The sequence below is a fragment of the Frankia sp. RB5 genome (assembly GCF_059816245.1).
In genome coordinates this window covers 1-109,108 of record NZ_JCBATA010000022.1, presented here as the reverse complement: position 1 = coordinate 109,108, position 109,108 = coordinate 1, and the positions used below count along the sequence as shown (strand labels likewise).

At 73.0% G+C, this 109,108-nt stretch carries 97 protein-coding genes and 2 pseudogenes; 33 read left to right on the top strand and 66 right to left on the bottom strand.

The features are described 5' to 3' along the window. Window positions 1–4 precede the first annotated feature (4 nt). On the bottom strand, window positions 5–664 hold the full coding sequence (locus tag AC6EXY_RS14250) for a hypothetical protein (protein WP_499817403.1): 660 nt from the start codon (window positions 662–664) through the stop codon (window positions 5–7). On the opposite strand from AC6EXY_RS14250, the gene AC6EXY_RS14245 reads away from it, so the two are divergent. Next, window positions 563–1,123: an HNH endonuclease gene (locus AC6EXY_RS14245; RefSeq protein ID WP_499842347.1), complete on the top strand. Its 561-nt coding sequence runs from the start codon at window positions 563–565 to the stop codon at window positions 1,121–1,123. The two genes, AC6EXY_RS14250 and AC6EXY_RS14245, sit on opposite strands and share 102 nt — an antisense overlap. Window positions 1,124–1,201: 78 nt before the next feature. On the opposite strand, the gene AC6EXY_RS14240 is transcribed toward AC6EXY_RS14245, so the two are convergent. After that, window positions 1,202–2,170, bottom strand: a complete 969-nt coding sequence (locus AC6EXY_RS14240; protein WP_499817404.1) for a LysR family transcriptional regulator — start codon at window positions 2,168–2,170, stop codon at window positions 1,202–1,204. A gap of 107 nt (window positions 2,171–2,277) precedes the next feature. Here AC6EXY_RS14240 and AC6EXY_RS14235 point away from each other — a divergent pair, with 107 nt between their 5' ends. Continuing rightward, on the top strand, window positions 2,278–2,643 hold the full coding sequence (locus AC6EXY_RS14235; RefSeq protein ID WP_101830432.1) for a YybH family protein: 366 nt from the start codon (window positions 2,278–2,280) through the stop codon (window positions 2,641–2,643). A gap of 4 nt (window positions 2,644–2,647) precedes the next feature. Here AC6EXY_RS14235 and uraH read toward each other — a convergent pair whose 3' ends face one another. The 6 genes from uraH to AC6EXY_RS14205 form a co-directional block, all read right to left on the bottom strand. Continuing rightward, entirely contained in the window at window positions 2,648–3,004 is a 357-nt protein-coding gene (uraH, locus tag AC6EXY_RS14230; RefSeq protein WP_499817405.1) for a hydroxyisourate hydrolase, read from the bottom strand. A 19-nt stretch (window positions 3,005–3,023) separates the two neighbouring features. Then, window positions 3,024–4,574, bottom strand: a complete 1,551-nt coding sequence (locus AC6EXY_RS14225) for an allantoicase (RefSeq protein ID WP_101830434.1) — start codon at window positions 4,572–4,574, stop codon at window positions 3,024–3,026. 109 nt (window positions 4,575–4,683) lie between these two features. Then, window positions 4,684–6,117, bottom strand: coding sequence for an allantoinase AllB (gene allB, locus AC6EXY_RS14220; RefSeq protein ID WP_101830435.1), 1,434 nt, complete (start codon window positions 6,115–6,117; stop codon window positions 4,684–4,686). After that, on the bottom strand, window positions 6,114–8,450 hold the full coding sequence (pucD, locus tag AC6EXY_RS14215; protein ID WP_101830436.1) for a xanthine dehydrogenase subunit D: 2,337 nt from the start codon (window positions 8,448–8,450) through the stop codon (window positions 6,114–6,116). Before pucD ends, allB begins: the two co-directional genes overlap by 4 nt. Beyond that, on the bottom strand, window positions 8,447–8,947 hold the full coding sequence (locus AC6EXY_RS14210) for a (2Fe-2S)-binding protein (RefSeq protein ID WP_101830437.1): 501 nt from the start codon (window positions 8,945–8,947) through the stop codon (window positions 8,447–8,449). Before AC6EXY_RS14210 ends, pucD begins: the two co-directional genes overlap by 4 nt. After that, entirely contained in the window at window positions 8,944–9,843 is a 900-nt protein-coding gene (locus AC6EXY_RS14205) for an FAD binding domain-containing protein (protein ID WP_499817406.1), read from the bottom strand. The genes AC6EXY_RS14210 and AC6EXY_RS14205 overlap by 4 nt, the downstream gene beginning before the upstream one ends. Before the next feature lie 213 nt (window positions 9,844–10,056). Between AC6EXY_RS14205 and AC6EXY_RS14200 the strand changes: the two genes are divergently transcribed. Next, window positions 10,057–11,145, top strand: a complete 1,089-nt coding sequence (locus tag AC6EXY_RS14200; protein WP_101830476.1) for a Rieske 2Fe-2S domain-containing protein — start codon at window positions 10,057–10,059, stop codon at window positions 11,143–11,145. Between the two features lie 71 nt (window positions 11,146–11,216). Beyond that, window positions 11,217–12,389: an ATP-binding protein gene (locus AC6EXY_RS14195; protein ID WP_499817407.1), complete on the top strand. Its 1,173-nt coding sequence runs from the start codon at window positions 11,217–11,219 to the stop codon at window positions 12,387–12,389. Window positions 12,390–12,399: 10 nt separating this feature from the next. Here AC6EXY_RS14195 and AC6EXY_RS14190 read toward each other — a convergent pair whose 3' ends face one another. Genes AC6EXY_RS14190 through AC6EXY_RS14170 form a run of 5 tightly spaced genes read right to left on the bottom strand, consistent with a single transcriptional unit; the run spans window position 12,400 to window position 17,530 of the window. Beyond that, a complete protein-coding gene (locus tag AC6EXY_RS14190; protein WP_499817408.1) occupies window positions 12,400–14,055 on the bottom strand; it encodes an adenine deaminase C-terminal domain-containing protein in 1,656 nt (551 codons plus the stop codon). A gap of 52 nt (window positions 14,056–14,107) precedes the next feature. Continuing rightward, window positions 14,108–14,911 carry an ABC transporter permease gene (locus tag AC6EXY_RS14185; protein ID WP_499817409.1) on the bottom strand — a complete coding sequence of 268 codons (804 nt, stop codon included), beginning with the start codon at window positions 14,909–14,911 and terminating at the stop codon, window positions 14,108–14,110. Beyond that, window positions 14,908–15,675: an ABC transporter permease gene (locus AC6EXY_RS14180; protein ID WP_101830439.1), complete on the bottom strand. Its 768-nt coding sequence runs from the start codon at window positions 15,673–15,675 to the stop codon at window positions 14,908–14,910. Before AC6EXY_RS14180 ends, AC6EXY_RS14185 begins: the two co-directional genes overlap by 4 nt. After that, window positions 15,672–16,502, bottom strand: coding sequence for an ABC transporter ATP-binding protein (locus AC6EXY_RS14175; protein WP_101830440.1), 831 nt, complete (start codon window positions 16,500–16,502; stop codon window positions 15,672–15,674). Before AC6EXY_RS14175 ends, AC6EXY_RS14180 begins: the two co-directional genes overlap by 4 nt. Then, window positions 16,499–17,530, bottom strand: a complete 1,032-nt coding sequence (locus tag AC6EXY_RS14170; RefSeq protein WP_101830441.1) for an ABC transporter substrate-binding protein — start codon at window positions 17,528–17,530, stop codon at window positions 16,499–16,501. The genes AC6EXY_RS14175 and AC6EXY_RS14170 overlap by 4 nt, the downstream gene beginning before the upstream one ends. Before the next feature lie 315 nt (window positions 17,531–17,845). Here AC6EXY_RS14170 and AC6EXY_RS14165 point away from each other — a divergent pair, with 315 nt between their 5' ends. Genes AC6EXY_RS14165 through AC6EXY_RS14155 form a run of 3 tightly spaced genes read left to right on the top strand, consistent with a single transcriptional unit; the run spans window position 17,846 to window position 20,237 of the window. Next, complete coding sequence (locus AC6EXY_RS14165; RefSeq protein WP_101830442.1) at window positions 17,846–18,148, top strand: urease subunit gamma; 303 nt, start codon at window positions 17,846–17,848, stop codon at window positions 18,146–18,148. Beyond that, entirely contained in the window at window positions 18,145–18,501 is a 357-nt protein-coding gene (locus AC6EXY_RS14160) for an urease subunit beta (RefSeq protein ID WP_101830443.1), read from the top strand. Before AC6EXY_RS14165 ends, AC6EXY_RS14160 begins: the two co-directional genes overlap by 4 nt. Beyond that, window positions 18,498–20,237 (top strand): urease subunit alpha, encoded by a 1,740-nt coding sequence (locus AC6EXY_RS14155; protein WP_101830444.1) that lies wholly within the window; start codon window positions 18,498–18,500, stop codon window positions 20,235–20,237. The genes AC6EXY_RS14160 and AC6EXY_RS14155 overlap by 4 nt, the downstream gene beginning before the upstream one ends. On the opposite strand, the gene AC6EXY_RS14150 is transcribed toward AC6EXY_RS14155, so the two are convergent. Both AC6EXY_RS14150 and AC6EXY_RS14145 read right to left on the bottom strand, forming a co-directional pair. After that, window positions 20,234–21,187: a phytanoyl-CoA dioxygenase family protein gene (locus tag AC6EXY_RS14150; protein ID WP_101830479.1), complete on the bottom strand. Its 954-nt coding sequence runs from the start codon at window positions 21,185–21,187 to the stop codon at window positions 20,234–20,236. The genes AC6EXY_RS14155 and AC6EXY_RS14150 overlap by 4 nt on opposite strands. Window positions 21,188–21,414: 227 nt before the next feature. Then, window positions 21,415–21,645, bottom strand: a complete 231-nt coding sequence (locus AC6EXY_RS14145) for a hypothetical protein (protein WP_101830445.1) — start codon at window positions 21,643–21,645, stop codon at window positions 21,415–21,417. A 79-nt stretch (window positions 21,646–21,724) separates the two neighbouring features. Here AC6EXY_RS14145 and AC6EXY_RS14140 point away from each other — a divergent pair, with 79 nt between their 5' ends. Beyond that, window positions 21,725–22,444, top strand: coding sequence for an urease accessory protein UreF (locus AC6EXY_RS14140; RefSeq protein WP_243407225.1), 720 nt, complete (start codon window positions 21,725–21,727; stop codon window positions 22,442–22,444). Here AC6EXY_RS14140 and AC6EXY_RS14135 read toward each other — a convergent pair. Further along, window positions 22,441–23,343 carry a TIGR03620 family F420-dependent LLM class oxidoreductase gene (locus AC6EXY_RS14135; RefSeq protein ID WP_499817410.1) on the bottom strand — a complete coding sequence of 301 codons (903 nt, stop codon included), beginning with the start codon at window positions 23,341–23,343 and terminating at the stop codon, window positions 22,441–22,443. The genes AC6EXY_RS14140 and AC6EXY_RS14135 overlap by 4 nt on opposite strands. 228 nt (window positions 23,344–23,571) lie before the next feature. Between AC6EXY_RS14135 and AC6EXY_RS14130 the strand changes: the two genes are divergently transcribed. After that, window positions 23,572–24,189 (top strand): TetR/AcrR family transcriptional regulator, encoded by a 618-nt coding sequence (locus AC6EXY_RS14130; protein WP_101830481.1) that lies wholly within the window; start codon window positions 23,572–23,574, stop codon window positions 24,187–24,189. Beyond that, complete coding sequence (locus AC6EXY_RS14125; RefSeq protein WP_499817411.1) at window positions 24,186–25,019, top strand: urease accessory protein UreD; 834 nt, start codon at window positions 24,186–24,188, stop codon at window positions 25,017–25,019. The genes AC6EXY_RS14130 and AC6EXY_RS14125 overlap by 4 nt, the downstream gene beginning before the upstream one ends. Before the next feature lie 27 nt (window positions 25,020–25,046). On the opposite strand, the gene AC6EXY_RS14120 is transcribed toward AC6EXY_RS14125, so the two are convergent. Next, window positions 25,047–26,354 carry a glycosyltransferase gene (locus AC6EXY_RS14120; protein WP_243407226.1) on the bottom strand — a complete coding sequence of 436 codons (1,308 nt, stop codon included), beginning with the start codon at window positions 26,352–26,354 and terminating at the stop codon, window positions 25,047–25,049. 244 nt (window positions 26,355–26,598) lie between these two features. Here AC6EXY_RS14120 and AC6EXY_RS14115 point away from each other — a divergent pair, with 244 nt between their 5' ends. After that, the gene (locus tag AC6EXY_RS14115) at window positions 26,599–27,270 is read left to right on the top strand and encodes a TetR/AcrR family transcriptional regulator (protein WP_101830448.1); all 672 of its coding nucleotides are present in this window, start codon (window positions 26,599–26,601) and stop codon (window positions 27,268–27,270) included. A gap of 84 nt (window positions 27,271–27,354) precedes the next feature. On the opposite strand, the gene hpnH is transcribed toward AC6EXY_RS14115, so the two are convergent. From hpnH to AC6EXY_RS14070, 9 genes are all read right to left on the bottom strand, one after another. Next, window positions 27,355–28,359, bottom strand: coding sequence for an adenosyl-hopene transferase HpnH (gene hpnH, locus AC6EXY_RS14110; RefSeq protein WP_101830449.1), 1,005 nt, complete (start codon window positions 28,357–28,359; stop codon window positions 27,355–27,357). Between the two features lie 489 nt (window positions 28,360–28,848). Then, window positions 28,849–30,726: a 4-hydroxy-3-methylbut-2-enyl diphosphate reductase gene (ispH, locus tag AC6EXY_RS14105; RefSeq protein ID WP_101830450.1), complete on the bottom strand. Its 1,878-nt coding sequence runs from the start codon at window positions 30,724–30,726 to the stop codon at window positions 28,849–28,851. Further along, window positions 30,723–32,879, bottom strand: a complete 2,157-nt coding sequence (locus AC6EXY_RS14100) for a terpene cyclase/mutase family protein (RefSeq protein ID WP_101830451.1) — start codon at window positions 32,877–32,879, stop codon at window positions 30,723–30,725. Before AC6EXY_RS14100 ends, ispH begins: the two co-directional genes overlap by 4 nt. Window positions 32,880–33,025: 146 nt before the next feature. Beyond that, on the bottom strand, window positions 33,026–34,042 hold the full coding sequence (locus AC6EXY_RS14095; RefSeq protein WP_101830452.1) for a polyprenyl synthetase family protein: 1,017 nt from the start codon (window positions 34,040–34,042) through the stop codon (window positions 33,026–33,028). Next, window positions 34,039–35,640, bottom strand: coding sequence for a hydroxysqualene dehydroxylase HpnE (gene hpnE, locus AC6EXY_RS14090; RefSeq protein ID WP_101830453.1), 1,602 nt, complete (start codon window positions 35,638–35,640; stop codon window positions 34,039–34,041). The genes AC6EXY_RS14095 and hpnE overlap by 4 nt, the downstream gene beginning before the upstream one ends. After that, window positions 35,637–36,551 carry a presqualene diphosphate synthase HpnD gene (gene hpnD, locus AC6EXY_RS14085; protein ID WP_101830454.1) on the bottom strand — a complete coding sequence of 305 codons (915 nt, stop codon included), beginning with the start codon at window positions 36,549–36,551 and terminating at the stop codon, window positions 35,637–35,639. The genes hpnE and hpnD overlap by 4 nt, the downstream gene beginning before the upstream one ends. Beyond that, window positions 36,548–37,567, bottom strand: a complete 1,020-nt coding sequence (gene hpnC, locus AC6EXY_RS14080) for a squalene synthase HpnC (protein ID WP_101830455.1) — start codon at window positions 37,565–37,567, stop codon at window positions 36,548–36,550. Before hpnC ends, hpnD begins: the two co-directional genes overlap by 4 nt. Before the next feature lie 350 nt (window positions 37,568–37,917). Beyond that, window positions 37,918–38,754 (bottom strand): SDR family NAD(P)-dependent oxidoreductase, encoded by an 837-nt coding sequence (locus AC6EXY_RS14075; RefSeq protein ID WP_207770176.1) that lies wholly within the window; start codon window positions 38,752–38,754, stop codon window positions 37,918–37,920. A gap of 1,241 nt (window positions 38,755–39,995) precedes the next feature. Beyond that, window positions 39,996–40,757, bottom strand: a complete 762-nt coding sequence (locus AC6EXY_RS14070) for a TetR/AcrR family transcriptional regulator (RefSeq protein ID WP_101830457.1) — start codon at window positions 40,755–40,757, stop codon at window positions 39,996–39,998. A gap of 171 nt (window positions 40,758–40,928) precedes the next feature. Between AC6EXY_RS14070 and AC6EXY_RS14065 the strand changes: the two genes are divergently transcribed. After that, complete coding sequence (locus AC6EXY_RS14065) at window positions 40,929–43,217, top strand: MMPL family transporter (RefSeq protein ID WP_101830458.1); 2,289 nt, start codon at window positions 40,929–40,931, stop codon at window positions 43,215–43,217. Window positions 43,218–43,327: 110 nt separating this feature from the next. On the opposite strand, the gene AC6EXY_RS14060 is transcribed toward AC6EXY_RS14065, so the two are convergent. Then, the gene (locus AC6EXY_RS14060; RefSeq protein ID WP_101830459.1) at window positions 43,328–44,104 is read right to left on the bottom strand and encodes an aquaporin; all 777 of its coding nucleotides are present in this window, start codon (window positions 44,102–44,104) and stop codon (window positions 43,328–43,330) included. A gap of 475 nt (window positions 44,105–44,579) precedes the next feature. Further along, window positions 44,580–45,158: an NUDIX domain-containing protein gene (locus AC6EXY_RS14055; protein WP_499842346.1), complete on the bottom strand. Its 579-nt coding sequence runs from the start codon at window positions 45,156–45,158 to the stop codon at window positions 44,580–44,582. A gap of 643 nt (window positions 45,159–45,801) precedes the next feature. Here AC6EXY_RS14055 and efeU point away from each other — a divergent pair. The 3 genes from efeU to efeB all read left to right on the top strand — a co-directional run bounded on the left by efeU (window position 45,802) and on the right by efeB (window position 49,287). Beyond that, a complete protein-coding gene (efeU, locus tag AC6EXY_RS14050; RefSeq protein WP_499817413.1) occupies window positions 45,802–46,719 on the top strand; it encodes an iron uptake transporter permease EfeU in 918 nt (305 codons plus the stop codon). A gap of 61 nt (window positions 46,720–46,780) precedes the next feature. Continuing rightward, window positions 46,781–47,935: an iron uptake system protein EfeO gene (efeO, locus tag AC6EXY_RS14045; RefSeq protein WP_101830483.1), complete on the top strand. Its 1,155-nt coding sequence runs from the start codon at window positions 46,781–46,783 to the stop codon at window positions 47,933–47,935. Between the two features lie 98 nt (window positions 47,936–48,033). Then, window positions 48,034–49,287 (top strand): iron uptake transporter deferrochelatase/peroxidase subunit, encoded by a 1,254-nt coding sequence (gene efeB, locus AC6EXY_RS14040; protein ID WP_101830460.1) that lies wholly within the window; start codon window positions 48,034–48,036, stop codon window positions 49,285–49,287. A gap of 28 nt (window positions 49,288–49,315) precedes the next feature. Here the strand turns inward: efeB and AC6EXY_RS14035 are convergent, their stop codons facing one another. The 5 genes from AC6EXY_RS14035 to AC6EXY_RS14015 all read right to left on the bottom strand — a co-directional run bounded on the left by AC6EXY_RS14035 (window position 49,316) and on the right by AC6EXY_RS14015 (window position 53,951). Continuing rightward, entirely contained in the window at window positions 49,316–50,101 is a 786-nt protein-coding gene (locus tag AC6EXY_RS14035) for an NUDIX hydrolase (protein ID WP_101830461.1), read from the bottom strand. A 48-nt stretch (window positions 50,102–50,149) separates the two neighbouring features. Then, the gene (locus AC6EXY_RS14030) at window positions 50,150–50,902 is read right to left on the bottom strand and encodes a Clp protease N-terminal domain-containing protein (protein ID WP_243407228.1); all 753 of its coding nucleotides are present in this window, start codon (window positions 50,900–50,902) and stop codon (window positions 50,150–50,152) included. A 544-nt stretch (window positions 50,903–51,446) separates the two neighbouring features. Then, window positions 51,447–51,707, bottom strand: a complete 261-nt coding sequence (locus tag AC6EXY_RS14025; RefSeq protein WP_101830462.1) for a hypothetical protein — start codon at window positions 51,705–51,707, stop codon at window positions 51,447–51,449. Window positions 51,708–51,997: 290 nt separating this feature from the next. After that, complete coding sequence (locus AC6EXY_RS14020; protein ID WP_243407232.1) at window positions 51,998–52,918, bottom strand: 5'/3'-nucleotidase SurE; 921 nt, start codon at window positions 52,916–52,918, stop codon at window positions 51,998–52,000. A gap of 136 nt (window positions 52,919–53,054) precedes the next feature. Next, window positions 53,055–53,951: a LysR family transcriptional regulator gene (locus AC6EXY_RS14015; RefSeq protein ID WP_101830464.1), complete on the bottom strand. Its 897-nt coding sequence runs from the start codon at window positions 53,949–53,951 to the stop codon at window positions 53,055–53,057. Between the two features lie 125 nt (window positions 53,952–54,076). Between AC6EXY_RS14015 and AC6EXY_RS14010 the strand changes: the two genes are divergently transcribed. Then, a complete protein-coding gene (locus AC6EXY_RS14010; RefSeq protein WP_499817414.1) occupies window positions 54,077–55,537 on the top strand; it encodes an acyl-CoA carboxylase subunit beta in 1,461 nt (486 codons plus the stop codon). Window positions 55,538–55,569: 32 nt separating this feature from the next. Here AC6EXY_RS14010 and AC6EXY_RS14005 read toward each other — a convergent pair whose 3' ends face one another. Then, window positions 55,570–55,785, bottom strand: a complete 216-nt coding sequence (locus AC6EXY_RS14005) for a DUF397 domain-containing protein (protein WP_101830466.1) — start codon at window positions 55,783–55,785, stop codon at window positions 55,570–55,572. 5 nt (window positions 55,786–55,790) lie between these two features. Continuing rightward, a complete protein-coding gene (locus tag AC6EXY_RS14000; RefSeq protein ID WP_101830467.1) occupies window positions 55,791–56,639 on the bottom strand; it encodes a helix-turn-helix domain-containing protein in 849 nt (282 codons plus the stop codon). 243 nt (window positions 56,640–56,882) lie between these two features. On the opposite strand from AC6EXY_RS14000, the gene AC6EXY_RS13995 reads away from it, so the two are divergent. Then, entirely contained in the window at window positions 56,883–57,146 is a 264-nt protein-coding gene (locus AC6EXY_RS13995; protein WP_101830468.1) for a hypothetical protein, read from the top strand. Between the two features lie 22 nt (window positions 57,147–57,168). Here AC6EXY_RS13995 and AC6EXY_RS13990 read toward each other — a convergent pair whose 3' ends face one another. Then, window positions 57,169–57,690, bottom strand: a complete 522-nt coding sequence (locus tag AC6EXY_RS13990) for an amidohydrolase family protein (protein WP_243407229.1) — start codon at window positions 57,688–57,690, stop codon at window positions 57,169–57,171. Then, window positions 57,663–58,100 carry an amidohydrolase family protein gene (locus AC6EXY_RS13985; RefSeq protein ID WP_243407230.1) on the bottom strand — a complete coding sequence of 146 codons (438 nt, stop codon included), beginning with the start codon at window positions 58,098–58,100 and terminating at the stop codon, window positions 57,663–57,665. The genes AC6EXY_RS13990 and AC6EXY_RS13985 overlap by 28 nt, the downstream gene beginning before the upstream one ends. 451 nt (window positions 58,101–58,551) lie before the next feature. On the opposite strand from AC6EXY_RS13985, the gene AC6EXY_RS13980 reads away from it, so the two are divergent. Genes AC6EXY_RS13980 through AC6EXY_RS13970 form a run of 3 tightly spaced genes read left to right on the top strand, consistent with a single transcriptional unit; the run spans window position 58,552 to window position 61,194 of the window. Beyond that, window positions 58,552–59,835, top strand: a complete 1,284-nt coding sequence (locus AC6EXY_RS13980; protein ID WP_499817415.1) for a cytochrome P450 — start codon at window positions 58,552–58,554, stop codon at window positions 59,833–59,835. Next, window positions 59,835–60,305 carry a nuclear transport factor 2 family protein gene (locus tag AC6EXY_RS13975; RefSeq protein WP_101830470.1) on the top strand — a complete coding sequence of 157 codons (471 nt, stop codon included), beginning with the start codon at window positions 59,835–59,837 and terminating at the stop codon, window positions 60,303–60,305. The genes AC6EXY_RS13980 and AC6EXY_RS13975 overlap by 1 nt, the downstream gene beginning before the upstream one ends. 43 nt (window positions 60,306–60,348) lie before the next feature. Next, window positions 60,349–61,194: an SDR family NAD(P)-dependent oxidoreductase gene (locus tag AC6EXY_RS13970; protein WP_499842345.1), complete on the top strand. Its 846-nt coding sequence runs from the start codon at window positions 60,349–60,351 to the stop codon at window positions 61,192–61,194. A gap of 77 nt (window positions 61,195–61,271) precedes the next feature. Here the strand turns inward: AC6EXY_RS13970 and AC6EXY_RS13965 are convergent, their stop codons facing one another. The 15 genes from AC6EXY_RS13965 to AC6EXY_RS13895 form a co-directional block, all read right to left on the bottom strand. Beyond that, on the bottom strand, window positions 61,272–61,691 hold the full coding sequence (locus AC6EXY_RS13965; RefSeq protein ID WP_101830472.1) for a Zn-ribbon domain-containing OB-fold protein: 420 nt from the start codon (window positions 61,689–61,691) through the stop codon (window positions 61,272–61,274). A 98-nt stretch (window positions 61,692–61,789) separates the two neighbouring features. Further along, window positions 61,790–62,953: a thiolase family protein gene (locus tag AC6EXY_RS13960; protein WP_133150569.1), complete on the bottom strand. Its 1,164-nt coding sequence runs from the start codon at window positions 62,951–62,953 to the stop codon at window positions 61,790–61,792. Next, complete coding sequence (locus AC6EXY_RS13955; protein WP_499817417.1) at window positions 62,950–65,058, bottom strand: FAD-binding protein; 2,109 nt, start codon at window positions 65,056–65,058, stop codon at window positions 62,950–62,952. Before AC6EXY_RS13955 ends, AC6EXY_RS13960 begins: the two co-directional genes overlap by 4 nt. Before the next feature lie 54 nt (window positions 65,059–65,112). After that, on the bottom strand, window positions 65,113–66,120 hold the full coding sequence (locus AC6EXY_RS13950; RefSeq protein WP_499817418.1) for a TIGR03619 family F420-dependent LLM class oxidoreductase: 1,008 nt from the start codon (window positions 66,118–66,120) through the stop codon (window positions 65,113–65,115). A 26-nt stretch (window positions 66,121–66,146) separates the two neighbouring features. After that, window positions 66,147–66,746, bottom strand: a complete 600-nt coding sequence (locus tag AC6EXY_RS13945; RefSeq protein WP_499817419.1) for a nuclear transport factor 2 family protein — start codon at window positions 66,744–66,746, stop codon at window positions 66,147–66,149. Then, window positions 66,743–67,057 carry a Rieske (2Fe-2S) protein gene (locus AC6EXY_RS13940; RefSeq protein ID WP_101831864.1) on the bottom strand — a complete coding sequence of 105 codons (315 nt, stop codon included), beginning with the start codon at window positions 67,055–67,057 and terminating at the stop codon, window positions 66,743–66,745. Before AC6EXY_RS13940 ends, AC6EXY_RS13945 begins: the two co-directional genes overlap by 4 nt. Window positions 67,058–67,084: 27 nt before the next feature. Next, a complete protein-coding gene (locus AC6EXY_RS13935) occupies window positions 67,085–67,888 on the bottom strand; it encodes an SDR family NAD(P)-dependent oxidoreductase (protein ID WP_499817420.1) in 804 nt (267 codons plus the stop codon). Continuing rightward, entirely contained in the window at window positions 67,885–70,296 is a 2,412-nt protein-coding gene (locus tag AC6EXY_RS13930; protein WP_499817421.1) for a CaiB/BaiF CoA-transferase family protein, read from the bottom strand. Before AC6EXY_RS13930 ends, AC6EXY_RS13935 begins: the two co-directional genes overlap by 4 nt. A 133-nt stretch (window positions 70,297–70,429) precedes the next feature. After that, complete coding sequence (locus tag AC6EXY_RS13925) at window positions 70,430–71,542, bottom strand: amidohydrolase family protein (protein ID WP_499817422.1); 1,113 nt, start codon at window positions 71,540–71,542, stop codon at window positions 70,430–70,432. Then, window positions 71,539–72,729: an amidohydrolase family protein gene (locus AC6EXY_RS13920; RefSeq protein ID WP_165818367.1), complete on the bottom strand. Its 1,191-nt coding sequence runs from the start codon at window positions 72,727–72,729 to the stop codon at window positions 71,539–71,541. The genes AC6EXY_RS13925 and AC6EXY_RS13920 overlap by 4 nt, the downstream gene beginning before the upstream one ends. A gap of 344 nt (window positions 72,730–73,073) precedes the next feature. Continuing rightward, a complete protein-coding gene (locus AC6EXY_RS13915; RefSeq protein WP_499817423.1) occupies window positions 73,074–73,853 on the bottom strand; it encodes a FadR/GntR family transcriptional regulator in 780 nt (259 codons plus the stop codon). Between the two features lie 108 nt (window positions 73,854–73,961). After that, a complete protein-coding gene (locus tag AC6EXY_RS13910) occupies window positions 73,962–74,828 on the bottom strand; it encodes a mycofactocin-coupled SDR family oxidoreductase (protein ID WP_499817424.1) in 867 nt (288 codons plus the stop codon). Continuing rightward, a complete protein-coding gene (locus tag AC6EXY_RS13905; protein ID WP_101831669.1) occupies window positions 74,825–75,595 on the bottom strand; it encodes an ABC transporter ATP-binding protein in 771 nt (256 codons plus the stop codon). The genes AC6EXY_RS13910 and AC6EXY_RS13905 overlap by 4 nt, the downstream gene beginning before the upstream one ends. Continuing rightward, a complete protein-coding gene (locus AC6EXY_RS13900) occupies window positions 75,592–78,582 on the bottom strand; it encodes an ABC transporter permease subunit (RefSeq protein ID WP_499817425.1) in 2,991 nt (996 codons plus the stop codon). Before AC6EXY_RS13900 ends, AC6EXY_RS13905 begins: the two co-directional genes overlap by 4 nt. Before the next feature lie 89 nt (window positions 78,583–78,671). Then, complete coding sequence (locus tag AC6EXY_RS13895; protein WP_165818351.1) at window positions 78,672–79,973, bottom strand: ABC transporter substrate-binding protein; 1,302 nt, start codon at window positions 79,971–79,973, stop codon at window positions 78,672–78,674. Window positions 79,974–80,553: 580 nt separating this feature from the next. On the opposite strand from AC6EXY_RS13895, the gene AC6EXY_RS13890 reads away from it, so the two are divergent. The 5 genes from AC6EXY_RS13890 to AC6EXY_RS13870 are packed head-to-tail and all read left to right on the top strand — an operon-like array spanning window position 80,554 to window position 85,950. Continuing rightward, window positions 80,554–81,852, top strand: a complete 1,299-nt coding sequence (locus AC6EXY_RS13890) for an acyl-CoA dehydrogenase family protein (protein ID WP_101831672.1) — start codon at window positions 80,554–80,556, stop codon at window positions 81,850–81,852. Between the two features lie 54 nt (window positions 81,853–81,906). Then, window positions 81,907–82,674 (top strand): TetR/AcrR family transcriptional regulator, encoded by a 768-nt coding sequence (locus tag AC6EXY_RS13885; protein ID WP_499817426.1) that lies wholly within the window; start codon window positions 81,907–81,909, stop codon window positions 82,672–82,674. Then, complete coding sequence (locus AC6EXY_RS13880) at window positions 82,671–83,879, top strand: cytochrome P450 (protein ID WP_499817427.1); 1,209 nt, start codon at window positions 82,671–82,673, stop codon at window positions 83,877–83,879. Before AC6EXY_RS13885 ends, AC6EXY_RS13880 begins: the two co-directional genes overlap by 4 nt. After that, window positions 83,869–85,176, top strand: a complete 1,308-nt coding sequence (locus AC6EXY_RS13875; protein WP_499817428.1) for a phosphotransferase family protein — start codon at window positions 83,869–83,871, stop codon at window positions 85,174–85,176. The genes AC6EXY_RS13880 and AC6EXY_RS13875 overlap by 11 nt, the downstream gene beginning before the upstream one ends. A gap of 54 nt (window positions 85,177–85,230) precedes the next feature. Then, the gene (locus AC6EXY_RS13870; RefSeq protein ID WP_165818421.1) at window positions 85,231–85,950 is read left to right on the top strand and encodes an EthD domain-containing protein; all 720 of its coding nucleotides are present in this window, start codon (window positions 85,231–85,233) and stop codon (window positions 85,948–85,950) included. Window positions 85,951–86,005: 55 nt separating this feature from the next. Here the strand turns inward: AC6EXY_RS13870 and AC6EXY_RS13865 are convergent, their stop codons facing one another. The 5 genes from AC6EXY_RS13865 to AC6EXY_RS13845 all read right to left on the bottom strand — a co-directional run bounded on the left by AC6EXY_RS13865 (window position 86,006) and on the right by AC6EXY_RS13845 (window position 93,677). Next, window positions 86,006–87,595, bottom strand: a complete 1,590-nt coding sequence (locus AC6EXY_RS13865; RefSeq protein ID WP_101832299.1) for an acyl-CoA synthetase — start codon at window positions 87,593–87,595, stop codon at window positions 86,006–86,008. 67 nt (window positions 87,596–87,662) lie between these two features. Beyond that, window positions 87,663–90,311: an acyl-CoA dehydrogenase family protein gene (locus tag AC6EXY_RS13860; RefSeq protein ID WP_499817429.1), complete on the bottom strand. Its 2,649-nt coding sequence runs from the start codon at window positions 90,309–90,311 to the stop codon at window positions 87,663–87,665. Beyond that, the gene (locus AC6EXY_RS13855) at window positions 90,308–91,114 is read right to left on the bottom strand and encodes an SDR family NAD(P)-dependent oxidoreductase (protein WP_165818420.1); all 807 of its coding nucleotides are present in this window, start codon (window positions 91,112–91,114) and stop codon (window positions 90,308–90,310) included. The genes AC6EXY_RS13860 and AC6EXY_RS13855 overlap by 4 nt, the downstream gene beginning before the upstream one ends. Then, entirely contained in the window at window positions 91,111–91,920 is an 810-nt protein-coding gene (locus AC6EXY_RS13850; protein WP_101832296.1) for an enoyl-CoA hydratase/isomerase family protein, read from the bottom strand. The genes AC6EXY_RS13855 and AC6EXY_RS13850 overlap by 4 nt, the downstream gene beginning before the upstream one ends. 563 nt (window positions 91,921–92,483) lie before the next feature. Then, on the bottom strand, window positions 92,484–93,677 hold the full coding sequence (locus AC6EXY_RS13845) for a CaiB/BaiF CoA transferase family protein (RefSeq protein ID WP_243407923.1): 1,194 nt from the start codon (window positions 93,675–93,677) through the stop codon (window positions 92,484–92,486). Window positions 93,678–93,948: 271 nt separating this feature from the next. On the opposite strand from AC6EXY_RS13845, the gene AC6EXY_RS13840 reads away from it, so the two are divergent. Next, window positions 93,949–95,190 (top strand): RCC1-like domain-containing protein, encoded by a 1,242-nt coding sequence (locus AC6EXY_RS13840; protein ID WP_101833823.1) that lies wholly within the window; start codon window positions 93,949–93,951, stop codon window positions 95,188–95,190. Between the two features lie 88 nt (window positions 95,191–95,278). Here the strand turns inward: AC6EXY_RS13840 and AC6EXY_RS13835 are convergent, their stop codons facing one another. The 3 genes from AC6EXY_RS13835 to AC6EXY_RS13825 form a co-directional block, all read right to left on the bottom strand. Further along, entirely contained in the window at window positions 95,279–96,490 is a 1,212-nt protein-coding gene (locus tag AC6EXY_RS13835; protein ID WP_101833821.1) for a glycosyltransferase, read from the bottom strand. 441 nt (window positions 96,491–96,931) lie between these two features. Then, window positions 96,932–97,183: a hypothetical protein gene (locus AC6EXY_RS13830; protein ID WP_101833819.1), complete on the bottom strand. Its 252-nt coding sequence runs from the start codon at window positions 97,181–97,183 to the stop codon at window positions 96,932–96,934. A 19-nt stretch (window positions 97,184–97,202) separates the two neighbouring features. Then, on the bottom strand, window positions 97,203–98,486 hold the full coding sequence (locus AC6EXY_RS13825) for an amidohydrolase family protein (RefSeq protein WP_165818575.1): 1,284 nt from the start codon (window positions 98,484–98,486) through the stop codon (window positions 97,203–97,205). A gap of 608 nt (window positions 98,487–99,094) precedes the next feature. On the opposite strand from AC6EXY_RS13825, the gene AC6EXY_RS13820 reads away from it, so the two are divergent. The 7 genes and pseudogenes from AC6EXY_RS13820 to AC6EXY_RS13790 all read left to right on the top strand — a co-directional run bounded on the left by AC6EXY_RS13820 (window position 99,095) and on the right by AC6EXY_RS13790 (window position 103,504). Continuing rightward, complete coding sequence (locus tag AC6EXY_RS13820; RefSeq protein WP_101833815.1) at window positions 99,095–100,108, top strand: NADP-dependent oxidoreductase; 1,014 nt, start codon at window positions 99,095–99,097, stop codon at window positions 100,106–100,108. A 168-nt stretch (window positions 100,109–100,276) separates the two neighbouring features. Beyond that, window positions 100,277–100,786, top strand: a complete 510-nt coding sequence (locus AC6EXY_RS13815; protein WP_101833813.1) for a winged helix-turn-helix transcriptional regulator — start codon at window positions 100,277–100,279, stop codon at window positions 100,784–100,786. 113 nt (window positions 100,787–100,899) lie between these two features. After that, window positions 100,900–101,313, top strand: a pseudogene (locus tag AC6EXY_RS13810) (enoyl-CoA hydratase/isomerase family protein); the annotation flags it as partial. A 102-nt stretch (window positions 101,314–101,415) separates the two neighbouring features. Further along, the gene (locus tag AC6EXY_RS13805; protein ID WP_499817431.1) at window positions 101,416–101,619 is read left to right on the top strand and encodes a hypothetical protein; all 204 of its coding nucleotides are present in this window, start codon (window positions 101,416–101,418) and stop codon (window positions 101,617–101,619) included. Between the two features lie 27 nt (window positions 101,620–101,646). Then, window positions 101,647–101,880: a group II intron maturase-specific domain-containing protein gene (locus AC6EXY_RS13800; protein ID WP_243407922.1), complete on the top strand. Its 234-nt coding sequence runs from the start codon at window positions 101,647–101,649 to the stop codon at window positions 101,878–101,880. A 474-nt stretch (window positions 101,881–102,354) separates the two neighbouring features. Then, entirely contained in the window at window positions 102,355–102,582 is a 228-nt protein-coding gene (locus AC6EXY_RS13795) for a hypothetical protein (protein WP_243407921.1), read from the top strand. Window positions 102,583–102,769: 187 nt separating this feature from the next. Next, on the top strand, window positions 102,770–103,504 hold the full coding sequence (locus tag AC6EXY_RS13790) for an SDR family oxidoreductase (RefSeq protein WP_101833809.1): 735 nt from the start codon (window positions 102,770–102,772) through the stop codon (window positions 103,502–103,504). Here the strand turns inward: AC6EXY_RS13790 and AC6EXY_RS13785 are convergent. From AC6EXY_RS13785 to AC6EXY_RS13760, 6 genes and pseudogenes are all read right to left on the bottom strand, one after another. Continuing rightward, window positions 103,501–104,346 (bottom strand): helix-turn-helix transcriptional regulator, encoded by an 846-nt coding sequence (locus tag AC6EXY_RS13785; protein ID WP_101833808.1) that lies wholly within the window; start codon window positions 104,344–104,346, stop codon window positions 103,501–103,503. The genes AC6EXY_RS13790 and AC6EXY_RS13785 overlap by 4 nt on opposite strands. Window positions 104,347–104,348: 2 nt before the next feature. Further along, window positions 104,349–105,290 (bottom strand): SDR family oxidoreductase, encoded by a 942-nt coding sequence (locus AC6EXY_RS13780; RefSeq protein WP_341477266.1) that lies wholly within the window; start codon window positions 105,288–105,290, stop codon window positions 104,349–104,351. A gap of 54 nt (window positions 105,291–105,344) precedes the next feature. Further along, a complete protein-coding gene (locus AC6EXY_RS13775; protein ID WP_243407920.1) occupies window positions 105,345–106,514 on the bottom strand; it encodes an FAD-dependent oxidoreductase in 1,170 nt (389 codons plus the stop codon). A 129-nt stretch (window positions 106,515–106,643) separates the two neighbouring features. Beyond that, window positions 106,644–107,522, bottom strand: coding sequence for a sigma-70 family RNA polymerase sigma factor (locus AC6EXY_RS13770; protein ID WP_243407919.1), 879 nt, complete (start codon window positions 107,520–107,522; stop codon window positions 106,644–106,646). A 283-nt stretch (window positions 107,523–107,805) separates the two neighbouring features. Then, on the bottom strand, window positions 107,806–108,063 hold the full coding sequence (locus AC6EXY_RS13765) for a hypothetical protein (RefSeq protein WP_207770486.1): 258 nt from the start codon (window positions 108,061–108,063) through the stop codon (window positions 107,806–107,808). Next, window positions 107,970–108,580: pseudogene (locus tag AC6EXY_RS13760) on the bottom strand (ferritin-like domain-containing protein); the annotation flags it as partial. The pseudogene AC6EXY_RS13760 and the gene AC6EXY_RS13765, both read right to left, overlap by 94 nt. Window positions 108,581–109,108 lie beyond the last annotated feature (528 nt).

The window sequence follows — 109,108 nt, the reverse complement described above, 5'->3', positions numbered from 1 at the left end:
TCACCTACACCAAAGTCCGCGCCCTGAGCCGCATCGCCACCCCCACCACCGAACACACCTGGCTCGACCACGCCCACAGCAACACCGCCGACCAGCTCGAACACCTCATCACCAGCCACCGCCAGAAGACCACCAACCCCACCGCCACCCACACCAAGCGCACCGCCCGCTGGCGCACCCGCACCGACGGCATGATCACCTTCACCGCCGTCCTCACCGCCGACGAAGCCGCACACCTCACCACCGCCCTCCACGCCACCCGCGCCAGCCTCGACGACACCACCCCACCCCCCACCACTGACACGGGCATGGGCACGATGGATGTCACCGACACCGACGGCGAACCCCCCACCAACGATGTCGACGCCCTCCTCGCCCTCGCCACCGCCTTCTTCCACCACCACCCACCCTCCTCAACCCCACCCACACCCTCAACATCCACCTCGAAACCACCACCCCCACCAGCACCAGCACCAGCACCAGCACCAGCACCAGCCAGAACAGCAAGAACGAGGACCCCCCGCACGACACCGCCGACAACGACCACACCGACGGCGATGACATCGACAGCGAGGACGGCGACAGCGGCGGCCCAGGAAGTGAGGACCGTCAACAAACGGCAGGACGCATACAAGGCACCCTCGGCGGCATCCTCGGCCCCCACATCGGACTACCCGCCACCGTCCTGGAACGCCTCGGCTGCGACACCTACCTCCGCGACCTCCACACCGACCAGCACGGCAACCCGCTGCACCACCTCGGCAGACGACGACGCTTCCCCACCAACCGCCTCCGCGACGCCGTCCACCTCCGCGACCGCGGACACTGCCGCTACCCCGGCTGCCGACGCACCCGATGGCTCCAAACCCACCACGCCCTCGGCTGGGAACAGGGAGGCACCACCGACATCGAAAACCTGCTCCTGCTCTGCAGCCGACACCACAAAACCATCCACGACCAGCACATCACCCTGCACCGATCGGGCCGCAACACCGTCTACGCCACCCGGGCCGATGGCACCCCCATCACCGCCACATCACCCACCCTCACCACCCACGACCTCGACGCACTCATCCGCAACCTCGACGGTGGAGGTGGAGGCCAAGGCGCGGACGTGCGCTGATCTATGAGAAGGCCACTGCGCGCCAGCATCCACTGGGCGACCGCCATGAGCTCGTCGTCCTGGTACCGAAGTGCCGGCTTAGCGCGACGTCGGCCGGGCGGTTGACGTCGGCTGGGCGAAGCGGCGGTGGCAGTGGCGGATGAGCACTCGTAGTGCCGGGTCGTGGGTGTCGCCCCAGACGAGGGCGAGGGCGGCGAGGGTGGGGACGTCCTCGATCGGCATGCTGCGCAGCCGGTCGGGCTGATCGTCCACCATCGACGCCGACAGGACGGCGACGCCGAGGCCGCGGGCCGCGAGCTCGGCGACAGCCGTCGGCGCCGCGGCCTCCAGCGTCACGCGCGGGCGCTCGCCGGCGGCCGCACAGGCCCGGTCGAACACCGCCCGCACGCCGGTGCCGGTCGGCAGGCAGGCGATGGGATAGGGCACCAGATCACCGACGCGCAGGCTGGACCGGACGGCCAACGGGTGAGCGGGCGCGACCGCGGCGACCAGCGGCTCCGCGACGACGGGCATCGCCCGCGGCCCGGACACCGCCCGCGGCTCGGGCAGGGCGCCCGCCCCGGACATGGTGCCAGCCCCGGACAGGAGTGGCGCGTCAGCGGGCGTGCCGACCAGGGCCAGGCCCAGCGACCCGGCGCGGACCTGGTCGAGAAGTCGGTCGGAGCTGTCCTCCGTCAGGGTGATCTCGATGCCGGGATGTTCGGCGTGGAAGGAGGCGAGCGCGTCGAACAGCGGCTCGAACGTGCAGGACGCGACCATGCCCACCACGATCCGGCCCCTGATCAGACCGTTCACCTCGTCGACGGCCGCCCGCACGGCGCCGACGGCCGCCAGCGCCGCCCGGGCGTGCTCCAGCGCCGCAACGCCCGCGGGCGTCAACGTCGCGCTGCGGCCCGAGCGGTCGATCAGGAGCGCGCCCAGCTCATGTTCCAGTACGCGGATCTGGGCGCTGACCCCCGACTGGCTGATGCGCACCCGCTGCGCGGCACGGGTGAAGTTCGCCTCCTCGGCGACGGCGATGAAGTACTCCAGCTGGCGCAGTTCCATAATCCGGGATTCTAGATCCCATCAGAATCATCTGTTGGACTACTACGTCTCCCGCTGGCGAGACTGGCGGCACAGCACACTGACCGGAACGGAAGAAGGAGTCGAGGATGACCGAGCACGAGGGCGCCCGCACGCCTGAGGATCTGACCAGGCTGTTCGTCGAGCGGGCGAACGCCGGGGACGCCGCCGGCATCGCGGAGCTCTACGAGCGTGACGCCGTCATGGCGTACCCGCCAGGTGGCCAGACCGTGGGGCGCGACGCCATCCGGGCGCTGTGGGAGAAGGTGCTCGCGGACGCGCCACGCTTCGAGCCCGAGGCGCCGCTGCCCACCCTGGTTCACGGCGACGTCGCGCTGACATCCACGGTGGCCCGGGATGGCGCCGGCGCCCGCGCGCAGGTCGCCCGTCGCCAGCCGGACGGCACCTGGCTGCGGCTGCTCGACCAGCCCGAGTTCGTCCGGGCCGACGGTTGACCGGTCAGCTGCCCCGGTAGGTCGAGTAGCCGAACGGCGCTAGCAGCAGCGGGACGTGATGGTGCTCGGCCGGGTCGGTGACCGCGAACGTGATCGTCACCTCGGGGAAGAACGCCGAGCGCGCGTGGGTGTCGAAGACGAGCCGCCAGCGGCCGGGCGCGGTCAGCGGCAGGCCCGCGAGCCGGCCGTCGGCGTCGGTGACCCCGGACGCGACGGCCGTCCAGACGCCAGCCTGTTCCGGGGAGGCAGCCTGTTGCGGGGAGGCAGCCTGTTGCGGGGGCAGGCCGCGTTCAAGGCGGACTGGTACGCCCGCGGCGGGACGTCCCGCCGCGGTGTCCAGCACATGGGTGGACAGGCCCATCAGCCCCTCCCTCCGGTGATCAGGCGCCGGTGATCAGGTGGCGGATGCGCAGGGCGGTGATCTCGGCCTGTTGGCCTGCGGCGATCCGCAGTTCCTCGGCCGGGCCGTGGGTCATCCGCTCGTGGAGCACCGTGAGCATCTCCTCGGCGGTGCGGCCCGCCGCCCGGACCAGGAAGATGTAGCCGAAACGGTCCTCGTACTCGGCGTTGCCGGCGGCGAAGGCGGCCCTGATCTCGTCGGACGCCTCGTCCATCGCCGCCTGCTCCCGCCGGGGGGCGTCGAGGGAGACGAGCGAGGCCCGGGCGGTCGTCGGCGGCGCCGGGGTGCGGGTGGGGCGCTCGCCGATCCGGGGGTGCGCGGTGAACGCCTCCAGCCAGGCCGGCTCGGGCAGCGCCCACCATTCCTGCTCGGCGGCGGGCAGCAGCCCGGCCAGGGTGCCGAACGGGCGGCGCTCCACCACTGCGGCGGCCCAGTCCTCGGAACCGCAGCAGGCCAGCAGCTCCTCGATCGCGGCTTCCGGGGACAGCGCGTCGAACCAGCGCATGGCGAGCGACTCCCGCCCGGTCGACGTCGGCAGGCCGGTCAGGCGCAGCCGGGCGAGGCCGCCGTCGGGGATGGCGTCGATGCGCACATGGGTGGCCTGGACGGGAACCTCCAGGTCGAACAGGTGGCGGGTGTTGGGCTGCACCCGGGTGCGCGGCAGGAGCGGGAACCAGTCGCCGATGGCGCTGACGTCGTCGGGGTCGAGCAGGTCCGGGTAGTCGGCCGCCCACAGCTCGACGGCCCGGGGGGCGTTGCCGCGGAAGTGGCTGGTGTCGACTTCAGCCCGCACGATCAGGCCCTGGGTGACCAGGCGCACCACCGCCCAGTCGTGCCCCGTGCCGCGGCGGCGGCGGGTCTCCCAGCCCTCCCCCATCGCCCGGGCATCACCGGAGGCGTTGAGGTTGTGGCGGTCGCCATAGTGCATGTCGCTGGCCGCGACGACAACCCCGCCCAGGTCGGCGGCGGCGAGGTCGGAGGTGACATGGTCGAGCAGCCGGGGATCCGGCACGACCGTGCCGTGCACGCGCAGCCGGGCGACGCCGCCGTCCGGGTGGATCGTGAGCCGCAGGTGGGTGATGCGGGTCAGGCCGTGCTCGGCCACGGGCAGGACGTTGGCGGCGTCGGCGGTCACCGGGGTGCGCGGCACGAGTTCGACCCAGTCGACGGCGGGGTCGGCCGCCTCGGCCGCCGAGGGGTAGCCGGCGAGCGTCGCCCCGTGGATCGTGACGGCCTCCGGCGCGTTGCCGGTGAAGTGGGTGGTGTCGACGGTGATCGCCCGGGCGATGCCGGGCGAGCCCAGGCGGACGATGGCCCAGTCAGCCCCGGGCAGGTCGCGGCGACGGCGGGTCTCCCAGCCGTCCGTCCACTGGCCGCGCTCGGTGAACACGCCCGGCCGGACCACGGGCGCCTCGGGCAGCAGCATCCGCTCGGCGAACGCGAAGAACTCATCGTTGACGGCCACGACCGTGCCACCGAACCGGGCCGCCGCCAGATCGGCAAGGTTGGTCAGATCGGGCTGGTCACTCATCAGAATCCCTCTCGGTCAGACGGGTGGCGGCACGGGCCCCGCGGGGACAGGATGGGGCACCGCGTTTGCGGGACGCAAAGAGTACGTCTCTCATCGGGTGATACGTCCCTCATCGGGCGAGCAGCCGTCCGCGGGGCGGACGGTTGCCGTCGGCGCGCACCCCCCGGAGGTAGGTCGCCTGGACCAGTCCGGTCAGGCTGCGGCCCGCGTAGGGGGTCAGCGGGTGGCGGTGGTGCAGCATGGCTGGTTCGACGACGAACGACGCGTCCGGGTCGAGGACGACGAGGTCGGCGTCGGCGCCCACCGCGATCCGGCCCTTGGCGCGCAGGCCGGCGAGGTCCGCCGGTCCCGTGCACATCCAGCGGACCACGTCGGCGAGGCTGTGGCCACGCGCGCGGGCCCCCGTCCACACGGCGGGCAGCCCGATCTGCACGGACGCGATCCCGCCCCAGGCGGCGGCGAAGTCGCCGGTGTCGATCTGCCTGACCGCCGGCGTCGACGGGGAGTGGTCGGTGACGACGCCGGCGAACAGTCCCTCGGCGAGCGCGTCCCACAGCCGGTCCTGGTTCGTCCGGCCCCGGATGGGTGGGGCGCACTTGAACACGGTGGCGCCGTCGGGCACCTCCTCGGCGGTGAAGGTCAGGTAGTGCGGGCAGGTCTCGACGCTCAGCGGCAGTCCCTCCACCCGGGCGGCCAGGACGTCGTCGAGCGCGTCCGCGGCGGACAGGTGCAGCACGTGCAGCCGGGCGCCGGTCGCCGCGGACAGCGCCGCGAGTCCCGCCACCGCCCGCTTCTCCGCGGCCGGTGGCCGGGAGGCCAGCCAGCTCGCGAACGCCCGGCCGACCACCGGCGGGGCCGCGGCGAGGACCGTGGGCGACTCGGCGTGCACGACGGTGAGGGCGCCCATGCGGGCGGTGTGCCCGACGGCGGCGGCCAGGACGTCCATCGACACGTGCGGGAACTCCTCGACCCCGGACGGGGCCAGGAACGCCTTGAATCCGAAGACGCCGGCGTCGTGCAGCGCGGCGAGGTCGCGCTGGCGGCGGGTGTCGGCGCCGATGATGCCGCCCCAGAAGCCCACGTCGACGGCGATCTGCCCGGCGGCCGCGGCCCGCTTGGCCTCGAGGGCGGCGAGCGACGTCGTCGGCGGGATCGCGTTCAGCGGCATGTCGATGATCGTGGTGACGCCGCCGGCGGCCGCCGCCCGGGTCGCGGTGGCGAATCCCTCCCACTCGGTGCGGCCGGGCTCGTTGACGTGCACGTGGCTGTCGACGACGCCCGGCATCAGCACGAGGTCGCCGAGGTCGGTCACCGGCACCCCCGCCGGCGCCTCGGTCAGCACCGTGACCGCCGTGATCCGGCCGGCCTCGACGTGTACCGCCGCGGGACGCTCGCCGTCGGGGAGGATGACCCGGCGCGAGCGCAGGACCCGCGGGCGCTCGGGCAGTGCCAGGCGGGGCAGTGCCAGGCGGGAGAGTGCCAGGCGGGGCAGTGCCAGGCGGGAATCAGCCAGGGCAGGGCCAGAAGGGGCGGAGTCGCTCATGCTGGCGGGTCACCTCCAGGGGCGCCAGGCAGGTCGACAGGGTTTTCCAGATCAACGAGGTCCTGCGGGCGGACGGGGACGCGGCGCAGGTCGCGGCCCACCGCCGCCCGGATCGCCGCGACGATCGCCGGCGTCGCCGTGCAGGTGGGGGCCTCACCGACACCCTTCACCCCGTACGGGGCTTCCGGCTGTGGCTCGGTGACGGCCACGAAGTCCAGGTCGGGGACGTCGGCGGCGGTGGGCAGCAGGTAGTCGTGGAAGGTCGGGTTCGTCACCCGCCCGCCGTCGGTGACCAGCTCCTCCATCACGGCCAGGCCCAGGCCCTGCGCGGTGCCGCCCTCGACCTGGCCGCGCAGCGCCAGCGGGTTGAGCACGGTGCCGCAGTCCTGGGCCAGCGCCATCGACACGACCCGGACCAGCCCCAGGTCGAGGTCGACGTCGACGACGGCCCGATGCGCGGCGGCGGCGAAGGCGACGTGCGGATCCCCCTGGCCGGCGGCGTCGAGCGCGGTGGTGCGCCGGTGGTGAAAGGTGAACTCGGCCTCGACCGGGCCGGCGGCGAGCGCGTCGGCCAGCGTGAGGCGCAGGCCCGCCTCGGCGCCCACGATCCGTCCCGCGGTGATGCGCAGGCTTGCCCCGGGCGCCTCGACGACCCGCGCTGGCAGTCCGGCGGTGCGGGCCACGCGGGCCAGCAGGCGGTCGGCGACCGCGACGCACGCTCCGCGCACCGCCCCGCCGCTCATCCAGGTCTGGCGGGACGCACTGGTGGAGCCGGCGCTACCGATCGCGGTGTCCGCCGGGCGCAGCACGACCTGGTCGACGCCGAGCTCGGTGCGGGCGATCTGCTCGGCGATGGCGACGAACCCCTGGCCGACCTCGGCGCAGGCGCTGTGGATGCTGGCCCGCGGGGTGCCGTCGGCGGCGAGGTCGAGGCGGACGCGAGCCACGGAGGAGTCGTCCATGCCCTCGGAGAACAGCAGGTTCTTGTAGGCGAGGGCGTATCCGACGCCGCGACGCACCCGGCTCGGGTCGGCGGCGGCGGGCAGGCCGCCGGGCAGGGTGAGGCCCGTCGGGCCGGCTGGGCCAGCCGTCGGTGACGGGGGCAGGGGTCGGGCGGCGACGAGCTGGATGAGTTCCCGGGCGGGTAGCGGGCCGCCCATCACCTGGCCGGTCGGCAGGATGTCGCCCGGGCAGATGGCGTTGCGCACGCGCAGCTCGACGGGGTCCAGGCCGACAGCGTCCGCCAGCCGGTCCAACTGGGCCTCGTGGCCGATGGTCACCTGCGGAACGCCGAACCCGCGCATGGCCCCGCAGGGCGGGTTGTTGGTCCGCACCACCACCCCGTGCAGCCGCGCGTGGGGCACCCGGTACGGACCGGCCGCGTGGGTGACCGCGTTGGCCAGCACCGCCGGGGACGACGACGCGTAGGCGCCGCCGTCGAGGACCAGACGGGCCTGGACGCTGACCAGATCGCCGGCACGGGTGGCGGTGTGCCGGAACCACATGCGGGCGGGATGACGGTGGGGATGGCCGAGGAACGACTCGACCCGGTCGTAGGCGATCCGGACCGGCGCCCCCGCTGCCCGGGCCAGCAGCGCCCCGTGGATCTGCAGGGTGATGTCCTCGCGCCCGCCGAACGCGCCCCCCACCCCGGCCAGGGTGAGCCGGACGAGATCCTCCGGCAGGGCCAGGCAGGCGGCGAGCTGCTCGCGGTCGGAGTGCAGCCACTGGGTGGCGACCCGCAGGTCGACGCCACCGTCCGCCGCCGGGGTGATGAGGGCCGCCTCGGGTGCGAGGAACGCCTGGTCCTGCATGCCGACGACGTAGTGGTCCTCGATCACCACCGGACCGTCGCGGTCGGGGTCGCCGTGGCGAACGTCGATCTCGCGGTAGAGGTTGCCTGCCGGGTGCAGGCGAGGCGTGTCCGGGGCGAGCGCGAGCGCGGGATCGGTGTGGGGCGGCAACGGCTCGTAGTCGACCTCGATCGCCGCGAGGGCGCGGCGGGCGGTACGGGCGTCGACGGCGGCCACCGCGGCCACCGGCTCCCCGGCGTAGCGGGCCTCGGTCGCGGCGAAGACGGGCTGGTCGGCGATGATCAGCCCGTAGGTGGCGACGCCGGGCACGTCTGCGGCGGTCACGACGGCCGCGACGCCCGGCAGCTGGCGGGCCGTCGCGGTGTCGACGCGGCGGATCCGCGCCCGCGGGTGTGGGCAGCGCAGGGTCCGCCCGTGCAGCATTCCCGGGACCCGCAGGTCCCCGGCGTAGGGGAACGTCCCGGCCACCTTCGCCGGGCCGTCCGGGCGGCGGGCGGACGCGCCGACGCCGCCGCTCACCGTGCGTCCCTGTCTCGTTGGACGGCCCTGTCGCGCTGGACGGCCTGGACGGCGGCGATGATCCGGCCGTAGCCGGTGCAGCGGCAGATGTTGCCGGCCAGCGCCTCACGCAGTTCGTCCGCGTCGGCGTCCGGCCGGCGGGTGAGCAGGTCCGTCACCGCGACGACGAAACCGGGCGTGCAGAAGCCGCACTGCACGGCCCCCTCGGCGAGAAACGTCGCCCGCACCGCGCGGGCGAGCCCGACGGTCCCGAGCCCGGCGACGGTGACGACCCGGGCCCCGTCCGCGTCGGCGGCGAGCACCGTGCACGACGCCGCGAGCCGGCCGTCGAGCAGCACCGAGCAGGCGCCGCACCGCCCCTGCTCGCAGGCGTCCTTGACCGCCGTCACGCCGAGGGCGTCACGCAGCACCGTCAGCAGCGAGTCCCCGATCCAGGCACCGCTGACCGTGCGCGGGAACCCGTCGACGTGCAGCCGGTAGGTCTCCCCGCCACTCACGTCGGCTCATCCGGTGTCGCGGCGGGGAGCAGGCAGCGGGTGAACGCGCGGCCGGCGAGCACGCCCGCCGCGTGCCAGCGGTACTCGGCCGACTCCCGCGGGCCGACGGGCAGGGCCGGCGCGATCCGGGCGGCCGCCGCGGTCACCAGGTCGGCGAAACGGCGGGCCGCGGCGGGTGACGCCGTCCCGGTTGCCCAGTCGATGTCGCCCGCGGCGGCGCTCTCGGCCTCCTCCATCCGGGCCGGCAGCCGGCCTACTCCCCCGATCGCGCAGGTCAGGCTGCGGCGTAGCCGGTCGACGAGGACGGCGCAGGAGACGACGGCGGGGAAGGCCGCCTGCCGTCCGCCGATCTTGAGGTAGGTCTGCGGACCGCCCGGTCGGGCCAGGCGCACCGCGGTGACCACGGCACCTGGTGCGGGGCCGGCGGCGAGGAAGCGGGCGAGCGGCAGCCGAGCGGGCCCGCTCGGCGAGGCGGTGAGCACCTCCGCGTCGGCGGCGGTGAGGAACGTCAGCAGGTCGCCGGCCGGCCGGGCCGAGCCGAGGGCTCCGCCGACCGTGCCGGTGTTGCGGATCTGCACGGACCCGACGACCCGGGCGGTCCGGGCGAGCCCCGGCGACAGGGACCAGCCGACGAGATCGGTGTAGGTCACGCCGGCGCCGACGGTCAGACTGTCGGCGCCGGCGCCGCGCACGCGCAGTTCCTGCACCCGCCGCAGGGCGACGACGGCGTCCGCGCGGCGCTCGCCGGAGCGCAGCGCGGGCACCAGGTCCGTCCCACCGGAGAGCAGGACGACCTCGGTACCGGACTCGCGGGCGCCGGCGAGCATGTCCACCGCCTCCCCCACCGTGCGCGGGCGGTACATCGCCGACGCGGGGCGAGCGGGCGAGGAGTGCATGGCATCCGACACTAGAGGCGGAACGTTACGTTGATGTTCGTCGCATCGTCGTCACCCAGTGTTACATGCTCGGCGTCGCGAGGAAACACGAAGACGTTTTTCTCGGGGTAGGGGCCCTTGTCCCCCTTTGGCCGGATCGGTCGTGTCCGCGTCGCGCGACTGTGCGATACAGGAGGGGACCGGGATAGGAGGGGACCGACGAGCGAGGTGGGCATGTCACGTCGTCTGAGGAACACCACTCCCGCGCTGCGCCATGGCTGGCATCCGGTGGCCCGCTCGACGGAGGTCGGCGACGAGCCGGTGGCCGTGCGCCTGCTCGGGGAGCCCTGGGTGGTCGCCCGGCTGGACGACAGGCTGGCCGCCTTCGCCGACCGGTGCCCGCACCGGCTCGCCCCGTTGTCCGCCGGCCGGGTGGACGCGGACGAGCTGGTCTGCGGCTACCACGGGTGGCGGTTCGTCGCGTCCGGCGAGTGCACGACGGTGCCCGCTCTCGGCCCTGGCACGCCACCGCCCAGACGGGCCAGGGCGGTCCCCGCCTGGGGGGTCACCGAGCGGCATGGCCTGGTCTGGATCGCGCCGCGGGAGCCGGTGGCCGAGCTGATCGAGCTGCCCGAGGAGCACTCGACCGGCTTCGACTCGGTGTGGCTCGAGCCGACCCGCACCACCGCGTGCGCCGGCCTGCTGGCCGACAACTTCCTGGACACCGCGCACTTCCCGTTCGTGCACGCGGACACGATCGGCGCCGGCGAGGACACCGCCGTCCCGCCCTACCGGGTCACCCCCGACGGCGACGGCTTCGTGGTCCAGCTCGAGCAGGTGGTGGCCAATCCGGAGGATCCCCTGGTCGCGACGGGCGAGCACCCCCTCGTCCAGCGCCGCTGGACGACCTACGTCTACCGGCCGCCGTTCATGCTCCGCCTGCGGATGGAGTACCCGGACGCCGGCACGATCACCAGCATCCTGTTCTGCCTGCAACCCGAGGACTCCGGCGCCACCCGCGTCTACACCCGGGTGCTGCGCGACGATCTCGGGGGCGACGCGGACCGGCTGGCCGAGGCCGCCCGCTTCGAGCAGCGCGTCCTCGACGAGGACCTGGCTCTGCAGGAACGCTTCGACCTCGACGGGCTCCCCCTGCTCGGCGACGACGGCGAGCCCGCCGAGGAGGTGAGCATCCGCGCCGACGCGGCGGGAGTCGCCCTGCGCCGCGCCCTGGCCGCCCTGGTCGACCGGCACACTCCCGCGACGGCCCGGGAGCGCCGCGTCGCCCGGCGAACGGCGGATATCCGACAGGCAAGGCGCTGACTTCCCAGCTCAACGGCTCGGCGCGCAACCTACGATGGAGATCGCCGATGCGGGCCGGGAGGCAGGACTTCATGACGGAGCTGGGGAGCGGGGCGGTCTGGGCCGATCTCGATCCGCGGGAGTTCGAGCGGTTCCGCCGGCTGGTGAGCGCGTCGGGTCGGCGTGCCGAGGCGAGCCTCGCGGGGCTCGCCGACCGGGAGCTGGCCGTCGCGCTCGGGGTGGCGTCGGCGCAGGGCGCGTTGCTGCCCGAGGCGCTGCTGCTGTTCGGCCGGCCGGAGGCGATCCGGTGGCACCTGCCGTTCCACGAGGTGGCGATGCAGGTACTGCGGGGCGAGGTCGCCGAGGTCAACGACTTCTTCCACTGGCCGCTGTTCCGGCTGGCCGAGGAGCTGCTCGCCCGGTTCCGCGCCCGTACCGCCACGCAGGCCGTCCGGTACGAGCTCGTGCGGGTGCAGGTCCCCGCCTGTTCGGAGCAGGCGTTCCGGGAGCTGCTGACCAACGCGCTGACCCACCGGGACTACACCGTCCCGGGCGTGGTGCACGTCCGCTGGGGCGAGGACGGCATCCAGATCGCCAATCCGGCCCGCCTGGGTGTCGACCCGCGTCCCGGCACCGCGCTGTCCGGGCTGCCCGTGGCGCGCAACCCGCTGCTCGTGGACGCCTTCCGGCGGGCCGGTATCGCCCAGCGCACCGGGCGGGGCGTCGGTCGGGCGATCGCCGAGCAGCTCCGCCACGGTCTCGCCGCGCCGCGCTTCGAGCGGTCGACCGACCGGGCCGTCATCGCCCTGCTGCCCGGCGACGACCCCGATCTCGCCTTCGCGCGGTACGTCGTGGCCCGCGAGCATCTCGGCCAGCCACTGGGACGCGCCCACCTCCAGCTGCTGACCGCGCTGATCCACCGCCATCGGCTGCGGACCGCCGAGGCGGCGGCGCTGCTCACCACGGACCGATCCCATGCCCGGGCGACGCTGTTCGGCCTGCTGCGGGCGGGCCTCGTGCAGGTCAGCGGCGACAGCGCCGGCCGTACCTGGCAGCTGACCGACCAGGTGCGGCGCGACCTTCGCGACAGCGCCGCGCACGTCCGCGACCAGCTCACCGGTCGGACCGGACCGGCCACGCCCGCACCTGCCACGCCCGCACCTGCCGCGCATGGCCCGGCTGGGCCCCACGCGTCGGCGGGATGGGCGATCCCGGACGCGGGTCCTGCCCTGCCGCCGGCGCGGCGGGCCAGCGGTCGTCCCTGACGGGCCCCGCTCAGGGACGGGTGTGCAGGAGGCGGCCGAGGGACGCCAGGGTGCGCAGTGGGGACGGGAGAGTGCAGCCCAGGGCCGTGGCGGCCGTGTCGACGGCTACCAGTTCGCCGAGCACCGCCTCCCAGGGGGCGTCGCTCATCAGGCCGAGCAGGGGCAGCGGGCAGGCCGCGCGCACCCAGCCCTGGTCGACGACGGCGAAGCCGCCACCCATGCCCTCGATCGCCCGCGCGACGGTCAGCATGTCGTCGTCGCGAACCCCAATGATGATCACCTGACCGGGGTCGCGGCCGGTGGTGAACCCCAGCGCGCCGCGTACGAGCCCGCAGCCGCGCAGCAGGCCGATCTCGACCGAACCGCCGTCCCCGGTCTGGCTCGAGAAGACCGCGACCTTCTGCAGGTCACGGGTCGGATCGGCGGTGACCTGCTCACCGCGGACGGTCGGTGCCATCCGCGCCACGCGGACCTGATGGCGGGCCGCCGCAGCCGGCCGCGTGCCGGCGGCGGGCCCGAGCGTCGCCGCCGCGGGCGAGGGCAGCGGAACAGCACTGTCGATGCTCGCCACGGCGACGCTGCCGTCGCGCCCGCCGGGGCAGGCGAAGGAACCGGCGTGCAGGTCCGCCGGCAGCCGGACGCGACCATCCGCCCAGGACGGTGGCGGATCCGCGTTCTCGAACAGCGGCCGTCCGCGTTCGGCGGCGATGCGGCCGCCGGCGACGACGACGTCCGGGGGCGCGGCGTCCGCCAGCGCGGCGACCACCTGCAGGTCGGCGAGCCGCGCGGGGGCGATCGAGCCGAGCACCGCCTCCAGGCCGTGCGCGCGGGCGGGTAGCAGGGTGGCCCGCCGGATGGCCTCGATCGGGCTGGTTCCCTGGCTGACGGCGAGGTGCACGTCATGGTCGACGTGGCCGTGGGTGGCGAGCTCCGCGACGGTTCTGATGCCCGCGCGGACGGGGCTGGCGAGGGCCTGGCGCAGCCCGTCGCCAGCCCCCGCCGCCAGCGCGGACAGCCCGTTCGTCCCAGTGGCGGACGGTCCGATACCGCCGCCCGCGCCGGCGGGCGCCCGGCCCGCACGGGCGAGGATCCGCAGGGGCGTCGCGGAGCCGGTCGCGAACTCCACCGCACGGGTCCCACCGAGCGCGGTGAGCGCGGTCGAGTCGGCGAGCAGGGTGCCGGTGCCGTGCGGGACGATGAGCCGGGCCAGTTCCCCCGGGCTGAGCAGGGTGTCCTCGATGCGCAGCCCGGCGTCGACGTAGGCGGGCAGCACGTGGCGGCCCGCGGCGTCGAGGGAACGCCGTCCGCCCAGCACCCCTGGCTTCGTCACCGCGGCGATGTACCGCCCGACGATGAGGATGTCCCGGCTGACCACGCTGCCGTCGTGGACGACCACGACCAGCCCGCCGCGCACGACGAGATCCGCGTCCTCGTCGCCGCGGGCCACCCGGCGCAGCCGCTCCACCTGGACGGCCGACGGCACCAGCCGCTCCACACCGGCCAGCCGCTCAGCACCGGCCAGCCGCTCGACGGGTTCGGGGCGGCCCGCCGGCTGGGCGGGCGGCACGGGACGGCCGGCGTCCGGCACCGCCGGTGGGCGGCGCGGGATCGTCGACCGGGTTGTTGACGCCAGCCAGGGTCCGCGGCTGGTGCGTGCGACGTTCACGCGTGATCCTTTGTCCTCATCCTCGCGGCTGTCCTTGTCCTCGCGGCCACCGCTAGCTGCCGCGTCCCGAGTTCGGGCCATACCGGGCGAGGACGATCGCCTCGATGACGCCGACGACCGCGTACAGCGCGATGCTCGCCGCGGTGATGACGACGACGGACGCCCACACCCCGCCGTAGTCGAAGGTCTGCTGGGCGCGCTGCATGGAGTAGCCGAGGCCCTTGCCGGTGGCCAGCCATTCGGCCAGCAGGGCCCCGATGATCGCGCCGGGGACGGCGATCCGCGCGGAGACGAACAGCGCGGGCAGGGCGCTGGGCAGCGACACCTTGCGCAGCACCGTCGCCGGGCCGCCGCCGTAGGCGAGCACGAGGTCGGCGGCGGCCGGCGGGCCGGAGCGCAGGCCGAAGACCAGGTTCACCAGCGACGGGAAGAACACGATGATGCCCGCGATCACCCCGACGGCGGTCAGCCCCCGCCCGAACACCAGCGTGAGCAGCGGGATCATCGCGACCAGCGGCACGGAGCGCAGCATCAGCGCGACCGGCATCAGCGCCCGCTCGACCGAGCGGAACAGCACGAACGTGACGGCCACGACGATCGCCGCCGCCGTGCCCACCAGGTAACCCATCCCGGCGTCACCGAGGGTCCGCCACAGGCCGTCGAGGATCACCCGTCGGCTCCGCGGCGCCTTCTCGGCGGTGAACAGGTAGTCCCAGACCGCCTTCGGGTCCTTCGCTACCAGGGAGTTCAGGTCGAAGACGGCGATGAACGCGTACCAGAGCCCGATGATCACGGCCACGGACGCCACCACCGACAGCATCGTCCGTCCCAGCCGCCACGCGACCGTGGCGATCATCCGGCACCGCCCGGGTTGCCGCGCGGCGCCCACGGCGTGAGCAGCCGGGCGGCCAGCGCGGTCAGCGCGTAGCCCAGCCCGGCGACGGCCGAGGCGACCACGGCCAGCGCCCACGTGCGCGGGACCTCCAGCGCCTGCTGCGAGTGGACCATCGCCACTCCCAGGCCACGGTCGGCGCCGAGGTACTCACCGATGATCGCGCCGAGGACGGCCGCGGGCGCGGCGATCTGCAGCCCGGCGAAGGTGCTGGGCAGGGCGGCGCGCAGCCGGACGTGGCGCGTCTGGCGCAGCGGCCCGCCGCCGCTGGCCCGCACCACGTCGAGGCTCGCCGGGTCGGCGGCCCGCAGGCCCAGCAGCGTGCCGACCATCGTCGTGAAGAACACCGAGATGCCGGCCAGCGCGATCTGCGGGGTGCTGCCGTCGAAGACGGTGGTCAGGATCGGCCCGATCGCGATCACCGGCAGGCAGTAGGACGCCACCCCGATCTGCAGCAGCACCCGCTCCACGACCGGAACGCCGAAGAAGACGACGGCGAGGCCGATGGCCAGCCCGTTGCCGATCAGCCAGCCCTTCAGCGCGATGCCGATCGTCGCCCGGGCCGACGTCCACATCAGGCGATGGTCGTCCCACAGCGCCCGCACGACCTCCCACGGGGTCGGCACGACGCCGCCGTTACTCAGGACGGTGACGGCGAGCAGCCACCACAGCGCGAGCAGGCCGACGACGCCGACCAGCCCGCCGACCCAGGCCGGCCGTGCGGTCATGCGTCGCTGCCCACCGGCGCCGGCGCCGGCTCTGGCGCCGCGGCGGGCGCACTGCCGGAGAAGAGCAGGGCGGACAGCTCGTCGTGCAGTTCGTGGAAGCGGGGTGAGCGCAGCATCTCCGGGGTGCGCGGGCGCGGCAGGTCGATGTCGACGAGGGCGGAGATCCGGCCGGGCCGCGCGCTCATCACCGCGACCGTGTCGGAGAGGATCACCGCCTCGGGGATGGAGTGCGTGACAAGCACCGTGGTCGTGGCACGCTCGCTCCAGATCCGCAGCAGCTCGAAGTTGAGCCGCTGGCGGGTCATGTCGTCGAGCGCGCCGAAGGGCTCGTCGAGCAGCAGCACCCGCGGTTCGACGACCAGCGCGCGGGCGATCGCGACGCGCTGGCGCATGCCGCCGGACAGCTGCGCGGGCCGGGCCTTCTCGAAGCCGGTCAGCCCGACCAGGCTGATCAGGTCGGCGATCACCGAGCGTTCCACCTTCACGCCGCTGACCTCCAGCGGCAGGCGGATGTTCGCCTCCACCGAGCGCCACGGCAGCAGCGCCGCGTCCTGGAACGCGATGCCGAGATGGTGGCCGCGCCGGGCGGCGGCCGGATGCTCGCCGTGGACCAGCACCTCGCCGGCGCTCGGCGCCTCCAGATCGGCGAGGATGCGCAGCACCGTCGACTTCCCGCACCCGGACGGTCCGATCAGGGTCAGGAACGACCCCTCCTCGGTGGAGATGGTGACGTCCTCCAGCGCGTGCACGGTCCTGCGGCCGAGGCGGAACTCCTTGCGCAGGCCCACCACGCTCACCCCGGAGCCGGAGCCTGGGGCAGCACTCATATCAACTCCGGCTTCTCCTTGTACAGTTCGCGGAGGATGGACAGGTCGAAGAGCTTGTCCGCGGTGAGGTCGACGCCGGCGATCTTCAGCGTCGCGATGTTCTCCTCGACCAGCTCGTCGGTGACGGTGAACAGGCCGTTCTTCTTCGTCTCCGCGGTGAGAATGAGTTTGTTCTGGTCGGTGCTCTCCAGCACCTGTTCCTTCTCGTCGAGGCCGAGGTCCTTGCCGTAGACGGTGGCGGCGAGCTTCGCGCCGAGCGCCGGGTCGGCGGTGGCGTCCTTCCAGCCGCGGATCTCCGCGGTGAGGGCCGCCTTCACCTTGTCCCGGTTCTTCGCGATCGACTCGTCGCTGACCATGAAGGTCTCCGAGACGAGCGGGTAGTTGTGGTCGGCGAGCAGGAAGGTGGTGACGTCGAAACCCTTCACCCGCAGCGAGTTCGGTTCGTTCGTGACGAACGAGAACCAGCCGTCGACGGTTCCCGTGGTCAGCGGCAGCGGGTCGAACTCGACGGGGACCTTCGTGATCGCGGAGGGGTCGATCTTGTTCGCCTTCAGGAAGGCCGTCCAGACCGACTCGTTCGTCGCCTGCACACCGATCTTCTTGCCGAGCATCTCCTGCGGGGAGGTGATCGGCTTCTTCGTCAGCGACATGATGGCGAAGGGGTTCTTCTGGTACTGCGCACCGATGATCTTCAGCGGCGCACCCTGGGTGATCGCGTTTCCGGTGATGTCCGGCGAGGAGATGCCGATAAACGCCTTGCCCGTCGCGACGTCGGTGTCCTGCGGCGTCGCCGACGGGCCGCCGGCGATCAGGTTGACGCCGGAGAATCCGGCCGCCTTGTAGTAGCCGCGCTGGTCGGCGATGTACTCGCCAGCGAACTCGACGTTCTTGATCCAGGACAGCCGGATGGCGAGCGTTCCGAACGATCCGGAGCCACTCGAGCTCGAGTCCTCGTCGTCGCTGCCGCACGCGGCCAGCAGACCGCCCCCACCGACGGAGAGCAGAGTCGCTCCCGCGGTCACGCCCATGCCCCGGCGGAGGAAACCCCGCCGATCCAGACCTTTTGTCACCAAACCCCCATCGACTGCGCCCGCCCACCCGAGCGGTCTCCCGGACGCTAGGAAGGAGGCGTATCCGTCCCATCGCACCCAGGTGAATTGCGGGTAACTCCATTCTGGCCCCCGCCCGGCCGAGCTCGGACAGCACCCGCCGAAATCCGGCGCGGCGAAACACCGCCGAAACCTGAACGCCCAGAACCGGGATTCACGTTCATCTGTCCGACATCGGGCCCCGGGAAGTGCGTCGCGCATCCGCGCCGCGGCGGCCTGCTAGGCTTCGCGCTCGTGCTGCTCAGCCCTCATGAACAGGAACGGCTGCTCATCCATGTCGCGGCCGGACTCGCCCGGGAACGACGCGCCCGCGGGCTTCGGCTGAACCATCCCGAGGCGACGGCGATCCTCACCTCGTTCCTGCTGGAGGGGGCCCGCGACGGCCGCACCGTCGCTGAGCTGATGCACGCGGGCCGCACCGTGCTGACCCGTGAGGACGTCATGGACGGGGTGCCGGAGATGCTCGCCGAGGTCCAGGTCGAGGCCACCTTCCCCGACGGCACCAAGCTGGTGACCGTCCACCGGCCGATCCCGTGATCCCCGGCGAGATCCTGCCCGGCGAGGGGTCCATCGAGATCAACGTCGCCCGGCCCGCCCGGACCCTGGTCGTGCGCAACACCGGCGACCGGCCGGTCCAGGTCGGCTCGCACTACCACTTCGCCGCGGCCAACCCCGCGCTCGACTTCGACCGGGACGCCGCCTGGGGCCACCGGCTCGCGGTGCCCGCCGGCACGGCCGTCCGCTTCGAGCCGGGCGTGGAGCGCGAGGTCGCCCTCGTCCCGCTGGCCGGCGCCCGCGTCGTCCCCGGCCTGCGGGCCGAGTGGGCCGGCGCGCTGGACAGCCGCACCGCCACCGCCGCCCTGCCAGGCTTCCTGGGAGAGGGATCGTGACCAGCCTCGATCGCTCGCGTTACGCCGCGCTGTACGGCCCGACGGTCGGGGACCGCATCCGGCTCGCCGACACCGACCTGTTCATCGAGGTCACCGAGGACCGCAGCCGGGGGCCGGAACTCGCCGGCACCGGCGACGAGGCGGTCTTCGGCGGCGGCAAGGTGATCCGCGAGTCGATGGGGCAGGCGCGGGCCACCCGGGCCGAGGGCGCGCCCGACCTGGTCATCACCGGTGCCGTCGTGCTCGACCACTGGGGCGTCGTCAAGGCGGACGTGGGGGTGCGCGACGGGCGGATCGTCGCGCTCGGCAAGGCCGGCAACCCGGACACGATGGACGGCGTCCACCCGGACCTGGTCATCGGCCCCGGCACCGAGATCATCGCCGGCAACGGGAAGATCCTCACTGCCGGGGCGGTGGACTGCCACGTGCACCTGATCTGTCCGCAGCAGGTGCCGGAGGCGCTCGGCGCCGGGATCACCACGCTGATCGGCGGCGGCACCGGGCCGGCCGAGGGCACCAAGGCGACGACCGTCACACCCGGCCCGTGGAACCTGGCCCGGATGCTCACCGCGATGGACGACTATCCGGTCAACATCGTCCTGCTCGGCAAGGGCAACACGGTCCACGAGGCGGCGATGTGGGAGCAGCTGCGCGCCGGTGCCGCCGGCTTCAAACTGCACGAGGACTGGGGCACCACCCCGGCGGCGATCGACGCCTGTCTGCGAGTGGCGGACGCGTCGGGTGTGCAGGTCGCGCTGCACTCGGACACGTTGAACGAGGCCGGTTTCGTCGAGGACACCCTCGCCGCGATCGCCGGCCGGGCGATCCACGCATACCACACCGAGGGTGCCGGCGGCGGCCACGCACCGGACATCATCACGGTCGCGGCGGCCGGCAACGTGCTGCCGTCGTCGACGAACCCGACCCGCCCGCACACCGTCAACACCCTCGACGAGCACCTCGACATGCTGATGGTCTGCCACCATCTCAACCCGAGCGTGCCCGAGGACCTGGCCTTCGCCGAGAGCCGGATCCGGCCGTCGACGATCGCCGCCGAGGACGTCCTGCACGACCTCGGCGCCATCTCCATGATCGGCTCGGACTCGCAGGCGATGGGCCGCATCGGCGAGGTCGTGCTACGCACCTGGCAGACGGCGCACGTGATGAAGCGCCGCCGCGGCGCGCTGCCCGGAGACGGTGGCGCCAGCGGCGGAGCGGACAACGCCAGGGCTCGGCGCTACGTCGCCAAGTACACGATCTGCCCGGCGGTGGCGCACGGGCTGGACGCGCAGATCGGCTCGGTGGAGCCCGGCAAGCTGGCGGATCTGGTGCTCTACGATCCGGCGTTCTTCGGGGTGCGCCCGTCGCTGGTGCTCAAGGGCGGGTTCATCGCCTGGGCGGCGATGGGCGACGCGAACGCCTCCATCCCCACCCCGCAGCCGGTGCTGCCCCGCCCGATGTGGGGGGCCGCCCGCGGACCGGCGGCGGCGACGTCGCTGACGTTCGTGGCGCCGGCCGCGATCGAGGACGGCCTGCCCGAGCGGCTCGGCCTCGCGACGCCCGTCGTCGCGGTCGAGGACGTGCGCCGGCGCGGCAAGGCCGACCTGCCGGAGAACACCGCCACCCCGGACATCCGCGTCGACCCCGACACGTTCACCGTCTACGTCGACGGGGAGGCGATCGAGGCCGACCCGGCCAGCGAGCTGCCGATGGCCCAGCGGTACTTCCTGTTCTAGCGGGCGGCGTTCTTGATGAACTGCTGGCGGTAGCTGGCGCGGTCGCCGGCGTAGTAGCCGGCGCGGACGTGCCGGCGGGTGGCGTCGTCCTGCGTCGCGCGGGCGGCCGAGTGCCACAGGTAGGCGTCATGCAGCAGCAGGTCGCCGCGGTTGGCGTAGAGGGCGATCTCCCCGGGGACCCTCTCGAAGCCCAGCGGCATCGGCGCGGGGGGCTCGGCGTCGGTGTATCCCCCGGCCGGGCGGGCGTCCGCCGGCACCTCGACGTTGTTGATGTTGAGGTAGGGCGCCGGCGTGGCCCAGCGGTGCGAGCCGGGGACCACCCGCAGGAACCCGTTGGCGGGGCTGGTCTCGTCGATGTGGATGGTGAACGCGGCCCCGGGCCAGACGTCGAGGCTCGGCATCGCCTGCCAGTCGGAGTGCCAGCCGATGCGGGTGTAGCCGGACTCCTGGCCGGGACGGGCGTCCTGGAACACCACCCCGGAACCGGCGCCCTCGAGCATCCACACCTGTCCGCCGAGCAGCCGGCGCAGCAGTTCTACCAGCAGCGGATGCGTCGCCGACGCCCGCACCGCCGGGGAGAGCTCCTCCACGTGCTCGACGTAGTTCACGTACGGCCGCGCGTCGGAGCCCGCCCGCGCCAGGACCGACACCGCCCGTTCGGCGGACGCCCCGTTCCCGTTCGGCTGGGCCTGCCCCTGGTCAGGGCGGTCCAGGTGGCGCGCGTCGAGGTACTGGGTCGAGCCATGACGCCGCGAGACGGATCCGGCGAGGACGCCCTGCTGCGCCCGGACACACTCGTCCTCGATCCGGTCGATCAGCGACGGCGCGAGCAGGCCGCGGAGCAGGACGAAGCCATGCTCGCGGTAGAAGTCGGCCAGGCCCGGCACGGCCAGCGGATCGGGCCCGTCCGGATCGATGTCGAAGACCCCGAGGCCCGCGACCTCGGGCATGGACGGCACGCCGCGTGCCGGCTCGGCGTGACCGCCGCCGCCCGGCCGTGGGCCGCCGCCCACCGCACCGGTCTCGCCCTGGCCAGACCTCGGATCTCCCACGCGCCGTCCCCTTCCCTCGCTGCGCTCTCGACGGCCCGGGCACGCTTGCGACCAGGCCTTTCGGAACATCACACGGTACGGGCGAGGAGTTTCGCCCTCGTTGCCATGGCGCCCGCCGACGCCCGCTAGTGTCGGGTGCGGCCACGCGTGCGGTGACCGGTGCCGTGGCTCGACCCCGAGCTGGACCGCTCGCAGTCCCACTCGTGGTCGTGGCTGTCCCACCTGGCCTGATAGCCCGCCGCGCAGCGGGGTTTCGGCGGTCGGTCGTTCCCACAGGAGGCAAGTGCCGGCACCAGCACGGCCGGCGCCAGCAGCAGGCCGGCCAGGCGCAGCCGGCGGGCACCTCGTCGATGCATCGGTCCTCGTCCCCCATCCCCGTCCCACGCGGCCGTCCGGCCCGCCCGGGGCTGAACTCTCGCACAGGAGGTGCCGGACATGACCGAACTGTCGCCCGACCGACCGGGGCTGGGCGCCGCGGCGGAGTCCGCGGCGCGGCGGGCGACGCTGCTGGTGCTGGCGGACGGCCGAATGCCGACCGGGGGGCACGCCCATTCGGGCGGGGTGGAGGCGGCGGTCGTGGAGGGCAGCCTCGCGGACGTGTCTGACCTGGAACGATTCCTGCTCGGCCGGCTGCACACCGCGGGCGTGGTCGCCGCCGCCTTCGCCGCGGCGACCTGCCTCGCGTTGGCCGGCGACACGGGCGCGGATCCCGGCATCGCCGAGTTGGACGCGGAACTGGACGCGCGCACCCCGTCCCCCGCCGCGCGGGCGGCCAGCCGAGCCCAGGGGCGCACCCTGCTGCGCACCGGCCGCGCCGCCTGGCCGGTCCCGCCGGGCCCACGCGCCCCGCATCACCCGATCGCGCTGGGCATGGTCTGCGCCGGCGCCGGGCTGGCCCCCGCGGACGCCGCCCTCACCGCCGCGCACCTCACGGTCACCGGCCCCTCGACGGCCGCGACCCGCCTGCTGGGTCTGGACCCCATCGCCGTCACCGCCGTCACCGCCCGGCTCGCGGGGGACGTGGCGGGCGTCGCGCGGGCGGGCGAGCGGGCCGCCGGTCTCCCGCCCCGCGACCTGCCGGCCCACACCGGCATCCGGCTTGAGCACCTCGCCGAGCGCCACCGCCTCGCCAGCCCGCGCATGTTCACCTCCTAGTAGGCAGCGCCCACCAGCAGCGGAGCCAGCCGTTCGAGCTGGTCGACGGCCGCGGGGAGATCCGCCGCGAACGGATGCACGAGGACGTGGTCGGCGCCGGCGTCGAGCTGCGCGGTCAGCCGGGCCGCGACGGCCGCCTCGTCGCCCCAGGCGAGCAGGTCGTCGATGAGCCGGTCGCTGCGGCGGCCGAGCACATCCGCCTCGCTGTACCCGAGGCGCAGGTAGTGCCGGGCGTACGGGGAGTGTGCGGCCCCCACGCCGGCGTCGAAGATGGCCCGCAGCCGGCTCCTCGCGGTGTCCGGATCGGTCTCGAGGACCACGGACTGATGCGGGATGACCAGCGAGCCCGGCCCTACCGCCGCCCGCGCGGCCGCCGTGTGCGCCACGGGCTGCAGGAACGGATGGACCCCGTGCGCGCGCTCGCGCGCGAGCTCGTGGGCCCGAGGCCCGAGGGCGGCCAGCACCAGCGGGTAGTCCGCCAGCTGGTTCGCGGTGTCGGCCGGCCGCGCCATCGCGTCGAGGTACTCGCGCAGCATGCCCAGCGGGCGCTCGCCGGAGTGACCGCCGAGCCCGAGCACGAACCGGCCCGGATAGGCCTCGGCGAGCGTCGCGGCACCGGTGTGCATCGCGGTCGCGGCCCGGTTGCCGATGTTGGCGATCCCCGCGCCGACCACGATCCGCTCGGTCGCGGCGAGCATCAGCCCCAGCTGCGCGAACGCCTCCCGGCTGCGCATCGAGGAGGCGACGGGCGTCTCCCCGGTCCAGATCGAGCCGTATCCGAGCCGCTCGATTCGGACGAGCTCCCGCCGCTGGACCTCGACCGAGGTGGCGCCGAGCACGTAGGGCGGAATCCAGACACCGAACCTGCCCAGTCGCTCGCGGACTCGTTCCACCATCATCCGTGCCACCCTTCGACGCTCGCCACCAAAACGGAGGATGCCTCCGCTGGATCGGGGTCAGCTTACCGGAGGCATGCTCCGCAAAGGTCGTGCGGGCGGTGAGCGCCGAGGAGGTACCCTCCCCTCGCCACCGCAAGGGGAGAGACGGCCGACCGTGGCGCGGCGGAGACAGTGGTGCGGCGGAGACAGTGATGCGGCGGAGACAGTGATGCGGCGGAGGGAGTGGCGGTGAGCGGTCCCACCGGCACCCGGCCCAGACGTTCGGACGCGCGAGCCAACCGCGACCGTCTCCTCGCCCAGGCTCGCCAGGCCTTCGCCGAGCACGGCATCGACACCTCACTGGAGGGGATCGCCCGCCAGGCCGGGGTGGGCATCGGCACGTTCTACCGCCACTTCCCCTCCCGCGAGGCGCTGCTCGAGGCCGTGCTGCACGACCGGTTCGACCTGCTCACCAGGCGGGCCCAACAGTTGTCGGCCATGGCCGCGCCCGAGGAGGCGCTGATCATCTGGCTGCGGGAGTTCCTCGACTTCGCCAGCACCTATCGCGGGCTCACCGCCGCGCTCGCGCGCACCCTGCGGGACGCTGACAGCGACCTGCACGCGGCGTGCACGTCGATGCGCGGCGCCGGCGCGTCGCTGGTCACCGCCGCCCAGGGGGTGGGCGCACTGCGCCGCGACCTTGGCGTCCTTGAGGTGTTCACGCTGGTCACCGGCATCGCGTGGGCGTTCGAGCAGTCCTCCTGCGGCGCGCCCGGGCCGCTCGCGATCGATCGGGTGCTCGCGCTCGCCCTCGACGGCCTGCGTGGGCCGGCCGCTGCCGAGGACCCGGCGGCGGCGCCGCGGTGACGTCCCTGTCCCCGGCGGCGCACCGCACGGGTCGCACGGCGATCCGCGCCAGGGCGGCGATCCGGGTCGACCTCGGGCCGCAGGGGTTGCCACGGGTGAGCGACCTGCGCTCGGAGGTTCCGATCGTCCTGCGCCTGACCGCCACGCAGCGGGCGACGGCGACGGATCAGGCGGCCGCGACGGTGCACCTGGTGGGTGCCGCGGCGGGCCCGCTGGCGGGCGATGACCTACGGCTCGACATCGCGGTCGGCGGCGGGGTGCGGCTGCTGGTGCGCTCGGTGGCCGCCATGGTGGCGCTGCCGGGATGGGGGCCGGGGCCGTCGCGGTTCGCCGTGTCCGCCGAGGTCGCCGACGGCGGCGCGCTGGAGTTCGCGCCGGAGCCGACCGTCGTCGCCGCCGGCGCCGACCACGCGTCGACGATCGACGTCCGGCTCGGGGCCACCGCACGGCTGCTGCTGCGGGAGGAGATCCTGCTGGGCCGCTTCGGCGAGGCCCCGGGATCGTTCCACGGAACCCTGCGCGTCGACGTGTCCGGCGCCGGGCCCGCCGCGACGCCGGCGCCGCTGCTGCGCCAGGACCTCGTGCTCGGCCCGGACGTGCCGGGCATGCGCGGGCCAGCCCATCTCGGCGCGGCCCGCGCCGTCGGCTCCCTGCTGGTCGCCGGGCCCGAACAGGCTGGACCCGCGGTGGACGCCGGCGTCGCCGACGGCGCCGCGCTGCTGCCCCTGGCCGGACCGGGCTATCTGGTCTCGGCGATCGCGGACGACGCCGTCAGCCTGCGGCGACGGCTGCTCGCGGGGCCGGCGGACCCCGTCTGGCGGCGGGCGTAGCCGACCGCCGGCCCGGACCGACCAGCCTCAGGCGTGCCCGGCTTCGGCCTCGTCGAGAGGACCGCTCGGCTCGGGCACGGCCGTGGCCACCGGGCGGGACACGCCGTCGTTCCAGGGATCGCGCGGCGGTTCCACGATGGTCGCGGGCCGGGCCGCCGTCGCGGTCGGCGCGCCGTGGTCGGCGTAGGTGCGCCCCTTCCAGGCGGCGCCGCGGCCGGCCCGTTTCAGGCGCGCGGAGTCGACCGTCATCCCGCAGTAGAGGGCGGCGACGGCGGGCAGGAGCAGGGCGCCGGCCAGGGGCTGTCGGTAGTAGCGGATCATCGGCAGGTAGGACAGCGTCATGATCAGCCAGGCGACGGCGCCGACGATCGCGACCGTCGCGTCGCCGGCGGCGAGGCCCGCGATGGTCGCGGCGACGGGGACGACGAAGACGAGCGTCATCCCCAGCACCGTGCCGAGCAGCAGCAGCGGCGAGTGGCGCAGCTGGGCGTACGCGCTGCGGGACACCATCTTCCACAGGTCGGCCAGCCGCGGGTAGGGGCGGCGGCTGTGCACCTGCTCGGCGAGTCCGAGCCAGGTCCGACCGCCGGAGCGCTTGATGATCCGGGCGATGGCCACGTCGTCGATGACCGCGCCGCGGACCTCCGCGAGCCCGCCGGCCGCGAGCAGGGCCTCCCGCCGCACGAGGGAGCAGCCGCCGGCGGCGGCCGCCACCCGCGAGTTCGGCCGGTTCGACCAGCGGAACGGATAGAGCATCGCGAAGAAGTAGACGAACGCCGGGACGATGAGGCGCTCCCAGACGGTCTCGGCGCGCAGCACCGCCATCTGGGAGACCATGTCCAGGTCCTGTGTGCAGGCGGAGGCGACGAGGCTGGTCAGCGAGCCCGGGTCGTGGGCGATGTCGGCGTCGGTGAGCAGCAGGAACTCGGCGTCGCCTGCACAGTCGACGCCCCGGCGCAGCGCCCACAGCTTGCCGGTCCAGCCGGGGGGCGGCTCCGTCGACGCGGTGACGGCGGCCGTCACGTTCGACCCGCCGCGCTTCGCCGCCTCGTCCGCGAGCGCCCGCGCCACCTCGGTCGTGCCGTCTGTGGAGCCGTCGTCGACGAGGATGAGCCGCGCGGGACCGGGGTAGTCCTGGGTGAGCAGCGTCGGCAGGGTCACGGGCAGCACGTCCGCCTCGTCCCGGGCGGGAATGATGATCGCGACGCTGGGCCAGACGCTGGGGGCCCGGCGGGCCGGCAGGCGCTGGTCGGTCCGCCAGAAGAAGCCATGACCGACGGCCAGGTACAGCCAGGCGAGCAGCGAGGCGAGGGCTATCCACTGGATCACAGTCACAGAGAGTGATGCTGCCACGGGAAGTGGGCGCAGGTCCGCCGTGCGGGGTAATTAAGCGTAAAGAACTTTTGGTGTTGCCCCTGGTGGCGACCTCGAAGCGGCGGAACCGGGGACGCGGCTAGCACCGTCGTGCCATTCTGACCTCGGGCGGGTGGCCCGCAGTCGGGTGACCTCCGGCTCACCCCGACCGGTCCCTGGTTCCCGCAGCCGCCGCGCAGGGCCGCCGCTGCACCATAATCGAGGGGTGACACGTAGCCGTCGTTCCGAGCAGACGGCTGACACCCGTCAGGCCCTCGTCTCGGCAGCCCGCCGCCGGTTCGCCGAGCAGGGATTCGCCGCGACCGGCACCGAGGAGATCGTCGCTGACGCCCAGGTGACCCGCGGCGCCCTGTACCACCACTTCCGCGACAAGGCCCAGCTGTTCCGGACCGTCATGGAGCAGGTCGCCACCGAGGTCGCCGAGAAGCTCGTCGCCGGCGAGCTCGCCCGCGACGCCGAGCTGCCCAGCGATGCCTGGACGCAGCTGCGCTCCGGTTTCCAGTCGCTGCTCGACATCTCCACCGCGGACAGCGACTTCCAGCGCATCGTGCTGATCGACGGCCCCGCCGTCCTCGGCGGCGAGGCGTGGGACGAGCTGGTCGAGCGGCACGGGTACCGGCTGCTGTCCGAGTGGCTGGAGCGGGCGATGACCGAGAAGAGCATCGCCCCCGTGCCGGTCGCCCCGCTGACCCGCCTGGTGGCCGCCCTGCTGTCGGAGGCGAGCATCTACACCGCCGGCGCCGCCGATCCGGACACCGCCCGCGTCGAGGTCGGCATCGTGCTCGACCGCCTGGTGCGCGGCCTCAGCCTTGGCAGCGACGACCTCTCCGACCAGTCCTCCGTCAGCGCCGACGGCAGCCCGCCGCGCGTCTGCTGACGTCGTCCTGGCCGAAACGCCGAACGCCGCCCCGGCCGGAGAGATCCGGCCGGGGCGGCGTCGACGAGGTGGTACAGCGGCCCGTCAGGCCTGGCGGGAGGCGCGAATGGACTCCTTGAGCGAGCCCATCGTGGCCAGCACGGCCGACGTCTCGTACCCGCAGTGCGCCATGCAGTTCGCGCAGCGCGGGTCCTTGCCGCGGCCGTAGGAGTCCCAGTCGGTGGTCTCGACGAGCTCCTTGTAGGAGGAGACGTAGCCGTCGCTCATCAGGTAGCAGGGCTTCTGCCAGCCGAACAGCGAGTAGCTCGGAATGCCCCAGGCGGTGCAGTCGAGCTCCTTCTTCCCCTCCAGGAAGTCGAGGAAGATCGGCGAGTGGTTGAGCCGGAACCGCTTGCGCCGGCCGTCCGCGAAGACCTTGGCGAACATCTCGCGGGTCTCCTGCACGGCGAGGAAGTGCTCCTGGTCGGGAGCCTTCTCGTACGCGTAGCCGGGCGAGAGCTGGATCTGGTCGACCTTGAGGTCGTCGTTGAGGAACGTCAGGATGTCGATGACATCCTGCGGGCTGTCGTTGTTGAAGAACGTGGAGTTCGTCCCGACGCGGAACCCGGCGGCCTTGGCCGCGTGGAACGCCCGGACGCACTCGTCGAACGTGCCCTCCTTCTCCACCACCGCGTCGTGCCGCTCGCGCAGCCCGTCGATGTGCAGGACGAAGGTGAAGTAGGGCGACGGGGTGAAGTTCTTGAGCTTCTTCTGCAGCAGCAGCCCGTTCGTGCACAGGATCACGAACTTCTTGCGCTTGACCAGCTCGTTGACGATCTCGTGGATCTGCGGGTGCATGAGCGGCTCACCGCCCGCGATCGCCACGACCGGCGCACCGCACTCCTTGACGGCGGCGAGCGCGTCGTCGACGCTCATCCGCTGCTTCAGGACGGACGCCGGGTGCTGGATCTTGCCGCAGCCCGTGCAGGACAGGTTGCAGGCAAACAGTGGCTCGAGCTCCAGCACGAGCGGGAAGTGCTTGCGACGCAGCAGCTTCTGCTTCGCCAGGTAGGTACCGATACGGAGCTGGTACCGCCACTCAACCGCCACGGCGTAGCTCCCCTCTCTCAGGTCGCCGGTGAAGGACCGATGATCGCTGCACTGACCATACAGCCTGTACGTACAGCCTGCATGTGGATCGTGTGATGAACTGCCGCACAGCCACGTCGCAAGACCGACGCTTCGTGCGCGCGGGCGTTGACGTGGGCAAGATAGGACCAGGTCAGGGGCATGGTCGCGGGACCGGTCGGCGCCGCGATAGCGGGTCGCGGCGCCGCGCCCCCGACCTTCGACGCCTCGTCGGAGGTGGACCACCCCACCACCCGGCCTCGCCATTACCGAGAGTGACATGGGCTCGCGCCCTGCGCGACTCGAGCGCCGGCGAGGCCGAGGGCCGGGCACGTCCCGCGCGCACGCGAGCGGGCCCGGACCTCGGCATGGGTCGCGACCTCGCCACCAGGCGGGTCCCAGCCGGGACCGGCGGCAGGCGGGCGGGCCGGGGAGGCGGTCAGGCGAGGATGTGATCAGGTGGGGATGTGGTCAGGCCGGCGAGGAGGGAGTCGCCGCCGCTCGGCGCAGTTCCTTGGGCAGGTGGAAGGCGACCGTCTCGCGGCCGACGGAGCGTACGGAAACCTCGGTGCGCCCGAGACCGGACAGCGCCTCGGTGAGCTCCTCGACGAGCGACGGCGGCGCGGAGGCACCGGCCGAGATGCCGACCGTCTCCACGCCGTCCAGCCAGGCCAGCCGCACGTCGCCGACGTTCTCGACCAGGTGGGAGGCCGCTCCGTCGCGCTGGCTGACCTGCACCAGGCGGACCGAGTTGGCGCTGTTCGCCGAGCCGACGACGAGGACGAGCTGCGCCGCGGCCGCGACCTTGCGCACCGCGTTCTGCCGGTTGGATGTCGCGTAGCAGATGTCCGCGGAGCCCGGGCCGACGATGGCCGGGAAGCGGTCCCGCAGCGCGTCGACGACCTCGGCGGCCTCGTCCAGGGCCAAGGTCGTCTGCATGAGGTAGGTGACCCGCTCGGGGTCGTCGACCTCGAGGGAGTCGACCTCGGCGGCGGACTGCACCAGCCGGATGCGGCCGGGAGCCTCGCCGAGGGTGCCGTCGACCTCCTCGTGACCGGCGTGGCCGATGAGGAACACCGTGTCGCCGCGGGTGGTGAAGCGGCGGGCCTCGGCGTGCACCTTCTCGACCAGCGGACAGGTCGCGTCGATGACGGACAGCTCGCGGGTGCCGGCCTGGTCCCAGACCGCGGGGGCGACGCCGTGCGCGGAGAACACCACGGTGGCGCCGGCCGGCACCTCGTCGAGCTCCTCGACGAAGACGGCGCCGCGTGCGGCCAGGTCGGCGACGACGTGCGAGTTGTGCACGATCTGCTTGCGGACGTAGACGGGCGCCCCGTGCACCTCCAGCGCCCGCTCGACGACCTCGATCGCGCGCTCGACGCCGGCGCAGAACGCCCGCGGCTCGGCGAGCAGCACCGTGCGACGGCCGACCGCCGCCGCCCAGGCGCCGATCGGCGGGCCGAGGCGGCGCAGGGTGCGCAGGCCGACGACGCCCCGGCGGAGCATGTCGACCCGGCCGAGCGGCTCGTCGGCGGTGTCGACGATCACCCGTACGGCGGCGAAGGGAACGTCACCGGCCCCCTGGGCGATGGGCCCGCTCTCCATGTCCACGGCGATGGCGCCGGTGGCGGCCAGCCGGGTCCGCTCGTCGCCGGTGGCGATCTTCGCGACGGTGACGATCGGGCCGACGTGCACGGTCAGGCCGAGCCGGCGCAGGTCACCGGCGAGCAGCGGGGCGGAGGCGCACCGGCCGACGACCCGGCCGTCGACGCCGCGGATCTCGCTGGCGACGACCACGTCACCCGGCCTGATCCCGGCGGCGAGGCCACCGGAGAGGCCCACGATGGCGACCGCGTCGGGCCGTGCCTCGCGGACGACCCGGGCCGCCCGCTCGGCCCGTTCCGGGCCCATCCCGGTCCGAATCATGATCGTGTCGGTGGGCAGGCCGGACCGTCCGGCGGCCATGGCCTCGAACCGCAGCGCCGTGGCGACCACGAGCCGGGCGCGCCGCCGCGCCGACCCGGCGGCCGCGGGCGTGACCGCGGGCCGGGGTGAGACGGCTGGCGCGGGCGGGGTGACGGTCACCGTGGCGGCGGGCGTGCCTCCCGCCGGGCCGGTGAGGGTCGCGGTGGACGCGGTGCCGCGCCGACCGGCCACGCCGACAGCGGCGTGGACGGCCGAGCGCCGGTGGACGGCCGACGAGGGCACCGACGGCGACAGCGGATCCTGCGTGGGGATCACCGCCGCCTCGCCGGTGGCGCCAGTGCCACCCGAGGAGCGAGTGGCGCCGTCACCCGCGGCGGCGCCGGGGGCGGCCCGGTCGCCGCCCGGGGATGCGGACGTGTTCATGACGTGGACACCCCGGTGAGGCTCACGTACCGACCGAGTGCCGTCAGTGGGAAGACCAGCCGGTACAGGTTGTAGTTCAGCGAGAAGTCCCACGGGAAGCCGGTGCCGGTGAAGTAGGGCTCGTCCCAGGTGCCGTCGGGCCGCTGGGTCTCGCACAGCCACCGCACGCCGCGCCTCACCGCCAGGCTGTTCGGGTCGACGGCCAGCAGCGCGAGCAGCGCCCACGCCGTCTGGGAGGCGGTGAGCGCGCCCCGGCCGATCCAGGCCGGATCGGTGTAGGAGCGCAGGTCCTCGCCCCAGCCACCCTCGGGTGCCTGGTGCTCGACCAGCCAGCGCACCGCGGCGGTGATCGCCGGGTGGTCGGTCGGCACGCCGGCGGCGATCAGCGCCGGCACGACCGCCCCGGTGCCGTAGACGTGGTTCACGCCCCAGCGCCCGAACCACGATCCGCCCGGCTCCTGGTTGTCCAGCAGCCACTGGACGGCCCGCTGGGTGATCGGGTGATCGGAGCGGCCGAGGTCGGCGAGCATCTCGACGAGGTGCGCCGTGACGTCCGCCGACGGCGGGTCCACGACCTCGCCGAAGTCGCAGAACGGGATCTTCGTGGCGAGCATCCGGACGTTGTCCGCGTCGAAGGCGCCCCAGGCACCGTTCGACGAGCGCATCCCGACGCTCCAGTCGACCCCGCGGGCCGCCGCCGCGCGCATCGCGGCGGCCAGCGCCGGGTCGGCGTCCTCGACGGTGGGCCGCCCCGCGGCGGCGTGCTCGTACGCGCCGCGCAGCGCCGGCGGGACGACGTGCTCGGCGCCGAGCAGGCGGCGCAGCGCCAGCACGACCTCGGCGGTGTCGTCGACGTCGGGGTAGAAGTCGTTGTCGAACTCGAACGCCCAGCCGCCGGGGGCGAGCTCGGGGCGGCGGACCGCCCAGTCGCCGGCGACCCGGACCTCCTCGTCGACGAGCCAGCGGCCGGCCTTCACCATCGCCGGGTGGTCCGCGGGCACGCCCGCGTCGGCCAGGGCCACCACCGCGAGCGCGGTGTCCCAGACCGGCGACTGACAGGCCTCGATCTGCCGGATCGGGCCTTCCGGCGTGTCGCGGCGGATCACGAACCGCTCCATCCCACGGAACGCGGTGGCGATCACCGGGTGGTTGAGCGGGTAGCCCATCAGGTGCAGCGCCATGACGGAGTAGACCCACGGCGGCTGGATGCCGCCCCAGCACCCGTCGGCCTCCTGGCGGGCGACGACCCACTCGGTGGCCCGGCGCAGCGCCAGGGTGCGCAGCAGCCCGATCGGCCGGCGCTCATAGCGGTGCAGCGCCCGGTCGAGCCGCTGGAAGACGCCCTCCCAGCTGCGCAGCGGCGCCAGCTTGCGGGCGGGCGCCGCGACCTTGAGCTCGTCGATGTCGAAGCCGAGGTCGTGTGACGGGCGCAGCGAGCCGACGATCGTCAGCGCCACGACCGTCTGCCGCGCCCAGCAGGCGAAGTCGTAGACGTTCAGCGGCACCCACGACGGCAGGAAGATCAGTTCCGGCGGGATCACCGGCACGTCGTCCCACGACCACTGGCCGAGGGCGGCCAGCCAGATCCGGGTGAACACCCGGGAGGCGGCCACCCCGCCCTTCGCCCGCACCAGCTCGGCCGCCCGCGCCATGTGCGGCGCGTCGACGGCGTCGCCGGCCAGGCGCAGCGCGATGTAGGCCTCGATGGTGGTGGACAGATCGGCCGGTCCGCCGTAGAAAGTGGCCCAGCCGCCGTCGTCGAGCTGCTGGGAGCGGACCCACCGGGCGGTCTGCTCGGTCTCCTCGGCCTCGCGGATGCCGAGGAACTGCTTCATGAACAGATCCTCGGCGTCCATCGTGACGTTGGTCTCGAGGTCACCCTTCCACCAGCCCTCGTCGTCCTGCAGGGCGAGCAGGTGGTCCCGGGCCCGCGCCGCGGCGGTGTCAGCGCTGATCGGGCCGGAGCCGGCCGCGGGGGCCGGCGCGGCGCCGTCGGTCGCCGTGCTCTCGCGCGGCGCCGATGCGGTGGGCAGCGGCGGTGAGGACCGGGAGATCCCGTAGGCATCGGCGGTGGCGGGCACCGGGATGGTGGGCCGCTTCACGCTCTGCTCGGCCGCCGGAGCAGCCGGAGACGGGTCCGAGGTCAGGCTCATCGACGACTCCCCTCGTCGTACGTGCGATGGTCAGGCGAACGGTCACCAGGCTGGTCGCCGCCCCACCACCCGGCGGCACCCCGACCTGGGACGGGGCGGCGGGTGGTCCAGGCGGCATGAGCGCCTGTGCACACCTGCGGCCTCCTTCAGCGATCGCGCTCGGTCACGAAACGGGCCAGCGCGAGCAGCTCGGCCTCGGCCCGCTCCGGCATCGACTGCGAGCGCAGGACGTTCTCACACGCCTTGAGCTGGCGGTCCGCCTCGGCGGTCGTCCAGTCGCGGCCGCCGGCCCGCTCGATGAGCTCGGCGATGTGGGCGAGTTCCGCTTCGCTGGCCTCGCCGGTGGTGGTGAGGAAGGCGCGCAGCTCGTCGGCCGCGGCGCCGCCGGCCTCGAGGGCGACGACGACCGGTACCGACTTCTTGCGCGAGCGCAGGTCCGACAGCACCGGCTTGCCGGTCACCGACGGGTCGCCCCAGATACCGAGCAGGTCGTCGATGAGCTGGAAGGCGGTGCCCAGGCGCGAGCCATACTCGGCCAGCGCGTTCACCAGTTCGTCGTCGGCGCCGGCGAGCATGGCGCCCAGCGACGCCGAGCAGGCCAGCAGCGCGCCGGTCTTGCCGTCCTCCATGTGCAGCGTGTCGGCCACGGTGACGTCGGAGCGGCGCTCGAACATCAGGTCCTCGGCCTGGCCGCGGACCAGTTCCTGCACGCCGGCGCTCAGCGACAGCGCGGCGCGCCGAGCCGGCTCGCCGGGCACCTCGAGCAGGATCTGGACGGCGAGCCCGAGCAGGGCGTCGCCGGCCAGGATCGCGCCGTCGGCACCGAAGACCGTCCAGGCGGTGGCCCGGTGGCGGCGCTCGGTGTCGCCGTCCATCAGGTCGTCGTGCAGCAGCGAGAAGTCGTGGACCAGCTCGACGGCGACGGCCGCGGGCAGGCCGACCTCCGCCGGCGCGCCGGCCGCCTCGGCGGACAGCAGCGCGAGCGCCGGGCGCACGAGCTTGCCGCCGCCACCGGTCAGCGGCTCGCCGGCGGCGTCCACCCAGCCGCGGTGGTAGGCGACGACGTGGCGAAGACGCGGGTGCAGGCGGTCCACCACGGCGCGTAGCGCCGGCACGGTGAGGGTCCGCCCCCGCTCGATCGCATCCGGAACCGTCATGGTCATACCGGGAATCCCCCAATGGATGAGTGGCCTTGCTGGCCGGTGGGCACCGGCCCAGCGGCCACCGTCGACCCGGTGGCCGCCGCGTTCTCCCCCCGTGGATCCGGAAGATCCGACACTTCCGATGGCAACAGCCGGGCCGCGCCGCTCGCCGGATGCCCGCCGGCGGACCGGGCCAACCCGGTGACGACAACCCCCATGCCGGCCAGGCTCTCACGGGCCGCAGCGAGTCCGCTACGCACGGCCGATTCCATGGTCGCGGGCCACCCGGTGTCGGTCCACGTCCCGGCCAGGGCGAAGTGGGGCAGGCCGGTCGACGCTCCCGGGCGCAACGCGAGCGAACCGGGCGCCTGCCGGAAGGTCGCCGTGCGCTCCCGGGTCACGAAGACCTCGATCGGCTCGGCGGCGCGGGCGGCCGGAAACAGCCGGGCCATCTCCTCGACGAACATCGCCCGCAGCTCGTTCGCCGGCCGGTCGATCCAGGGCCCGGCCGCCGACTGCGACAGCGCGAGATACTGGGCGCCGGGCGGGCCGGAGGCGGCGAGGCCGGAGGAGATCGTCCGATCGAAGATCCACTGGATCGGCGAGTCGACGACGGCGAGGAACGGCCCCTCGATCACCTGCCGGGGGTAGATCATGTGCACGTTGATGATCGGCGAGTCACCGAGCTCGCCCAGCGCCGCCCGGTCCGTCGTGGCATCCGCCGGCAGCAGCGCGGCCGCGGCGGGCGGCTGCACCGCCAGCACGACCGCGTCCGCGCGCAGCTCGCCGGACTCGTCGGTGCCCGCGACCGCCTCCCCACGGCCGGTGCCGCCGGCGGTGACGGCCAGGCGCCAGGTGCCGCCGGCCGCGGCGGTGATCGAGCGGACCTTCGCACCGAGCCGCACGTCGGCGCCGGCGGCGGCCAGGGCGCTGGCCGCCGCGTCGCCGTGCAGCCGGGACAGCGGCACCTCGGCCCAGCCGAGGTCGCCGGCGTCGGCGCCCTCCAGCAGGCCGGTGCGCACGACCTTCGCGGCCAGGCCCAGCGACGCCTCGTCGGCCGGCGCGTTCAGCGTCGCGACCGTCAACAGCTCCCACAGGGCCGACGTCGCCGCCGGGCCCTGACCGTGCGCGGCGAGCCAGCTGCCGAACGAGCGCCCGTCCACGGCCGCGGAGCGCTGGTCGAGCCGGCCGAGCTGGAACGCGGCGAGCCCGGCGCGCAGCCGCTCGGCCAGCGGCAGCGCCCGGTAGCCGAGCAGCGCCGGGGCCAGGTGCAGTGGCGCGGGCAGCCGAACGCTGGTGCGGCGCAGCCGGGTGCGGGTCAGCGAGTCGCCGAGCAGCACCGGGACGTCGAGGCGGGGCTGCAGCGTCGTCAGGTGCTCGACGCCCAGGCGCGCGAGCAGGCCGCGGTAGGCGGTGCAGCAGCGCATGAACACGTGCTGACCGGTGTCGATCCACAGCTCGCCGCGCCGGAACGACGTCGTCTGCCCGCCGAGGCGGGGACGGGCCTCCAGCAGGGTGACCCGTACCCCGCTGTCCGCGGCGAGCAGTGCCGCGGCCATCCCGGCGAGGCCGCCGCCGACGACAACGAGATGCCGCCGGTGATCCTCCCGGACGCTCATGCGGCGCTCGTCTCCGGTCGGCCCGCGAGGCTGCGGGCGGCGACGACCGCCTTCTGCCAGCCCGGCAGCGCCAGGCGCCGGTCGAGCACGGCGCTCGGGTCGTTCTTGATCCGGCGGTTGAGCCGCAGATAGATCCCGGCCATCGCGCCGCAACAGGCGGCGCTGCGACGGTCCAGCAGGTCGAGCAGCACCATCCCGCGGGCGTACCAGTCCTCGGCGCGCTGCGCGGAGGAGCGCAGGTAGCCCAGCAGCGCCACCGGCGGCCCGCCGAGGTGGCCCGACGCGTCGACGGACAGCTCGATGCCCGCGGCCTTCAGTTCCTGCGCCGGCAGGTAGATCCGCCCGCCGATGAGGTCCTCGCGCACGTCGCGCAGGATGTTGGTCTGCTGCAGCGCGACCCCGAGCGCGTCGGCGATCGCCGGCGCGGACCGGTTGTTCGCGGCCGCCTCGGTGCCGAAGATGCCCAGGGACAGCCGGCCGATGGTGCCGGCGACGAGCCGGCAGTAGCCGACCATGTCGTCGAACGTCTCGTAGGTGGTGCCGTGCACGTCGCTCTCGACGCCGTCGGCCAGCTCGATGAACGCCTCCAGCGGGATCGGGAAGCGGCGGGCCGCGTCGGCGAGCGCGACGTAGACCGGGTCGTCGGAGCTGTTCTCGCCCAGCCCGTGCACCTCGGCGCGCACCCCGGCGAGCCCGGCGAGCTTCTCCTCGTCGGGCAGGTCGCCGTCGCCGATGTCATCAAGCCGGCGTGACAGCGCGTACACGGCGGACAGCGCGCCGCGCTTGTCTGGCGGGAGCAGCCTGATGCCATAGGAGAAGTTGCGCGCCGCCTCACGGGTCAGCGCCTCGCAGGAGGCGTACGCCTCGGCGACGGTCGGCCGGCGCGACGCGCCCGCGGCTGAGATGCTCATCGTCCCTCCCCCGCCGTGGAGCCGGCGGACCCGGTGGATCTCGCCGCACTGCCGGCGGCGCCGGCCGTGCTGGTGACGCTCGCGACCGCCGCCGCGGTGCGCGCCGCGCCCGCCGCCGCGGGACCCGACGCGCGGGCCAGGGCGACCAGCGCGAAGCCCGCCAGCCGCGGCTTCGGCGCCTTCGGCGGGCCGCCGAGAACGTCGTAGCCGGCCCGGCGGATCGCGTCGAGCGCGGCGCGGCCGCCGCCGACGAAGCCGGCCAGCGCGAACCGCAGCCGGCCCGGCACCATCGACACCAGTGGGGCGCCCTGGTCCATCACCGTACGGGCCCGCGCCACCTGGAAGGCCATCAGGTGCCGCACCGCGGGACCGGCCGAGCGCGCCCGCAGGTCCGCCTCGGTCACCCCGAACGCGTCGAGGTCCTCCAGCGGCAGGTAGATCCGCCCGGCGGCGAGGTCCTCGGCCACGTCCTGCCAGTGCTCGACGAGCTGCAGCGCGGTGCAGATCCGGTCGGAGAGCACCACCCGATCGGGGGTGGCCAGGCCGAACACGCCGAGCACCATCCGCCCCACCGGGTCCGCCGACAGCGTGCAGTACTGGACGAGGTCCTCGAAGGTGGCGTATCGGGTGACCCGCTGGTCCTGCCGGTTCGCCTCGACGAGGCGCTCGAACGGCTCGGCCGGCAGGTCGCAGGCACGCACGGTGGGGGCGAGGCGGCGCAGGACCGGCAGCTCGGGCTCACCGCCGGACCAGATCAGCGCCAGGTCGTCGCTGAGCCGGTCAAGCAGGGCGAGCCGGTCCCCGTCCGCCTCGTCGCCGATGTTGTCGACGAACCGGCAGTAGGCGTAGATGGCATGGAAGTGGGAGCGGACCGCCGCGGGCAGGACGATCGGCGAGACCGGGAAGTTCTCCGCCGGCGCGGCGAGCAGCAGCTGCTCGGCGGGAGTGGACAGGCCCGTCGCGCCCGACGGCGCAGGCGTGCGGGGTGGGCCGGTTGGGGCGTCGATGGCGGTCATACGCCTCTCCTTCGATGACGGTCTGCACTCCGGGCGACGTGTTCCGGGGTCGGGCTCCAGGACGGATCGGGGTCCGGGGCGTTCGGAGCCGGGCGGATCGGTCTCGGCGGGGGAATCCGGGCCGGGCGGAGCCGCCGGGAACCGTCCGCGGCAGACCGCGACGGGATTCCAGCTGGACGGGGACGCGGCCCAGTGAGGCGGTGCGGGACCGGGGGCGCTGGGCGCGCCGCCGGCCCCGCCCGGCGCGTCTGCCCCAGCGGTCACGAAGGCCGCCGGGGAGTGTCGTCGGTGTCACTCACCCCCAAGGGGGGCCGGCACGGGCCGGCCCGCACGGTACTCGGATCGCCGGATCATCCGAAGACTCCGGCCAGTCTGCGGTACAGCGACGGCATCGCGTCGTGGATGCGCACGGCTCCGTTGAGCCAGCCGGGCACCCAGACCTCCGCGCTGCCCCGCCCCGCCGCCGCCAGCATCCGCTCGGCGACGAGCGCCGCCGGGATCGGACGCGGCCAGCGCCGCACGTACGGTGCGCCGCGGCGGTGGAAGAACGGGGTGTCGACCACTCCGGGCAGGCACAGGGTCACGGTGACACCGCGCCCGGCGACCTCGGCCCGCAGCGCGTCGGCGAACCCACCCATCGCCGCCTTCGTCGCGGAGTAGGCGACCTCGCCGCGCACGCCGAGCGCGCCGGCGATGCTGCCGACGATCAGAATCCGGCCCTGCCCCCGATCGAGCATGGCCGGTAGCATGGCCCGGACCAGCGCCATCGGCGACAGGACATTGACCGCGACGAGCTGCGCGATCGCCTCCTGCGACATCATGTCGAACGGTCCGGCGGCTCCGAGTCCCGCGGAACACACCAGCAGGTCGACGTCTCCGAGCAGCTCACCGGCCCGGGAGGCGACCGCCACCTCCGAGCCCGATGTAGCCAGGTCGACGGCGATGCGGTGTCCCTCCGTCGCCGCCGCGACCTCGTCCAGCGCGGAGCCGTTGCGGCCGACCAGCAGCGAGCGGCAGCCGCCCGCGGCCAGCAGCAGTGCGGCCTCCCGACCGATGCCGCTGGAGGCACCGGTCACCACCGCTGTGCGCGGTGGCCAGATTGCTGGGGCCGCGCCCGTTCTCGCGGCCCGATTGGTGAGGACGGTCAACCCTCCGTCACGGAAAGCAGGCCGGGACCGTGTGCTCACGACACACCACTTCCGGTCGTTCCTTTCACGCCGTTCTCCCCCGCGGGCACTGGTTGCACGTCACCTACTACTTTCCCCACTCATCTCGCCCCGCGTCGCGAGGTGGTCCGACCAAACCTGATCGGCACGGTCCGATGGCACGACCTCATCCGCCGGACCGCCGCATCGGCCGCTCCCCGGGGCCATGCCGATCCGAACAGCTACTACCTGTCAACCGTCGGGCTCAGGACCGTGGACGCCGACACCATCCCGCGCCCACCTGGTCCATGACTCCACCATTTCACCGTCCCGCCGCCGGGTCGTCCATGGTCAGATGGGCGACATCGACCGGGCGGAACCCCGGCGAGACTCCGGTCTCCCTATCACACTCCCGCTATCCTGGTGGCCTCGCCGGTATCGGCGAGACGAACTGGTATCGGGCCCGCGGACGCGGTCCGATTTGGCGCCCGCACGAAGGATTCTGGATCAGCCGCGACGCGACTGAACCACTCCACCCGGGCGGCCCGGCTATTACGGTGATTTCCGCCCGCAATGCCGGTGAGGGAATTTCCGGGTGCCGGCCCGCGCCCCGGCGATCGCGCCGGCGCCGCCGTGGACCCGAGCGCCCGGCCGGCACCGCGGACGCTCCCGGCACCCGCGGCCCGACCGGCACCCGCGGCCCGACCGGCAGGGCAGGCACCTGCGGGCCCCCGGCACGCGCAGGCCCGTGACCTGGCCCGCCGGCGCCGCATCGTCAGTCCGACCCGGGCGCCGCACCCGCGGCGACCCGCTGGGGACGGGGCTCATCCGTGACTCGTCCCCACCCCGGTCCAGGCCGGCGCGAGGCGAGCGCCCCGCGGGCCGCGTGGGCATCGTCCGAGCACTGATCCATCCTCCACACGACAACCACCCTACCGCCTTCGACAAAGGTGATCGAAAGCGGCATTTCTCCGAACCTAATGGACGGACCACCCGGTACCGATATCTCCCGGGACGGTGATATCGGACACACGGCATAGATCCCCCGGCCGCGGCGCTCAGAGGACGGCGATGACACGGAGCGGGCCGGCACGTTCGGTGGCATCGAGGTGTTGGCCACCCCCGAACGGATACTCAGTCGACCTGGCCGCTCACCCGAACTCGATCGCCGCGAATCCGCGCGGCCGTCCGGCGGACGGACTACCCCGGGTGCGTACCCGCCGGGAATCACCCACCATCCGGACCCGGTGCGGCGGACCCCGCGGCGCCGGCGATGTCGCGAACTACACGCACGTTCCGGCGGCCTCGGGGCGGCGCGACCCGTCCTCGCCCCCGAGCGCCGCGAGCGCGGCGGCGACGATCTCGTGCCGTTCGGCGGCGGTGACCAACGGCCACAGCCCCTGCGATATCCGCGTCGCGAGCGAGCGCAGCGTCGACGAGCAGACCGCGTCGACATCCTCCCCACCCGCGCCGCCGCCCGCCGTCACGGCCCGCGGCCCGCAGCCGGCGCCACCGCGGCCCACCGACGCCGCGGGCTCCGTGGCGGCCGCCCGCTCCAGCGCCCGGCCCATGATCCCCGACTTCAGCGCGCCGATGGCGCAGTGCGCCCGCAACAGCCGCGCCTGCGACGGCGAGGGCCCCGCCAGCGCGCGGACGAGGGCGTGCTGCAGGGAGAGCATGTCACTCTCACCGATCTTGCGGTGAATGATCGACGGATCGTTGACGAACACAAGCAGCACGCCACCCGACCCGGACATCAGCTCGGCCAGCCGCTCGACCACGATCCGGGGCCCGGGCGGCGGGTTCTGCCGGACCAGATCGACCAGCCGGGCGAGTTCGGACATGAACGGCTGCAGCAGCGCGTCGAGAATCGTTTCCTTGGAGGGGAAGTGATAATAGAGCGCTGCCTTGGTCACGCCGAGCCGCTCTGAGATGTCCCTCACAGAGGTGCCGGCGTAGCCCTGCTCCCCGAACAGGCTCATCGCCGCCGCGAGGATCCGCGACCTGGTGTCGCCCGGCGACTCGGGCGCTGTCGACTCGACCATGACGGATCCACACCCTCCGATCGAGTCCGCGACGAATGTTACCCTCAACCCTACCTACTGAACGACCGGTAAGTTCGGGGCTCGAACCCACCCACGCGCAACCCACGCACCCGCGATCAACACCTCGCCGGTGACGACACCGCCCGATCATCAAACGTTCGAGGGGAAACCGTGGCATCGCTCGCCCGATGGTGCTTCAGGCACCGCCGGCTCGTCCTGCTTCTGTGGATCGTCGCCCTGATCGGGCTCGGCGGGATCAGTCAGGCGGCCGGCAACGACTACAAGGACGCCTTCTCGCTGCCCGGAACGGACTCCCAGAAGGCCATCGACCTCCTGCAGCGCGACTTCCCGGCGGCGTCCGGCGACAGCGCCACGATCGTCCTGCACAGCCGCACCGGCGCTCCCCTGACCGACCCCGCGCTGCGCGGGCCGGCGACGGAGATGCTCGACAAGCTGGCCACGCTGCCGCACGTCTCCGCCGTCCACAGCCCCTTCGAGCGGGGCGGCGAGACGCAGATCAGCAAGAGTGACGGCCTGACCGCCTTCGCATCGGTCGACTTCGACCAGCAGGGCATCGACCTGCCCAAGGACGACATCCAGACGTTCGTCGACACCGCCCGCTCCTCCGACTCGTCGTCGTTGCAGGTCGAGGCCACCGGCCAGCTGGTGGCGGTCATCGAGCAGCAGGAGCAGAGCTACAGCGAGCTCATCGGCATCGTGGCCGCCGCGGTCATCCTCTTCCTCGCGTTCGGCTCGCTGCTGGCCGTCACCCTGCCGCTGATCACCGCGATCATCGCGCTCGGCGTCGGCAGCATGCTCATCATCCTGTTCTCGCACGTGATCACGATCGCCGAGTTCAGCCCGATCCTGGCGACGCTGATCGGCCTGGGCGTCGGCATCGACTACGCGCTGTTCATCGTCAACCGGCACCGGATCGGCCTGCGGGCCGGCAAGAGCCCCGAGGAGGCCGCGGTCACCGCGGTGAACACCTCGGGCCGCGCGGTGCTGTTCGCCGGCATCACCGTCTGCATCGCGCTGCTGGGCATGTTCGCCCTCGGGGTGAGCTTCCTGTACGGCGTGGCGATCTCGGCGGCGGTCGTCGTCGCGATGACGATGTTCGCCGCGGTCACGCTGCTGCCGGCGCTGCTCGGCTTCTACGGCATGCGGGTGCTCAACCGGCGGGACCGCCGCCGTCTCGCCGAGGACGGTCCCGAGCACGCGAGCACCTCGGGCTTCTGGTGGAACTGGGCCAAGCGCATCGAGCGCCGGCCGCAGCTGTTCGCCGTCGTCAGCGGCGTCGTGATCCTGGTGATCGCGGTCCCGTTCTTCTCGCTGCGGCTCGGCTCGTCCGACCTCGGCAACGGCGACACGTCCAAGACCACCAAGCGCGGCTACGACCTGCTCGCCGACGGCTTCGGCCCCGGCTTCAACGGGCCGTTCTCGCTCGTCGCCGAGATCCGCTCCCCGCAGGACAAGGCCACCTTCGACGCCGTGGTCCGGGCGGCCCGGACCACCCCGGGCGTCGCCTCGGTGTCCGAGCCGCGCGAGAGCCCCAAGGGCCAGGCGGAGATCGCCACGCTCTACCCCACGACCAGCCCGCAGGCCGAGGACACCTCGAAGCTGCTGCACCGGCTGCGCGACGACGTCGTCCCGCAGGCCAACCAGACGAACACCGGCATCTACATCGGCGGTATCACGGCGATCTTCGAGGACTTCTCCAGCACGCTGTCGGACAAGCTGCCGCTGTTCATCGGCGTCGTGGTCGTCCTCGCCTTCCTGCTGCTGGTGGCGGTGTTCCGCAGCCTGCTGATCCCGTTGACCGCGTCCGTGATGAACCTGCTCGCCGTCGGTGCCTCGTTCGGCATCGTGGTGGCCGTGTTCCAGTGGGGCTGGGGCTCGTCGGTGTTCAGCGTCACCGGCGGCCCGGTCGAGGCGTTCATCCCGGTCATCCTGTTCGCGATCCTGTTCGGCCTGTCCATGGACTACGAGGTCTTCCTGGTCAGCCGGATGCACGAGGAGTGGACGGCGCGGCGCGACAACCAGCTGGCCGTCTCGCTCGGGCAGGCCGAGACCGGCCGGGTGATCTCCGCGGCCGGCGGCATCATGACGCTGGTGTTCGCCTCGTTCATCCTGGGCGACGACCGCGTCATCAAGCTGATGGGCCTCGGGCTCGCGAGCGCGATCGTGATCGACGCGTTCATCATCCGCACGGTGCTCGTGCCGTCGCTGATGCACGTGTTCGGGCGGGCGAACTGGTGGGTGCCGTCCTGGCTCGACCGGATCCTGCCCCGGATCTCGGTGGAGGCGGCCGAGGACATCGAGGAGATCCGCCACACCCCGCTGCCCGCGGACGCGCTGCCCGCAGCGGCGATCCCGATCGGCGGTGGGCACGTCCACGAGGTCCCCGGCCAGGCGCACCACGAGTCGGACGCGCCCCGCGCGGGCGAACCCACGCACTGACCTGACCCGAACGCCTGACCCGACCCGAACGCCTGACCTGACCCGAACGCGCCGAACCCCCGCCGGCCGCCCGTACGCCGGGCGCGCCTGGCGGGGGTTTCGCGTCTTGGCTACTCGACCCGGCCGTTGATGAGGCGGGCGGTCTCCTGGGCGATCCGGTCGAGCGACTCCTGCGGCAGGTCCCGTTCCGCGGTGGACGCGCTGACCTGCGGGCCCGGTCGCAGGCCCAGGTAGGCGGCCGCGGCCAGGATCGCCCCGGTCGCCGGCGCCACGATGAACAGCCACAACTGGCCGAGCGCCCACCCGCCGACGAACACCGCCGGTCCCAGCGAGCGCGCGGGGTTCACCGACGTGCCGTCGAGCGGGATGCTGATGAGGTGGCACAGGGTGAGGACGAGCCCGATCGCCAGACCCGCGAAGCCGAACGGCGCGCGCACGTCGGTCGCGCCGAGAACGGTGAACACCAGCAGGGCGGTGAGCAGGATCTCGACGAGGAACACCCCGCCGAGGCCGAACCCGCCGGGTGAGTGGGTGCCGTAGCCGTTGGCGCCCAGTCCCAGGGTGCTGGGCGAGTAGCCGGCCGGGCCAGAGTCGGCCAGCAGCCAGACCGTCGCGGCGGCGACGATCGCGCCGGCGCACTGGGCCACCACGTAGCCGAGCGCGTGCCGCGGCTGGATCTTCCGGCACAGCAGCAGTCCCAGGGTCACCGCCGGATTGACGTGACAGCCGGAGATCGGCCCGATCACGTACACAAGCACGAGCAGGGACAGCCCGAAGGCGAGCGCGATCCCGAGCACGCCGACCACGGAACTGGCGAGCACCGCGGTCCCCACTCCACCCAGTACCAGGACGAACGTTCCGATTCCCTCCACCACGTATCTACGCACGCGGAACCCCCTCCGCCGCCGGGACGGCCCGCGGGCAGGTCTGACGGGCCCGGGAACACGTCCAGATATCCACTCCGAGTACCCGATTGATTCCACTCCGTGTCGGGTTTCACTCTGTGGATCACGCCGCGCACCCGCGAGGACCGGCCGACGCCTCGCCGCCGAAGCGGCGGAAATCCCGCCGCGCGGCCCGGCCGTGCACGTCACATACCGGACGGGGCGTATTGGCGGAAACCTCACCTGGCGGCAGTGTCCGATATCGGGACAATCTCGATGGCTTTCGCGGCCGGCCGGCCCGCGGGGCGGCGCCGGAATCGCCGACATTCTCCGTCTCGCCGGCGGGTCCGATACCCGGTCCGGCGACCCGGCTTCCCGTCAATGGCAGGCCGACGGAAGGTTGGGGAAGCAGGGACAACTCGCACAAATGCCAAAAGACGGCCGGTGCACCGGGCTGGCCCAGCTGGCCGGGGCTGGCTCAGCCGCCGGGCTGGGCCGGCTGCGGGCGGCGGGCCCGCGGGTGGTCCGCCGGCGCGAGCCCGGCGGACTGCCCGGTCATCAGGTCGCCGTACTCCAGGTAGCCGGCACGGCGGGAGGTACGGCGCAGCCGCGCGGCCGCCGCGACCCGGCGGGCGTGCAGCGGCGGCAGCAGCCCATCCACCTCGCCGAGCGGGACGAAGGCGAAGGCGACCAGCTCGTCCACGCCCAGCTGGATGCGCTCCCGCCAGCTGGGCGGGAGCAGGCCGCCGTCGAACACGAACAGCAGCATCTCGCCCTCGAGCCAGCCGTCCTTGGGGCGGGGAGCCCAGTCCACGGCCAGCAGGTCGCCGATCGGCGGGGTGATGCCGAGCTCCTCCTCGACCTCGCGGACGCAGGCCGCGTAGGGCGACTCCCCCGGTTCGACGAACCCGCCCGGGATGTCCCAGCCCGGCTTGTACGACGGGTCGACGAGCAGCACCCGGTCGTCCTCGTCGAAGAACAGGGCGCCGGCCGCGGTGTAGGGCCGGGCCATCGGCGGCAGTCCGTCCGTGGGCACCGCCCGGATCACGGTGGGCACGTCGTCACCCACCGGACAGTCGGTCACCTCGTCCGGCGTGCGCTGCGCGCGCCCGGCGCAATGCTCTCCGTCATGAGATCCACGTCCGGTCGTCATCCTGGAACTCTCACGATCCTCATTCATGCCCGTCATCATCCGGCATAGGACTGACGATCAGGCGATCAGATCCGCCGCGACCGCGGGCCAGTCGCTCCACCGATACCCGACCACGAAAGGAGCCACGTTGCCAGCGATTCGCGCCGCAACATGGAAGGCGGCACCCGGCGCGGGGCATGAAGTTCGATGCGACCGCATTGACGGGGACACCTAGTTCATTTCTCCGACATCTGCGGCGTCCACGCCGCGCCGGCCGGGGCCCTGGCACATACCGGCGGCGCCACCGGAACCCATACCGCCCCCGTGCGTCGGGCCACGGCCGACGGGCCGCCGCCCGCTCGGCGCCCGCGCGCCCGCCGGTCGCCCGTCATCGCAGGTGGCGGCACGTCCACGAGCCGCTCGGGCGAGGCCGCGACGCCGCGCATCGCCACGGAGACTTTTCTTGCCAATCCCGTTAGGTTGCCCTAACTTAGCTGAGGCTAACCGCAGGTCCGGGTAGGCGAGGGGCATTCCCGGGCCGGCGGGTGGAGACGAACGGAGGCCGGACTTGCTTCCCACCTTTGTGATCGGCCTTCGGGAAGGCCTGGAGGCCTCGCTGATCGTCGGCATCGTCGCCGCCTTCCTCCGCCAGCGTGACCGACGGGACGCGCTGCGCCAGGTCTGGCTCGGCGTCACGCTGGCCCTGCTGCTGTGCCTGGGCATCGGCGTCGTCCTCCACGTGGTCGACCAGGAACTGCCGCAGCGCGAACAGGAGGGCCTGGAGACCGTCATCGGGCTCATCGCGGTAGCCATGGTGACCTACATGGTCTTCTGGATGCGCCGGCACTCGCGGGACCTGCGCGGCTCGCTGGAGTCGGCCACCGCGTCGGCCCTGGAACATGGCTCGACCCGCGCGCTGGTGCTGATGGCGTTCCTCGCGGTACTGCGGGAGGGCTTCGAGACGGCCGTCTTCCTGATCGCCGCGTTCAACGCGAGCACCTCCCCGGCGTCCGCCGGGGGTGGCGCGCTCATCGGCGTGCTGGTCGCGGCGGCCGTCGGGTTCGGCATCTACCGCGGCGGCGTGCGGATCAACCTGTCGCGCTTCTTCCGCGTCACCGGGCTGGTCCTGGTGCTCATCGCCGCCGGCCTGCTGGCGATGGCGGCGCACACCGCCCACGAGGCCGGCTGGCTGAACACGGGCCAGGGTCGGACCTTCGACCTGAGCTGGCTCGTGCGCCCGGGCACGCCGCTGTCGAGCGTGCTCACCGGCGTGCTGGGCCTGCAGCCACGACCCGTCGTCGCCGAGGTCGTCGTCTGGGTGGTGTACCTGGTGCCGCTGGCCCTCTACGTCGCCTGGCCGGCGCGGCGCCGGCCAGGCGCCACGGCGGCCCCGGCGCCGGCGACAGCCGCCTCCGGTGCCTCCACCGGCACCACCGCCTCCACCGCCTCCACCGGCGCCAGCGGCACCCCGGCCACCGGACCCTGACCCCGCCCGCCGGCCACCGCACCACCTGTCAGAAGACAACACACCATGTTGGGGGCATCACGTGCGTCGCGCACCAGTCGCGTACAGCGCCATCGCCATTGTGATCGCGACGGGCGCCGTCGCATGCGGGGGAAGCGACTCGGGCGACTCCGGCGGCTCCGGCTCGACGGCCGCGAAGAAGACCGTCACCGTCACCCTGACCTCGAAGGGCTGTTCACCGGACACGGCGAACATCGAGTCGGGCCCGGTCACCTTCAAGATCGTGAACAAGGACGCCGGGGCCGTCACCGAGGCCGAGCTGATGAGCGGCGACACCATCCTCGGCGAGAAGGAGAACATCACCCCGGGCCTGTCGGGGACGTTCTCGCTCAACGTCAGGCCCGGCAAGTACCAGCTGTACTGCCCGGGTGGGTCCGGCCCGGAGAAGGTCGACTTCACCGTGACGCAGGCGAGCGGCGCGACCGCCACCCGCAGCGCGGCGGTGACCACGGCGCTGGCCACCGCCAACACCGGCTATGCCACCTACGTCCGCCAGCAGGTGTCGGAGCTGGTGACGAACACCGCGGCCTTCGTCACGGCGGTGAAGTCCGGTGATCTCGACCAGGCGGCGAAGCTGTACGGTCCGCCGCGGCTGAACTACGAGCGGATCGAGCCGGTCGCCGAGTCGTTCGGCGACCTCGACCCGGCGATCGACGCCCGCATCGACGACGCCCCCGACGAGGCGCACTGGTCCGGCTTCCACCGCCTGGAGAAGGCGATCTTCGCGGACAGGTCACTGGCCGGCACCGGGCCGATCGCCGACCAGCTGGGCACCGACGTCGGCAAGCTGAACACGCTGGTGGCGAAGGCGACCTTCCAGCCGGCGCAGATCGCCAACGGCGCCACGGAGCTGCTCAACGAGGTCGGCAAGTCGAAGATCACCGGCGAGGAGGAGCGGTACGCCAAGCTCGACCTGCTCGACATCCAGGGCAACGTCGACGGCGCGGACAAGGCGTTCACGCTGCTGGAGCCGGCGCTGAAGACGCTCGACCCGAAGCTCGCCACGACCGTGCGCACCCGCTTCACCGCCATGTACAAGGCCCTGGAGCCCTACAAGAAGGGCGACGGCTACGTCAGCTACGACACCGTCACCCAGGACCAGCGCCGCGGCCTGTCCCAGGCCGTGGACGCGCTGGCCGAGCCGTTGTCCCAGGTCGCGGGCACAGTCGTCGCCTAGCGCCGCCGGCAGGCAGGCATGGGGGCCCGGTGGCGACGCCGCCCGGCCCCCATGCCCAGGGCGACCCCACGTCCCCGGGAAGGTAAGGAGCGAACACCATGGTCGAGCGGATCAGCCTGTCGCGCCGGCGTGCCCTGTTCGGCGCCGCGGGTCTCGCCGGGGCCGGTGCGGTCGCCGCGACGGCCGCGGCCTGTTCGGACGACCCGCCGCCCGCGACGGCGGTGTCCCCGCGCGGGGTGGTGGCCTTCCACGGCCCCCGCCAGGCGGGCATCATCACCGACGCGCAGGACCGGCTCGCCTTCGCCGCCTTCGACGTCTCCGCCGGGGTGAGCAGGGAGGAGCTGCGCACGCTGCTCGTCGGCTGGACGGCGGCGGCGGCGCGGATGGCCGCCGGGCAGGCCGTCGCCGACGACGAGGCCGCGCCGCAGTCCCCGCCGCGCGACACTGGCGAGGCGATCGGCCTGACCGCCGGGAACCTGACGATCACCTTCGGGGTGGGGCCCAGCCTGTTCGACAACCGGTTCGGGCTGGCGTCACGGCGCCCGGCGGCGCTCGCCGACATCCCGCCGCTGCCCGGCGACAACCTCGACCCGCTGCGCAGTCGCGGCGACCTGTGCGTGCAGGCGTGCGCGGACGATCCGCAGGTCGCCTTCCACGCGGTGCGCAACCTGCGCCGGCTGGCCCAGGGCACGGCGGTGCTGCGCTGGTTCCAGCTCGGCTTCGGCCGGACCAGCACGACCAGTTCCGACCAGGACACCCCGCGCAACCTGATGGGCTTCAAGGACGGCACCAACAACATCAAGCGCGAGGACGCCGCGTCGCTGGACAAGCACGTCTGGGTCGGCGCCGACGGCGACCAGGCCTGGATGCGCGGCGGCACCTACGTCGTCACCCGCCGCATCCGGATGCTGCTGGAGTCCTGGGACCGCGACTACCTGCGCGACCAGGAGCAGGTGTTCGGCCGGGCGAAGGCCAGCGGCGCGCCGCTGGGCGCCGCCGAGGAGTTCGACCCGGTGCCGCTGGGCGCCAAGGACGCCGGCGGTGAGCTGATCATCGCCGCGGACGCCCACATCCGCCTCGCCGCCCCGGCCAGCAACGGCGGCGTGACGCTGCTGCGCCGCGGCTACTCCTACACCGACGGCGTCAACCAGGAGACCGGCCAGCTCGACGCCGGCCTGTTCTTCATCGCCTTCCAGCGCGACCCGCGCACCGGGTTCATCCCGGTCCAGCGCCGGCTCGCCGCGTCGGACGCCCTCAACGAGTACATCCAGCACACCTCGAGCGCCGTGTTCGCGGTCCCGCCCGGGGTACGCGACGGGCGCGACTACTGGGCCAGCGGCCTGCTCGCCTGAGCATCGCGGCGGCCCCCGGCCGATGACCTCAGTCGAGCAGGGCGGGGGCGCTCGGGTCGTCGAGGAAGGCGAACATCATCACCAGCTGTGCCGCCGTGTTGCGCCTGGCGGACAGCGGCGGCAGCGCGTCGCGGGCGAACCAGCCGACCTCGGACGTCTCCAGGCCCGCGCCGGCCGTCCCGCCGACCACCCGGCAGCGGATGAAGACCTTGTAGGTGTCGTTCGGGTACGGCGGGTGCGCGTGCCGGCGCTTGTCGAGGACGCCGAGCAGGCGCACCGGCTCCGCCTCCAGCCCCGCCTCCTCCCGGATCTCCTTGACGACGACCTCGGACGGAGTGAGCCCCACGTCCGCCCAGCCGCCGGGCAGCGCCCACCCGCCGTCCTCCTTCTCCCGGACGAGCAGGATCCGGTCACCGTCGAACAGCACCCCGCGGACGTCGACCTTCGGCGTCTGGTAACCGACCTCCCCGCCGAAGATGCCCTCCGCGACGGGGACGGTGACGGCGGCGCAGCGGGCCGCGATGCGGTAGCTGAGGTGGCGGAGCTGCTCGAACCGCTCCAGGTCGAAGGGGTCACGGGAGTAGGCGAGGCCTGCCTGGGCGATGGAGTGCAGTTCACGCACCCACGGCAGCCACTGCGGGTTGCGCGACCCGACGTCGATCCACGGCGGTTCGGTGCCGGCCGCCGCCACGGACGCGGGCACGGACGCGGGCACGGACGCGGGCACGGACGCGGGCACGGACGCGGGCACGGGCACGGGCGGGGACGCGGGCACGGGCGGGGACGCGCAGGGCGCGTCGGGATCGTCGCTCATGCGGTGATCCTCTCGCACCCCCTGAATTGAACCGGTCGCAGCCCGCTCTCACTCGGCCGCGGAGCGGCGGCCCACGACCAGGGAGGCGAGTGCCCGCTGGATGTTCTCCTCAGTGACGGCCGGGTCGACGCCGGCGTCGCTGAGAACCCCGGAACCGTCCTCCAGGGCCAGCAGGGCGAGCAGGATGTGCTCGGTGCCGACGTAGTTGTGGCCGAGCCGCAGGGCCTCCCGGAAGGTGAGCTCCAGCGCCTGCCGCGCGTCGGCGTCGAAGGGGACCAGGGCCGGCGTCTGCTCGACCGCGGGCGGCAGCGCCGCGGTGGCCGCCCGGCCGAGCTCGTCCAGGTCGATCCCCTGTTCCTGGAGGGCGTTGGCGGCGACGGCGCCGGTCTCGCCGATCAGTCCGAGGACGAGGTGGGCGGGGGTGATCGTGTCGTTGTGGGCGGTGTGCGCCGCGTTCTGCGCGGTGATGACGACGTTGCGGGCGCGGGGGGTGTAGCGGCTGAAGCCGGCGTCGCCCGGGTTCGCCGCGTCACCGGCGCCCTTCGGGACGAACCGCTTCTGCGCAGCCTGCTTGGTCACGCCCAGGCTGCGGCCGATCTCGGTCCAGGACGCGCCGGAGCGGCGGGCCTGGTCGACGAAGTGGCCGATCAGATGGTCGGCGACCTCACCGAGGTGGTCGGCGATCAGGACCGCGTTGGACAGCTGGTCCAGCGCGTCGTCGGGGTGTGCCGAGCGGATGCCGTCGATCAGGTCGTCGAGACGGACGGTGCGGGACATCCGAACGGACTCGCTCTCACTCATGCCGTCAACCATAGGTTGACGGCATGAGAGCGTCAACCGTGGGTTGACGGCACCCACGCGCGACGGGTTCCCTCACGGCTTGCCGTGGCAGCGTTCCGACAGCGTCACGGCGACCCGTGTCGCATAATCAGGGGCAACACGGACACCAAGTCCGGTATTCGCGACACGACGCCGCCATGCCCCGCACGCGCTTCCCACCTACGGGAAGTCCGCCCGGTACGCGGCTTACTGCGAGGCGGTGGGCGCCGCCCGGCCGCGCGCATGGCACCGTGTTCGTGAAGCGTCAGAAAATACACGGCGGACACCGCGCCATTCGGCGGTGCATCGCTCATCAGGGAATGTGCCACAGCCAGGAGCCGGGCGCGGAGACCGGCCTTTCGAAACCACCTCGCCGAGAATCCGAACATCCGGCGCCGACCCGGCCATGGGATGAGGAGTATTCATGCGCGGCTATGCACTACGTGCCGCACGCCGTCGCGGACACCCTGTCGTGGGTGCGGGTGCGGGTGCGGGCCGCCGGCGGACGACGGCCCACACCGGACGGTCAGGAGGCGGCGGTACCGCGGTAGCCGACCGGGCCCTCACCCGGGAACTGCGCGGCCCCCTGGAAGGTGGCGCCGTTGTCGAAGAACAGGACGTTCCCGCTGCCCTGCGGTCCCGACCAGCTCACCTGCGTGCCGGTGGCGGGCCGGCCGGACTGCGGAACGACGCCGTTGCGGTTGCTGATGACGACCTGCAGGTCAGCGTCCTTGTGCCAGTCGGCGCCCGGGCCGCCCCACTGGATCTCGGTGTGGTAAAGGGCCATGTCTCCCACCTTTCATGTACGCGCAACCATTCCCGGCCGCGCCCGACCATGCCGACGAAAGAAAACACCATCCCGCGCCACCGACCCATGCCGCGACCCAGGACGCCGGCAGCTCACCACGTCGGCCGGAAAATGTGAGCCCCCGTTTCACCACCCGCTGCCAGAATCCTTGTGGCGACCGGGTGCAGAGCGAGCGTAACGAGACCGGAACTCGCTGACAACACCTTGTCGACAAAAACGCGGTACGGAATAGGCAGAGCCTAGTTTGCCCGTATTGCACCCGGGCCGGGTTATTCGGGCTGGCGGGCGGGGACGGTGGTCAGGGTCGCGAAGCCGGCGTTGAACGCGCCGACCTCGTCGTCTGACGTGATCGTGGCGGTGCAGGTCTGCGTCGTCCGGGTGGCCGCCGGGTCGGCCACCCTCGCCTCGCTGGCGAGCTCCCGCACCCCCCGGACCGCCCCACCGGCGAAGCAGTTCGGGACGTTCAGGTTGGCGACGGTCTGGGTGGCGGCGGACCCGCCCACGGCGCTCGCCGGCTGGCCCCCGGCCGCGGAGGTGGCGAGCAGGTTCGCGCGGTGCGCGGAGATCCAGGCGAGGACCTGCGCGACGGCGGGCCCGTAGTCGTAGGTGTCGCCGAGGCCGGCGCTCGCGGCCAGCGCCGGGATGCCCCGCCGCGCGGCGGCGCGGGCCGCGCCGACGGTGCCGGACGTGCCGAGATCGGGCCCGAGGTTCTGGCCCTCGTGGATCCCGGCGACGACGAGATCGGGCCGCAGGCCCAGATCGTCGAGGGCCACCGCGACGGCGTCCGCGGGAAAGCCGCTCACCTCGGTGGCGCGCTGGCCGGTGGCCGTCGTCGTGTCACCGTGGGTGATCTGGCCGCCGCTGCTCCGGTCGCCGGTGCCGCTCTGGTTGGCCGCCGGCGCCACGATGCGCACGGTCGTGCCCGGCAGGGTCGCGAGGGCGTGCGCGAGCGCGTCGACGCCGGCCGAGCCGACCCCGTCGTCGCTGGTGACGAGCACGTCGAGGACGGTGTCCACCGGCCTGGCCGTGGCCGTCGCGGCGGCTTTGGGACCGGCCGCGCCCGCCGGCGCGGTCGCGGTGGGCGCGGTGCTGGCGGGCGCGGGACCGGCGGGATCCTCGCCGGATCCGCACCCGGTGACGCAGCCGAGCAGGACCGCCGCCGCCGCGACGGTGAGCCGGGCGGGTTTCATGGCCACAACAGTGCTCCTGACCTGCGAAGACGCAAGGAAGTCAGCGGGATCGGTGCCGGTTGGTACACCTTTTACCGGCTACCTCGCGTCATGTCATCCCGCTGGCGGCGTCGAGCAGCCGACAGGCGGGGTCGGGTCAGGCCCGTGACCGGGACGCGGGCTCCGGCGGGTACGCCGCCGCGGTGCTGGCCGCGACGCGGACGAAGGCGGCGACGGCCATGGAGCACGAGGAGCGCGGCCAGGCGACCACCAGGGTGCACGGGACCAGGTCGCGGACGTTGCGGTACGCGAGGCCGGGTCGCGGGTGGCGGCGCGCGACCGAGAGCGGCGCGAACCAGACCACGCCGCCGAGCTCGACCAGGTGGAAGATCTGCGCGAGGTCCAGCCGCGGCCCACTCCCCGAGGCCGCGCCAGGGGCGAGGGTGCCGCCGTCGACGTCCGCGGGCTGGCCGTCGGGCAGGACCCTGCCGGCGAGGTCGGCGAGGCACAGGGTTGAGCGGGCGGCCAGCGGGTCCGCGGCGGCGAGCGCGACCAGGCGTGGCTCGGTCAGCAGCGGTTCGAGGTCCAGCTCGCGGTCGTCGAAGGGGGTGGCGACGAGCGCGACGTCGGCTCGGCCGTCCCGCAGCGCCGGGGTCTGGTCACCGCGCCCGCCGAGCAGCAGTTCCACCGGCAGCGACGCCCGCTCGCGGCGATAGGCGTCGAGGATCCGCGACAGCAGCCCGGCGTCGTGGTCGGCGGCGAGCCGCAGCCCGGGCCCGCCGCCACCGGCGCGGCGCGCCCGGCGCTCGGCGGCGCTGACCGCGTCGAGGGCGGTGCGGGCCTCGCGCAGCAGGACGTCGCCGGCCGTGGTGAGCGCGACCTGGCGGGTGGTGCGCTCGAACAACTGGACGCCGAGCTGGCGTTCGAGATCGCGGATCGCCCGGGACAGCGGCGGCTGCGCCATTCCCAGCCGGCTGGCCGCCCGCCCGAAATGCAGCTCCTCGGCCACGGCGACGAAGTACCGCAACTGCCGCGTCTCCAGCTCGCCGCCCATACCGGCAGGGTATCAACCGGCCTGCCGGCGCTTGAGCTGGCTTATAGGGAGACGAAAGGCCGGCGCCGCATCATCGGAAGAGGTCGTACGGCCGTCGGCGGGACGATCCGCGGGAGAGGGGCGTCATGGCGGAGGTAACGAGCGGCGAGCGGGTACGGCTTGTCGTCCCGGAACAGGATGTCCGCGGCCCACACCGACGGCTGTCCGCGCTGTTCGATCCCGGCACGTTCGCGGCGTTCCCCACGGTCGCCGCCAGCCGGGTGGCGGCGGGGCGCGGCCGGGTCGACGGGAGCGAGGTGGTCGCCTTCTGCACGGACGCGACCCGGATGGGTGGTGCCCTCGGCGCGGACGGCGCCGGGCAGATCGTCGCGGCGATCGAGGAGGCGGTGCGGACCGGGCAGCCGGTGATCGGGCTGTGGCACTCCGGCGGGGCGAGTCTCGCCGAGGGGGTGCAGGCCCTCGACGGCATCGGCCGGATCTTCGCCGCGATGATCCACGCGTCGGGCCGGGTCCCGCAGGTCTCGGTGGTGCTCGGGCCGGCGGCGGGCGGCGCGGCGTACGGGCCGGCGCTGACCGACGTCGTCATCATGGCGCCGGCCGGCCGGGTGTTCGTCACCGGACCGGACGTCGTGCGCAGCGTGACCGGCGAGGTGATCGACATGGCGGGGCTCGGTGGCCCGCAGGCGCACGGTCGCCGCTCCGGGGTGGTACACGTGCTGGCCACCTCGGAGGGTGACGCGCTGGCCCGGGCCCGGCGGATCACCTCGCTGCTGACCGGGCAGCCGCGCTTCGCCCTCGACCCGGCCCGCGACGACGAGCTCGATCCGGGTGAGGCCGCGCGGCCCGACCCGCGCACGCTGCTGCCGGAGCGTCCGCGGCGCGCCTACGACGTACGGCCACTGGTGCTGCGCCTGCTCGACGAGGGGCCGCATCCGTTCGAGGAGCTCCAGCCGCGATGGGCGGCGAACGCGGTGATCGGGCTCGGGCGGCTGTACGGGCAGGCGGTCGGGGTCATCGCGAACAACCCGATCCGCAAGGGTGGCTGCCTGGATTCGCTGAGTGCGGAGAAGATCTCCCGGTTCGTGCGGATGTGCGACGCCTTCGGCCTTCCCCTGGTGGTGCTCGTCGACGTGCCCGGCTACCTGCCCGGGGTGGGCCAGGAGTGGGAGGGCGTCGTGCGGCGCGGGGCCAAGCTGCTCTACGCGTTCGCCGAGGCGACCGTGCCCCGAGTGACGCTGGTGACCCGCAAGTCGTTCGGCGGGGCGTACATCGCGATGAACTCGCGGTCACTCGGGGCCACCGCCGTGCTCGCCTGGCCGGAGGCGGAGGTCGCGGTGATGGGCGCCGAGGCCGCGGTCGGAATCCTGCACCGGCGGGCCCTCGCCGCGGCGGGCGAATCCGACCGGCCGGCACTGCTCGCCCGACTCGCCGAGGAACACGCGCTGGCGGCTGGCGGGGTTGACCGCGGGCTGGCCCTCGGCGTCATCGACGCCGTCATCGAGCCGACCGACACCCGCCGCCGCATCGCCGAGGCTCTCGCCGACGCGCTGCCGCGGCGCGGCCGCCATGGCAACATCCCGCTGTAGCCGGGTTCGGCACGCGCCGCGGTCGGCGGCTTTCAGAGGTCGAACTCGCCGGCACGCACGCCGGCGACGAACGCGGCCCACTCCTGCGCGGTGTAGATCTGAGGCCGAACGTCCGGGTCCTTGCTGTCCCGCACGGCGACGCCGAGACCGCCGGGAATACGGGCGACCTCGACGCAGGCGCGTTCTCCGTCGCTGTGGCTGCTCTTCACGAACGTGAGCTGTGCGGGATCGAAATCGATCTTATTCATGATGGCTATTCCTCGCTTATTGTCCTGATCAGCTGAACCGACTCGTCCGGCGGCATCGCGATGACGGCCAGCTCGTCAAGCATCCGCTTGTAGCGGGCCGTGGCGCCCGGTTTCTCCACATACAGGCTGCTTCCGACCTCCTCGACGTACACGACGTCGGCGCAGACGTCCTCGGGGAACGCCAGGATCGTGAAGGACCTGCCGACGGCGGGGTGCCAGCCCCGGCCGAACGGCAGCACCTGGAGCGTAATGTTCGGCCGCTGCGCGCAGCTGACCAGGTGGCGAAGCTGATCACGGAAGACCTCCGGACCCCCGATCGGCCGGCGCAGCACCGCCTCGTCCATGATCACTCGCAGGTGGGGCGGGTTGGCGTCGGCGAGTCGGTGCTGGCGTTCGAGCCGCAGGCGAACCCGGCGGTCGACCTCGCTCACGCTGGCGCCCGGCGCCGCGCCCCGGATCAGGACCGTCGCATAGGCGGGCGTCTGGAGCAGGCCCTCGATGAAGCCGCAGGTGAACGCGGAGACCGTGGCGGCGCCGGCCTCGAGGCCGAGGTAGAGCTCGAAGTCCTGGGGCACGGCGTCGCTGAAGGTGTGCCACCAGCCGACCGCGCGGGTGTCGCGCCCCAGATCGACGAGCTCGGCCCGTGTCGCCGCGTCCCGGACGCCATAGAGGTCGAGCAGGTCCTCGATGTCCATCTGCTTGAACGGCACATGGCCGTTCTCCATGCGGCTCACCTTGCTCTCGGTGGCCCGCAAGACCTTCGCCGCTTCCCTCATCGTGAGACCAGCCACGAGGCGAAGACGCTTGAGCTCTGCACCGAGCTTGCGGCGACGCATGGTCGGTGCGGCGGTCATCCGGGACAAGGCGCTCCTCACTTCTGGGCCCCGTGATCGTAGCCTGCCGCAACGAGTAAGGGCCTGCCGAGGAAGCAGCCACCAATGAGACCACAAATCTTGCCTACGCACTTGCCTGCGCACGTGCATAAAGTCGCTTTCACTGGCGGGGACGCACTGGTTCCCCGCCAGCCGCTGTCCCCTGCCGCAGGCAGGGGCCCGGCAGGGGACAGCACCTTCCCGCCGTCGAGAAGGAGAGGCCGCGTGAGCCGAGCGGATTCGTCGTTGTTCGCAGTCATTGAGCAGACAAGCTCCGGGCCGGTGATCCAGGGCGGGTTCCACTCGTCCGCCGAAGCAGATCTATGGGGTTCGAAGAACGTCAACGGGCCATACTCCGTCGGGCCGATGTTCCTGCCGACGGCCGCGTTGCACCGTAGACGGAGCACTCCGGTGCGCTATTCCGCGGGGGCGCACCTGCCGGACGCGTTGCTGCGCGTCCTCATCCGCCGCCCCACCGGAACCGTCTGACCGGCGGGGCGGCTGGAGTGGGTCAGTCCAGGGCGGGCGTCACCGTGTCCCGGCCCGAGCGCAGCACCCGGCCGCCGAGGTCGCCGGTGTAGGCGCCGTCACGGACGATCTCGGTGCCGGCGACGAGCACATGGCCGATCCCGGCCTCGCCGTAGAGGCGCCCGGCGCCGCCGGGCAGGTCGAAGCGGGTCTCGACCGGCTGGCGCGCGATCGTCGCGTCGTCGAACACGACGATGTCGGCGATGGCACCCGGGGCGAGGCGGCCGCGGTCGCGCAGGCCGTACAGGCGGGCCGGGACGTCGGTGATCAGGTGGACCGCCTCCTCCAGACCGATCACCCCGAACTCGCGCACCCCATGCTGGAGCAGCGCGGTGCTGTAGCTGAAGAACGCGAGCATGTCGAGGTGGGCGCCGGCGTCGGACGCGCCGATCACGGCCCGCGGGTCGCGCCACACCCGGGCCCGGGCCTCCCAGTCCGCCCGGTCCGGGACGAGCAGCGGATTGGTGAAGGTGGTCTTCAGCTCGTCCGCGACGACGATGTCCATGAGCACGTCGAACGGGTCGCGGCGGCCGGGGCGGCGCGGGAGGGCACCGGCCGGCCGGCGGCGTCGTGATGGCTCTGCGCCCAGGTCGAGGAGAAGCCGACGCCGCCGGCGCGCAGGCCCGCGCGCAGCAGCTCCTTCATCGCCTCGAGCTCGGCGGCGGTGGCGGCCCGCTCGGTGGCCTCGCCGCCCATGACGACCCGGCGGATCGCCGAGTGGCCGACCAGGCGGGTGTGCACGTCGACGAAGCCCGGCGCGATGACACGGCCGCCGGCCTCGATCGTGCGGCGGCCTCCCTCGGACACGGCGTCGATCTCGACGATGCGGCCGTCGTCGACGGCGACGTCGGCCACGCGCGCCGGCGCGCCGGTTCCATCGACGACGCGGCCGCCGCGAACCACCAGATCATGCATCGGGCACAGGTCCTTTCCTGCCGGACGAAGGCCGCGGGCCGGGGTGCCGCGCGGCGGCGAAGGCGGCGGGGGATAGTGGCCGGGCCCGCGCGCCGGACGCCCGCGAAAAGCGGTTCCAGACGGGGCGTCCGGGAGATAGACACAGCACGTACTACGCGCACGCGGACCGACACCGGGAGCAGGGCTCGGGATATCACGCCGCCAGGTCCTGGAGATTGATGGTAGGCCACCGGGCCACCGGGCAGCAAGGGTTAATTCCGGCTGCGCGCCGGACAGACGGGAGCCCGGTGCGGACATTTCGCCCACGTTTCGGCTGGTCGTCGCCGGTCGACTACGCGGGGCGCTCGTCTCGGGCGCCGCCGCACACCGGTGTTGACACGTCACCGAGCACTCTGTACAAACATCAGATGTTCAGGGGGTGACCCGGATGACGTCGCTGCGAGGAGCGCCGATGGCGAACGATCTGATCGACCAGGGAATCGACCGCCTATTATCTCACGATCCGGGCATGCTGCGCTGCCCCTACCAGCTCTACACGCGGGCGCGGGAAAGTCGGCCGGTGTTCTGGTCGGAGGCGATCGGCGCGTACATCGTCACCCGTCACGAGGACGTCGTGGCGGTGGCCCGGGACACCGAGACGTTCTCCAACCGTGACTCCGCCATTCCGGGCCCGGCCCGGCGCGCCGACGTGGCGGCCATCGAGAAAATCACCCGTGGCCTGGCCGAGTTCGACGACGCGCGCGACGACTATCCGTTCGTCGACTTCCCCCAGGTCCTCTCCGACGCCGACGCGCCGGCGCACGGGATGCACCGCCGAATGGTGCTGCGGGCACTCTCCGCGAAACGTGTCCGAGCGCTCGGTGACGTCATCTCGGCAATATGCGACGAGCTGGTGGACGCGGTCCTTCCGGCCGGCCGCTGTGAACTGGTCACCGATCTCGCCCGGCCGCTTCCGAGCCGGGTCATCCTCACCGCGCTCGGTATTCCGGAATCCGAAAGCCCGGCCATCTCGGCGATGATCGACGGCATCGGGCTGCCGGTCGGAAACCCGCATCTGACCCCGGAGCAGCAGCTCGAGCGGCTGCGCTGCCACCGTGACTTCTCGGCGTACTTCCGCCAGCTGCTCGCCGACCGCCGCCGCGAGCCCCGCGACGACCTGGTCAGCGTGATCGCCAACGCGGAGGCGGGCGAGGCGCAGCTCACCGAGCCCGAGCAGCTCAGCCTGGTGATGCAGCTCGTCTCCGCGGGCCACGAGACCACCACCCGACTGATCGCGGCGACGATGCTCCACCTGCTCGGCGACGACGAGCTGCGCCGCCGGGTCCTCGCCGAGCCCGACGCGCTCGGCACCGTCATCGACGAGGTCCTGCGGCTCGAATCCCCCGTGCAGGGAATCTTCCGGCTCACCACCCGGCCGACCCGGATCGGCGACGTCGACATCCCGGCGGACGCGGTCATATGGATCCTGTGGGCGTCGGCCAACCGCGATCCCGAGTATGTCGAGTGCCCCGAGCGGCTTCGGCTCGACCGGCCTGATTCCAAGTCGCATCTCGCCTTCGGGCACGGCCAGCATTTCTGCCCCGGCGCACAGCTCGCCCAGCTCGAGGCCAGGATCGCCGTGCGGACACTGCTGGAACGGCTGCCGAACCTGCGGCTCGACATTCCGGCCGACGAGGTTCCGTTCCTGCCCAGTATCGTCATGCACGGGCCGGTCACCATGCCGGTCTCCTTCTGATGTCCTTCCCGGCCGCCGACCGGCCGGACGCGTTGTGGACCCTGCTCGCCATCGAGGAGATCAAGGCGCTGAAGGCGCGTTACTTCCGCTGCCTCGATCTCAGGCTGTGGGATGAGCTGGCCGGCGTCTTCAGCGAGGACGTGCGTTTCAACCGAGTGGATCTGGACGGCAACGAGGAATGGCTCCAAGGCCGGGAGGCGGTCATGGCCTACACCGTGCCGGCGCTTACCCCGGTGCGCTCGGTACATCACGGCCACACCCCGGAGATACACGTGTATCCGCCCGACCGGGCGACGGGTGTGTGGGCGATGGAGGACCGCGTGTGGTGCCCGGACGGAAAGCCCTTCGTCTCGATGCACGGTTTCGGTCACTACCACGAGACCTACAGCCTGACCGAGGCGGGCTGGCAGATATCCGTCCGGCGCCTGACCCGCATTCATCTGGAGATCGTGCACGCGCCGGAGCAGTAGCGGTGGGAGCGCCGACCCCATCCCCAGGCCCGAGAAGACAGCCGTGGCAGCGAAGGAGAACATGATGGAAGGTCGACTGGCGGATCGGACGTATCTGGTCACCGGCGCCGCGAGCGGAATCGGAGCGGAGATCTGCCGCCGGTTCGTCGCGGAAGGCGCCCGGGTCGTCGTCGCGGACCTGCAGGTCGAGCAGGGCGAGGCGACGGCGAAGGAACTCGGCGACACCGCCCGTTTCGTGCGCATGGACGTCTCCCGGGAGGCCGACGTCGCCGCCGGAGTCGACTTCGCGGTGGCCGAGTTCGGCGCGCTCGACGGCCTGGTGAGCAACGCCGGGTTCGTCGGCGCGGTCGGGCCGATCGCCTCGATCGACGTCGCGACCTGGTCGCGCACGATCGAGGTGCTGCTCGGCGGGGTGTTCCTCGGCACCAAGCACGCCGCGCGGGTGATGGTCCCGCGCGGACAGGGCGTGATCGTCAACATGGCGAGCACGGCGGCCCTGCTCGGCGGCCGCGGCGCGCACGCGTACAGCGCCGCGAAGGCCGGCGTCGTCGGCCTGACCCGCTCGGTGGCCGGGGAACTCGCTCCGCAGGGCATCCGGGTCAACGCGATCGCCCCCGGCACGATCATGACGCCGCTGATCGACGGGGTGATGGAGGGCCTCGGCTCGTCCGGGTTCGACCACGACGCGCTGGAGGAGGCGCTGCGCCAGGACTCGCCGCTGCGCCGCGCCGGCCGCCCCGAGGACGTCGCCGCCGCCGCCGCGTACCTGGTCAGCGACGACGCCCGCTTCGTCACCGGGCACGTGCTCGTCGTCGACGCCGGCCAGACCTCCGCCCCGACCACCGCTCCCCTGGTCGCCACCGCCGCCGGCCAGATCGGGATCCGCTGAGCGATGGACGCCGGTGAGGGGCCGATCGGTGCGCATCCCGCATCGACCGGCCCCTCACCCGTTCCGCGACGCGCGGGCTAGGCTTGATCGTCCAGGACGAACAGCGGGGCGCGCAGGCCGAGATCGTCGTCGACGATCTTCATGCGCACCGCGGCGCCGATCGCCAGCGGCGCGTCGGGCGTGTCGGCGAGCCGGCTGACCAGCCGCACGCCGGGGGCCTCGACCGGCTCGACGAGGCCCACCGTGAACGGCGTCGCCAGGTTCATCCCGGGGAATCCGTGGTGGACCCGGGTGAAGGTGAACACCGTGCCGCGGGCCGGCGTCTCCGTCCAGTCGTAGTGGGCGCCCGCGCAGGCCGGTCCGGCCGGCGACGGGTACCACTCCCAGCCGCCGCAGGACGAACAGCGCGGCAGCAGCAGCCGTCCCGCCCCGATGCCACGCCAGAACGGCGCGACGAGGTCGTCGTCGAGCGGGCGGGCGGCGAGCACAGCGGTCATCGGAACTCCTCGGAGCCGGCGGCGTCGGTCAGGATCGGGGTCGGCCAGGGGCCGAGTGTCGATCAGGGGTGCGGTGTCGACCAGGGGTGCGGTGTCGATCAGGGGCGGGTGAGGACGAGGGTGGCGTGGTCGGGGATGCCGAGGCCGGCGACGGCGGCGACCCGGGCGCCGGCGACCTGCGCGTCCGCCCGTTCCCCGCGCAGCTGCCGGACGGCCTCGACGACGTGGCTGCCGCCGACCATGTAGGAGTGGGCGAGCAGACCGCCGTGGGTGTTCACCGGCCGCCGGCCGCCAGGGGCGACCGCGCCCGACGCGACCAGCTCACCGCCGCCGCCCTTGGGCGCGAACCCCATGTCCTCCAGCTGCAGCAACAGCGAGATCGTGAAGCAGTCGTAGATCTCGACGAGGTCGACGTCGGCCGGGCCGATACCCGCCTGCGCGTAGGCGCGCCGGGACGAGTCGGCGGCGGCCGTCGTCAGCAGGTCCGGCGCCTGGGTGAAGTAGTCGGAGAAGGTGGTGTGCTTGCTCGCCACCGCGCAGCCGGCGACCTCCACGGGTGGTCGTCGCAGGTCACGGGCCCGCTCCTGGGAGGTCAGGACGTAGGCGACGCCGCCGTCGTTGATCAGGCAGCAGTCGCTGCGCCGCAGCGGCTCGGCGACGGGCGCCTCGGCCAGGTAGTCGTCGACGCTCAGCGGCTTCGTCCGGATCGCCCCGGGGGTGAGGGCGGCGTGCGCGCGTGCCGAGACCGCCAGTCCCCCGAGCGTCTCGGTCAGGCCGCCGAACTCGTGGTCGTAGCGCCGCGCCGTGCCGGCGAAGTAGACGGCCTGGCCGTGCCAGCCGAACGGCATCTCCAGCGCGGCCTTCACCGGGTCGGCGGCGTGGATGCCGGTGGCGCCGGCCGACGCGCGGCTCATGCTCAACCCGAAGTAGACGACGATGGTGGACGCCAGGCCCGCCGCGATCGCCGCGGCGGCGACCGCGGGCGCCCCGACCAGCCCGGCGCCCGCCTTCTGCAGCCGCAGGCCGAAGCCGCGCTCCTCGGCGCCGATCGCCGCGGCGACCAGGTCGACCGGCGTGTCGTGCGGGCCGCCGGTGCCCTCCAGCAGGAAGCCGTCCACGTCGCGGCCGTCGAGGCCGGCGTCGGCGAGGGCCGCGCGCACCGCGTCGACGGCGAGCTGGGTCGCCGACCGCGGATCACCCCTGGTGAACGACGTCTCGCCCACCCCGACGATCGACACTCCGAGATCCCTGGTTCCACTCATCCCTGCCTCGCATCCCTCCGCTGTCGCCTCATGCCGCCAAGCCCCGCCCCGCCAGCTCCCGCCCCGCCAGGCCCCGCCCCGCCAGCTCCCGCTCCGCCAGACCCCGCCCCGCCGGGTCGGACGCCGGCGGTGAGCGCGCGCTCGGCGAGCGCCGCGGTCAGGGCGTCGGTGACCTCGCGCCAGGTCCCGACGATGCCGATGTCCGCCTCGTCGAAGACGGGCGCGGCCGGGTCCGGGTTGACGGCGAGGACGGTGCCGGCCGCCGCGACCCCGGACATGTGGTTGAACTTCCCGGACAGCCCCAGCGCGACGTACAGCCGCGGCGCGATGCTCCGGCCGGTGATGCCGACCTGGCGGGCCCGCGGTAGCCAGCCGTTGTCGGTGACCTTGCGGGTGGCGGCCAGCTGCGCGCCGAGCGCCGCCAGCAGGGGCGTGAGCAGCGGGTAGTCGGTCGGGTCGATGCCCTGGCCGACCCCGACGACCGCGCTCGCCCGGGCGAGGATCTCCACGTCGTCGTCGCGGTGCGCCTCCAGGACGCGGACCGTGGACGTCGCCGTAGCCTCGACCATGGTGCGCGACGGCGGGCTGGCCTGCCGGGGTTCGCGCAGCGGCAGGGCACCGGGCCGGACGGTGGCCAGGTGCGGCTCGCCGACGGCGGTGATGGTCGCGACCTGGCGGCCACCGAACGCGGGCTTGAGGCAGACCAGCCGGTCGTCCTCGACGCCGACGTCGATCGCGTCCCCGGTCAGTCCGGCGTCGAGTGTCGCCGCCACCCGGCCGGCGACCTCACGTCCCCACATCGTGCTAGGGCACAGCACCGCGGCCACCCGCCGTCCGCCGCACCAGCCGGCGAGAGCCGTGGCGACGTCGTGGGCGAGCGCGACTCCCGCAAGCACCACCAGGTCGTCCGCGCCGTGGGCACCGAGCATCGCCAGGTCTGACGGCTCCCCGCGGTCGGCGCCGGCCGGGGCGAGCGCGACCACCCGCCCGCGCAGCGCCCGCGCGATCCACGAGGCCGCGCCGAGCAGCTCACGTCCCTCCCGCTCACGGTCCGGTTCGAGCAGCACCCCGACGACCGGCCACGCGCCGTCCCCGTTCCCGTCCTCCGTCACGGTCGCCGAGACCTGGCCGGCCACGGGCGGGGGCGGCGCGACATGGGACGCACCGAGCAGTCGCTCCCCGATCCCGGGATCCCCCAGCGCGAGCGTGCCCGTCGAGGGCACCGCGGGGTCGACGGCCTCGACGGCACGGGACGGCACGCCCCCGCTCCGGACTCCAACCCCGGTCCCAGCACCCGACCCAACACCGGTCTCGGCACCGGTCTCGGGCGCGTCGAGGGCGCCGCGGGCGGCGAGCAGCCGCACCGCCTCGGCGACCTGGTGCTCCAGCGGTCCGGATAGCCGCGTCCGCAGCCGTGGGCGGGCGAGCGTGCGGGTCGGGCCGACGACCGTCCGGCTGGCCGCCGCGCCCCACGGGCCGGGACCGAGGTCGGCGGCGACGAGGTGGCGCAGCCGGTCCGCGGGCACCGCGGCGCGGGCCGGCAGCGGCGCCTTGGCCGGTTCGCAGAGCCGTTCGGCGCAGGACGCCACGAGCGGCGCGTCGGCGCGCACCCGCAGCCAGCCGTCGTCGCCCTCGCAGCGCGCGTCGAGCGTGGCCCCGCGCAGCGCGAGCTCCCGCATCCCGCCGACGAACGGCCAGCCGAGCAGGGCCGCGACCTGCGGGCCGAGCTGGCCGGTGTCGCCGTCGACGGAGTTGCGCCCGCACAGCACCAGGTCGACCGGGCCGAGCAGCCGCAGCGCCGCGACCAGGGCCCGTGCCGTCGCGAGGGTGTCGGACCCGGCGAACGCCGGATCGGACACCAGCACCCCCGCGTCGGCCCCGCAGGCGACGGCCTCGCGCAGGGCGTCCTCGGCCGACGGCGGCCCCAGGGTGAGGACCGTGCAGTGACCGCCCGTGGCCGCCGCGATCCGTACCCCCTGGGTGACGGCGCGGCGACAGTACGGGTTCATCTCCTGGGCGACGCCGTCCCGGCGCAGGCGCCCGTCCGGCCCGAGTACCAGCGACTCCCCCACCGGAACCTGCTTGACCAGCACCGCGACCCGCACTGGGACCTCCCTCTCCTGACCGCCTTCTGCCCACGACACACGCCCGCCTCGGGCTCAGCCCGGACCCGGCCCCGAGACGGAGCCGGCGGCCACCGCGGCCGCGCGGCCCGGCACGCCCGGCAGCACCTCGCGCGCGAAGGTCTCGATCTGGCGCAGGTAGATGTCGGGCGAGGTGACGCGGAACGCGAGCGACAGGTGCGCGACGCCGACCCGCGCGTACTGGCGGATGAGGTCGAGCGCGTCCTCGGGCCGGGTGTCCGGGCGCCGGCTCGGCGGCGCGGCGCCGTCCGGCATCCGCAGCTCACTCGGCAGGGAGACGGCCACCGGCGGTCGGGCCGCGCGGCCGAAGCGCTCGCTCTGCCGGTCGAGTTCCGCGAGCCCGGCCCGCAGGCCGTCCGGCGTGACCATCGAGGGCAGCCAGCCGTCGCCGAGCTCGGCGGCCCGGCGGATCGAGGCCCGGCCGTTGCCGCCCACGAAGATCGGCAGGTGCCGGCGCGGCGGCGCGAGCAGCGGGCGCACCGGGCCGAACCGGTGGAACTCGCCGGCGAAGCTGACCTCCTCCCCGGTCAGCAGCGCGCGGATGATCCGCAGGTGCTCGTCGTGCATCCGGCCACGGGCGGCGTAGTCGAGGCCGAGCGCCTCGAACTCGCCCCGCACGTGCCCGCTGCCGGTGCCCACCAGCATCCGGCCGCCGGTGAGGACGTCCAGCGTGCCGAGCAGCTTCGCCTGCACGATCGGGTCCCGGTAGGGGATGACGACGATGTCGCTGGCGAGGGTGACCCGCCGCGTCGCCCCGGCCAGGAATCCCCACACCGCGTACGGGTCGAGCCACCAGTCGTCGGAGCCGTAGTAGTCTTGCGCCGTCATCCCGGTCTCGGCGACGCCGTCCATCCAGCCGCTGACCCCCTCGGCGAGGTGGGCCTCGCCACCGGTCGACAGCACCAGGTGGTCCTGCACCCACAGCGAGTCGAAGCCGAGGTCCTCGGCCGTCTGCGCGATCGCGCGGACCGCGCCGGCGTCGCACCAGCGTCGGTAGCAGGGAATCCGGACGCCCAGCTGCATAGCGGTGCCCTCCTCGGGCGCGTGGCTCACGCGTCGGTGCCGGTCGGGCCGGTCGGGCCGGTCGGGCCGGTCGGGCCGGTCGGGCCGGTCGGGCCGGGAGGCGGCTCGGAGACGCCGAGGACGCCGGCCGGCACGGTGAGGAACGGCGCCGAGAACTCGATGGACAGCCGGCCGAGCAGGGTCCGCCCGTCGATGCGCTCGACGGTGCCGACGTAGCTGCCCCAGGTGGTGACGATCCGGCCGTCACCCCAGTGCAGGAAGAAGAACGCCGAGGTGAAGGCGGCCGCGGCGGCGACACCGGGGCGCGGCGGCACCGGATCCGCGTGGACGCTCGACACGAAGTGGCCGGTTCTCGCGTCCGCGGGCTCCGCGACGAACAGGCCGGCGAAGTACGCCCCGATCTCCTCGGCACCGGCGTGTTCCCCGGCGAAGTTCACCAGCACGCCGTCCGGTGCGAACGCGGCCGCCACGCCGGCGGCGTCGAAGCTGTCGTTGGCCGCGCAGTAGGCGGCCAGCACCCGCGCGGCCTCGCCGTCGACCCCCGCCGGCCAGGCGGCCCCCGACGAGCCGCCGCCGGTCACGCCGTCCCCGGTCACGCCCTCCGGGGTCGCGCCGTCCCCGGTCACGAGGACGATTCCGGGACACGGACGAGGACCCGCCCGTCACGGACCCGCACGTCGTGGCAGCGGGCCGCCGAGCCGGCCGCGTCGCACCAGCCGTCCGCGGCGATCGTGAAGCCGTGGTAGATGCAGATCAGGTCCTCGCCGTCGACGACTCCCTCGGACAGCCGGTTGCCCTCATGCGGGCAGGCGTCGTCCAGCGCGGACACCGTGCCGCCCTCGGTCCGCCACAGCACGACCGCCCGGTTGCCGACCACGGTCGCCCGCGGCCCGGCCGCGATGTCCGTCTCGGCGCCCGCGTCGATCCACTCATCCATGGATGTCCTTCCCCTTCCGTTGTGGGCTCACCGGATCCCGCCGTCCACCCGCAGCAGCGCGCCGGTGGTGAAGCTGGACGCGTCGCTGGCCAGGTACAGGGCGGCGCCGAGGATCTCGGCGGGTTCGGCCGCCCGGCCCAGTGCCTGCACGTCGCCGATGGTCGCCTCGAAGGCGGCCATGTCCCAGCCGGCCGAGATGTCGGTGCGAAACGGGCCGGGCAGGATCGCGTTGACCCGCACCGCCGGTCCGAACGCCTCGGCGAGCGCCACGGTGATGGCGTTGAGCCCCGCCTTCGCCGCCGCGTAGGGCGCGATGGCGCCGTACGGCCGCAGCGAGCCGACGCTCGACACGTTCACGATGGTGCCCCCGCCACCCGCGCGCATCCGCTCGGCGGCGAGCACCGCGAGCCGGAACGGGCCCTTGAGGTTCACCCCGACGACGCGGTCCCACATCACCTCGGACACGTCGGTGAGCCGCTCGAAGACGGGCGACATGCCGGCGTTGTTGACCAGGATGCCGAGGCGGCCGAAGCCGTCGACGGCGGCGTCGACGAGGCCGTCGAGCTGGTCCCAGCGCCCGACATGGCAGGGGTGTGCCAGCGCCCGGCCGCCCGCCGCCCGGATGGTGTCCACGACGGTCGCGCAGCTGTCCGCGTCGCGGCTGGCGACGACGACCGCGGCCCCGGCGGCGGCGAACCCGGTGGCCATCACCCGTCCGAGTCCGCGGCTGCCGCCGGTGACGACGGCGACCTTCCCGGACAGGTCGAACAGCTCCGCCGGTCTGGCCGGACCGCTCGGATCAGCCGGATCCGGCGGGCGGGCGGTCGTCACCCGGGCTCCCCGAGGACGCCGGCGGCGAGCAGTTCCGCCACCCGGGGGCCGAAGCCGAGCTCGGTGAGGATCTCGGCGGTGTGCTCGCCGAGATTCGGCCCACGGCCCGACGGCGCCGGTACGTCGGGGCGCCGGAACACCTGGCCGATGATCCGCGCCGGCCCGAACCGCGGATGTTCGATCTCGGCCACCCGACCCTCGGCGATCATCTTGTCGTCGTGCAGGAAGGGCTGGAGCCAGGACGCCTCCCCGGCGACCGCGCAGGGCACCCCGGCGGCCCGCAGGCGTCCCTCCCAGTTCTCGGCGAGATCACCGGTGAGCAGGTAGGCGAGTGCCTCCTCGACCCGGGCCGCGCCGGCGTGGCCGTCGGCGAGCGCCGCGCGCAGGTCGGCGAGGCGCTCGGGGTCGCCGGCCGCGGCCGCGCCGACGCAGGCGGCCCGCTCGTCGGCGGTGTCGCAGACGACCAGCAGCCAGCCGTCGAGGCACTGGTAGACGCGGTGGAACGGGCCGGCCCCGGTCTGCTCGTGGTTGAGCACCGGCAGCAGCGAGCGGGCGCGCCCCTCGCCGACGAACCACTCGGAGGTGACCAGGATGCTGGAATGCAGCTGCGGCAGCTCGACGAACTGCCCGGGCCCGCCCCGCTCGCGGTGGATGAGGGCCATCAGGATCGAGGCGGCGCTCAGCAGGCCGTTGTAGTAGTCCTCGTTGCCGAAGCCGGTGTGCGGCTCGTTGCCCTCGCCGGCGAACAGGTGCATCAGCCCGACCATGCCGCCGACCAGCGGCGCGAAGCTCTGCAGCTGCGCCTTCGGGCCGGTCGACCCGAAGCCCGGCGAGTAGCCGTAGACGATGTCCGGCCGCAGCGCCCGCGCGCTGTCGTAGTCGAGGCCGAGACGTTCGGCCGCGCCGGGCCGCATGTTGTGCTGCACGACGTCGGCGCTGGCCAGCAGCGCGTCGAGCACCGGACGGGCCCGCGGGTCCTTCAGGTTGACGCACACGGCCCGCTTGCCGTGGTTGCCGCCCTCGTAGGGGTCGGGCAGCGCGCGCTGCGGGTCGCCGGCGAGCGTCTCGACCTTGATGACGTCCGCGCCCAGGTCGGCGAGCAGCCGGTTGCCGTACGGCGAGGCGAACCAGCTGCCGAACTCGACGACCCGCAGCCCCGAAAGCGGCGGCCCGCCCGCCTGCGGGCCCGGCCCTGACAACGCCGGCGGGACCGGGGATGGGAGCTCGGGGTGGCCCAGGCCCGGGACGGACCAGCCGTCGCGGCGCAGGGCGGCACCGTCGGCGTCACGGGCGGGCGCGGCGCCGCGCACCGCGCCGGGAGTGCCCGCGAAGCGGATCACCGGGCCGACGATCCGGATCCGGCCGAGTTCCGGGTCGTCGACGGTGTCGATGATGCCGGCGTGGCGGACCTGTGGGTCGGTGAAGGCCGCCCCGGGCGGCTGGACGGGCAGGCAGGCCACCTCGTGCTTCCACAGCAGTTCACAGACGCCGTCGACGGTGCGCGCGTGGAAGAAGGGCGGCAGCCGCTCCGCCAGCAGGGCGAGGTCGGCGTCGGTCAGCTCGGTGGCCATCTCGGCCGGTCCCTCGGCCGGCGAGATCTCGCCGGCGAGACCGAACGCGGTCATCGCCCGGCCGAAGGCGCCGACCGCGCCGGTATGGACCTGCACCATGCCGTCGGCGCAGGCGAAGCGGCGCAGCAGCAGCCGCCGGTGGCCGAGGTCCAGGGTGCCGGTGCGGCCCTTGTAGGCGATGAACGACGGCGCCCGCTCGCACGACCAGTTCATCGTCATCACGCCGAGGACGCCGTCCTCGAAGCCGACCTCCAGCCGGTCGCCGGCGCCGGTGCGGACCCGCCGGCGCAGCGACGCCAGGATCGACAGCAACGCGACGAAAGCGGTGCCGTAGGTGATCCCCGGATGGCCGGGGTAGATCGGGCCGTCGCGGTGGCCGGGCGACTCGGCGAACACGCCGAGCCGGGCCGCGGCGATGATGTCGCGGGCCGCCATCGGGTCCGCCTCCTCGTACGGCCCGAGGGCGGTGAGCCGGGCGTGCACCGCGCCCGGGTTGGCCGCGGCGACGCCGTCCGCGTCCAGCCCGGCCGCGACCGCGGCCTCGTCGGGCAGCGCCGGGTCGACGAGCACGACGTCGGCGCCGGCGACCAGGCGCCGCAGCACCTCCCGGTCGGCGGTGTCGGCGGTGTCGGCGGTGTCGGCGACCGCCAGGTCGAGCACGATGCTGCGCTTGCCGCGGTCCCAGGTGGCCCGGGCCGGGTTCGCGAACGACACCGGCCGCGGCGGCTCGACCTTGACGACCTCACAGCCGTAGTCACACAGCAGCATCGTGACGATCGCGCCGGGCATGCCCTGGGTCACGTCCAGGACGCGGATACCGGCGAGAGGGCCGTCCATGGCAGCTCCTTGCGCAGTCACGGGGATGCGGTCACGGGAAACGCGGTCGCGGGAAACGCGGTCGCGGGGATGCGGGCAGGGGATGCCACCGGGGCGGACGCGCCGCCCGCCCCGGTGGAGCCGGACCGTCGGGTCAGCGGGGCGCCGGGCGCTCGAAGTCCCCGATCTCGGCCTCGGTGAACGGATCGACGTCCGGCAGCCGGAACAGCCGGCGGACGTTGCGCGAGACCAGGCGGTCCCGGTCGGCGTCGGGCAGGCCCGCGGTCAGCCGCACGGCGGCCTCCCCGTCGTCGGGATAGCCGGCCTCGGCGTGCGGCAGCGGGCTCGACCACACCAGGTGGTGCTCGCCGAAGAAGCTGCGGCGCAGGACGGAGAACCGGTCGTTCACAAGCGTCAGCCAGGTGAGGCGGCGGACGTACTCGCTCGGGGTCAGGTTCTCGTCCCGCAGCGACACCTGGCGGCTGGCCGCGGCCCGCTCGTAGTTGGTGTCGGCGATCTCCAGCTGGTGCGGCAGCCAGCCGGCCTCCACGTTCACCAGCAGCACCCGCAGGTCGGGGACCTCGTCGGGCACGCCGGCGAAGGCGAGCCGGCTCAGCAGCCCGGAGACGGGCGGTGGATAGCCCGCGCGCACCCCGCCGTCGGCACCGTGCACCCGGCCGCCGTAGGCCGGGCCCAGGCAGACGACCGCGTTGCCGCCGACGGCCGACCAGAACTCCATCGCGGGTCCCCCGGGCTGCCCGCCGGGACCGGCGGGGGGATGTGTCAGCGACACACCGCGCAGGCCGCCCCGCAGACAGGTGCGCAGCGCCGCGAGCGCGTCCTCGACGCCGGTGGGGGGTATCAGCCCGACGCCGACGACGTCCGGGTCCGCGGCCACGTAGCCGGCGAGCCAGCTGTTGTAGGCCTCGCAGGCCGCCGCGACCTGCCCGGTGTCCCCCAGCCGGGCGATGACCGCGGCCAGCGCGGGATCGGGGTGCAGCACCTCGCCGGCGAGCCCGTCGCGGGCACGCAGCACGGCCCGCGCCTTCGGGGTGGCCAGCAGGGCGAACGTCTCGTCACCGCCCTCGGGGGACAGGCTGGCCACCGCCCGGGGCGCCACCGTGACCGGCTCGGAGGTCTCCTTGGCCACCCAGCGGGCCTCGCCGCCGGTGACGACGAGCCGCACGCCCTGCTCGGCGAGCAGGTCGGCGGGCGGGATCGCGTACGAGCCGGCGGAGAACGGGCCGGCGCCGGCAGCGGCGCTCATCGGGCCACCCCGTTCGCCGCGGCGATGTCCGCCAGGGAACCGGGCAGGACGAGCTCGTCGTCGTAGGGCAGGCCGTACAGGTCCGCGCAGGTCCGCCACAGCAGCCGGTCCCGCTCGGCGTCGTTCACGGCGGTCATCTGGCTGTGCGCCACCTCGACGTCGATCGGCCAGCTGCTGATCGAGTGCGGGAAGTCGCTGCACCACATCATCGTGTCGACGCCGATCAGGTGCCGGCTGTCGACGCCGACCTGGTCGAAGATGAAGGTGATCTTGCAGTTGCGCCGGTAGTAGTCGCTCGGCAGCAGTTCGAGCCGGGTCGGCAGGCCGGCGCCGTACCGGCGGAAGCTCGCGTCGAACTGCTCCAGGTAGTGCGGGATCCAGCCGCAGTTGACCTCGGCGCCCACGAAGGTGAGCGTCGGGAAGCGGTCGAACAGGCCGTCCTTGATCAGCGCCTCGAGCACCCGTTGGAAGCTGCCACGCTCGGCGTTCTCCATGAGCCGCTGGTCGCCCCTGGAGAACAGCTGCACGGAGTTGGGGGGGAAGGTGAACGTGGCGTGCAGGGAGATCGGGCGGCCCAGCTCCTCGGCGAGCGCCCAGAACCGGTCGTCCTCGGGGGACGGCCCCGTCGCCGAACCGCTCGGGTAGCTCTCGAGCGCCACCGTGCGCAGCCCCAGGTCGACCAGGCACCGGCGCAGCTCGGCGACGGCGTCGTCGATCCCGGTGTTGGGGATCAGGCCGACGCCGATCAGCCGGTCGGGCGAGACGGCCGTGAACTCGACCATCCAGTCGTTGTAGGCGCGGAAGCAGGCGAGCCGCAGCTCCGGATCCTCCGTCGCCTTCACCCCGGCCCACACGGTGGGGCTGGCGTAGAGGACCTCGGCGTCGACGTGGTCCTCGTCCTGTTCGAGCAGCCGCGCGTGCGGGTCGAAGGAGCCGGCGAGGATCTGCTCGAAGCGCACACCCCGCTGGATACCGTCGCGGAACTCCAGGAAACGCTGCTTGAAGTTGGCTCGGTCGAAACGCTTCTGGGCGCGGAAGTTGACCGCGGTCAGCCCGAGCGGCATGGGGTCGGGAACACCCTCGATAACCCAGGCCTGGCCCCCGTTGTCCGTGTCGATGACATGCGGGCCGCGCTCGCGCAGCCGCCGGGGAAGACGGTCGACGAACAGGTCCGGCGGTTCGTTCACGTGCGAGTCTGCCGAAACGGCGGTTAAGCGCACCCTGACCCTCCTCGGAGAAACTGGACAGGCCGGCCGGTCTGCATGGCGGCGACCTCGGCTGGATGCCTCCAGACGGCACGACTGGAACATCTGATGTTTGAGGCTAAAACTGCGTCCCGGCCCTGTCAAGACTCCGCGCCACCCACCTTGACGAGTACTTTCACGACCCGCGGACGGCAGCACCAAGCACATTCTTCGGCCCGGTCACGAAGAGAAGCCGAACGACTGTTACCAGCGATTGGCATAGCTCTGATTGACACCGCCGGAGCGAAACCTCCGGACGGCGGAGCGCGACGGTTCCGGTCTCCCGGTCAGGTCGCGGCGGCACCGCGGCCGAGCCGGCGGATGTGCGCCAGCATCGCGGCCTCGGCGGTGTCGCCGTCCTGCGCCTCGACCGCCGAGGCGACCTGCCGCAGCTCCTCCATGACGTCGTACCAGAACCGCGGCCGGGCCGCCCGGGTCGGCGCGAAGTGCTCGGGCACGACGGCCGACAGCGGACGGATCAGCATCGGCAGCAGCGCGTTGCGGGCCGCCTGGACGAGCACCCGGTGGAACTCGAAGGACCGGTCGGCGGCCTGCTCCTCACCCAGCCCCGCCGGTGGCCGGGACAGCTCCATGAGCTGGTCGATCTCGGCCTGGGTGCGGCGCTCGGCGGCGAGGCGGGCGGCCGGCGCCTCGATCAGCGCCCAGGCCTCGAGGATGTCGGCCGTCGACAGGTGATCGGTCGAGGCCATCACCCGGAACGCCCGCCCGAGCGCCGCGACCACGTCCGCGGACGAGGGATGCGCGACGAACGTGCCGCCCGCGTTGCCCCGCCGGGTCGTGATGAGCTTCTCCGACATGAGCAGCCGGATGCCCTCGCGCAGCGTCAGCCGGCTGACCCCGAGCTGGGCGGCGAGGTCGGCCTCGGCGGGCAGCCGGTGCCCGGCCGCGAGCGCGCCGGACAGGATCTGCTCGCGCAGGTGATCGGCGACCTGCAGGTACGACAGCTCGCTCGAGACGCCGGACGCCTCCTGCCGTGGGCCGGCGGCCTGCGCGCGGGGCCCCGTGCCACCCCGGCCCATGAGGGCGCTCTCCGCCTCCGTGGCCATGCACTCTCCCGCCCACGATCAGCCGCCCGCGTGCCGGCACCAGTCTGGATCCTGCCGCGCACCGCCGTGGGCGGCATGTTCTCAGATTACCATCGCGCGCATCGACCCTTATGTCATGAGGGCGCCACCGTCGATCGGGATTTCCGTACCGGTGACATAGCGCGCCGCGTCGGAAGCGAGGAACAGAACCGCCGCGGTGATGCCCGCCGGTTCCAGCCATGGGATACCCAGTGGGATTCCGGCCCGCGCCCGGGCCGCGAAGTCGTCCTCCGTCGGTTCCGGAATATCGGGGGCGAACAGTCGCCGGGTCGGCGCGTTGCGCAGCATCACGGTGTTCACGTTGCCGGGCAGGATCGTGTTCGCGCGTATTCCGTGCCGGGCCGTCTCGCGGGCCAGGGTGTGCATCAGTCCGAGCACCCCGCTCTTGGCGGCGACATAGGCGCCGATGTTCGGCGAGCCCTTCGCCGCCGCACCCGAGGAGATGGCGATGACACTGCCGCCGCGGCCCTGTTCGATCAGGCGCGGGACGCTCGCCCGGATGGTGTTCCAGACGCCGACCAGATTGACGTCGAGCACGTCGCGGAAGGCGTCGTCGGGGATGTCCCACACCTGCGCGGGCGGCCCGGTGATGGCGGCGTTGGCGACGACCACGTCCAGGCCGCCGAAGCGGTCCGCACCGGCCTGCACGGCGCCGCGCAGCGCCGCGACGTCGCGCACGTCGGCGACCACCGGCAGGATCCGCCCGCCGACGGCCTCGACCTGGCGCACCGTGGCGTCGAGATCGTCGGCCGTCGGCATCGGGTAGACCGCCGTCCGGCTGGGAGCGCACGCGTCGACCGCGACGATCGCCGCGCCGGCGCCGGCGAGGCCGACGGCGTGCGAGCGGCCCTGGCCCCGGGCCGCGCCGGTGATCAGCGCGACCCGGCCGCGCAGCGAGTCCGCCCCCAGGGGCGGGTCGCCGTCCCGGGTGCTCACAACGCCGCCGCGCCGAGGTAGCTGCTTTCGATCAGCTCGCGGCGCTGGCGCAGCTCGTCCGCCGAGCCGGACACCATCACCCGTCCCCGGCTGAGGATGTAGGCCCGGTCGGCGACCGCCAGCGCCTTGTTCACGTGCTGTTCGACGAGCAGTACCCCGATGCCCGTCTCGTCGGCGATCGCACGCACGATCGGCAGCAGGCGCTGCACCACGATCGGCGCGAGCCCGAGGCTCATCTCGTCGATCATGAGCAGGCGCGGGTCGCTGGCCAGGGCCCGGCCGAGCGCCAGCATCTGCTGCTCGCCGCCGGAGAGCAGGCCGGCGCGGGTGCGCAGCAGCCGGCCGAGCTCGGGGAAGTAGCGCAGCACCCGGTCGAGGTCCGCGCCGCCGGGGCGGCGGGCGAGCCCGAGGTTCTCCCCGACGGTGAGGTTGAAGAAGATCGCCCGGTCGTACGGCACGTGCGCGACGCCGCGCGCCGCCGCCCGCCAGGGGCGCCGGCAGTCGACCGGGTTGCCCAGCACCGCGATGGAGCCGCCGAGCGCGGGCAGCAGCCCGGAGATCGTCGCGAGCATCGTCGTCTTGCCGGCACCGTTCGGGCCGAGCAGGGCGACCACCTCGCCCGGCCCGACGGCGAGGTCGACGTCGCGCACCACGACCTTGTCGCCGTAGCCGGCCGTGACGGCGCGCAGGTCGAGCAGGGGCGCACGCTCGGGCGCGTCGCCTGGCGGGGCGCAGTCCGACGCGGGGTTCGTGGCCGGTGCCGTCACCTGGTGCTCACCTCCGGGACAGACGCCGCCGCGGCGGACGGCGCGGGATCGGAATCGGGATAGGCGGCGGGGTGGGCGTTCTCGTCCGGTTCCGGCTCGCCGAGGTAGGCGGCGATCACCCGGGCGTCGCCGCGGATCTCGGCGGGCGTGCCCTCGGCGATGAGCCGACCGAAGTCGAGGACGTAGACGTAGTCGCAGACGTTGAGGATGAGGTTCATGTCGTGGTCGACGAGCAGTATGCCGACGTTCGGCGAGAGCACCTCGCGCAGCCGCTGGCCGAACTCGACGCTCTCGTCGGTGTCGAGGCCGGCGGCCGGCTCGTCGAGCAGGATGACGTGCGGCCGGCTGACGAGCGCCCGCGCGACGCCGACCCGCTTCTGCGCGCCGAGCGAGATGTCGCCGGGCAGCGTGTCGGCCATCTCCTCCAGCCCCAGCAGGCCGATCGCCGCGTCGACCACCGGCGGCGCCGCCCGGCGGCGCGGGGCGACCAGGTCGGCGAGGCCGGAGTACCAGCGGTCCCGGCGGGCCGCGACGGTCAGGTTCTCCCGTACCGTCAGCGCCGCGAACAGCTCCAGCGACTGGAAGGTGCGGGAGATCCCCAGCCGTGCCCGCACGTGCGCGGGCTTGTCGTCCAGCCGGGTCTCGCCGAGACGGACGGCGCCCTGGCTGGGCGTGAACCCGGAGATGGCGTCGATGAAGGTCGTCTTGCCGGCGCCGTTGGGCCCGATGAGGCCGACCAGTCGCCCGGGCGGAACGGAGATCGACACGTCGTCGATGGCGGTCAGGCCGCCATAGCGGACGGTCAGCGACCGGGTCTCCAGGGCCAAGGCCTCCTGCCCCTCGGCGATGATCGGCGCGGCACCATCCTCGGCCCCCGCCGCGGCAGCGCCCCGCGCGGCGACGGCGTTCTTCGCGGTGACGGCGTTCTTCGCGGTGACAGTGCCCTCGACGGACGCGGTGCCCTCGACGGACGCGGTGCCCTCGACGGACGCGGTGCCCTCGGCCGCGGCGGGGGGACGCAGCCGGGCCCGCAGGCGGCGCAGCCGTTGCCCGGTCCGGCGGAACTCGCCGGCGAGCCCCTCCGGGTTGAGCACCGCGGTGAGGATGAGGCCGACGCCGGCGACGGTGTTCTGGAGCTGGTCACCGTTGTTCAGGTGCGACAGGAGGAGCTCGTTGAGCAGGTAGAACGACAGGCCGCCGGTGGCGAGCAGGCCGGCGAGCAGGCCGCCGGGGACACTGGTGATGCCGCCGAGGTAGGCGATCGCCAGCACCGAGAGCGAGACGAACGCGTCGAACGGCACCGCGGTGATCGTCTGCTGCTGGTAGGCGAGCATGCTGCCGCCGATCCCGGCGATGAACGCGGACATCGCGAAGGCCTGCATCTTGGTGCGCGCCAGCGCGATGCCGATCGAGGCGGCGGCCCGCTCGTTGGACCGCACGGCGAGCATCTGCTGGCCGGTGTGGCTGCGCCGCAGGTTGAACATCGCCGTGGTGACCAGCGCCAGCACGACCAGCGCGAGGATGCCGAAGACCGGCCGCGCCGTCTCGGCACCGCGGGAGAAGCTCAGGTCGATGCCGAACAGGCTCGGCCCGCTGACGGTGGCGCCGGAGAACCCGCCGGTGAGGCTCGCGTTGTTGAACACCGCCTGCTGCAGTGCCCAGCCGGCGGCCAGGGTGACCACGGCGAGCTGCACACCGCGGATGCGCAGTGCCGGCAGCGCGCCGATCATGCCGACGACCATCGCGCCGAGCGCCGCGAGCAGCGGCGCGATCGGGAACGGCACCCCCCAGCCGGTGGACAGCCCGGCGAGCAGGTAGGCGGCGCTGCCGGCCAGCGCCATCTGGAACAGCGAGACCTGCCCGATGAACCCGACGAGCAGCACGAGCGACAGGGCGACGACCGCGCCGGAGATCGAGTTCAGATAGGCGAGGCGGTAACCGCCGGGCAGAACGAACAGGGCGAGGACGGCGAGGGCGAAGGCGACGAGCCCGGGGCGCAGCGCCCGGCGCACGGGCGGCGCGAACGGCAGCCGCTCGGGCTTGAGGTCCCCCCGCATCGGGATCTTCTTGCCGAGCAGGAACGTCGCCACGATGATCACGACGAGCGGCAGGGTGTCCTGGATCCCCTGGTGTGGGAACCAGGAGATCTTCTGCGGCAGGTTGAGCAGCAGGTTCTGCAGCATGCCGAGCACCAGCGCGGCCGCGACGGTGACGCCGAACGACGTCATCCGGCCGATGAGCGCGGCGGCGAGCGCCGGGATGATGATCAGTGAGAAGCTCGACGGCGACAGCGACGTGATCGGCGCGACGAGGATGCCCGCGAGTCCGGCGAGCACCGAGGCGAGCACCCAGGACGCGGCGGCCTGCAGGTCCGGGGAGTAGCCGACGAGGATCGCGCCCTTGGCGTTCTCCGCCGCGGCCCGCGTCGCGGTGCCGAAGCGGGTGTAGCGGAACAGCGCGGCGACGATCCCGGCGCAGACGAGCGCCGCGACGGCGCACAGCACCCGGTCCATCGGCAGGGCGGTATCGGCGATGGTGAACAGCCGGCGGGTCGGCAGCACGGGGCTCGGGTTGACGGTGTCGGTGCCGAACTTCTCCGCGACGATCGACTGGACCACCAGCAGCAGGCCGATCGAGGCGACGACCCGGGCGAGCGCCGGCGCCTCGCGCAGCGGCCGGAACACCACGACGTGCGACAGCAGGCCCAGGGCCGCCGCGGTGACCAGCGAGATCAGCAGGGCGGGGACGAAGGCCATGCCGGTCTGGTCCGGCAGCGCCGTCGGCACGTGCAGGCCGGGGATCGGGACGAGGTAGTGCCCGGTGCTGCGCAGCTCGTAGAAGACGTACGCGACGTACATCGAGATCGCGCCCTGGGAGAAGTTGATGATCCCCGTGCCGCGGTACCCGATGACGATGCCCAGGGCCAGGAAGGCGATGACGGTGCCGCCACCCAGGCCGAGTAGGAGAAAGGCTAAGTACTGGCTCACCAACGCTCCCCATCCGACGGAACGACTGACTGTGCGAGGGCACCCGGCTCGCGGTCCCGGCCGGCGGACGCGCCGGGACCGCGGGTCCGTCAGACCCCCGTGCTCTTCAGGGTCTCCAGCGCGTCGATGTACTCCGCGCTGCCGGGCGTGGAGTCGATCGCGCGCCCCTTGACCTTGGTCATGTACACGTCCCAGCTGCACACGGAGGTGTACTTCTCATTGGACGCGCACTGGTAGCTGTCCGGTCCGAGGAAGACGTGGCCGCCGGGCTTGAGGGCCTGCGCCCGCACCGCGTCGGCGGTCAGGCCGCTCGCCACCGGCTTCATGATCGACTGGGTGACCCACATCAGGACCTGGAAGCCGAACGGCGCGTAGCCACCGAGGTTCGCGCTCTTGCCGGCGTACTGCGCCATCTTGGCCCGGTAGAGGACGGCGTCGGGGGTGTTGCCGTACGGGTCGGGGCCGGTGCCGTTCATGGCCCAGCCGTCCATCGCGTCACCGACCTTCGAGAAGGTGGTGGCCGAGTTGCACAGGGCGGTCGTGATGACCGGCGTGGTGTTGTTCTGCGACTTGGACGCGTTGATCAGCGGCACGCAGAACGGCGTCGGCAGTTCGGCGATGACGTAGTCGAGGTCCTTCGCGCCGAGCGCGCTCCAGGCGCTGAGGAAGTCGGTGGTCGTCGGCGGGAAGGTGACCGGCTTGACGGACTTGCCCTTCGCCTCCAGCGCCTTGGTGATCAGCGTGATGATGGACTGGAGCGCGGGGATCTGCGGGCCGATGATGCCGACCTTCTTCGCGTCCGGCGCGTTCTTGATCACATAGGCCGCCTGTGCCGCCCCGGCACCCAGCGAGCCGTTGCTCAGGTAGTAGGTGTCCTTGGCGGTGTAGTCGGGTCCCTGGACCGGCGTCTGGCCGAAGACCGGGATGTTCGCGCCGTTGAAGATCTTGGTGGCGAGCGCCCAGTTGAAGTCGGAGCCGGCGACGACGAGCAGCGGCTTCTCGGCGGCGAGCTTCTGCGCGCAGGACTGGGTCTGGGTGGGCGTCCCGTCGGTGTTGCAGACGTGCATGTCGACGCGGTGGCCGCCGGCACCGCCCAGCTCGGCGTTGACGTACTTGATCGCGGCCTGCGCGGCGACCGTCATCTCGGGGTACGCGGCCTGCTGGCCGGTCGTCTGGTTGATGAACCCGATGACCACCGGGGAGCCGGTCGCCGCGTTCGCGCCGGTCGACCCGGTCGGGCTCGACGCCGTGGACGAGCCGCCCGAGCCACAGGCGGCGACCGCGACCAGGCCGGCGGTCGACATCGCCACGACGGTCAGTAATCGACGCTGCCGGCGCGGCGGCACCGTGGCTGACCGGCCCCGGCCCGTCCTGCCTCGACTGAACCTCATCAGGTCTCCTGTCCTCATGTTCTGGAGCGGACCGGTCCAGAACATGCCTGGACCGGTGTCACGAACGGGTGCCGCCGACGCGCCGGGCGTGCGGACGACGACGGCGGGCGCGTGATCGCGACGGCAGGCCAAGGCCGCGGGCGCGCCGGGCGGCGGTGTGTGGCCGGCGCCCGGGCCGGCGTTGACGGTGATGTGGCCGGCTCCGGTGGAGCCGGCCCGGATGCTGCGGCGGGGCGCGGCCCGTCAGCGGTCGCGCGACGGAGGAGACCCGGACGCGGTCCGAGCGGTCAGACTCCGGGCCCCGATCTCACCTCTATGTGTCCTGGCTCACTCATGGCGGGAACTGTAGCGGACATCTGAGGTTTGGGGAAGGTCCGGATTTGCTCTCTCTACGAACCCTATTAACTACTATCAGCTACATAATCGCACGTAGTGCCTGCAGGACAGTGTTCATGCACACAGCTCATCTAGCCGTGCATCCGATTGAGAACATCGGGCGATAGGTGGACTTGGTGATGCAACCGCATTAGTGTCTCCGGCGTCCGAACGATCAGGTAACAGGGAAGGTGGCCCGCCTGCGATGGGATGGGACTTCGAGACCGACCCGGACTTCCAACGCCGGCTCGACTGGGTCGACGCGTTCGTCCGTGAGCGGGTCGAGCCGCTCGACCTGCTGCCGGAGCACCCGTTCGACAAGGCGAACGCGCGCGTCCGCGACCTGCTGCGGCCGCTGCAGGAGGAGGTGCGCGCCCGCGGCCTGTGGGCCTGCCATCTCGGCCCGGACCTCGGCGGCGCGGGCTACGGGCAGGTGAAGCTCGCCCTGCTCAACGAGCTGCTCGGCCGCTCGCACTGGGCGCCGTCGGTGTTCGGCTGCCAGGCCCCCGACTCGGGCAACGCGGAGATCCTCGCCCGCTTCGGCACCGCCGAGCAGCGCGCCCGCTACCTGCGCCCGCTGCTCGACGGCGAGATCACCTCCTGCTACGCGATGACCGAGCCGCACGGCGGCTCCGACCCCGCGCTGTTCACCACCCGCGCCGTGCGCGACGGCGACGCCTGGGTCCTCACTGGCGAGAAGTGGTTCGCCTCCTACGCCCGGTACGCCACGTTCTTCATCGTCATGGCGGTCACCGACCCGGACGCCGGGCCCTACCGGGGTATGTCGATGTTGATCGTGCCGGCTGGCACCCAGGGCCTGGAGATCGTGCGCAACGTCGGTCTCGGAGGCGAGCCGGAGGAGGCCGGCGCGCACGCCTACCTGCGCTTCGACAACGTGCGGGTGCCCGCGGACCACGTGCTCGGCGGCGAGGGCCAGGCGTTCGCGATCGCCCAGGACCGGCTCGGCGGCGGGCGCATCCACCACGCGATGCGCACCGTCGGGATGGCCCGCGCGGCGTTCGACATGATGTGCGAGCGGGCCGTCTCCCGGCGCACCCGCACCGGTTCGCTGTCGTCGCTGCAGCTCACCCAGGAGGCGGTCGCTGACAGCTGGATCGAGCTGGAGCAGTTCCGGCTGCTCGTGCTGCGCACCGCCTGGCTGATCGACCGCCACCGGGACTACCGCAGGGTGCGCGGCGACATCGCGGCGGTCAAGGTCGCGATGCCGCGGGTGCTGGCGAGCGTCGTGCGGCGCGCGATGCACCTGCACGGCGCCCTCGGGGTCTCCAACGAGATGCCGTTCAGCGCGATGCTGGTGGCCGCGGAGGTGCTGGCGCTCGCCGACGGCCCGAGCGAGGTGCACGCCGTGAGCCTCGCCCGCCAGGTCCTCGCCGGCTACGAGCCGGTGGAGGGCCTGTGGCCGAGCGGGCACCTGCCCACCCGCCGGGCGGCGGCCCGGGCCCGGTTCGCCGAGCGCCTGGAGCACGCCGTCGCCAACCAGTAGTTCCGCCCGCGGCCCCGGCCGCGCGCCCCACCACCGACCAGGAGGACCACTTCAGTGAGTCGCCGTCCCGACGAGACCCGGACGCGGCTGGTCGACGCCGCGGAACGCCTGTTCGCCGAGCGCGGCATCGACGGCGTCAGCCTCCGGGAGATCACCCGGGAGGCGGGTGCCCGCAACGCGATGGCCCTCCAGTACCACTTCGCCGACCGGACCGGGATCATCCAGGCGATCCTCGACAAGCACTCGCCGCCGGTGGAGGCCGGCCGGCTCGCCCTGCTCGACGCCTACGAGGCCACCGACCGGGCGGACCTGCGCCACCTCGCCGGCGCGCTCGTCCGCCCGTGGGCGGCCAAGCTCGGCGATCCGGCCGGCGGGCGGGAGTTCCTGCGCATCAACGCCGACATCGCGGCCCGCCCGTTCCCCGCGGACGACCCGCCGTCCTGGACCGTGCCGACCGAGAGCCTGCTGCGCTGGCGGGAACTCGTCGAGCCGAACCTGGACCCGACCGCCGTCCTGCTGCACCGCCGGCACACGGCGATCGCCTACGTGGCCGTCGAGCTCGGCCGGCGGGCCCGAGCCCGGCCGCACGCCGACGACCGCCTGTTCACCAGCCAGCTCGTCGACGTGGTGGTGGCCATCCTCACCGCGCCGGTGTCACCGGAGACGGCCCGGCTCGCGGCCCAGCGCGCCCAGACGCCGCCCGGCGACGGCAGGCCGCTGGCTCCCAGCCCGCGTCCCGCCCCCGAGCCGGACACCGCCGCCCCTCACGCCGGCCGCCGCGGTCGGCGACCCGAACCCCGCCTGCCAGGAGGTACCCCGTGAAGGTCGACGGCACCGAGTTCGTCCACGACGACATCCTCGCCATCGGCGACGTCCGCGACCCCTACCCGGTCTACCGGCGCCTGCGCGAACGCGGCGAGGTGCTGGAGATCGACTTACGCGCCGAGTTCGGCCTGGGCGGCGAGCAGACCTTCGACCGCGTCCGCTCCTTCGCCGTCCTGTCGTACCCGGCGGTGCGCGCCGCGTTCAACAGCACCGCGCTGTCCAACGCCGTCTACCAGAACTACCTGGGCATCGTGACCGGCCCGTCGATCCTCGAGATGGACGAGCCGGAGCACGCCGCGCTGCGCAAGACGATCGCGAGCGCCTTCAAGCCGTCCGCCCTGCAGACCTGGATGGACGGGTTCATCCGGCCCGCCGCGCACGAGCTGGCCCGCGCGGTCGCCGAACGCGGCCACGGCGAGCTCGTCGCCGACCTCGCGTTCCAGCTGCCGATGCGGGCGATCTGCGCGATGCTCGGCGTCCCCGCGATCGACTGGAAGCGCTTCAGCCGCTGGTCGGAGGTGTTCATCACGGTTGCCTACGACCCGAGCGCCGGCGTGCCCGTCGAGCGGGAGATGGGCGAGTACATGCGCGCGCTCATCGCCGAGAAGCGCGCCAACCCCGGCGAGGACCTGGCGTCGCTGCTGCTCGCCGCCACCGTCGACGGCCGCGCCCTGACCGACGACGAGATCGTGAACTTCCTGCGCCTGCTGCTGCCCGCCGGCGCGGAGACGACGTTCCGCGGCGCGAGCGTCATGCTCTGGGTGCTGCTGTCGCGACCCGACCTCGCCGCGCGGGTCGCGGCCGACCGCGGCCTGGTCAGCCGGTTCGTCGACGAGACGCTGCGCTGGGACCCGCCGACGCACAACGTCCCCCGGATCGCCGCGCGCGACCTGGACCTCGCCGGCACGGCCATTCCCGCCGGCTCGTTCGTGACGATCTGCCCCGCCGCCGCCAACCGCGACCCGGACGTCTGGCCCGACCCGGACGTCTTCGACCTCGACCGCCAGACCCGCTCCCCCGCCACCTTCGGCAACGGCCCGCACCACTGCCTCGGCTACCAGCTCGCCCGCCTGGAGATGATGGCCACCCTGGAGGCGGTGCTCGACGAGCTGCCCGGAATGCGCTTCGCGCCGGACGCCGGCGACCCGCACATCTACGGAATGGCGATGCGCGCCGTGTCGGGACTTCCCGTTGTCCGCTGACCCCCGCGCCGCCGCCCGGCCCACCGCAGCCGGGATGACGACGACGGCAGCGCGGGCCGCGGTGCGCGAGGCCGCGCTCGCGCATCTGCCGGCGCGGGTCGCCCACGCCGGGCGCGACTGGGCCGCGGGCCTCGACCTGGTCGCGTTCGAGCCGCTCGGCGGCGGCGCGTCCGGCCTCACGTTCGCGGCCCGCTGGTCCGCCGACCCGCCCGGCGTGCCACGGTCCGAGCCGGCAACACAGCCCGCGCCGGCAACACAGCCCGCGCCGGCAGCACGGTCCGAGCCGGCAACGCAGTCCGAGCCGGCAACGCAGTCCGAGCCGGCAGCACGGTCCGAGCCGGCACGGTCGTCGGACCTGCTCAGCGCCGTCGTCCGAGTCGCGCCGCCGGGACTCGCGCCGGTCGGGAACCGGGACATGCTGCGGCAGGCACGGCTGCTGCGCGCACTGGCCGACGTCCCCGGCCTTCCGGTCCCGGCCGTCCTGTTCGATGACGTCGGCGACCCGCCCGACACACCGCCGTTCGTCGCGACGTCACGGCTGCCGGGATCGAGCTTCGAGCCGCTGATGGATCCGCTTCCCCCCGGCGGGCGGCTGCCCGCGCCCGCGCTGCTGCGCGCCCGGGCCCTGGCCGCCGCCCGCGTGCTCGCCCACCTGCACGCCGTCGACCCCGCCCGGCTCACCCCCACCGCGCCCGCGGCCCCCCACGGCGCCTCGCCCGCCGACGCCTCACCTGCGGGCGCCTCACCTGCGGGCGCCGGCGCGTCCGACGAGGTCACCACACCGGCGGGCGAGGTGGCGAGGTGGGAACGGCTGATCGCCACCGTCCCCGACGACCTGCGGGACGGCGCGGCCGAGTGCGCCGCCCTGCTGCGCGCGTCGGCCCCACCGCCGCTGCCGCCGGTGATCCTGCACGGCGACTACCGGCTCGGGAACCTCCTCGCCGAGGGTTCGGAGGTGACCGGCATCGTCGACTGGGAGATCTGGTCGCTCGGCGATCCGCGGATCGACGTCGCCTGGTTCCTGATGTGGGCGGCCGACGCCGGGATGCCGCTGGCGGTGCGCGCCGCGGCGGGCTGGCCGGACACCGCCGAGCTGCGCGCCGCCTACGAGCGGGCGTCCGGCACGGCGCTGCCGGGCCTCGACTGGTTCGCCGCCCTGTCCCGCTTCAAGCAGGCGGCGACGGTCGCCGCGATCGTCAAGCACCGCCGCCGCGCCGGCCCGGACCCCGAGGTGGAGTCCGCCGCGCGGGCGGTCCCGGCGATGACCGCCGCCGCCCTGCGCCTGCTCCGCGGCTGACCGGCTGCGCCACCGACCTGCCGCATGGCTGAATGGTCGAGGAGGTTCGAAGCGATGACCGTGAAAATGATCTATCTGGCCAGGCGTAACCCGACGACCACCCATGAGGAGTTCGTGGCCAACTGGCGGGCGCACGCGAAGCTCAGCGCGCGCTTCCCCGACTTCCTCCCGGCGTTCACCGGCGTGACCCAGTGCGAGGTGTTACCGGATCCCGAGCTGCTGCCCGGTGCCAGCGTCGCCTACGACGGCGTCAACCTGCTGCCGGTCCGCGGCCTGCTCGACGCCGTGCAGACCTGGGACCACCCCGACGCCCGCACCCATCTGGTTCCGGACGAACTGCGCGTCTTCTCCGGGCTGGTGCGGGACTTCACCGTCTACGCGGTTGAGACCGTGCTCGCCGACGGCCCGCGGGTGCGTCACCTCGCGGTGCGGTTCGTGAAGGCGAGGCCCGGGCTCGGCGGCGCCGAGTTCGTCACCCGCTGGAGCGGCGAGGGCGCGCGGGCGCTGCTCGCCGCCTCGGACGGCCGCGTCCGCCGGCTCGCGCACAACCACGTGATCCTCGACCGCCCAGCCGGCTACGACTACGACGGTGTCGAGGAGCTGTGGTTCGACACCCTCGACGCGATGACCTCCTTCTTCGCCGACGACCGGACGAAGTCCGCGCTCGCCGCGCAGGCCGCCGCGGTGGTGGACGAGTCGTCCAGCGTCCTGCTCGCCACCCGCGTCGCCCTCGCCATGCCCGCGATCCGCGACACCGCCCCCGCTGCCGGCTGACCCCGCGCGGTGCGGCCGCCCGTCCGCCTCCCGGGTGCTCTGAACCGTTCCTCGGTCAGAGCACCCGGGAGGCGCGGCCCTGCCAGTAGGTCTCCTTCACCACCCGCTTGAGCAGCTTCCCCGAGGGCAGCCGCGGCAGCTCGTCGACGAAGTCGACGGTCCGGGGGCACTGGTAGTGGGCGAGTTCGCCGCGACAGAAGGTGATCAGCTCCTCGGCGAGCGCCGGACTGGCCGCCGCCGGGTCGGCGAGCTGCACGACGGCCTTGACCTCCTCGCCGAACTCGTCGTTCGGCACGCCGATCACCGCCACATCGGCGACGGCGGGGTGCGCCGAGAGCACGTTCTCCACCGCGAGCGGCCAGATCTTCACCCCGCCGGAGTTGATGACGTTGGCCTTGCGGTCGGTGAGGTACAGGTAGCCGTCGGCGTCGAGATAGCCCATGTCGCCGAGGGTCCGCCAGCCCTGCCGGCTGAACGCGTTGCGCGTCTTCTCCGGATCGTTGTGGTACGCGGTCTGCGCGGAGTTCTCGAAGTAGATCGTGCCGACCTCGCCGACGGGCAGCTCCTCGTCGTCCTCGCCGAGGATGTGCGCGCGCATGGCGTCCGAGGGCCGCCCGACCGAGCCCGGGTGGGCGAGCCACTCCTGGGGACCGATCTGCACGTAGCCGCCCTCGCTGGCACCGAGGTACTCGTGGATGACCGGCCCCCACCAGTCGAGCATCGCCCGCTTCGCCCACACCGGGCAGGGCGCCGCCGCGTGTACCGCCATGACCAGGCTTGACAGGTCGTAGCGGGCGCGGGTCTCGGCGGGCAGCTTCAGCATCCGGATGAACATCGTCGGCACGAACTGGGCGAGCGTCACCCGGTACCGCTCGATCGAGGAGAGCACCAGTTCGGCGTCGAAGCGTTCCAGGACGACGGCGGTGCCGCCGCGGCGCTGCGCCATCATCGACCAGTACAGCGGCGCCGCGTGGTACAGCGGGGCCGGCGAGAGATAGACGGTGTTGTCGTGGAAGGGCCACAGACTGCCGATCATGCGGTCGGCGAGGGTGCCCGATCCGTAGGGCGCGGGCGGCAGATCGACCCGCACGCCCTTGGGACGTCCGGTCGTGCCCGACGAGTAGATCATCGGAGCGCCCTCGATCTCCGCCGCGAGCGGGCGCGCCGGCTGGTCGGCGAGCGCGTCGTCCAGCCAGGTGAAGCCGTCGGGCAGGGTGGGCGGCTCGCCGTCCGCCGGGTCGTCGGGGCCGTGGACGACGAAGCGGGCGAGGTCCGGGATGCCGCGCGAGCACTCCGCGGCCTGAGCCACCGTCGACGGGCTCGTGACCAGCACCTTCGCCCCTGAGTCCCGCAGCACGTAACGGGCCTCGTCCAGCGCCAGATGCCAGTTGACGGCGCAGTAGTGCAGGCCGGAGCGCTGCGCCGCCCAGCACACGTCGAACCACCGCGGGCCGTTCTCCATCAGCACGGCGACGACGTCACCGGGTCGTAAGCCGAGCGCGTGGAACAGCCGGGCGACTCGGCGGGAGCGCTCGACCAGCTCGGCGAAGCTCACGGTGAGCCCGCTGCGCGCCATGATGAGCGCCGGCTTGTCCGGGGTGAGCTCGGCGTGGCGGTCGATCGTCAGGTCGGTGAACTCGCTCATCGGAGGACTCCGTTCCCGGGGCGGCGGTGGACAGCGGGCGATGGGGCGGTGGTGAGCGCAGCCTCGGCTATCGCGGGATGTCGCGCCAGGGAATGCCGACGTCGACCCGGTGCTCCCGGGGCAGTCCCAGCACCTGCTCGCCGACCGCGTTGCGCATCACCATGGACGTGCCGCCCTCGATGGTCAGCGCTCGGGTGCGCAGATACCGCTCACCCGCCTCGCCCCGCATGATGCCGGCATGGGTCGGCCGTTCGAAGGCGTACCCGTCGGGCGCGTAGAGCGTCGCGTCCCCGCCGCGCAGGTCGAGCGCGGCCTCGGTCGCCTCCTGCGCCGACTCCGACGACAGGATCTTGACCACGGCCGGATGGAGCGGCTCGCCGTCCTGGGCCCGGTCGGCGGTGAGCCGGGCGGCCCAGCCTCGGGCTGCGGCCCGCATCACCTGGTCGTCGAGGACAGCGTCGCGCGCGGCGGCGCGGCCCGCCGGCGGCGCCTGCGCCGAAACCCGTGCACCCCACTGCTCGAGCAGGTCAGCCCAGGGTTCGGGCTCGTCGCCGACCCGGCCGAAGGCGAGCCGCTCGCCCTCCAGGTTCGAGCGGACCACCGCCCAGCCCCGGTTCACCTCGCCGATGCGGTTGTCGTCGTCCACCTCGACGTCGTTCAGGAAGACCTCGTTGAAGTCGGCCTTGCCGGTCAGCATCCGCAGCGGCCGGACCTCGATGCCGGGTGCGCGCATGTCCACGATGAAACAGCTGATGCCCTGGTGCTTGGGCACGTCCGGGTCGGTCCGGGCGACCAGCAGGCCGAAGCGTGCGACGTGCGCGAACGACGTCCACACCTTCTGGCCGCTGACGATCCACCGTTTGCCGTCGAAGCGGGCCCGGGTGGCCAGCCCGGCGACGTCGGAGCCGGCGCCGGGCTCGCTCATCATCTGGCACCAGATGTCCTCGGTCGTGAAGCAGCGCCGCAGGTACGTCCGGCGCTGCTCGTCCGTTCCGTGGGCGGCGAGGACGGGCGCCGCGTTGCCGTAGCCGATCGGGTTGCGCAGGTGGGCGGAGCGCACTGCGGCGGCCGCGAGCGCGTCGTCGATGACGCCCTGCCCGGCGGCGGGCAGCCCGAGGCCGCCGAGGCCGACGGGGAACCCCACCCAGGCGAGCCCCGCGTCGAACTGGGCGCTCCGGAACGGGATGCCGTCGTCGACCGCGGGGTCGGGTGCGCTCGCCAGCAGCCGCGCGACCCGCGCACGCAGGTCCGCGGCGAGCTCCGCCGGAACCGCCTCGTCCGCTCGGATCACCTCCGCTGCCGACGCCACCTCCATCGCCGACGCCACGCCCGCCGACGCCACGCCCGCCGACGCCGGCGGCGCGCTCACCGCATCCGCCGTGGCCGCGGGGTCGGCCAGCAGGGCGTGGCTCAGTCCGCTGGCGCCGTCGGCGCGGGCCAGCGCCGCCAGGCCGTCGGCGGCGAGGGCACGCTGGGCCGACGGCGAGCCGAACAGGTGGGCCGAGCTCTTCGCCCGCTTGAGGTAGAGGTGCGCCGGGTGCTCCCAGGTGAAGCCGATGCCGCCATGTACCTGGATGTTCGCGGCCGCCGTGCGGACATAGACGTCCGAGCAGTGGGCGAGCGCCAGCGCGGCGGCGGTGGGCAGCCGCGGATCGTCGGTGGCGGCGAGCCAGGTGACCTCGCGGGCCAGCGAGCGCGCCGACTCGACGTCGACCGCCATGGTCGCGCAGGCGTGCTTGACCGCCTGGAACGAGCCGATCAGCCGGCCGAACTGCCGGCGGACACCGGCGTACCCGGCGGCCTCGCGCACGCAGCGCGCCGCCCCGCCGACCTGCTCGGCGACGAGCGCGACCGCGGCGAACCCGGCCGTGCGGGCGAGGATCTTCCCAGCGGCGCCGACCTGGCCGACGAGCTGGGCGGGCGCATCGCGCAGGACGAGCCGTGCCTGGCCACGGGTCTGGTCCAGGGTCGGCAGCGGGTGCCGCTCGACGCCGCCGCCGCCCATCGCCGATGGCGCGGTCTCGACCGCGAACAGCCCCGGGCCGTCCGGTGTGCTCGCCGGCACCAGCACGACATCCGCCGCCTGCCCGTCGACGACCCGCGCGCACTCGCCGCGCAGCGTCCATCCGCCCGGACCACGCTCGGCCGCGACGGTCATCCCCCGGCCGACCCCGACCTCACCGGCAAGCCCGACCCCACCGGCAAGCCCGACCTCGCCCGCGGGCTGGGGCTCGCCGAGCGCGACCGTCATGACCAGTTCCCCGGCGGCGACGCGCGGGAGGTAGCGCCGGGCCGCCCGCTCGTCGGCCGCGGCCCCCAGGGCGCTCACCCCGAGAGCGACCGTGCCGAAGAACGGCGCGCAGACCAGCGCCGCGCCGAATGTCTCGAAGACGACCGCGAGCTCCCGCCAGCCGGCGCCCTCGCCGCCGTACTCGACCGGTACCGCGAGTCCCTGCAGACCGATCTCGGTCGCCATCCGGCGCCACGCGTCCGGGTCGTAGCCCGGGTCGGTGCCCATGAGCTCGCGGACACGCCCCGGCGGCGAGGTCCGCTCCAGGAACGACTCCACCACCTCGCGCAGGGCACGCAGCTCGGCGTCGGCCTCACTCCGCGGCCCGACGCCCGCCCCGGCCCCCAGCCCCACGTTCGGCTCGGCGCCCAGCCCCGCGTTGGGCCCGGCGCCCAGCCCTGCCTCCGACCGCACGGCGTCCGTCATCGTTCGTCCACCCGGCCCTTCGTCCGTGCGGGCGCGGGCGCGGTGAAGGCCCCGGCGTCGCGCAGGTGCTGGAATGTCAGGACTCGCCCGGACACCTCGTCCCCCTGGGCGAGCAGCCACCGCACGGCCACCCCGAACTCGTCCGGGGTGCAGCCGCCGGCCGTGTCGCCGGCGCCGGCGCCGGGGAAGAGCTCCGCGAGGAACTCGGAGCGCAGCGCCTCGTCGACCCGCACGCAGCTGACCGCGACACCCCGACCGGCGAACTCGCCCGCAAGCGCGGTGCTGAGCCGTTCCATCGCGGCCTTGGCGGTGGAGTAGGCAACCTGCGCGATGCCGTCGTAGTTCGTCGTCGCGGCGCCCGAGCCGATGTTGACGATGCGGCCGAAGCCGGCGCGCAGCATGCCCGGTAGGAAGGCGTGGCACAGCGCCGCCGGCGCCGTCACGTTCACCGCGAGCGCGGCCTCGAAGGAGGTGGTCGAACGGTCGAGGAACGCCCCGAGCGGGTTGAAGGCGGCGTTGTTGACGAGCAGGTCGCAGCCGCCGAGCGAGCCAGTGACCAGGTCGACGAGGGCCTGGCGGTCGGCTGCGCGGGAGAGGTCGGCGGGCTGGACGAGCACGGTGCTGCCGCGGTCACGCAGCTCGTCGGCGACCTGCTCCAGGGTGCCGCCGACCCGGGGGTTCGGCGTCGCGGCCGTGCTGCGCCCGACGAGCACGAGGTTCTCGACGTGGCCGGCCAGCGCCTGCGCGACGCCCCGTCCTCCGCCCCGGGCGGCCCCGGTGACGACCGCCGTCCGGCCGATCACAGCGGCTTCCATGCGGGCGCGCGGCCGGCGCGGAAGGCCTCGATCGCCTCGTGCATGTCGCCGTGCAGCGAGCCGAGGGCCTGGGTGCGGTACTCGCGGTCGACGGCGTGGCGCAACGACGGCGCGTCCACGTTCGCCCAGAAGCCCGACTTGGTCATCCACACGCCGAACGCCGACCGCGCCGTGATCTCGGCGGCCAGCTCCAGCGCCCGGTCGAGCAGGCGCCCCGGGGGCACGACGTCGTTGACCACGCCCATCTCCCGGGCGGTCGGGGCGTCGATGACCCTCGCCGTCAGCATCAGTTCCAAGGCCCGCCCGGCGCCGACGACCCGGGGCAGGAAGTAGGAGACCGCGACGTCGAGGTTGGACAGGCCGATGTTCGTGAACACCGCCCCGAACCGGGCCCGATCGCTGGCCACCCGCAGGTCGCAGGCCAGGGCGTACCCGAAGCCCCCGCCGACGGCGACGCCGTCGATGGCGGCGATCACCGGCTGGCGCAGCTCGTTGAGGGCGATCGCGACGCCGGTGACGACCTCCTGGGACTCGTACAGCCGTCCCAGCTCCCCCCGTCCCGGCTCGAAGGAGTCGGCGGTGAAGGAGTCCGACTTCAGGTCGGCCCCCGCGCAGAACGCGCCGCCCGCCCCGGTCAGGATCACGACCCGCGCGGCCGGGTCGCGGCGGACGCCGTCCAGCGCGTCCCGCAGCCCCGTCACGAGGCCCAGATCGATCGCGTTGAGCCGCTCCGGCCGGTTCATGGTGATCACCGTGACACCGTCGGGTCGCCGCTCCACCTCGACATCGGCCATCCATCGCCTCCCGCCACGACCCGGACTAGCAGATCAGGTACTTCTTTTCGGGGCATGACTGCAAATTACCCGGACACTGAGAGAGGCGCCAGCCCAAATCCTGAACACTGATTCGCCAGCGACCCGAGACCGGACGAGCCGCGTCCACGGACCCGCACCCGCACCCGCCCCGGCATGGGCCCCGCCCAGGAAGCCGCACCGGTTCCGCCCAGGCCGCGTGTCGAGTTGTGATCTCTCGAGCCGTCCTCGTGTGGACACGTCCGCTCGCCACCCGCCGCCCGCCTACCGTGCCCCGACCCCCGACACCACCCGTTCATGATCAACCTCGGTGTGGGTGGCGACCCGAAGGCCGGGGAGGCGGGGGACTTCCCGTGGAGGGGGAGTAGCCGCCGGGGAAGGCGGCGTGATGCCAGTTTCCTGGTGTGTCGTGTCCGGTTTGTCCCTAGGTTTCTGGCAGAGAACGCCGTGACAGTGTCAGAACGCTGTCACGGACCGCCGGCCGCGAACGGCCTCGGACCGCTGGCGCGACAGGCCGACACAAAGATCGCAACCCGAGGAACGGACTAGACCGCGCCCGCGGCTCGCAGCCGGGCGATGCGTTCCGTCGGATAGCCGAGCCAGCGCAGGACGGCGTCGGTGTGCTCGCCGAGCGCCGGCACCGGCCCCGTCGACGGCGCGACACCGCCGGCGACGACGTCGATCGGCGGGCGCAGCGCGCGGACGGGACCGACCGGGGTGTCGACGTCGCGCCACCGCTCACGGGCGACGAGCTGCGGATGGGTCAGCAGGTCGGCGACGGAGTTCAGGCGGGCGCTCGCGATGTCGATCGCGTCGAGCCGCGCGATCGTCTCGTCGGCGGTGAGCGTCGCCGTCCGGCCGCCGATCAGCGCGTCGACGAGCCGCCGGTGGCGCACCCGGGCGACGTTGGTGGCCCAGTCCGGATGGTCCACGAGGTCCGGGCGGCCCAGGAACGACGTCGCGAACCGCGCCCACTCGCGGTCGTTCTGGATGCCGATGAGGACCTCGGCGCCGTCAGCCGTCGGGAAGGCGTCGTAGGGGGCGATGCTGGCGTGACTCAGGCCGGCGCGCGGCGGGACGACGCCGGTCGCCGCCGCGTAGTGGATCTGGTAGCCGAGCCATTCGGCGGTCGCGTCGAACAGGCTGGTCTCGATGGCCGCGCCGTGACCCGTGCGCTCCCGGGCGAGCAGGGCGGCGAGCGCGCCGCTGAAGGCATACATGCCGGCGGCGATGTCGGACGCGGGTATTCCCGTCTTCGCCGCCCGTTCCGGCGGCCCGGTCACCGAGGCGAGCCCGGTCTCGCTCTGCACGAGCATGTCGTAGGCGCGCCGGTCCGCGAACGGTCCGCCGGTGCCGTAACCGGAGACGCTCACCGTGACCAGCCGCGGATGGCGGGCGCGTACCTCGTCCGATCCGAATCCGAGGCGGGCCGCCACGCCCGGCGCCAGATTCTGCAGCAGGACGTCGGCGCGGGCGACCAGATCGGCGAGCACGGCGGCGCCCGCGGGATGCTTCAGGTCGAGGGTGATCGACTCCTTGCCCCGGTTCAGCCAGACGAAGTGGCTGCCCATGCCGGCGACCGCCGTGTCGTAGCGCCGCGCGAAGTCGCCGCCGTCCGGCCGCTCCACCTTGATCACCCGAGCGCCGAGATCGGCCAGGTGGCGGCTCGCCAGCGGCGCGGCCACCGCCTGCTCCACCGCCACGACCGTGATGCCCGCCAGCAGCGGTGTCTCGCCCACCCGCACCCTCCCACCGACTGTGACCCAGGCAAGGGCGGTGGCCCCACGCACGGACGCCGAGAATCCCACAGTTCGCGGTGTAGCCGTGGGTCTGCGCGCACTTGACCGGCGAGGGCAACCCGAAAGCTGACCCCGACCCGGACGTCCGGCAATGCACTCGACACGCAGAGCGACGGCCATCGTGGACGAACGGCGGCATCGCGGCAGGGACTGACTACTCTTCGCGACCAAGGGGCGTCGATGACGACACCCACAGGGACGAGGAGTGACCATGTTTCGTCGACGACGGCTGGGCCCGGGGACGCTGGCGCTGGCCGCTGCCGGCATCCTGGCTCTGCCCACCGCGGCCGCCGCGGCCACGGCGGCAACCACGCCACCGGACACCGCCACCGGGCCACATCGCCTCGCGGCTGCCAGCGGCACGGAATGGTCCTGGGGTTACAACGGACTCGGGGCGCTGGGGAACGGCACCACCACCAACAGCGCCGTGCCCGTCCGGGTCAGCGGCCTGACTGGCCTCGACCGCGTGGTCGGCGTCGCAGCGGGCCGGTATTCCGGCTACGCGGTGCGCGCGGACGGCACCCCCTGGTCCTGGGGCTACAACGCGTACGGGCAGCTGGGCGACGGCACCACCATGAACCGCACGCTCCCCGTCCGGATCAGCGGCCTGACCCAGGTCTCCGCTCTCGCCGGCGGCAGCGTCAACGGGTACGCGCTGCGCCAGAACGGCACCGTGTGGGCCTGGGGCTACAACACCTACGGGCAGCTGGGCAACGGCACCACCACCACCAGCAGCCGGGTTCCCGTGCAGGTCGGCGGGCTGGACCGCATCATCGCCATCGCGAGCGGCGGCCAGACGGGATACGCCCTGCGCGGCGACGGCACCGTGTGGGCCTGGGGCTACAACGACGAGGGCCAGCTCGGCGACGGCACCACCACCGACAGCTCGGTGCCGGTCCAGGTCGCCGGGCTCAGCGGCATCAGGGCGATCGCCGGCGGCCAGGAGAACGGCTACGCGCTGGGCTGGGACGGCATGGTGCGGGCCTGGGGCGAGAACGACCACGGCCAGCTCGGCAACGACACCACCACGGCCAGCTCGACGCCCGTCGTCGTACCCGGCCTCACCCAGGTGACCGCCATCGCGGCCAGCAGCGAGGGCAACACCGGCTACGCGCTGCGCCGGGACGCCACCCTGTGGGCCTGGGGGCTGGGCAACACCGGCCAGCTCGGCAACGGCGACGACGAGTCGTCGCTGGTCCCCGTCCAGGTCAACGGAGGCACCGGGCTCGTCGGCGTCACCGCGATCTCGGCGGGCAGCTTCAGCGGGTACGCGCTGCGCTGGGACGGCACCGCGTGGGCCTGGGGCAGCAACTACTACGGCCAGCTCGGCAACGGCACCACCATGCCGCCGTACAGCCTGAGCCCGGTCCAGGTCAGCGGCACCGTCAAGGCCGAGGCCATCGCCGGCGGCGGCTTCAGCGGCTACTCCCTGCTCGGCACCTGGGGAAGCTGAGCAACCACCCCGGCCACCAGGCCGGTGCGATCCCCGCGGCCCCGCGCCGGCAGCGTCGCCGGCCCGGGGCCGCGGTCAACACGGTCGATCAACACGGTCGATCAACATGGTCGATCAGCAGGGTCGCGGCCGCCGCCGCCCCGTCGGCGCGGATCGTGCCGGCCAGGGCCATCGCTCGCGCACGGGTCTCGGGGGCCAGCGCCACGTCGAGCGCCGTGGTCAGGGATTCGATCGTCGGCGTGGGACCGTCGTGCGCCGCACCGATACCCAGGTCGGCCACCCGGGCGGCCCAGTAGGGCTGGTCCGCGGCCTGGGGCACCACCACCTGGGGAGCGCCGGCCCGAGCCGCCGCCGTCGTCGTCCCCGCGCCACCGTGGTGCACGACCGCGGCCACCCGGCCGAACAGTGCCTGCTGGTTGACCTCGCCGACGAGGAAACAGTCGTCCCCATCGTCGATCAGGCTCAGGTGCGCCCAGCCGCGCCCGACGAGCACGCGCCTGCCCTGCCCGCGGACAACCGCGATGGCCATCCGCGCGGTATCCGGGCGCACTCCGCGCATGCTGCCGAAACCGACGTAGACCGGCGGTTCGCCAGCATTCAGGAAAGCAGTCAGATCGGCCGGCAGCGGACGCTCGTCCGGCAGGATCCACGCACCGGTGTGCACGACGTCGAGGTCCGCCGTCTCCCGCCAGGGGCCCAGGACCGGGTCCGTCGCCAGCCACGGGTGGTCGGTGAGGAGGAAGGAACGGACGTCGTCCACCGGCGGCAGGCCGACCGAGGCCCGATGGGCGTTGAGCGCCTCGCGATGGAGCCGGTTGAACGACTGCGCGTTCAGATGCCACAGCGCCCGGTTGCCGGCATTCGCCGGCGGCGCCGGCTGGCCCGGCAGCAGGAGCGGCGGCGGCGCCTGATATGGCGACGGCAGCAGAAACGGGCAGAACGTCGCGTACACGTACGGGATGGCGAGCCGCTCGGCCACCGACCGCGAGGCGAAATGCGCCATCCCCGTCGCCAGGAGCGCGTCGCATCCCGCCGCCGCCGCGAGGATCTCGTCGAACAGCGCCGCCAGGTCGGACACCCGCCGGGACGCCTCCGCCGATGACGAGGGCGCCACCATCGAACCCATCGGCGGGCCGATCGGCACCATCGCGACGCCGACATCGGCCAGCCGCCGCGCGAACTCCTCGTCCGGTGGCGCGCACATCCGCACCTGGACGCCGAGTTCCCGCACCCGCACCGCGAGCCCCAGCAGCGGTTCGACGTCCCCCCGCGACCCGTACGTCGACAACAACACGCGCATGTTCGGCTCCCGTTCCTCGGTCCTGCCGTACGCAGGATCCGACTACGGTCCGCCATTCTGCACCGCCATTATGATCTTGACATCATCCACCCGGTGCGCCATATAATGAAGGCAACGAAAGCGTGTTCCGGTTCTTGCCACTCGAATGCGCGGCGTTCACCCTTCGAACTCCGGTCAGGCCATTGGGCCGATCATTTTCTGGGCCCTCGGGTTTGGCAACCGATCAGGGCCGGCCGGCGCCCGGTGCCGGCGAGGGTACGGACACGACCTGGCCGATGGGCGGCAGTTTCAGTGGCTACTCGCTGCTCGGCACCTGGACCGGCCGATCCAACCCGGTCGCCCGCGCCTCGCGCACGCAGCCCCCGCGCCCGCTCCCCTGCCCGCGGGCTGGGGAGCCGGCAGATGGACTGCGTCGTGGCTTCCTCCACCGGTATGTGTGGGTTAATGGCCCCCGCCGAGCCCTCGCGCCGGGTCGAAGACACTGGAGAACGCCTGGTCCTCGTGCGCCACCTGATCGACGTCCGCATAGCGGGCCGCCACGTAGAACCCACCCTGCCGCTGGGAATGCGCCACCGGGCACCCGCGGGCCACCTTCCGCCACGCGTCCGAGTTCCGGGCGAACTCCGGCGCGTGGTGGTCGAAGTCCTCCGGGCGCAACGGGGAATCGGCGGCGGCGTCACTCGTGGTTGTCATCGGGACTCCGCTGGGCCGATCAGGCCGCGAAGGTGAGGAACGTCGGGCAGGCGGTGTTCGACGGGATGTCAGCCGCCGTCACGGGTTGCGCGATGTGTTCCGGGAGCGGCCCGATGCGGTCCCCGATCGACCGCAGGAAGTCCACGTCCAGGTTGTAGACCTTCGCCGCCGTCTCCCCCGCGATCCTGCGGGCCTCGTCCTCGGGAATACCGCTGAAGTTCGACCGCAGCGCGATTTCCGTGAAGGGCCACGTTCCCTCATGGTGCGGGTAGTCCGAACCCCACATAAGGTTGTCGACGCCGATCTCGTGACGGGCCGCGATGTCCTGTCCGGTCAGGAAGCTCCCGATGTAGCAGTTACGCCGGAAGTACTCGCTGGGCAGCAGGTCGTGGTCGGCGATCGCGCGGCCGCCAAAGATCTTCAGCGGCGAGTCCTCCGCGTTCGTGAAGTGGTACCAGTTGTCGAGGGCGGCCAGCGCGGGCACGACCCAGGCCGCGTTCGCCTCGACGATGACGAACTTCAGCCGCGGGTGGCGGTGCAGCACCCCGCCGATGGTGAGCTGCGGCAGGGTCCGCTCGGTGAATGCCTGGACCTCGTAGGTGCCGACCGCCGGACCACCGGGCCCGCTGTCCTCCGTCTCGGGCTCGGCGACCTGCTGGGCGTGCCGGTGCACGGGCATGTCGAGGTCCTCGCAGGCGGACCAGAACGGGTCGAGGCGCCGGCCGAAGATGTTCACCAGCCGCAGGTGGTGGTCGCCCGGAATGATCACGCCAGCCAGCCCGGCGTCCTTCGCCCGGCGCAGCTCCTCGATCGCGGCGTCGACGTCGTTGAGGAAGATCTGCGCGATCCCGGCGCGGCGACCCGGGACGTCCTTGCAGAAGTCGGCGAGCCAGCGGTTGTGGGCCTGCACGCCCGCCCAGCGCAGGCGGTACTCGTCCGCGGTCAGCGGTGCCGGGGCGGTGATGACCCCGGACGGGTAGAACGGCGGAACGGTGTTCGGGAAGATCACCTCCGCGGCGATGCCCTGTTCCTCCAGGTGCTCAAGCCGCTTCGGGCTGTCCCAGTTGTACGGCGACAGGAACGAGGACACGCCGATGCGCACCCCGTCGTCGTGGGCGACGGTCTGCTCCACGTCGTAGTCGACCCAGCCGTCGGCGAACGCGGTAGCCCAGGCGTCGAACTCCTCGTGCAGGTCAGCGGGCAGGTACGGCCGGTAGTCGCGTAACGCGGCGCCGGCATGGGTGTCGGCGGAGACGAGCGTAAAGCGGCGCCCGCCCGTCGAGGATGTGTTCGTCTGTGCCATCGGGGCTCTCCTGATCCACGAAACGAGACAGGCTGAGGGATGTCCGCGACGTGCCGCCCATCCGCTGCCGGACGGCATATCGCAGGTCGGAAAACTCCTCGGAATCAACGCGAATATCAGCGGACACCGAATGTGACCGCTTTCACACATTTGTCGATAAGAAGATAGCCCGCGAGCGCTCGCTGTCAATCCCTTCCACCTTCGCGCACCCGTCCTGACCTCCGGTTCCACCGGCCGCGCCGGGGTGCGGGGGTGCGACGGCGATGGCGGAGCAGCTCAGCGCGGCGGCGCGGTCGACCTTCGACGTCGTCGAACCGCCACCGTCCCACGTACTTCAGCGCGGCCCCGACGATCTACAGCATGCGGTCGACCGAGCTGCTCGTGCTCGACGCCATCCCGAAGGACCCGGTCGGAAAGATCGACAAGGATGCCCTGCGGTCGGGGTACGCCTGCCCAGCAGGTATGAGTTTACTTTCTTATACTCAGCTGCTAGCGTCGGGGCACACGCAGGCGGCTTGCCTGCGTGACCGGAGTCCTCCGGACCTGCCCGGACATCCCCAGCGGCCACCGGGAAACCAGCGACCGGATGACGCAGAAAGCTGGCTGACATGAAGGCATTCGTCGTCGAGAAGTACGGCAAGGACACCGTGCGCGCCGCGGAGGTACCCGAGCCCGCGGTCGGGGACCGCGACGTCCTCGTCCGGGTGCACGCCACGAGCATCAACCCCCTCGACAAGATGGTTCGCAACGGGGAGTTCAAACAGCTCCTGAAGTACAAGACGCCGTTCGTACTGGGACACGACGTGGCCGGCGTCGTCACGAAGGTCGGTCCGGCCGTCCGCGGCATCCACGTCGGCGACGAGATCTACGCCCGTCCGCGCGATCTGCGGATCGGCGGGTTCGCGGAGTACATCGCGATCGACCAGGACGACGTCGCGCCCAAGCCGGAGTCGCTGACCCTCCACGAGGCGGCCGCGGTGCCACTGGTGGCGCTGGCCGCCTGGCAGATTCTCGTCGAGCGGGCGAACGTGCAGCCGGGGCAGAAAGTGCTCATCCACGCGGGCGCCGGCGGTCTCGGCTCGACGGTCATCCAGCTCGCCAAGCACCTCGGGGCTTCGGTGGCCACCACCACGAACACGCGGACGATCGGCCTGGTCCGCAGCCTCGGCGCCGACGTCGTGGTCGACTACACCGAGGAAGACTTCTCGAAGGTGCTGTCCGGCTACGACCTGGCGCTGGACTCCCTGGGCGGGACGAACCTCGAAAAGTCGCTGACCGTGCTGAAGCCCGGCGGCCTCGCCATCGGCGTCGCCGGCCCGCCGGACGCCGGATTCGCCAAGCAGCTCGGCGCCCCGGCGTTCCTGAGCGTGGCCATGAACTTCCTCAGCCGCAAGGTGCGCAGGCAGGCCAAGGCCCTGGGCGTGCGTTACCAGTTCTTCTTCATGCAGGCCAACGGCTCCCAGCTGCGCGAGCTCGGCGCCCTCTACGACCAGGGGGAGCTCCGCCCGGTCATCGACCGGACGTTCCCGTTCTCCGAGACACTCGAGGCGCTGGCCCACGTCGAGCAAGGCCGTACGAAGGCCGGCAAGGTCGTCGTCGCCGTCGTGCCCGAAAACGCCTGACGAGCTTTAGCGTATGAGCGCACTTGCAACGGGGGTAGGTCTGTCCCGAGTGTCGGTGAGGAGGGCACCGCGACAACCCTGGCGACGGCTGCCCGTCCGCCGCGCTGCTGGCGGGCAGCAGGCCGACTGAGTACTAGATACTAAACTCAGGGGCGGTAGGATCACACCATGGATGGACGGACCCCAGCTCCTGAAGGCATCGACGCGGACGCTCGCCTCGATCGGGACACGTCGAACTGTTCGATCGCGCGAACCCTCGAGATCGTGGGGGAAAAGTGGACGATTCTGATCCTGCGCGAGATCTTTTACGGCTCGTCGCGGTTCGGTGAGTTCGAGCGAGTCCTCGGGTGTCCTCGTAACCTGCTCGCGGCGCGGCTCCGCATGCTTGTGGAGGAAGGGATCCTGGCCACCGAGACGTACCAGGTGCCCGGGTCGCGGAGTCGGCCGAAGTACGTGATCACCCCCAGGGGGATGGATCTGATTCCTGCCGTGCTGGGGCTTCTGCAGTGGGGCGACCGTTACCGTGCGGACCCGGAGGGGCCGGCCATGCTGACGCGCCACCACGGGTGTGGTGCGCCGGTCGGCGTCGAGGTCCGCTGTGAAGCGGGGCATGCGGTGGCGGCGGAAGACATCGAGAGTCTTCCCGGACCGACTTTCCGTCTGCGGAAGGCCGGATAAGCCAATCGCCGAGCCGCGCCCTGGAACTTGGATGTTCACGCTGAACAGGCCGGACCGACTCGGGCGCGATCACCGAGGAGTTCATCGGCGGTCTCCATGCTGCCCTCGACCGCGTGGAGGCCGCCGGCGACGTTCGCACCGTTGTCCTTACCGGCGCGGGACGGGGCTTCTGCGCCGGATTCGACCTCCGGGACGGATGGGACGGCGCCGGGCCGGACAGTGCGGAGGACCGCTACCGCGGCCAGCAGCGGCTGGCCTCGTCGCCCGGCCGCGCGGCGCCCCCGTGCCGGTGGTCTCGCCGCCGTCAACGGCCCCGCCGCGGGCGGCGGGCTCGGTCTCGCGCCGGCCGTGGACCTGCGCGCGCCGCCCCCACCGCCCGCTTTCTCGTCGCCAACGTCCGCCTCGGACTGTCCGCGGGGGAGATGGGGATCAGCTATCTCCTCCCCCGGCTGGTCGGCGAGGGCCGCGCGGCCGAGATGATGTACACCGGCCGCGCCGTCGACGCGGCCGAGGCACTCGGCTGGGGCCTGGTGAACCGGCCTCGTCGAGCCGGAGGCCGTCGTCGACGCCGCCCTCGACCTCGCCGGCTACAACCAGGACTTCGATGGCGGGAACCGCAAGTCAGCCGGATGACGATGGTCCGACACCTGATGCTGGCGACGACCCCGGCCCGGAAGGCGAGCTACCAGAGCCCGACGACGGAGACCCAGCACCACCGCCAGGCGATGACGGCGATGGTGAGCCAGGGCCGGATGGGGACGATGACCCACCGGACGATGAGCGGGGTGACCGGCGTGGCGGTCGAAGCGAGCGGCGTAACGCTCTGGAGCTAGTGACGGTCGGGCTGACGGCCATTGCCTTTGAGAGGGACATCCAGGCACTACGTCTACACCTATCCGTCGAAGAAGGCGCTCCGCGCGATCAAGACGAAGGTGAAGGCGATGTGCATGCAGAACGTCAACGAGACGCTGGCCGACCTCGCGCGCCGGCTCAACCCGGTGCTGCGAGGCTGGACAGCCTACTTCCGAGCCGGAGTGTCGAGTGCGACCTTCGAACACCTACGCTCCTACGTGTGGAGTCGGGTGATGCGATAAACACCGGCGAACCAACTGGGAGGAACTGCTACGCCGCTACTGCACGAACCCTCGGGACAGGTGGTGGCCCGCGGACGGCAACGTGACCTTGTTCGACCCGGCGTCGGTCAGCACCACCCGATACCGTTACCGGGCCGTCAAGATCCCGTCGCCGTGGCCCAGCGTCACGTGACAGAACCGGACCGCACAGCGGGGCTTGTGGAGCGCCGGATGCGTTGAAAGGCGCACGTCCGGTGCGGGAGGCGACCCGAGGAGACGGGCTGGGTGCGAGCCCAGCACCGCGCCTCGGGTCGACCTCACCCCGGACTTCTCCAGGCCATTCGGACATCTGGCCCGCCCGCAGAGCCGGCGCCTGCCGCGCGAGGCCAGGCCCGCCTCGGAGAACCTACGAAGCCCCCGGACCAGGTCAGCCCGCCGGCACCGTCAGCCGAGCCGGTGCACGACCACCGGACGCCGCCGCGGACGAACCCCCACGTGGACCGACGGTTGTCCGCCCACCAGGACCTCCTGCACCGAGCCCGCGCCGAAGACGCCCTCCACTGGCAGCACCACCACCGGCCGATCTCCGCCGACACCCTCCGCAAACGCCTCCACATCGGCACCACCACCGCACGCAGCCTCGTCACCCAGCTACGCACCGACACCCACGCCCGCCTCGACACCCCGCACCACGAGCCCGAGCCCCTCCCGACCCCACCATGATGAGAAGGGCGAGGCCGGTCACGAACTGACTGGCCCCGCCACTTCGGCCTGACCGACTTGCTCACCCTCCAGCGGCATGCGCTCCGTGTGTGACATGCGCGCGAGTCACAACTCGCGGTGCTGTCCGGTCATAGCTGGCGTAGCCGGGTGAACGCCCGGCCTCCCGACCGAGACAGAGGTGTGAGACATGAAGATCGCCGTGCTGGGTGGCACCGGGCTCATCGGCTCGCAGGTCGTCAAGATCCTTCAGGCGGAGGGGCACGAGGCGGTGCCGCTGTCGCCGTCGAACGGGGTGGACCTGCTCACCGGCGAGGGCCTCGACACCGGACTCAAGGACGCCGACGTCGTGCTGAACCTGACGAACTCGCCGACCTTCGACGAGGCCTCGGCCGACTTCTTCCGGACGACGATGGAAAATCTGCTGGCGGCCGCGCAGCGCGAGGGCGTCGGCCACGCCGTGATCCTGTCGATCGTCGGCGTGGACCAGGTGCCGGACCTCGCTTACTACCGCGCCAAAGCGCTGCAAGAGGAGATCCTGAAGGCGGGCCCGGTGCCGTACTCGATCATCCGCGCCACCCAGTTCTTCGAGTTCGCCGACGCGATCCTGTCCTGGACCGCCGACGGAGACACGGTACGGCTGCCCGGCACGCCGGTGCAGCCGATGGCGTCGGCCGACGTCGCAAAGGCGGTGGCCGAGGTCGCCGTGGGCGCGCCGCTGCAGGGCACCCGGAACGTGGCCGGCCCCGAGGTCTTCACGCTCGACGAGTGGGGCCGGGCCGCGCTGGCTGCCAAGGGCGACAAGCGCACGGTCGTCGTCGACCCGGCCGCCGGCATGTTCGGCGCGGTGCCTGGTGATGTCCTGATCGCCCCGGAGGGCGCAGTCCTCGCGAAGACCTCCTACCGCGACTGGCTGACCCGCTAGTCACCGAGATCGGCGGTCAGCGCCTCGTCGAGGTGCTGGCCGCCGATCACTTTCAGGACTTCTAGTTTCTCGTGGCTCTCGCTGCCTGGTTGTGCGGTGTAGACGACCAGTTGCTGCGACTGGTCCGGGTCGATCAGCCGCTGGCAGTGCAGGTCGATCGGCCCGACCTGCGGGTGCACGAGCTGTACCGGGCCGCAGTAGCGGCTCGCCACAGGATGCCCACGCCAGAGCCCGGCGAACTCCGGGCTTTCCTCGAGCAACGCGCCGACCAGCGCGCCCGCCCGGGAATCCTTGCCGTCGCGGATGTACGACCCGTGCAGGTCCGCAACGATGAGCGGCCCCTCCGCGGGCCGGAGAAGCCGCGTCGTCGGGTCGGTGAACCAGCGATAGTGCAGGCTGCGCGCGAGACCCTGGTGGACGTTCTCGTCGCCGATCAGGGCGACGGACAGCGGGGTCTGCAGCAAGGTCTCGCCGAGCGGGCTCACCACCTGCGCCGCGGCATCTCGCAGACCGTCGAAGATGCGCATCATCCCCGGGTTGACGTGGTCGTCTGTGGAGCGGCGCGGGGTGGCGTACCCGGCGAGCCGGAAGAGATGGTCACGCTCCTCCATGGACAGGCGCAGCCCGCGGGCGAGCGCACCGAGGATCTGCTCGGAGGGATGGGGACCGCGCGGCTGTTCGAGGCGGCTGTAGTAGTCGATCGACATGTCGGACAGCACGGCCACCTCCTCGCGGCGCAGGCCGTGGGTGCGCCTGCGCCGCCCGCGGGGCAGGCCGACGTCCTCCGGTTGCAGGGCTTCACGACGGGTACGCAGGTATTCGGCCAGCCGGGCGCGGTCCATGCTCACACCGCCGCGAACTCGACGGCGGCGAGACGTTGCGAGACGTCCCACAGCCTGGTGGCCGCGGCCTCGTCGCGTGCCGGGCGGTAGATCTCCAGCTCGGCCGGACCGCCGGTGAACTGACCGAAGCCGTCCGGACCGTAGAAGTGGCCGCCCTCGGCGTCCGGACTGGTGGCCGCGTACAGGGCCGGGAGCAGGCCCCGGTCGACGCCCTGGACCAGGACGCCCCAGCGGGCCAGGCGCTTCATCGCGGCCTCGATCGGCGAGGATTTCTCCCGGCCCAGGTTGGGTCCGGCGGCGTACAGGCCGGTCAGGGTGGTGCCGGGGTGTGCGGCGTTGCTGACGATCCCCCAGCCCCCGGCCCGGGAGCGCCGGTCGAGTTCGAGTGCGAACAGCAGGTTCGCCAGCTTCGACTGGTTGTAGGCGCGGATCGGCGCGTACGCCTGGTCGCTCTGCAGGTCTTCCCAGTTGAGCTTGGCGTGCCGGGCCGCGCTGCTGGTCATCGTGGTCACCCGGGCGTGGCCGGCGTTCAGCAGCGGCAGCAGCCAGCCGGTGAGCGCGAAGTGCCCGATGTGGTTGGTCCCGAACTGCAGTTCCAGGCCGTCGGCGGTGGTGTGTCGCGTGGCAGGCGTCATCAGCCCGGCGTTGTTGATCAGAATGTGGATCGGCCGGCCCTCGGCGTTCAGGGTGTCGCCCAGGGCCTCCACCGACTTCAGCGAGGCCAGGTCGAGTTCGCGCAGCGACACGTCCGCACCGGGTGCTTCGGCGCGGATGTGGCTCAGTGCGGCCTTGCCCTTGGCCTCATCGCGGACCGGCAGGAGAACCTTGGCGCCGGCCGCGGCCAGGCGGGTCGCCAGACCCAGTCCAAGGCCGCTGCTTGCTCCGGTCACCACGGCGAGTCGTCCGGTCAGATCAATGGTGTTCTGCATGGTTACCTTCTTCATGCCTCAACGCTGACGCCACTCGGCGTCCGGAACCATGTCCTGTCAGTACAAGGCTCAGCCGCGGTGCCAGCCCCGCAGCTTGGCGGGATTCAGCACGGCCCAGAGGGTCGTGGCCCGATCCTCGTGGCAGGCGACGGTGATCACGGCCACGGCCGTGCCGGCCCGGCGAACAAGCAGGGCAGCGCGCCCGTTGACGCTCTCGACGGTCAGGTCGGCTCCGGGCAGCAGGGCCTGGATCAGCCGGGCGATCTGGGCTGCTCCGTGCACGGGTCGGAGCGGGGCGGGCACGTGGCCACCGCTGTCGCACACGGCGACGGCGTCCGGGTCGAGGACGGCCTCGATCGCGACGCCGTCGCCCGCTCGGCAGGCCGCGGCGAGCCGGCGTACGGCGTCGTCATGAACGCGGGGCATCGCCTGCCGTGACAATGTCCACCCGGGCATCCGCCGTTTCGGCGGGCTCGGGCATGCGGGGGGTGGCACCGGCCAGGAATGCCTCCCGGGGGTGCTGCACCGAGGCAGCGAGACGATGTCCCGGCCGAACGGCACAGCGGTCGCCCAGACCGCGAGCACTCGGACTTTCCGCTCCCAGGTTGGCACCGCGAGCGCGTGGTAGCCGCGGTGCATCAGCCAGGCCGGGAAGCCCTTGATGACCAGGCGGTGGAACTGGAAGATGCCGAGGCCGAGGCCGAGCGTGGCCACCACGCCGAGGCTGTGGTGCACGTACGGTCGGGGCTCCCGCCCGCGCAGCGTGGCGATCAGCTTTCGGGCCAGCAGCTTGCCCTGGCGCACCGCGTGCTGGGCGTTGGGCACCGTCGAGACGCCGGGCCGCTCCGCGGCAAGGTCGGGGATGGCGGCGTCGTCGCCGGCGCCCCACGCCTCCGGCACCGGCGCGCCTTCGGTGCCGACCCGCAGGTCGGGCCGGACCAGCAGCATCCCGCGGCCGTCGATGGGCAGATCGGTGTGGTTGTGCACCATCGGGTTCGCGGCGTTACCGACCGTCCAGACGATCAGCTCGGAGTCGAACTCCTCGCCGGTGGACAGCACCACGTGACTGCCGCTCGCCGAGAGCAGGTGCGCGTTCAAATGGACGTGCGCGCCGCGCTTGGTCAGCGAGCGCACCACCCACTCGCCCGGCTTGTCGCTCACCTCAGGCAGGATCCGGTCGCGCGCCTCCACCAGGTGGAAGCTCAGCTCGTCCGAGCTCAGCTCGGGGTAGCGCCGCACCAATGGCCTTCGCCAGCGCCAGCAGTTCCCCGAAGCCCTCGACGCCGGCATACCCGCCGCCAACGATCAGGATCGTCCGCACCTTCGTCCCCTGTCTCTCGCCATCACGATTACAGACAGGGCAGGCACCTATTCTGTGACATCGGCCATGGCGGCGACCTTCTCCGGATTCAACATCCACAGCAGCTGCTCGATGCCCGCCTCGGAGGCGACGATCGTGACCATTCCGAGGAGCGTGTCACCGCGACGCATGATGGCGCTCGTCTGCCCGTTCGTGGTGACCCATCGCAGCTCCACGCCATCCCAGAACCAAGTGGAGAACGCCGCGATGTACTTCGCCACCCGGGCCGCGCCGGACACCACCTTGCGGGAAACCTGCCGGGCGCCGTTGCCGTCGGAGATGCTCGCCACGTCGGCCGCGAACAGCTTTTCCAGCGCCTCGAGATCACCCGCGCGGGCGGCCTCAAGGAAGGTGGCCAGCAGCTGGCGCTGCGCGGTCTCGGGCACCGGTATCTTCCGCTCGCCGGTGACGTGTTTGCGGGCCCGGCTGACCAGTTGCCGTACGGCCGGCTCGGTGGACTGCAGGATGCCGGCGATCTGCGGGTACGGGTAGTCGAACGCCTGCCGCAACACGTACGCCGCGCGCTCCTGCGGGGTGAGTTTCTCCATCAGCATCAGGACCGCCAACTCGAGCGCCTCCCCACGCTCGGCCCCCAGGAACGGATCCGCACTGGTGTCGACCGGCTCCGGCAGCCACGGCCCGATGTACGTCTCGCGCCGCACCCGCGCCGACTGCAGCTCGTTGATGGCCAGCCGGGTCGTGGTCGTCGCCAGGAACGCGCCCGGACTCTTCACCACGCTGCGGTCGGTCGCCTGCCAGCGCAGCCAGACGTCCTGCACCAGGTCCTCCGCCTCGCTGGCGCTACCGAGCATCCGGTACGCGATCCCGAACAGGCGTGGCCGCACGCCCATGAAGATAGCCGCCGCCTCATCGAGATCCCCCACCACGGCCCCCCAAGGTCGTTTCGCGACTCAAGGCTAGCCGCCCGGCCCAGATTCGGAACCTGCCCGTCCCAGCTCTCGACGGCACGCCACGACCGAGCGAAGGGCATATGACCAAGCACGTCACAGAACAGGCGGCACCCAGAGAACGCCGATACGACCAGCGAACTCTCCCATTCCCGTACGAGTTCGACGTCGACACTGCCCGTTAGGTGCTCGAAACATCCACGCCGCAACTATCGACACGCCGACGCGAACGAGATATGGATCACCGCCTGGCCGTCGCGGCTCATCGCCTGAGCACCGGTATGTACTCGAATGTCGGGCCGGCTGTTGTGCCTTCGCCGTCGGACATCTCCATCAGGGCCTGTGCCTTGGCCTTGAGCGCGTACATGGTGCCGGTTGCGGCGCCGAGCATGCTGGGGCTGCCGTTGAGCGCCTGCTCCAACTGATTCAGCAGAGCGCAGTAGGTGTGGTTGAAGTCTTCCTGGGCGGCCCAGATCGGACTACCTGGAGCGTGATCTTCCAGAAGCGGGTTGGGTCGCATCGGGTGAACGCCGCCGAGGTCAACCGAGAAAGCCTCGCCAGTGGGCCCGGATCGCGGGGTGTCACCGCGCCGGTATCGCCGGCGCAGCTTGAGTTCCTGGAACCGGTAGTAATGCGCGACCTCGTCCCGTCGGGGTGGAAGATGTCCTGGTCGCCGTCCCAGACCTCGCCTCGTGCCGTGCCTTCGCCCTGCTCGACGATCTCCTCCAACGCCGCCAACGCCGAGGCGAGATCGTTGACCGCGGTCAGTCGCCCGCCACTGTGGTGGAACGGGCCCGCGGTGACCTGGCGAGCCGGGTCACCGCGGAAGACTTCCCGCTCGCCGAGGTCAGCGCACAGATCGCGCATCCCATTCTCGATCGCGCTGTAGAACTGCCCGATCGTTTCATAGCTGTCGCCCTCGGCTGGAGCACCAGGCGTGCCGGCCGTTCGAGCCGGAGAAACATCTCGATTGCTTCCGCCCCGAACGGAACCAGCGACAGCTGCAGAGAGCGGTCGCCGTGGGGCAGGCGCCTGGGAGATGGCCAGGCAGCATCTCTGGCGTGTCCAGCCGAGGGCGCCCACCGACGGCGTTGAGCAGGTTCGCAGCCAACGCCCGCGCCGTGGCAGGTCCAGCTCGCTGCGGGCGAGCTGGCCGACGCCTACGGAGTCGGCTGGCTCGCCCGCGCCGCGCTGATCAACCACGGGAACGGCGACGACGCCGGCCGCCAGACGGCGCTCAGCACCCTGCGGCCGGCCCCCGAAACCGGCGACCCCGACCGAAGCGACCAGTGCGGCGGCTGGCCCCCGCCCTGGCCTTCCGCCCCGGCCAGCAGACGATCTCCGGGATGTTTGCCCGGCATGGGTCGGCATTTGGGCGCAGAGCTATCGTGGTGGCACGCAGCGCATCGGAGCGCCGCATCTCGGAGGTTGAGGCACGTCAGACATCCCATGTTTTTGAATGTCAAGCGGCGACATCGAGTGTGACGTTTTGTGGCCAGGCGGTTGCCTCGCTGTAGGCGGTCTGGGTCTTGAGGCAGCCGTGGAGGATGCCGACGAGCCGGTTG

Excerpts from the sequence above, each read along its gene's own strand:
- AC6EXY_RS14240 (WP_499817404.1), bottom strand. The coding sequence starts at position 2,170 with ATGGAACTGCGCCAGCTGGAGTACTTCATCGCCGTCGCCGAGGAGGCG.
- AC6EXY_RS14235 (WP_101830432.1), top strand. The coding sequence starts at position 2,278 with ATGACCGAGCACGAGGGCGCCCGCACGCCTGAGGATCTGACCAGGCTG.
- uraH (WP_499817405.1), bottom strand. The coding sequence starts at position 3,004 with ATGGGCCTGTCCACCCATGTGCTGGACACCGCGGCGGGACGTCCCGCC.
- AC6EXY_RS14225 (WP_101830434.1), bottom strand. The coding sequence starts at position 4,574 with ATGAGTGACCAGCCCGATCTGACCAACCTTGCCGATCTGGCGGCGGCC.
- allB (WP_101830435.1), bottom strand. The coding sequence starts at position 6,117 with ATGAGCGACTCCGCCCCTTCTGGCCCTGCCCTGGCTGATTCCCGCCTG.
- AC6EXY_RS14205 (WP_499817406.1), bottom strand. The coding sequence starts at position 9,843 with ATGCACTCCTCGCCCGCTCGCCCCGCGTCGGCGATGTACCGCCCGCGC.
- AC6EXY_RS14200 (WP_101830476.1), top strand. The coding sequence starts at position 10,057 with ATGTCACGTCGTCTGAGGAACACCACTCCCGCGCTGCGCCATGGCTGG.
- AC6EXY_RS14195 (WP_499817407.1), top strand. The coding sequence starts at position 11,217 with ATGACGGAGCTGGGGAGCGGGGCGGTCTGGGCCGATCTCGATCCGCGG.
- AC6EXY_RS14185 (WP_499817409.1), bottom strand. The coding sequence starts at position 14,911 with ATGATCGCCACGGTCGCGTGGCGGCTGGGACGGACGATGCTGTCGGTG.
- AC6EXY_RS14180 (WP_101830439.1), bottom strand. The coding sequence starts at position 15,675 with ATGACCGCACGGCCGGCCTGGGTCGGCGGGCTGGTCGGCGTCGTCGGC.
- AC6EXY_RS14175 (WP_101830440.1), bottom strand. The coding sequence starts at position 16,502 with ATGAGTGCTGCCCCAGGCTCCGGCTCCGGGGTGAGCGTGGTGGGCCTG.
- AC6EXY_RS14170 (WP_101830441.1), bottom strand. The coding sequence starts at position 17,530 with ATGGGCGTGACCGCGGGAGCGACTCTGCTCTCCGTCGGTGGGGGCGGT.
- AC6EXY_RS14150 (WP_101830479.1), bottom strand. The coding sequence starts at position 21,187 with ATGCCCGAGGTCGCGGGCCTCGGGGTCTTCGACATCGATCCGGACGGG.
- AC6EXY_RS14145 (WP_101830445.1), bottom strand. The coding sequence starts at position 21,645 with ATGCATCGACGAGGTGCCCGCCGGCTGCGCCTGGCCGGCCTGCTGCTG.
- AC6EXY_RS14140 (WP_243407225.1), top strand. The coding sequence starts at position 21,725 with ATGACCGAACTGTCGCCCGACCGACCGGGGCTGGGCGCCGCGGCGGAG.
- AC6EXY_RS14135 (WP_499817410.1), bottom strand. The coding sequence starts at position 23,343 with ATGATGGTGGAACGAGTCCGCGAGCGACTGGGCAGGTTCGGTGTCTGG.
- ispH (WP_101830450.1), bottom strand. The coding sequence starts at position 30,726 with ATGAACACGTCCGCATCCCCGGGCGGCGACCGGGCCGCCCCCGGCGCC.
- AC6EXY_RS14100 (WP_101830451.1), bottom strand. The coding sequence starts at position 32,879 with ATGAGCCTGACCTCGGACCCGTCTCCGGCTGCTCCGGCGGCCGAGCAG.
- AC6EXY_RS14095 (WP_101830452.1), bottom strand. The coding sequence starts at position 34,042 with ATGACCATGACGGTTCCGGATGCGATCGAGCGGGGGCGGACCCTCACC.
- hpnE (WP_101830453.1), bottom strand. The coding sequence starts at position 35,640 with ATGAGCGTCCGGGAGGATCACCGGCGGCATCTCGTTGTCGTCGGCGGC.
- hpnD (WP_101830454.1), bottom strand. The coding sequence starts at position 36,551 with ATGAGCATCTCAGCCGCGGGCGCGTCGCGCCGGCCGACCGTCGCCGAG.
- hpnC (WP_101830455.1), bottom strand. The coding sequence starts at position 37,567 with ATGACCGCCATCGACGCCCCAACCGGCCCACCCCGCACGCCTGCGCCG.
- AC6EXY_RS14070 (WP_101830457.1), bottom strand. The coding sequence starts at position 40,757 with ATGGTCGAGTCGACAGCGCCCGAGTCGCCGGGCGACACCAGGTCGCGG.
- efeB (WP_101830460.1), top strand. The coding sequence starts at position 48,034 with ATGGTCGAGCGGATCAGCCTGTCGCGCCGGCGTGCCCTGTTCGGCGCC.
- AC6EXY_RS14035 (WP_101830461.1), bottom strand. The coding sequence starts at position 50,101 with ATGAGCGACGATCCCGACGCGCCCTGCGCGTCCCCGCCCGTGCCCGCG.
- AC6EXY_RS14030 (WP_243407228.1), bottom strand. The coding sequence starts at position 50,902 with ATGAGTGAGAGCGAGTCCGTTCGGATGTCCCGCACCGTCCGTCTCGAC.
- AC6EXY_RS14025 (WP_101830462.1), bottom strand. The coding sequence starts at position 51,707 with ATGGCCCTTTACCACACCGAGATCCAGTGGGGCGGCCCGGGCGCCGAC.
- AC6EXY_RS14020 (WP_243407232.1), bottom strand. The coding sequence starts at position 52,918 with ATGAAACCCGCCCGGCTCACCGTCGCGGCGGCGGCGGTCCTGCTCGGC.
- AC6EXY_RS14015 (WP_101830464.1), bottom strand. The coding sequence starts at position 53,951 with ATGGGCGGCGAGCTGGAGACGCGGCAGTTGCGGTACTTCGTCGCCGTG.
- AC6EXY_RS14010 (WP_499817414.1), top strand. The coding sequence starts at position 54,077 with ATGGCGGAGGTAACGAGCGGCGAGCGGGTACGGCTTGTCGTCCCGGAA.
- AC6EXY_RS14005 (WP_101830466.1), bottom strand. The coding sequence starts at position 55,785 with ATGAATAAGATCGATTTCGATCCCGCACAGCTCACGTTCGTGAAGAGC.
- AC6EXY_RS14000 (WP_101830467.1), bottom strand. The coding sequence starts at position 56,639 with ATGACCGCCGCACCGACCATGCGTCGCCGCAAGCTCGGTGCAGAGCTC.
- AC6EXY_RS13990 (WP_243407229.1), bottom strand. The coding sequence starts at position 57,690 with ATGGACATCGTCGTCGCGGACGAGCTGAAGACCACCTTCACCAATCCG.
- AC6EXY_RS13985 (WP_243407230.1), bottom strand. The coding sequence starts at position 58,100 with ATGCATGATCTGGTGGTTCGCGGCGGCCGCGTCGTCGATGGAACCGGC.
- AC6EXY_RS13980 (WP_499817415.1), top strand. The coding sequence starts at position 58,552 with ATGGCGAACGATCTGATCGACCAGGGAATCGACCGCCTATTATCTCAC.
- AC6EXY_RS13975 (WP_101830470.1), top strand. The coding sequence starts at position 59,835 with ATGTCCTTCCCGGCCGCCGACCGGCCGGACGCGTTGTGGACCCTGCTC.
- AC6EXY_RS13965 (WP_101830472.1), bottom strand. The coding sequence starts at position 61,691 with ATGACCGCTGTGCTCGCCGCCCGCCCGCTCGACGACGACCTCGTCGCG.
- AC6EXY_RS13960 (WP_133150569.1), bottom strand. The coding sequence starts at position 62,953 with ATGAGTGGAACCAGGGATCTCGGAGTGTCGATCGTCGGGGTGGGCGAG.
- AC6EXY_RS13950 (WP_499817418.1), bottom strand. The coding sequence starts at position 66,120 with ATGCAGCTGGGCGTCCGGATTCCCTGCTACCGACGCTGGTGCGACGCC.
- AC6EXY_RS13940 (WP_101831864.1), bottom strand. The coding sequence starts at position 67,057 with ATGGATGAGTGGATCGACGCGGGCGCCGAGACGGACATCGCGGCCGGG.
- AC6EXY_RS13930 (WP_499817421.1), bottom strand. The coding sequence starts at position 70,296 with ATGGACGGCCCTCTCGCCGGTATCCGCGTCCTGGACGTGACCCAGGGC.
- AC6EXY_RS13925 (WP_499817422.1), bottom strand. The coding sequence starts at position 71,542 with ATGAGCGCCGCTGCCGGCGCCGGCCCGTTCTCCGCCGGCTCGTACGCG.
- AC6EXY_RS13915 (WP_499817423.1), bottom strand. The coding sequence starts at position 73,853 with ATGGCCACGGAGGCGGAGAGCGCCCTCATGGGCCGGGGTGGCACGGGG.
- AC6EXY_RS13895 (WP_165818351.1), bottom strand. The coding sequence starts at position 79,973 with ATGAGGTTCAGTCGAGGCAGGACGGGCCGGGGCCGGTCAGCCACGGTG.
- AC6EXY_RS13890 (WP_101831672.1), top strand. The coding sequence starts at position 80,554 with ATGGGATGGGACTTCGAGACCGACCCGGACTTCCAACGCCGGCTCGAC.
- AC6EXY_RS13870 (WP_165818421.1), top strand. The coding sequence starts at position 85,231 with ATGACCGTGAAAATGATCTATCTGGCCAGGCGTAACCCGACGACCACC.
- AC6EXY_RS13865 (WP_101832299.1), bottom strand. The coding sequence starts at position 87,595 with ATGAGCGAGTTCACCGACCTGACGATCGACCGCCACGCCGAGCTCACC.
- AC6EXY_RS13860 (WP_499817429.1), bottom strand. The coding sequence starts at position 90,311 with ATGACGGACGCCGTGCGGTCGGAGGCAGGGCTGGGCGCCGGGCCCAAC.
- AC6EXY_RS13850 (WP_101832296.1), bottom strand. The coding sequence starts at position 91,920 with ATGGCCGATGTCGAGGTGGAGCGGCGACCCGACGGTGTCACGGTGATC.
- AC6EXY_RS13840 (WP_101833823.1), top strand. The coding sequence starts at position 93,949 with ATGTTTCGTCGACGACGGCTGGGCCCGGGGACGCTGGCGCTGGCCGCT.
- AC6EXY_RS13835 (WP_101833821.1), bottom strand. The coding sequence starts at position 96,490 with ATGCGCGTGTTGTTGTCGACGTACGGGTCGCGGGGGGACGTCGAACCG.
- AC6EXY_RS13830 (WP_101833819.1), bottom strand. The coding sequence starts at position 97,183 with ATGACAACCACGAGTGACGCCGCCGCCGATTCCCCGTTGCGCCCGGAG.
- AC6EXY_RS13825 (WP_165818575.1), bottom strand. The coding sequence starts at position 98,486 with ATGGCACAGACGAACACATCCTCGACGGGCGGGCGCCGCTTTACGCTC.
- AC6EXY_RS13820 (WP_101833815.1), top strand. The coding sequence starts at position 99,095 with ATGAAGGCATTCGTCGTCGAGAAGTACGGCAAGGACACCGTGCGCGCC.
- AC6EXY_RS13815 (WP_101833813.1), top strand. The coding sequence starts at position 100,277 with ATGGATGGACGGACCCCAGCTCCTGAAGGCATCGACGCGGACGCTCGC.
- AC6EXY_RS13805 (WP_499817431.1), top strand. The coding sequence starts at position 101,416 with ATGACGATGGTCCGACACCTGATGCTGGCGACGACCCCGGCCCGGAAG.
- AC6EXY_RS13790 (WP_101833809.1), top strand. The coding sequence starts at position 102,770 with ATGAAGATCGCCGTGCTGGGTGGCACCGGGCTCATCGGCTCGCAGGTC.
- AC6EXY_RS13785 (WP_101833808.1), bottom strand. The coding sequence starts at position 104,346 with ATGGACCGCGCCCGGCTGGCCGAATACCTGCGTACCCGTCGTGAAGCC.
- AC6EXY_RS13780 (WP_341477266.1), bottom strand. The coding sequence starts at position 105,290 with ATGAAGAAGGTAACCATGCAGAACACCATTGATCTGACCGGACGACTC.
- AC6EXY_RS13765 (WP_207770486.1), bottom strand. The coding sequence starts at position 108,063 with ATGCGACCCAACCCGCTTCTGGAAGATCACGCTCCAGGTAGTCCGATC.